We start from the raw sequence: 112,190 nt of genomic DNA, 5'->3' as shown, positions 1-112,190 counted from the left end.
CGCCTGCAGCCAGCGCGGCCATTCGTCGCTGCGATAGGAACGCAGCAACGGCAGCGTGGCCAGGTCGCGCGGCTGCTTCAGCCGCCGCGCCAATGCCGGGGCGCACAGCGGCGCGAAGGGCGCATTGAGGATCGCCGTGCAGGCCTGGCCCTGCCAGTCGCCATCACCGAAGCGGATGGCCAGATCCAGCCCCTCGCCGGCCAGGTCGATGCGGTTGTTGTGGGTCTGCAGGCGCAGCTCGATGTCCGGATGCGCGGCCTCGAATGCGGCCAGCCGTGGCAGCAGCCAACCGGTGGCGAAGGTGCCGACCACCCCCAGCGTCAGCACTTCGCGGGCGGGCCCGCCGGTGTAGCGCGCGATGCTGGCCGAGATGCGTTCGAACGATTCGTTGAGCACCGGATACAGTGCTGCGCCTTCATCGGTCAGCGCCACGCCGCGCGGCAGGCGATGGAACAGGCGGATGCCGAGCCGGTCTTCCAGACCCCGGATCTGGTGGCTCAGCGCGGCCTGGCTGACGCACAACTCGAGCGCGGCACGGGTGAAGTTCTGATGGCGGGCGGCGGCTTCAAAAGCACGCAGCGCGTTGAGCGGCAGGGTCGGGTGCAGCATCGGAAAGCCGTGAGCCAGGGTGATGGCTGATCCTACCGTTCAATAAGGAATTTCGTAAATCTCAACAAGTTGATTACGACAGGCATGAGTTCAACTTATGGCTTGCCTTGATTCTTCGCGCTGGTCGGCTGCAGGGGAAGCGCCAATAATCGAGCGGTCACCAGGAGAACCCTATGCTCGCCCGTCGCCGATTCCTGCAGTTCAGTGGTGCTGCCGTTGCTTCCTCGCTGCTTGCCCCGGCGTTGGCGCGAGCTGTTTCCCCATCGTCCGGCATATCCGCCGCGAACGCCGCCATTGCCGGCGCCGCCGATTTCGCCGCGCTGGAGAAAGCCAGCGGTGGCCGTCTGGGCGTCACCGTGCTGAACACCGGTAACGGCCGTCGCATCGGCGGACATCGTCAGGACGAGCGCTTCCCGATGTGCAGCACGTTCAAGTCGATGCTGGTTGCCCATGTGCTGAGCCTTGCCGATGCAGGCCGCGTTTCGCTCGACACACGTGTGCCCATCGCCGAAAAGGATCTGCTGTCCTACGCCCCGGTGGCGCGCCGCCATGTGGGCAAGGACCTGACGGTGCGCGATCTGTGCCGGGGCACGCTGACCACCAGCGACAACACGGCGGCCAACCTGCTGCTGGAGGTGGTGGGCGGGCCGTCGGCGCTGACGGCATTCCTGCGCGGGCAGGGCGACAGCGTTACCCGCAATGACCGCAACGAGCCGGACGTGAATCTGTTCGCGAAGGGAGACCCGCGCGATACCACTAGCCCGGCCGCGATGGCCACCAGCTTGGCCCGCTTCGCGGTGGGCAATGGCCTGCAGCCGGCATCGCGCCAGCAGTTCACTGATTGGCTCATCGACAACCAGACCGGCGATGCCTGCCTGCGCGCCGGGCTGGGCAAGCGCTGGCGGGTGGGGGACAAGACCGGCAGCAACGGTGATGACACGCGCAACGACATTGCCGTGCTGTGGCCGCATGCGGGCGGCGCAGCGTGGGTGGTCACCGCCTATCTGCAGGGCGCGTCGGTCGATGACGATCAGCGCGCAGCGGTGCTTGCACGGGTGGGGGCGCTGGCCGACGCGATGATCGGATGAGGTAACCGGGGTCATTCGAAAATGGCTTGCCGGATCGGTTCAGCGCGCGCATCCTGCGCGCGTTCCAACCCCACGGAAGACCCCATGAGCCATGAACTGATCTACCTGTTGCTGATCTTCGCGCTGCTGGTGATCCCACGCGCGTTGCAGCGTTTCAGCCTGCCTGCCCCGTTGACCTGCCTGCTGTTCGGCATCATCGGCATGCTCTGGCTGGGGGATCAGGCACATGATGCGGTGATCGGACTGCTGGCCACCCTGGGCATTTCCTCGCTGTTCCTGTTCGCCGGCCTGGAAGTGGATCTGCAGGCGCTGCGCCGGGGAATGTGGCCGCTGCTGGCACATCTGGTCATCCGTACCGGCACGCTGTTCGGCGTCGGCTGGTTGGCCTGGCGTTACGCAGGATTGCCGTGGCAGGCCGCCGGGCTGCTGGCGTTGGCGCTGCTGACGCCCTCCACCGGTTTCATCATGGACTCGCTGTCGCGGCTGGGCCTGAGTGAGGACGAACGGTTCTGGGTGACCAGCAAGGCCATCGCCGGTGAGCTGCTGGCGCTGGCTGCCTTGTTCATCGTGCTGCAGGCCGGCGATCCGGGCCACATGGCGCTGTCCAGCCTGGCGCTGCTGGCGATGATGGTCGGCCTGCCGCTGCTGTTCATCGCGCTGGGCCGCTGGGTGGCGCCGCACGCGCCGGGTTCGGAGTTCTCGCTGCTGGTGATGGTCGGCATGGTGGCGGCCTACATCACCTACCTGCTGGGCGTGTATTACCTGGTCGGCGCGTTCATTGCCGGCCTGGTCGCGCGCCTGCTGCACCAGCGCATGCCGCTGCTGGCCTCGCACGAGAACCTGCACGCGCTGCGTCTGTTCGCCTCGTTCTTCGTGCCGTTCTATTTCTTCAACGCGGGCACCAAGGTGCCCAGCGAAGCGTTGAGCTTCGAGGCGCTGGGGCTGGGCATCGTGATCACCCTGGTGGTGCTGCCGCTGCGCATCGGCGTGGTCTGGCTGCAGCGCCGGGTGATGTTCGGCGAGAGCTTCCGCAGCAGCCTGCGGGTCTCGCTGGCGCTGGCCCCGACCCTGATCTTCACCCTGGTGCTGGCGGCGATCATGCGCGAGCGCTTCCAGATTCCGGCGGTACTGTTCGGTGCGCTGCTGCTGTACGCCGCACTGACCACGCTGCTGCCGTCGCTGGTGTTCCGCACGCCGTTCGACGTCGATCCGGTGGAGCAGGAACCGGCGGGCGAGGGCGAGGCCGCACCGGTCGCGGCCACCGAAGTCAGCCACGCCGAGCCGCCGAAGGCGCCGCTGCCACCGCTGGGCTGAGCCGCAGCCGCGTGCAGCGGCTTGCACTCCCGCGCGTCAACACAGACACTGCGCGCCCGTGAAGCGCGCCCTGCCGTGGGCGGCCACAGCCAGGAGCAACAGGCGTGACCCAGGAAAGCAACCCAGACCGCAGCCTGTTGCCGGGCAAGATCCTGTTGTGGTTTTCGGCAATCGCGCTGCTGGTCCTGCTGGGCTGCAGCTGGTCGATGCCCCCGGTCGATGCCTCCGGTTTCCGGCAGACGCAGACTGCCCTGTCGATCGACTGGTTGCTACGTGGCGGGCCCTGGCTGGACTACGTGACCCCGGTGCTGGGCGCGCCCTGGTCGATCCCCTTCGAGTTCCCGTTCTACCAGTGGCTGGCGGCGTTGCTGTCCAGCGTCACCGGCATGAGTGCCGACAACAGCGGGCGGCTGGTCTCCACCGTCTTCCATGCCGGCTGCATCTGGCTGGTCTATCGCACGCTGCTGGCCTGGCGCCCTGACCGCACGCTGGCGCTGTGCGTGGCCGGCGCATTCGCCGTCTCACCGTACGCGCAGTTCTGGGGGCGCTCGGTGATGATGGAGTCCAGCGCGGTGTTCTTCGGCCTGCTCTTTGTCTGGGCGATGGCACGCCTGCGCAGCCAGCCGCGCGTGTGGGTGGGCCTGGTCGCCATCGTCGCGGCGGTGCTGTCGGCGGCCATCAAGGTCACCTCGTTCTTCGGCTTTGCCGCGTTCGTTGCGCTGGCCTTCCTGTGGCTGGCGCTGCACGAGCACGGCTGGCGCCCGCGGTGGCTGCAGCAGCATTGGCAGCTGCTGTTCTGGGGTGGTCTGTCCGCGCTTGCCGCGCTGGCCACGCTCAGCCTGTGGCTGCAGCATGCCGATGCGCTGAAGGCGCAGTCGGCGCTGGGCCGGCAGATCACCTCCGATGCACTGTCCACCTGGAATTACGGCACCCTGCAGCAGCGCCTGGATCCGGCTACCTGGTGGGGCACGGTGTTCAAGAAGCGCTTCTCCGGTGCGATCGGCTCCAACTGGATCTTCCTGGTCTTCGTCATCGCCGGGCTGTGGCAGAAGCGCACGCGCACGGCGGTGGGGATCCTGCTGCTGGCCTACCTGGCGCCGTTCCTGGTCTTCACCAACCTGCACATCGCCCATCCCTACTACCAGGCGGCCAATATCGTGTTCGCCACGTCGATCATCGGCCTGGTGCTGTGGTCGACGGTGCTGGCGGCCGAAGCGGCGGGCAAGCCGCGCCGTGGCGTTGCACTGGCGATCTTCCTGTGCGTGCTGTCGGTGGGCTTTGGCCTGGTGAAGTCGCTGAAGGACATCAAGGAAGCGCGCGAGCCGACACCGGTTTTGCAGATCGCCGAGGCCATCCGGACCGGCACCCCGGCGCAGGGCGTGGTGGTCGCGTTCGGTCAGGACTGGTCCTCCGAGCTGCCGTATTTCTCCGGCCGCCGTGCCGTGATGATTCCGGACTGGGCATCGGACGACGTGCTCGCATCGCTGGCTGCAGATGACGCAGCACTGGGGGGACTGCCGCTGGCCGCGCTGGTCAACTGCCCCAACCAGGTGGGCAGCAGCCCCGAGCGCGTGCAATGGCTGGCCGAGATCACCCGCCGCTATGCCGCCGGTGGCCAGAAGCAGGACGTGGGCGGTTGCGAGGTCTGGCTGCACCCCTGACGTGACGTGGCCGGTCAGCGCGGTTTGCGCGCACCGGCCCGGGTCGTTAGGGTTGGGGCATGAGACTGCCTGCCGTTGTTGCCGCTTCCGCCCTCCTGCTCAGCCTCGCTGCCTGCTCGCAGCGTTCCGATACGGTCGCCCATGATCTGGCGACCGCACCGGCCGATGCCTTCATGGCCGCCATCGCCGCGCATTGCGGCCAGGCCTTTGAAGGCCGGGTGGTGGAGGACACGCCGGCGCCGACCGGCAAGGATCCGTTCGCCGGGCAGCGCCTGGTCATGCATGTGCGCGGCTGTGCCGATCCTGCCCATGAATTGCGGATTCCCTTCCATGTGGGGGATGACCACTCGCGCACCTGGGTGCTGACCCGCACCGAAAACGGCCTGCGCCTGAAGCACGATCATCGCCATCAGGATGGCAGCGCGGATGCGATCACCCTCTATGGCGGCGACAGCACGCCACCGGGCACCGCCGAGCGCCAGCAGTTCCCGGCCGACTCCGATTCGGTGGCGATGTTCCGTCGTGCCGACATGCTTGCGTCCACGCACAACACCTGGGCGATGGAGATCGACCCCGACCAGACCTTCGTCTACGAGCTGGGCCGCCCGGACGGCCGCCGCTTCCGCGTGAAGTTCGACCTGAGCAAGCCGGTCGATCTGCCGCCGCCGCCGTGGGGTGACGACAAAGCGCCCGCACCGTGATCGCGGGGTCGGATGCCTCCTGTAAAGCGCTCCGCCCCCGGAAAGACCCCCAGTAGATCCGCGCCATGCGTGGAAGCGGGATACCTGGTCGGGTCAGAGCCCCGGCCGCTGGCCAGGGATCCGACCCCGTAACTCAACGCGTACCGAAGCGCGCCCGGCAACCGTTGCTCACCCACACCTGGCCCCGTGCGTAGCCCCAGCTGCGGCCCTCCTGGCAGGCGCTGCCGGACAGCTGCTGCTGCAGCACCGGCCGGCCCTGGCGCTCATCCCAGTCACAGTTCTGCGTGCGGTTGTTGTTGCTGCTGCAGGTGATGGAGTAGTTGCTGTTGCCGCCGCCCCAGCCACCGCCCCCGCCGCCACCCCATCCGCGAGCTTCGGCGAATTCGGCGCGGCAGCCGTTGCTGACCCACACCGCGCCGTTGCGCACTCCCCAGGTACGGCCTTCGTCGCAGGGGCTGCCGGACAGCTGGCGGACCAGGCGGGCATTGCGCCAGCCGACCGGGCAGCTGCGTTCGCGATTGTTCTGGCTCTCACAGCGGATGGTTTCGCCGGGCCGGCCGTTGTTGCCGCCCCAGCCACCGCCGTTGCCGCCGCCCCAGCCACCACGGGCCTCGACGAATTCGGCGCGGCAGCCATTGGTGACCCAGATGCTGCCATTGCGGCTGCCCCAGGTGCGGCCCTCGTCGCAGGCGCTGCCGGACAGCTGGCGGACCAGCTGCGCATTGCGCCAGCCTGTGTTGCACACGCGTTCTCGGTTGTTCTGGCTCTCGCAACGGATCACCCCGCTTTGCGCGGCGGCCGGGGCGGAGGGCAGGGCGAGCGTGGCGATGGTGCCCAGGCTCAGGGTCACGGCCAGGCGGGCCAGGGACAGCGGATTCATGGCGGCATCCCATACGGTGGCAGGTGCCTGACTATAGGGAGGGGGATGATCAAGCCGGTGTGACTGGCCGGATTTGCCCCGGCCGGGGCCTCGGCCGCAGAATACGAGGCTTTCCGGCCCCCATCCGGTGCCGGCGTTCTCCAGCGGAGCTTCCCCCAATGCGTACCCACTTCTGCGGCCTGGTCGACGAGACCCTGATTGGCCAGACTGTCACCCTCGCCGGTTGGACCGACGTGGCCCGTAACCAGGGCGGCGTCTGCTTCATCGATCTCCGCGATCATGAAGGCATCGTGCAGGTGACCGTGGAGGTCGACAACGCCGAAGTGTTCGCCGTGGCGGCTTCGCTGGGCTACGAGGACGTGCTGCAGGTGGAGGGCGTCGTGCGCGCCCGCCACGCGGTGAACGACAAGATGCGCACCGGCAAGGTGGAAGTGATCGCCACTGCCATCACTGTGCTGAACAAGGCTGCGCCCCTGCCGTTCCACGCCCACGAGAACCCGGGCGAGGAAACCCGCCTGAAGTACCGCTACCTGGACCTGCGCCGTCCGGAAATGCAGCGCATGCAGCGCACCCGCATCAAGCTGGTGCAGGCCCTGCGCCGCCACCTGGACGAGAAGGGCTTCCAGGACATCGAGACCCCGATCCTGACCAAGGCCACCCCGGAAGGCGCGCGCGACTTCCTGGTGCCGGCGCGCATGCACCCGGGCGAGTTCTACGCCCTGCCGCAGAGCCCGCAGCTGTTCAAGCAGATCCTGATGGTGGCCGGCTTCGACCGTTACTACCAGATCGCGCGCTGCTTCCGCGACGAAGCGCTGCGTGCCGACCGCCAGCTGGAATTCACCCAGCTGGACATGGAATTCGCCTTCGTGCGCGAGCGCGACGTGCAGGACTTCGTCGAAGACATGATCCGCGCCATCTTCAAGGAAGTGGTCGACGTCCAGCTGGATGCCAGCTTCCCGCGCATGACCTGGGCCGAGGCGATGCGTCGCTACGGTTCGGACAAGCCGGACCTGCGCATCGCGCTGGAGCTGGTCGACGTGGCTGAACTGGTCAAGGACTGCGAGTTTGCAGTGTTCACCGGCCCAGCCAACGATGCCGAAGGCCGCGTCGCCGCGCTGCGCATCCCGGGCGGTGCAGCGCTGAGCCGCAAGCAGATCGACGAGTACGCCGCGCACGCTGCCAAGTACGGCGCCAAGGGCCTGGCCTACATCAAGATCGCCGACAACGGCGAGGTCAGCTCGCCGATCCAGAAGTTCTTCAGCGAGGCCTCCTTCGCTGCGCTGGTCGCCCATGTTGGCGCCGGCAACGGCGACATCGTGTTCTTCGGTGCCGGTGGCTACAACAAGGTCTCCGACTTCATGGGCGCGCTGCGCCTGAAGGCCGGCAAGGACTTCGGCCTGGTCGCCGATGGCTGGGCGCCGCTGTGGGTCACCGACTTCCCGATGTTCGAATGGGACGAGGAAGAACAGCGCTACGTCGCGCTGCATCACCCCTTCACCGCACCGGCCGTGGATGACATCGCCGATCTGCGCGCCAACGCCCGTACCGCCGTCTCGCGCGGTTACGACATGGTGCTCAACGGCAATGAAATCGGCGGCGGTTCGATCCGTATCCACCGTCCGGACATGCAGAGCGCAGTGTTCGAGCTGCTCGGCATCGGTGCCGAAGAAGCCCGTGCCAAGTTCGGCTTCCTGCTCGACGCGCTGAACTACGGCGCGCCGCCGCACGGTGGCATCGCCTTCGGCATCGACCGCATCGCCGCGCTGATGGCCGGCACCGAGTCGATCCGCGACGTCATCCCGTTCCCGAAGACCACCGGTGCACAGGATCTGATGACCGACGCGCCGTCGCCGATCGTCGACGCGCAGCTGGCCGAAGTGCACATCCAGGTTCGCCCCAAGACCAACTGATCAGGAGATCCAGGCAATGACCGAGTTTGCGTTTTCGCTGGAGTGGGAAAAGCTGGGCAATGAAGGCTCCGAGGCCAACCTGGTCACCGAGCGTGCACGCGTGTTCGGTGGTTGGCTGGTCCGCGTTGGTACCAGCCCGGCGGCGATGGCCCTGACCTTCGTCGCCGACGGCGAAGGCCGTTGGGACGGTGAAGACTTCGGCGTCGAGGATTACGAGGACGACGAAGAGGAAGAGTACGAAGAGGACGAGGAAGGCGAGGAAGAAGAGGACGAGGACGAAGAGGAGTACGAGGAAGAGGACGAGGAAGAAGAGGAGTCGCCTGAAAAGGCTTGACCCCCGCTTCGCCCTGGCGTCAACTTCCTGCATGTATTCGATCCGCCGCGCCACTGTGGACGATGCGCCGACCCTGTCGGCGCTGGCCGCCCGCACATTCACCGAAACCTTCGGCCATCTGTACCCGCCGCAGGACCTGCAGGCCTTCCTGGAGGAGGCCTACACGGTCGAGCGCCAGCGCGTGATCCTGGCCCACCCCGATTACGCGGTGTGGCTGCTGGAACTGGATGGGGAAGCGGTCGGCCATGCCGCCGCCGGCCCCTGTGGCCTGCCGCATCCGGATGTGAAACCCGGTGACGGCGAACTCAAGCGCTTGTACCTGATCAAGACGCAGCAGAGCTGCGGCTGGGGCAGCCGCCTGCTGGAAACCGCGCTGGCCTGGCTGGAGCGCGAAGGCCCGCGCACGCTGTGGCTGGGCGTGTGGTCGGAGAACTTCGGCGCGCAACGCTTCTACGCCCGCTATGGTTTCGAGAAAGCCGGCGAGTACCTGTTCCCGGTTGGCGATACCAACGATCTTGAATTCATCCTGCGCCGCGCACCGCGCGCGGCCTGACGTTCACCGCCGCTTGCTGCGCGCGCGTGTTCAATCACCTCACGTTCCTGCCCCGCTGACCGCCAGGCTGTTTGCATGACTCCCCCCGTATTGCTGCTGCATGGCATCTGGAATGCCCGCGCCTGGGTCGGGCCGCTGGCCTGGCGCCTGCGCGCGCGTGGTTTCCAGGTGCATGCGTTCGGTTACTCCTCGGTGTTCGGTGGTCCCGACGTGGCGGTGCCCCAGCTGCTGGAACGGTTGGCCGACGCCGGGCCGTTGTCGCTGGTCGGCCACAGCCTGGGCGGGTTGCTGGCGCTGGAAGCGCTGCGGCGCAATCCGCAGCTGCCGGTGCAGCGGGTGGTCTGCCTGGGTTCACCGCTGCGCGGCAGTGGCACCGCACGCTCGTTGTCCGAGCACGGCTGGGGCCTGGCGCTGGGACGCAGCAGCGAGCTGCTGCTCGATGGCCTGCCGGACTGGCAGGGCAGGGCCGAGGTTGGCCTGATTGCCGGCTCGGTGCCGCACGGGCTGGGCAGCCTGCTGGGTGCCATCGACGATGCCTCCGATGGCACCGTGGCACTGGCCGAGACCCGGCTGCCGGGCCTGGCCGACCATTGCGTGGTCCGCACCAGCCACAGCGGCCTGGTGGTGTCGCCCGACGCCGCGCGGCAGACCGCGCATTTCCTGCGTCATGGCAAGTTCGACCACAGCCGCGACGCGGCGGCGGCATAGGGGCGGGAAGGCAGGGCCGCCCTGTAGAGCCGAGCCCATGCTCGGCTGCATTCCGTCGGGCCCATTGAGCCGAGCATTGGCTCGGCTCTACAACAATACGGGCCTAGACACGGTTGCAGCGCCCGATCAGGTAGAATCCGCGCCTTGATCCTGAAGCAGCCAGACGGTAGCACCCATGGGTAGAGGCCCCTCCATCGAAGCCCGCAAGAACGCGTCCGACGCGAAGCGCGGCAAGATTTTCACCAAGATCATCCGCGAGATCGGCGTTGCCGCGCGCGGCGGTGGAGGCGACCCCAACAACAATCCGCGCCTGCGCGTGGCCGTGGACAAAGGCCTGGCCGTGAACATGTCCAAGGACGTGATCGAGCGTGCCATCAAGAAGGCGACCGGTGAGCTGGAAGGCGTCGACTACGAGGAAGTCCGCTACGAGGGCTACGCCCCGGGTGGCGTGGCCGTGATCGTCGACTGCCTGACCGACAATCGCGTGCGCACTGTGGCCGACGTCCGCCATGCGTTCAGCAAGTGCGGTGGCAACATGGGCACCGAGGGCTCGGTGGCCTTCATGTTCAAGCGCCTGGGCGTGCTCAGCTTCGCCGCAGGGGCCGACGAGGAAGCCATCACCGAAGCGGCCATTGAGGCCGGTGCCGATGACATCGTGGTCTACCCCGATGACGGCTCGATCGATGTGGTCACCAGCCCTGACGCGTTCAACGCGGTGAAGGATGCGATGGCCGCCGCCGGCCATGTCGCCGACCACGCCGAGATCACCTTCCGCGCGGACAACGACATCAAGGTTGAAGGCGACGTCGCCCTGCAGGTCAAGAAGCTGCTGGACATGCTCGAAGACCTGGACGACGTGCAGGACGTGTATTCCAACGCCGAACTCGGCGCCGACGCCTACGCCTGAGCCGTCTTCGACGGCCTGGGCGCGGGCCGTTGAACGGTCACCGCGGACAGTCATGAGCCCCTACGCCTGCCAGCGCATCCCGTTCCGCCCCGCCAGGAGTGCAGCATGACCCGCATCCTCGGCATCGACCCCGGTTCGCAGCGGACCGGGGTCGGCATCATCGATGTCGATGCCGCCGGCCGCGTCACCTACGTGCACCACCAGCCATTGGTGCTGCTGGGCGCCGACGACTTCCCGCAGCGCATGAAGCTGCTGGTGCTGGGCCTGGCCGACCTGTGCCGCGAGTACCAGCCGCAGGAAGTGGCCATTGAAAAGGTGTTCATGGCCCGTAATCCCGATTCGGCGCTGAAGCTGGGCCAGGCCCGGGGCGCGGCGATCTCGGCCGTGGTGCTGCGCGACCTGCCGGTGCACGAATACGCCGCCAGCGAGATCAAGCTCGCCGTGGTTGGCCGTGGTGGCGCCGAAAAGCAACAGGTTCAACACATGGTCGGGCTCATGCTCAACCTGAAAACCAAGCTGCAGGCCGACGCGGCCGACGCGTTGGCGGTGGCGATCACCCATGCCCACGTACGGGCAACGGCCAACCGCCTGGGGCTCAGTGCCCGCCAGGCGTGGGGCCGCAAATGAGGAGCTGCACGCAATGATCGGTCGACTGCGCGGCATCGTCGCCTACAAGGCGCCGCCGTGGCTGGTGGTGGACGTGAACGGGGTGGGCTACGAACTGGAGGCGCCGATGAGCACCTTCTACGACCTGCCCGAGCTCGGCCGCGAGGTCACGCTGTACACCCACTACGCGCAGAAGGAAGACAGCGTTTCGCTGTACGGCTTCCTGCGCGAGGGGGAGCGGCGCCTGTTCCGCGACGTGCAGAAGGTCAGTGGCATTGGCGCGAAGATCGCGCTGGCGGTGCTGTCCGGCGTTTCCGTCGAGGAGTTCGCGCGCATGGTCCAGGCCGGTGACATCACCGCGCTGACCCGCATTCCCGGCATCGGCAAGAAGACTGCCGAGCGCATGGTGCTGGAACTACGTGACCGTGCCGCCCAGTTCGGTGCCGGCGGCGCGCTGCCCACCGGCAGCGGCCCGGCCCCGGCCGACCCGCTGTCCGATGCCACCGTGGCCCTGCAGCAGCTGGGCTACAAGCCGGCCGAAGCGGCACGCATGGCCCGCGACGCCTTCAACGAAGGCGACGAAGTGGCCACCGTGATCCGCAAGGCGCTGCAGTCGGCGCTGCGCTGAGCCGCGTCCCTTTCCTTCAACGAACCGCCTGAGCGTCGCCAGGAGTCCCATGTCCAGCAGTCAAACCCCGCACGCAGCTGCCCCCGGCAGCCACGGTCACGCCCCTCCAGCAGGAGGCATGGCGCTGATCATCGGTGCGATCGGCGTGGTGTTCGGCGATATCGGTACCAGCCCGCTGTACACGCTGAAGGAGGCGTTCTCGCCACACTACGGGCTCAACAGCGACCACGACACCGTGCTGGGCGTGCTGTCGCTGGCGTTCTGGGCGCTGAACATCGTGGTCACGCTGAAGTACGTGACCATCATCATGCGCGCCGACAACGACGGCGAGGGCGGCATCATGGCGCTGATGGCGTTGACCCAGCGCACGCTGCGCAACGGCTCGCGCTCGGCCTACGTGGTCGGCATCCTCGGCATTTTCGGTGCCTCGCTGTTCTTCGGCGACGGCGTGATCACCCCGGCGATATCGGTGCTGGGTGCGGTGGAGGGCCTGGAGGTGGCCGCGCCGGGCCTGCATGCCTTCATCGTGCCGATCACGGTGGTGGTGCTGTTGATGGTGTTTGCGGCGCAGCGCTTCGGTACCGAGAAGATCGGCAAGGCCTTCGGCCCCATCACCTCGGTCTGGTTCATCTCGCTGGCGGCGATCGGCATCTACAACATCGTCGATGCGCCGGAAGTGCTCAAGGCGTTCAACCCCTGGTGGGCGATCCGCTTCTTCATGGAGCACAGCTGGCATGGGATCTTCATCCTCGGCGCAGTGGTGCTGGCGGTGACCGGTGGCGAGGCGCTTTACGCCGACATGGGCCACTTCGGCGCCAAACCGATCCGCCACGCCTGGTATTTCTTCGTGCTGCCGTGCCTGGTGCTGAACTACCTGGGGCAGGGCGCACTGGTGCTCAACCACCCCGAGGCGCTGAAAAACCCGTTCTTCGAGGCGGTGCCGCCGTGGGCGCTGTACCCGATGATCATCCTGGCCACCATGGCGGCGGTGATTGCCTCGCAGTCGGTCATCACCGGTGCGTTCTCGGTCTCGCGCCAGGCGATGCAGCTGGGCTACATCCCGCGCATGCGCATCAAGCACACCTCGCACGACACCATCGGCCAGATCTACATCCCAGGCATCAACTGGGGCATCGCGGTAATGGTGATCGGCCTGGTGCTGGCCTTCCGCAGCTCGTCCAACCTGGCAGTGGCCTACGGCATCTCGGTGTCGGCCACCATGCTGATCGACACCCTGCTGCTGGCCCTGGTGGCCCGGTCGCTGTGGCCGAAGGCGCGCAAGTGGATCCTGCCGCTGTGCGTGGTGTTCTTCATCATCGACCTCGGCTTCGTCATCGCCAATGGTGCCAAGCTGCTTCAGGGCGCCTGGTTCCCGGTGGTACTGGGCATCTTCCTGTTCACCATGATGCGGACCTGGCGCCGTGGCCGCGAGCTGCTGCGCGATGAGATCCGCAAGGACGGCATCCGCCTCGATACCTTCCTGCCTGGGCTGATGCTGGCACCGCCGGTGCGCGTGCCGGGCACTGCAGTGTTCCTCACCGCCGACCCGACCGTGGCCCCGCATGCGCTGATGCACAACCTCAAGCACAACAAGGTGCTGCACGAGCGCAACGTGTTCCTGCACGTGGAGACCCTGCCGATCCCGTATGCGATGGAAGGGCAGCGGCTGAAGATCGAATCGGTGGGCGACGAGTTCTACCGCGTCTACGTGCGCTTCGGCTTCATGGAGACCCCGGACGTGCCACTGGCGCTGATGCGCTCGTGCGACCACGGTGGCATCTACTTCGACCCGATGGACACCACCTTCTTCGCCAGCCGCGAAACCATCGTGGCCACCGCCAACCGCGGCATGCCGATCTGGCGCGACAAGCTGTTCGCGCTGATGCACCGGAACGCCGCGCCGGCCACGGGCTTCTTCCGCATTCCCGGCAACCGCCTGGTCGAACTCGGGGCCCAGGTCGAGATCTGAGGTCTGGTAGTGCCGGCCGCTGGCCGGCATCCGCCGCACCACCGGTGTTCATGGGGTTGCCGGCCAGCGGCCGGCACTACCGTGCTTCCGGCCCCGGAATGCAACCATTTACCGCATAATCACGGTATGACCGACGACCGCATCATCGGCGCCGGCGCCACCCGCGAGGATGACGCCGCCGACGCCAGCATCCGCCCCAAGCGCCTGGCCGACTATCTCGGCCAGGCCCCGGTGCGCGAGCAGATGGAGATCTACATCGAAGCGGCCAAGGGGCGTGGCGACGCGCTCGACCACGTGCTGATCTTCGGGCCGCCCGGCCTGGGCAAGACCACGCTCAGCCACGTCATCGCCAACGAACTGGGCGTGGCCCTGCGGGTGACCTCCGGCCCGGTGATCGAGAAGGCCGGCGACCTCGCCGCACTGCTGACCAACCTGCAGCCGCACGACGTGCTGTTCGTGGACGAGATCCACCGCCTGTCGCCAGTGGTCGAGGAAGTGCTGTACCCGGCGATGGAAGACTTCCAGATCGACATCATGATCGGTGAGGGCCCCGCGGCCCGTTCGATCAAGATCGACCTGCCGCCGTTCACCCTGATCGGTGCCACCACCCGCGCCGGCCTGCTGACCGCGCCGCTGCGCGACCGCTTCGGCATCGTCCAGCGGCTGGAGTTCTACAGCGTCGAAGAGCTGACCCGGATCGTGCGCCGCTCGGCCACCATCCTCGGCATCGACTGCACCGCCGATGGCGCCGGCGAGATCGCGCGCCGCGCGCGCGGCACCCCGCGTATCGCCAACCGCCTGCTGCGCCGCGTGCGCGATTATGCGCAGGTGAAGGCGGGCGGCCACATCGACGAGGCCGTGGCACAGGCCGCGATGAAAATGCTCAAGGTTGATCCGGAGGGCTTCGACGAGCTCGACCGGCGCCTGCTCAAGACCCTGGTCGACTACTTCGACGGCGGCCCGGTCGGCATCGAATCGCTGGCCGCGGCGCTGTCCGAAGAGCGCGGCACGCTGGAAGACGTGGTCGAGCCGTACCTGATCCAGCAGGGCTTCCTGGTGCGCACCGCGCGCGGCCGCATGGCCACCCACAAGGCCTACCGGCACATGGGCCTGAAGCCGAAGAACCCGCCGCAGGACCTGTTCGCGGAGGTTCCCGATGTCGGTTGAGCCACTATTCAGTTGGCCGACACGCATTTACTGGGAAGATACCGACGCAGGCGGCGTGGTCTACCACGCCCGCTACGTCGCCTTCATGGAACGGGCACGGACCGAATGGATGCGTGCGCTCGGCTACGGCCAGGAGCGCATGCGCGCCGAGCACGGGATGGTCTTCGCAGTGCGTTCGATGCAGATGGATTTCATCAGGCCGGCACGGCTGGATGACACCCTGCAGGTGAGCGCCCGCTTGGTCCAGCTGAAGAAGGCCAGCATGGTCTTCGACCAGCAGATCCTGCGCGACGGCGAGCTGCTGCTGTCGGCCCAGGTCCGCATCGCCGCACTGGAAGCGGCCAGTTTCCGCCCGCGTGGCATGGACGAGGCCGTCCTTGCCATGCTGCAACCCCACCTCCACCCCGAATCCGAACACTGAGGAACAACGGATGATCGCAACGCTCCTGGCCCTGCAGGCCACGGTCACCGAGGCACTGCCGGCCGACGTCAGCAACGCCGCGACACAGACCCTTGCCCAGGCCACCACCGGCGGCGGCATCAACTACCTCGAGCTGATGGCCAAGGCCAGCCTGCCGGTGAAGATCATCGTGCTGCTGCTGCTGGTCGGCTCGTTCGTCAGCTGGGTGATCATTTTCCGCAAGGCCCGCGTGTTCAAGCAGGCCACCCGCGAAGCCGACGAGTTCGAGAACCGCTTCTGGTCCGGCGCCGACCTGGGCAAGCTGTACAGCGCCGCCACCGACCGCAGCCGCAGCGTGACCGGCCTGGAAGCCATCTTCGAAGCCGGTTTCCGCGAGTACACCCGCCTGCGCGACAAGCGCCGCCTGGATGGCCGTGCGCAGCTGGAAGGCGCGCAGCGTGCCATGCGCACCACCTACACCCGCGAAGTGGACCAGCTTGAGCGCAACCTGGAACTGCTGGCCAACATCGGTTCGACTGCCCCGTACGTGGGCCTGGTCGGTACCGTGTTCGGCATCATGGTGACCATGCACGACATGATCAGCAGCGGTGCGCAGGCCGGTATCGCCGCCGTCGCGCCAGGTATCTCCGAAGCCCTGTTCGCCACCGCCATCGGCCTGTTCGTGGCGATCCCGGCGGTGTGGGCCTACAACCGCTTCACCACCCGCGTGGAGCGCATGTCGGTGCGGTTCGAGACCTTCGCCGAAGAGTTCAGCTCCATCCTGCAGCGCCAGAGCGCTGGCGACGAGTAAGCGCCTGACCCGGGAGTCCAAGCCATGTCCGCTGCCATCGGTCGCCGCAAGCGCCGCAAGCTGAAATCGGAAATCAACGTCGTTCCCTACATCGACGTCATGCTGGTGCTGCTGATCATCTTCATGGTCACCGCGCCGCTGCTCACCCTGAGCTTCGACGTCGACCTGCCGCAATCCAACGCCAAGGCGCTGGAAAGCAAGCAGGACCCGGTGATCGTCTCGGTGCGCCAGGACGGCCAGCTCAGCCTGAAGCTGCCCGATGCCGAGGAACCGACCGCCGTGTCGGCCGAGGAACTGGAAGGCCGCCTGGCAGGCATCGCCGCCCAGGACAAGGGCGTGCGCGTGATCGTCGCCGCCGACCGCGCCGTGGCCTATGAAAAGGTCATCGCCGCGATGGATGTGATCAAGCGCGCCAAGGTAGACAAGGTAGGCCTGGCCACCGATGCACGCTGACGCCCTGCCACCTCCACAGCAGCGCGAACCCGGCTGGGGCCTGCCCTTGGCGCTGGCGTTGCTGGTGCACCTGCTGGTCGCGCTGGTCTTCATCGTGGCCTGGTTCTGGTCGCCCGAGCGCAACACCGACGCCGCCGCCGGTGATCCGTCGGTGGAGGCCAGCCTGGCCCTGTCCGCGTCCGAGGCGTCCGCCGCCCGCCAGGCCCTGCGCCAGTCCGAAAAGCTGGAGGACCTGCCGCCGCCGGTGGCCGAGCCGATCCCGGTGCCGGAAGACACCGTTCCGCCGCCGCAGCCGATTCCCGAGCCGCGCCCACAGGACGCCCCCACGCCGCAGCAGCAACAGGCGCAGGAGCGCGTCGCGCAGCCGGATACCAAGGACCAGGAAGCAGTGAGCGCGCTGGCCATCTCGCAGGAGAAGGCGAAACAGGAACAGGAAGCCAAGCGCCGCCAGGAACAGATCGACCTGACCGAACGCAAGCGCCAGGAAGAAGCGGAACAGAAGCTGCGCCTGGCCAAGCAGCAGGAAGAAGACGCGAAGAAGAAGCTGGCCGATCAGGCGCGCCAGGCCGCGGACAAGGCCGAGGCCGAGAAGCAGAAGAAGATCGCCGAGATCCGTGCCCGCCGTGAACAGGCCGAAAAGGAAGCCAAGCTGGCCGAGCAGAAGCTGCGCCAGGTCGCCGCCGCGCGCAATGCCGCGGGCAGTGCCGCCGCCGGAGCCAGCGGTGCGTCCCAGCCGGCCGCCGGTGGCGGTGGCAACAGCGATGATCTTTCGGCCAAGTACGCCGCGGCGATCCAGGCCAAGGTGCTGTCGCAGTGGGTGCGCCCGGATACGGTGCCGCTGGGCCAGCGCTGCCAGATCACCATCACCCAGATTCCGGGTGGCACGGTGATGCAGGCCAAGGTCAGCCCGAACTGCCCCTACGACGAGGCCGGCAAGCGTTCGATCGAGGCCGCCGTGCTCAACGCGCAGCCCCTGCCGTACCGTGGCTTCGAGTCCGTGTTCGCACGCACGCTCAACTTCACCTTTACCGCCCAGGATCGCTGAGGCGGGCAGGGCAGGGGGGGCTCGGGCCACTCCTGCCCACGGTTGTCGCGCTTGCCTCTGGTGTGCTCGGTTTCGACCGGGCAGGCTGTGGGCTGCTGTCGAACGCCGTCCTCCGGGGCGGCGTGACCAGGGCAGACGGTGCGATGTTAGCCACGACGTTAACGGTGCGTGAGAAGACGGGCTGGAACTGACCCGGAATTCACGTACCCTTGGTTCATGATTGCGAAGCGGTTCACTCCCGCTTTGTTATCCCTCGTTCCGGTTTCCCCTTATTGAGCGCTCCATGAAAAAGATGCCTCGCTGGCTTGCCGTGTTTGCGGCCCTGTTGCTGCCCTTTGCTGCCGTCGCGCAGCAGAAGGGGCTGGATATCGACATCATCGGCGGCAATGCCTCCGCGCTGCCGATCACCATCGTGCCGATGCCCTATCAGGGTTCGTCGGCCGCTCCGCAGACCGACGTCGCCGGCGTGGTCCGTGCCGATCTGGAGCGTTCGGGCCAGTTCCGCACGCTGCCGGAAGCGCAGATCGTCGAGAAGCCCGTGCGGGGGGGGGATATCCAGTTCGCGACCTGGCGCGCGCTGAAGCAGAACTACATCGTGGTCGGCCGCGTGCTTGATGCCGGTGCCGGTGCCTACCGCGTCGAGTACGAACTGTTCGACGTGCCCAAGGGCGAGCGCCTGCTGGGCCTGGCGATGACCGCCCGTGGCAATGCCATGCGCGACGTTGCCCACCAGATGGCCGACGCCATCTACGAAAAGATCACCGGCGTGCGCGGCGCCTTCTGGACCCGCATCGCCTACGTGACCGCCAGTGGCAAGGGCGACGCCATGCGCTACGCGCTGATGGTGGCCGATTCCGATGGCTTCAACCCGCAGACCATCGTGCGCTCGGCCGAGCCGCTGCTGTCGCCGTCGTGGAGTCCGGATGGCAGCAAGCTGGCCTACGTCAGCTTCGAGCGTGGCAATTCGGCCATCTACATCCAGAACATCGGTACCGGTGCGCGCGAGCTGGTCACCAGCTTCCGCGGCATCAACAGCGCCCCGGCGTTCTCGCCGGACGGCCGCAAGCTGGCCCTGACCCTGTCGCGCTCCGGTAACCCGGAAATCTACGTGATGGACCTGGGCAGCAAGCAGCTGACCCAGCTGACCAACCACTTCGCCATCGATACCGAGCCGACCTGGGCACCGGACGGCAGCGCGGTGTACTTCACCTCCGATCGCGGCGGCCGTCCGCAGGTCTACAAGGTCGGTGCCGGCGGCGGCAGCGCCGAGCGCGTGACCTTCCAGGGCAACTACAATGCCAAGCCGTCGGTGTCCTACGATGGCAAGAAGATCGCCGTCGCCCAGGGCTCGGGCAACAGCTACAAGATCGCGATGATGGACAGCTCGCTGGGCTCGCCGCGCTGGAGCACGCTGTCCCCGGGTTCGCTGGATGAATCGCCGAGCTTTGCGCCCAACGCAAGCATGGTGCTGTACGCCGCCCGCGAAGGTGGCCGTGGTGTGTTGTATGCCGTTTCGGCCGATGCGCGGGTTCGCCAGCGCCTGGTCCTGGCTGACGGTGATGTGCGCGAACCGGCATGGTCCCCATACCGTACCCAGCGCTAAAAGAGTGTTAATATTTTCGTTGTCTTGAACCCCTCATCGGCTTAGGAGCCACAAAGGTATCGCCATGAACAAGTCCACCCGCGTTCTGCTTGTTTCCCTGCTGTCTGTGGCCGTCCTGGCCGGTTGCTCGAAGAAGGTGAAGGAAGAGCCGGCAGCCCCGGTCGACACCGGCACCTCGACCACCACCCCGACCGGTCCGTCGACCTCCGGCCTGTACGGCCCGGGCGACCTGGACACCGACGCCTGCCTGCGCCAGCGCGTTGTCTACTTCGACCTGGACAAGGAAGACGTGAAGCCGGAATTCCAGGCCATCATGGCGTGCCACGCCAAGTACCTGCGTGACCGTCCGTCCTCGCGCATCACCCTGCAGGGCCACACCGACGAGCGCGGTTCGCGCGCGTACAACCAGGCCCTGGGCGAGCGTCGTGGCAACGGCGTCAGCTCGGCCCTGCAGGCCAACGGTGGTTCGGCTTCGCAGCTGACCGTCGTGTCCTACGGTGAAGAGCGTCCGGTCTGCACCGAGTCGAACGAGTCGTGCTGGTCGCAGAACCGTCGCGTCGAAATCGTCTACACCGCGCAGTAATCCATGCGCATTGGCATCAAACTGATGCTGGTCGTTGCGGCAGCCCTCGTGGCTGCCGCACCGGCGCACGCACAGCGACAGAGCCTGGCTGACCGTGTCGGCGCGCTCGAGCAGCAGATGTACAACAACAGTGCCAACCAGGACCTGTTGAACCAGATCAATCAGCTGCGGCAGCAGGTCACCAGCCTGCAGGCCTCGATCGAGCAGTTGCAGCATGACAACGCCCAGCTCAAGCAGTCCGCCCAGGACCAGTACCTGGATCTGGACAGCCGCCTGAACCGGTTGGAAGGGGGCAACGCCGCCCCGGCCCTGCCGCCCGTTCCGGCGAGCGCGCCGAAGGCCGCACCGGCCCCGGCAAAACCCGCAGCGGCGGCCACTTCCGAGCGGCCGCCTTCCGTCCATGGTGATGCTGGCAGCCTTGCCGCCACCGGCGACGAGCGCACCTCCTACAACGTTGCCTTCGATGCGTTGAAGGCCGGCAGGTACGACGATTCGGCGCAGCTGTTCCTGAGCTTCCTGGAGTTGTACCCGAACGGCGTCTACGCGCCGAACGCGCTGTACTGGCTGGGCGAGAGCTACTACGCCACCCGCAATTTCCCGATGGCCGAGGCCCAGTTCCGAGAGCTGCTCTCGCGCTATCCGACCCACGACAAGGCCGCGGGCGGCCTGCTCAAGATCGGCCTGTCGCAGTACGGCGAGGGAAAGGTCGACCAGGCCCAGCAGACGCTGGAGACCGTCGTGGCGCAGTACCCCGGCTCGGACGCCGCGCGCACCGCGCAGGACCGTCTGCAGTCCATCCGCCTGGGCAAGCAGATCCGCTGATCCGCTGGGCGGGCGTACAATAGGTGCCCTGTAGAGCCGAGCCCACGCTCGGCTGCTTTCGTTTCCGGACCAGCAAAGCCGTCCGGTTGCTGTTGTAGAGCCGAGCCATGCTCGGCTGCTTTCGTTACCGGCCACGGTAGCCCACCCGCCACGTGCCCCACCAAGAAGTACCCGCCATGACCGCCGTTACCCCGTCCAACGCCGTCGCCACCCCCAGCGACATCGTGCAGTCGCCGCTGCCGCGCCTGAAGATCACCGAGATCTTCACCTCGCTGCAGGGCGAAGCCGATACCGCCGGCTGGCCGACCGTGTTCGTGCGCCTGACCGGCTGCCCGCTGCGCTGCCAGTACTGCGACACCGCCTATGCCTTCCACGGCGGCACCTGGTGGGACATCGACGACATCGTGGCCGAGGTGCTGGCCCAGGGCGTCCGCCACGTCTGCGTGACCGGCGGCGAGCCGCTGGCGCAGAAGCGCTGCCTGGTGCTGCTGCAGAAGCTGTGCGATGCGGGCATGGATGTCTCGCTGGAAACCTCCGGCGCGCTGGATGTCAGTGCAGTGGACCCGCGCGTGTCGCGCGTGGTCGACATCAAGACGCCGGGCTCGGCCGAAGCCGTCCGCAATCGCCTGGAAAACCTGCCGCTGCTGACCGTCCGCGACCAGATCAAGTTCGTCATCTGCAACCGCGAGGACTACGACTGGGCCAAGGCCATGGTCGCCGAGCACGGCCTGGTGAAGCGTTGCGCCGTGTTCTTCTCGCCGAGCAAGGGCGAGATCAGCGCGCGGCAGTTGGCCGACTGGATCGTCGAAGACCGGCTGCCGGTGCGCTTCCAGATGCAGTTGCATAAAATCCTGTGGAACGACGAGCCGGGCCGATGAGCCGGCGCAGCGTTCCCTGATGTAGCTCCGGCGCGGGACAGCGTGCTGGCTTTCCCCTCCCAACCGGAAGATTTTCCATGAAGAAGGCAGTCGTGCTTCTCTCCGGCGGCATGGATTCAGCCGCCGTCATCGCCATGGCCCAGGAACAGGGCTTTGCCGTGCATGCCCTGAGCGTGCGCTACGGCCAGCGCCATACCTCCGAACTGGATGCCGCCGCCCGCGTGGCCAAGGCCCAGGGCGTGGTCGCGCACAAGACCGTGGACGTGGACCTGCGCAGCATCGGTGGCTCGGCGCTGACCGATGACATCGACGTACCGGAGGCGGGCGGTGCCGGCATTCCGGTCACCTACGTGCCGGCGCGCAATACCATCATGCTGTCGCTGGCCCTGGGCTGGGCCGAAGTGCTCGGCGCCAACGACATCTTCTGCGGCGTCAACGCCGTCGACTACTCCGGCTACCCGGACTGCCGCCCCGAGTTCGTGGCCGCGTTCCAGGCGCTGGCCAACCTCGCCACCAAGTCGGGTGTGGAGGGCGCGGGCATCAAGGTGCACGCGCCGCTGCAGTTCCTCAGCAAGGGCCAGATCGTCAGCGAAGGCGTGCGCCTGGGCGTGGACTTCGGCCTGACGGTGTCCTGCTACAACGCCGACGCCAACGGCGCCGCCTGCGGTCATTGCGATGCCTGCCGCCTGCGCGCGCAGGGCTTTGCCGAGGCCGGCGTCGCCGACCCGACGCTGTACGCCTGACCGCTTCCGGTAGAGCCGGCCGCTGGCCGGCTTCACCGGTGGGGCAATCACTCCCTCGGTGGGTGCCAAGCGCTTGTCCGCACTCCCTGATCTACCGGGGCTGCAACCATCCCGATGCCTCGATGAAGGCCCGCACCGCAGCCGGATCGGCATAGTCCAACTCGATCATCCGCGCGACAGCAGTCCTCTCGTCGGTCTGCCGGCGCATGTACTCCTGCGCAATGCGGTAGCCGGCGTAGTAGCCCAGGTCACTCACCCCGAACGGATTGCGCGCGCTGTTGTACAGCCAATTGTCCAGGTTGTCCCCGTGCATCTCCGTGCGGAAGCGCGCGCGGATTTCCGCTTCGTGCGCTGGCCCATAGGTGTACAGCGGCAACGCCGGGCGGCGCCCGCTGATGCGCTCTGCCACGTATTCGGCCACGCCTTCGCGTACCGCGTACTGGGCCAGGCTGCCGGTGGTCTCGCGCTGCTGGGTGTGCACGTATTCGTGCAGGTTGTTCTGCGCGTTGTTCGCACCCGGCCGGCTGTCGTAGAAGATCCGCAGGCGGTCGCGCATCTTCGCCGGCAGCTCGCTCACGTCCACGCGCTCATCGCCCAGCGCCATCTCCGCGCCGATCAGTACCTTGTCATCCAGCGTGGTGCCACCGGTGCGCAGCACGCCCACCGCATAGGTGATGGTGGCCGGGCGCAGGGCAGGGTAGAGCGCACGGAAGGCGACAAGATCGCGCTCCAGCGTGGCACTGGCCTGCTGCGCGTTGGCGGTGAGCGGTCGTACTGAGGTCCAGAAGCGCGGCCAGGCCTGCATGGCCTCGGCGTATTCGCGGGCGGTGTAGTTGCGCACCTGCATCAGCGCATGCAGGCCGGGGCTGCCCGGATCGATGTAGCGTTGCTGGACCAGCGCCACCCGGCGTTCGGCATCAGGCTCGGCGCGCACCGCATCATAGGTGGCCCAGAAGCGGGCGATGTCGTCAGTGACGACCTGGGATGGGGTGGCCAGTGCCGTACAGGGCAGCAGCAGGGCGGCAACGAGGCAGAGGGGCAGGCGCATCCGTGGCTCCGGGCAGGACTCACAGCTTGGATGCGCGTGAGGCCCGGAAGGTTTAAGCGGGTTCGCCAGATCGGGTAGTGCCGGCCGCTGGCCGGCAACCTCGACACGCTGGGGTTTCACCCGGCCCGCCAAAGTAGGGTAGAATGCCCACCCCGCCGAAAGGCTGGGGCAGTGCAATGGGCCGTTAGCTCAGTCGGTAGAGCAGAAGACTTTTAATCTTTTGGTCGAAGGTTCGAATCCTTCACGGCCCACCAATTGCATCAACGACTTAGGCGCCCTTTTGGGCGCCTTTTTCTTTTGCTCCTGAAAACCCTACCGAACACTTCGGGAGAGATGCAGGTTTCACGACAGGCAAGCGATGATCGTATCTATCGCGCATGGCGGCGCTCTTGTGCCCCCGACGTCCCTCAGGTTTTGAGTAGCACGGCGATTTGGAGTTCAATCCCCGACAAGCCGGAGATTGGACATGAAGAAGCGCTTTTCCGAAGAACAGATCATCGGCTTCCCACGCGAGGCAGAGGCCGGCATGGCGGTGAAGGACCTGTGCCGTCGACATGGCTTCAGCGAGGCCTCGTACCAACTGTGGCGCAGCAAGTTCGGTGGCATGAGCGTGCCCGACGCCAAGCGGTTGAAGGACCTGGAAGCCGAGAACGTCCGGCTGAAGAAGTTGCTGGCCGAGCAGCTGTTCGAGAACGATCTGATCAAGGACGCGCTGCGAAAAAAGTAGCGGACCCGCCGGTGCGGCGTGCGCTGGTGCGGCAGTGGGTGCAGCGCGGGGCAAGCGAGCGCCGTGCCCTGGCGATCATCGGGATGAGTGCCAGCGCGCTGCGCTATGTCCGGCGCGAGGATCGCAACGTTGAATTGAGCGAGCGCATCCTGGCCTTGGCGTATCGGCACAAGCGCTACGGCGTCGGAATGATCTACCTGAAGCTGCCGCAGGAAGGACGCATCGTGAACTACAAGCGCATGGAATGGCTGTATCAGGCGCAGCAGCTGCAGGTCAGGCGGCGCAAGCGCAAAAAGGTGGCGGTCGGCGAGCGGCAGCCACTGCTGCGCCCGGCCCGGCCCGACCATGTGTGGTCGATGAACTTCGTGTTCGACCGTACGGCCGAAGGCCGGGTCATCAAGTGCTTGGTGATCGTCGATGACGCCACATACCAAGTCGTGGCAATCGAGGTGGAACGTGCGATTTCCGGGCACGGCGTCTCGCGTGTGCTGGACCAGCTGGCCTCGCTGCGCGGCTTGCCGCAGGTGATCGGTACCGACAACGGCAAGGAATTCTGCGGCAGGTGATAGTGAGCTGGGCCCACGCACGTGGCGTGAAGCTTCGCCTGATCCAGCCCTGCAAGCCGAACCAGAACGCCTATGTGAAATCGTTCAACGGTCGCCTGCACGACGAATGCCTCAACGAGCACTGGTTCCCAACGCTGCTACACGCCCGCACCGAGATCGAGCGATGGCGTCGAGAATACAACGAGGAACGCCCCAAGGACGCCATCGGCGGCATGATACCGGCCGCCTACGCCAAACATCTGGCCAACATCGATATCATCAACCCCGGACTCTAAACCCGACCACTACTCACGGCGGGGGGGGGGGGGCGTCGCCCGGCGATCAAATTATTCACGCCAATTTCGGTACAGGCCCAGGACGAATACCCGCCTTACGCCGGAGGCGTCTTACTCATCCAACTGAACTTGAGCGGCGATCTGATGCGCGAGTACCAACTTCTTAAAGGTAAGCGCGTCAGTATGACTGGAACGCTTTACCATTCGCATACTGGGCGGCACCAGACGCCTGTATTGATCACTGCCACTGGTATTGCTGAGTCGGAATAAGGGCTGGTGGACCGGGCGCGTTCACTCAAGCAATTAAAAATCGATCTCAGATTTCCGGCTGAGCATGCTGGCTTTGCATCCTCAGCCGGACGTTTCGTTGGAGCGACTAACCGCCTGCCTCCAGCCCTAATGCGCTGACTGCGCCCCAGGGCATCGCGGAGACTCCCTTGCAGCTTCCGTCTTTCAGGCTTGCCTTAGCGACAATGACGTATCCATTGTCTCCGAAGAAGATAGCGGCACCGCTATCTCCAAATCCGCACGCCAGTGACGATCCTTCGATGCGTATCCAAGCGTCCGCGCATGGAAGGTTTCCGGTTGGACCGCATGCGAGCTCGGGCCTGTGCTTGATGCTCACGACAGTTCCGCAGGTGTATTGGCTGGTGACGCCTCTGAAGCACATGCTCTGGCCTTGAGTAGCGTTGGTCCACATGTACATGATGCGGCGCCTACTGTAATCCGAAGTTGAGGTGGAATACACCTCCCGGAGCGGTGTGTGTGACCCCACCGTATGCCACTGAACGTCGTGGCTCGCATCATTGATCTGGTCCACGAACGTCAGCGGCACGGTGTACTTCCCTGCGCCGGTTGCGTAGTTTCCATAGATCAGATTGTCGGGGCAATGCGCCGCAGTGGTGATACCCCTTCGTCCAGTGGCCTTATGAATAACCGGAAATCCTGAGGTGCAGTAGCTATTGTTGGATTGGAGGGGGGGCGCCGCCAACAACATACTCCGCGTTGACTGACTTCGGCATGTTGGGGCGGACTTCAATCTTGAGACCGGTGACTCTTTCAAGCTTCTTGATTGTATCCTTCAACTCTTCTGCTTGGCGGCTGTCGCCGTCTATGTCAATCAGCACCCGTTCTTCGCCTGGGAACCCAGTCGTCCCCGTGATGCCTGGTATGGCGCTGTGAAGAAGAGGTCTGTGCTTAGCAAGGAGCGCGTAAAACTCGTCCTGGGTGTACTTGTGACCAACCTCGAACACCACGCGGGTCGTCCCGCTCTCGGTGTTGATCGTTCGATCCGCGACTGGATCTGGCCCCTTGAGCTGCACCAGGATGTGTTGATCTGGCGCGTCTTTGATCGACAGTTCCGTTAGACGATCTGCGAACTCGATACGCAACGCTTCAATATCCGACATCACCTCACCTTGAACCGCTAGGCGCGTGATTGCTTCGTCTATCGAGACCGTAGGGTGTTCACTCATGTAGCTGTGAATTTGAATCTGCATCTCCTTGCCTTCCTGCGTGTCAGCGTCAGGCACCTGCGCCAAAGCACAGGTGGATACAAGAAGTGCTGCGGAGCATCCTAGAACCTTCCGTTTCATGCGACATCTCCAGAGTCTGCAACAAATCATCGAGGCGTTGACATGCCTCGATGCGCGAGCCTAGCACTGTCTCCCCTCGGGCACTGAGACGTAACTCACAAGCTTCATTGGAGTGATTGTGCACCCTGATGTCTGTACTGTGGGGGTGTTCGTATACGCGTCTTTAGATGTGCTGAAGCACTTCATAGATTAGGCGATTGGTCCCTTGCCTAAGAATTTCGTACACACCCAGCCGCTCCTGCTGCTCGCGAAACAAGTCAATCATTCGCTCTACTTCATTCCGGCTGTATGAGTTGTACTTCCTCATAGTGTCCAGCTGCATGAAGTCGTCGGCGTGCAGGTTGTCGATAGTGGCGACTTCGATGACGGCATCCTTGCCGCCGAAGATTCTATCCACGGTCTTTCTTGCCATTGGCTGGCTACCAATGTGGATTTGATAGTTGCGAAGCATCCGCATGAAATGAAGAAGTGGACTTGCGCTGCTCGTAATCCTATAGGCGTGTCCTGCGTTCTTCATTGCTTCTTCTATGCCCACGAATTCGGTCAGCGCGGCCCGCACATGCATTGCTACGTGGAGGGCGGCTGGCACCCCGTCGCGAATTGGGATATCTGAGCCGCCCGAAAGAAAGAGCATATAAAGGGCGGATGTCGCCCTCTCGTAGAGCTGAGGCACTTGTTGCAGTGCGCTTGGCGGTGGTCGCCAAAATATGTCGCCCTCAGTAATGTCCGGATAGTCGTTGAAATCCAATTGAGCCTTCATGCGCCCATTGCCTTGACGATTTGCATGGTGATATCGACCACTCCCGGTTCGTTCAATAGCGAGCGGCGAACGTGAAGCGTGTGAGCGTTTGTGTGCGAGTTGTAGCGGCTAACCCTTTTCACTACGTCCAATGGAATAAGGGCGGCGTATTCAACTTTCAAAGAGCTGTTGTAGACCACGGCTGCGAGGTGGTCGAATGGATCAGACGCCAAGTTCCGCAACGCGCTCAACTGTGTGCTGCGGTTGGTTGCGGTTAGTCGCCTGCCTTTGATCTGATACCGCGTCCCGTCCTGGCCAACTGCATCAAAACCGGCCTGGGAGCCCACGGCCAATTTTGCGTTGAGGGCACGCGCCACCAATGTTTCCGTGTAGTCCGCCACGGGATTGTTTGATGAGCGCACGACGCCTCTTTGTCGAAGCGCTTCCATGACCAGACAGTGGAGGTCCAGCAGCTGCCTATCCGTAAATTCATCCGTATCCATCGCGCACTCCGTGTCCACCACGCCCGCCCTGTTGGGATTGTCATCATATCCGCCTGAGCGTGGCTTCCACCCATTGACCCGCTAGACTGGGCTACTAACGAAAGGGGGTTCTATGGCTGGTATCGTGGGGGTGCTCGTTCTGCTGCTTGTGCTCGCAGTTTTGTTCAACATTGCGTCATCCAGAGAGAAAGTGATCCGTGAGCTGGGTGAGCAGTCGGCCCAGCAGGGCAGGGACATTGCAGCGCTGCGTCAGGTGATGGACGCGGTTGCGGATCGCGTGCTATTGAGCCGAGAGCAGCGACGGGTGAAGTAGTTTGATGAACTGCCGCCATTCGTCCTGGATGACTTCAAAGCCCTCAGCGCCGGTTCCGAGCGCGAGTTGATCATGGCTTGTGGTGGCGGTGACGACGCCGAGGTCATGGGTTTGCACTATCGGCACGAGCGGCTTGAGTTTTGCACCGATGGCGAAAAGGACACGGTTGCCTACGGCGTTGCTCGCCCTTGGGCAACGATCGAGGATCGTCCGGTGAAGATCTATCTCAATCAGTACGCGCTCACATCAAAAATTGTCGGCTTGGATCGGGACGGTTTCGTCAAGCTCGTCCCCTATAAGGCACGGTTGCCCCAGTGAGAGGATTTGCTTCCGCATCGCCTTGAAAGGGCACTTCCATGCAGCGGGCAGTAGCCGCGCCAGTCAACACCGATTTTGGGTTGCAACAGGCCCTGCATTGCAGGGCTTTTTGCTTTCTTACGCGGCCTGTTCAAACGCGTGTTCGTAGTAGGGGCGCTGCGGATCGTCCATCGCCATTTGCAGTTCATCCATATGTTTAGGGTCGGGAGTTGAGCCAGGTGTCCAACCATTCGCTCTTGAGGTTGATGACGGTGCGATCGTGGCCCACCTCAGCCACTTCCGGCATTGGGTCATCGGTCACGGCAGGGGGGCGTCGGGACGTCGCCAAGATTCTGGAATGGCAGGAGAGGGTCCGGGGCAACCGGCTGGCCAAGGCCGACCAGGATCCGTCATTCGGGGGGATGGGGTAGGCCTTGTTGAGGCAACTGGAGGGGGAGGAAATCCGTTCCGCAAAATTCCTGCGCCCGTTGTGGCTCAAGGCTTACAAGCGCCCGCTTTAAAGATTGAAGTGGAACGAGTGGCGGCGTAACCCATTGAAAGTAATGAAATTACCCAGTTACTCTTAATCTTTTGGTCGAAGGTTCGAATCCTTCGCGGCCCACCATTGCATCCCATGACCCAGGTCATTCAGCAAGGCATCGCAATGCGGTGCCTTCTTTGTTGCCTGGTCCAGGGCCTCTACTTCGTCCGCATTCCCTTGGCTTTCGCGGCCGCCGCGTCGGCAGCTTCTTGTGCAGCCGTCGCTGCCGCATTCGCGGAACGCACGGCTTCCGCTTGAGCCGCGTCAAAGTCAGCCCGGCGCTGCGCGCTGATCCGGCGTTCCAGTTCTGAATATGCGACGTAGCTCTCCGGATGCTTCGCGACGCAGGCCTGCTGCAGCAGCGGGATCGCGTGGTCGGACAATCCCGGTTGGAGGTGGGCGAGCAGGCAGTCCGCATATGCTGCGGATGCTGGCGGAGTGCTGCTGGCCTGAGGTGAGGTGGCGGCAAGGGCGGTGGCGATCAATACACTCAACATGGGAACCTCCTTGTGGATATGAGCGTGGCGGTGACCAGTCCGTGAGCCATGGTGCGCGTTGCATGACCATCACCGACTCCATGGTGCTCCAGTTCCGGTCGATCGGCAAAGTGCCGCGAACGACAGTGCCTCCGGCGGTCTATGCTCAGCGCTTTCCCAATATGGACCGCCCCATGCGTCTGATCGTGCTGTCGCTGTTGTTGTCCGCTGTCTCCGCCGCGCCGCTGATGGCTGCAGAAACCGCGCCGCCCGCTGCCGCCTTGCCTCTGGTCATCGGCGAGACCTTCACCATCGAATCGAAGGCGCTGGGCGAAACCCGCCGCATTAACGTCTACCGCCCGCAGCCATGGGGCTTGGATCCGAAAGCGCCGCTGCCGGTGCTCTACATGCCCGACGGCGGCATCGGCGAGGACTTCCTGCATGTGGCTGGGCTGGTGCAGGTGCTGACCGGCAACGGCAGCATGCGCCCGTTCCTGCTGGTCGGCATCGAGAACACCGAGCGCCGCCGCGACATGACCGGCCCCAGCAACGACCCGCAGGACCAGAAGATCGCGCCACGCATTGGTGGCTCGGCGGCCTACCGCACGTTCCTGCGCGATGAACTGATGCCGCAGGTGCGCCAGCGCTACCCGACTACCGACGAGCGCGCGTTGATCGGCGAGTCGCTGGCTGGCCTGTTCGTGGTCGAGACGCTGCTGCAGGAGCCGACGCTGTTCAACAGCTACATCGCGCTGGACCCCAGCCTGTGGTGGAACCGTGGCGCAATGCTGGCCGGCGCAGCCAAACAGCTGCCGGCGGTGACGCGTGCGCAGCCGCGCGTATTCCTGGCCAGCAGTGGGCAGCCGGAGCTGGCCGCATCCACTGCACGACTGGCCGAGTTGCTGCAGCAGGCTTCGCCGTCGCCGCTGGTGAAGTACCTGCCGTTGCCGGAAGAAACCCACGCTACGATCTATCATCCGGCCGCATTGCAGGCGCTGCGCACACTGTTCCCGGCGCCGCCGGCCTCGCCCTGACCGCACTGGCAGTGGATTGCGCACCATGCAAGGATGCGGCAGCGGTGCCATGCGGTGCGCCGCCCGCAACGGGAGAGTGTGGATGCAGCGTGTGCGTGGATGGAGTGTGGCGGCCTGCCTGGCCGTGAGTGGCTGTGCGATGTCGGTGGCGCCGCCGGCAGCGCAGAGTGAAGCGAAGGAGAGCCCGGCCGCCGCTGTGTCGGGTGTGGTGCTGCCGGATACCGAAGCGCTGCGCGTGCACGATCCGGTGGGCCGCGATTACCCGATCTGGGTAGCGCTGCCGGCTGACTACGCTGCGCATCCGGAGAAACGCTACCCGGTGCTGTATGTGACCGACGCGCTGTACAGCTTCCCGCTGGTGCGCAGCGTGCGCAACATGGTGGGGCAGAAGGGCGTCAACATCGAGGATTTCATCCTGGTCGGGCTGCCGCCGCAGGAAGGCCTGACGTCCAAGCAGAGCCGCTCGCGCGATTACACGCCCAGCGATCCGATGCGCACCGATCCGCGTGACTACAGCGACGACGTCAGCTACGGCGGCGCGGCACATTACCGCGATTTCCTCGCCGAGCGCGTACTGCCGATGATCGATGCACGCTACCGCACCGATCCGTCGCGGCGCGCCTATGCCGGTCATTCCTATGGCGGCCTGTTTGGCGCCTACGTGCTGACCACGCGCCCGGACATGTTCCACAGCTACATCCTGTCAAGCCCGTCGCTGTGGTTCGACAACCATCGGGTGCCGCGCATGCAGGCCGAGGCCAAGGCGCCCACGCAGCCGACCACGGTGGTGCTGTCGATCGGCAGCTTCGAAACGGTGAAGCCGGAGCCGCGCTATTTCACCCGCAACGACATGCTGCGCCACAACGCCGAGTTCGCCGAGCAGCTGCGCGCCAGCGGGCATTCGTTGAAGGTGGAGAACATGGTGATCGACGACGAGGACCACTTCACCGTGTATCCGGACATGATCACCCGCGCGCTGCTGAAGGTGTTCCCGGGTACCGGACCGTACAGCAGCGGTTGAAGGTGGGCGCCATCCACGCATGGCGTCGATCTACTGCAAGAACCCGGTAGATCCACGCCATGTGTGGATCAACGCCTCACGCTGCCTGCGCATCCGGCCCGATCAATACGCCCACATCGGCGTGCCGGAAGCACAGGCGGATGGCGTCGAGCAGCTCGCTCATGTTGTAGGGCTTGGGCAGGAAATGAATGCCGTCGCGCAGCTGCGGCAGCACCTGGTGCTGGTCCATGCCCGACGTCACCAGGATCGGCAGCTGGGGATACAGGCCGCGGACCCGGTTGGCAGCTTCAATGCCGCTGATCGGGCCCAGGTTGACGTCGGTGAACAGCAGGTCGAAACGCTCACCTGCGGCCAGCAGGCCCAATGCTGCTTCGGCAGAGCTCACGCCCACCACGTGGCAGGCCTGGCTTTCCAGCGCAAGACGGCTCAGCTCGCGGGTTTCCTCTGCGTCCTCGATCAGCAGGACGCGGGGTTCAACGTGGCGCTTGGACAGCAACATGGCGCTACAGCTCCGGAAAGCAGCAATGAAAAGGCGCGCAAGTATGCGCAAGCCGGGGGTGATCCCGGCGTGCACGGCAGGCTAAGTGAGCGTTACAGCAGGCGCGGGCGTCGCTGGCGTACCCGCCAGGCCAGCACCGCCACCGCCAGCAGCGCGGCGCCGATACGCAGGCTGGTGGCCTGCCAGCCCAGCGCGACGGCGTCGTCGAGGTTGAACACGTTCCACGCCATGTTCATCGATACATGCAGCACCAGGCCGCACCACAGGGTGTCGCCGTCCAGATGGTCAAGCCAAGCGAAGATGAAGCCGCCCAGTGCGATGACCGCGCCGACGAACAGGGCAGTGCCGCCGCCGTCGAAGCCGCCGAAGCCCAGCCAGTGCACCCAACCGAACAGCAGCGCCTGCGGCAGCGCAAGCAGGGACCATGGGCCACGCATGAGCTTCACCAGCAGCACGAAGCCGAGGCCACGGAACAGCACTTCCTCGGCCAGTGGGAACAGCACGGCGAGCATCGTCGCATCGAGTGCGGTCAGTGCGGTGTTGGGCGTGCCCAGCACCGCCAGGCCCAGCCAGCAGGGCAGGCTGGCCAGCAGCACCCAAAACGGGCCGCGCCAGTCGTTCCCGTGCAGCCCCAGGCTGGCCATCAGGCCCACCCCACGCGGGCGCAGCAGTGCGGCCAGGAGCAGCGCCAGCAGGACGGCCAGTGCGTTGTCCAGCAGGCTGCCGCCGTAGGGCATAGGCAAGGCGGGAATCGGCGCGCCTGCGGCCGCAGCGACATCGCGCAGATTCAGGCCAACGCCGACGCCGAGCAGCACCAGCAGCAGGCGCGCGGCGTTGGGCAGGCGGGACAGGACGGTCATGCACGCACTCCCTGCGGAACCAGCGTGGAGTGTGGAAGGCGGCCGGGACGCTGGCACGCGCCGGAAGTCTGTGTGCCATCGGTCATGTGTTGCCGCACAGTCATCGGTGGGCAGGTAGAGTCGTTGCCAGACCTTCAGGAGCCATGCCCATGCTGTGCCCCGTGTGCAAGACCCAGACCCTGCAGATGGCCGAGCGCCATGGCATCGAGATCGATTACTGCCCCGGCTGCCGTGGCGTGTGGCTGGACCGTGGCGAGCTGGACAAGATCATCGAACGCGCCGGCGCTGCGCTGCCGCCGCCGGCACCTGTGCAGGCGCAGCCGGCGACCACGCCGCCGCCGGTGATGCATCGTGATACCCGCCACTTGGGCCAGCGCTACGAGGACAACCGGGGCCACGGATACAAGAAAAAGAAAAAGGACAGCTTCCTGTCTGAGTTGTTCGATTTCTAGTTGTAGCGTCGAGCCATGCTCGACTGGATGTTGCCGCCTATAGTCGAGCAAGCTCGACTCTACATGGAGCGCGTGATCACGTCCGCCGCAGGATGAACTCGCGGTCGCGCGTATCCCCGACGATGAAGTCGTACTCGCCGACCTTGCTGCAGCCATAGCGCGCGTAGAAGCGCTGCGCGCCGAAGTTCTCCTCCCAGACGCCCACCCACAGGGTGCGGCGGTGCGGTTGGTCCAGCCAGGCCATGAACGCGTCCATCAGGCGTGCACCATGGCCGCCGTTCTGGTGTGCGGCCAGGATGTAGAACCGCTTCAGTTCGATGTCGCCTTCGCGGGCCTCGGCATGCGGCAGGGTGTTGGCACCAGCAGCCAGGTAGCCGACCACGTTGTTGCCGTCCACCAGCAGCCAGATCGCGCCGCGCGGGTCGGACAGTTCGGCGCGCTGCGGTTCGCTGCTGTAGTGCGCCTGCAGGAAATCCTGCAGCTCCTGCGCCGGGTACGAGTCGCCCCAGGTTTCGTTGTAGGTGGCAATCGCGATGGCCGACAGGGCGTCGATATCGGCAAGGGTGGCGCGGCGGATCTGCAGCGACATGGCGGAGCCTGCATTGGAACGTGGCGCAGTGTAGCCGGCCCCGGCGGCTGCCGGGGCTGGCCAATGCTCACGAACCGCTGCTCAGAACCACATGCGCACGCCCGCCACCCAGCGAGTGTCGCGTGCGTGGTCGCCAGCATGATCGGCGGTGTCGCCAAACGTGCGCTCGTGGCTGATGCCGATGTACGGCGCGAAACGACGGCTGAACTCATAACGCAGGCGCAGCCCGGCTTCAACCTTGTTCAGTCCGCGACCGATGCCGTACTCCGGCTCATCCTTGGCTGCGACGGTGGCTTCCAGCAGCGGCTGCAGGATCAGGCGGTTGGTCAGCAGCACGTCGTACTCGACCTCGGCCTTGGCCAGCACCTGACCACCGGAACCCATGTACAGCGTCGCCGAGCTTTCGAACTTGTACGGCGCCAGGCCCTGGATGCCGATGGCCGCCCAGGTGCGCGAGTCGGCCGGCCGGAAGTCCTGGCGCACGCCGATCAGCACGTCCCACCACGGCGATACGCTGCGACCATACAGTGCTTCCAGTGACGACGATTCCGTGCTGCCGCGGCTGCGTTCGCCATCGGTGCGCAACCACAGGCGGTTGATGTTGCCACCGATCCAGCCGGTGGCCTCCCAGGCCTGGCCGGTGCTGTTCTTGCCGTCCCAGTGTTCGAGGCGATCGATCAGCAGCAGGCTGTTGATCTGTGGTGCATGCTCCATCGCACCATGCGCGATCGGAGGGAAGGCGGCAGCGCGGTCGGCATCGGTGGGAACCGGGATCGGCTCGCGCGGTTCGATCGGTGCGGGCGTGCCGTGACCCATGGCGGCGTGATCCATCGTGGAATGGTCCATCGCCGCTGGCTGCATCGCGCCATGGTCCATCTTCGAGTGGTCCATCGTGGAGTGGTCCATGCCGGCCTGACCCGCCGCACCCATGTTCATCTTCGAATGATCCATCTTCGAGTGATCGACCGGTTCGGCCGGGGTCTTCGCGGTCTTCGGCGGCGGGTCCATCGTGCCCATGTCATGCCCGGGATGCGACTGCGCGAACACCGGCAATGCGGTGGCCAGGCCCAGGGCCAGCAGGCTGGGGGAAAGCAGTGAGCGGCTCATTCTTCGATCCTCACTTCGCGCATCATGCCCGCTTCCATGTGGTACAGCAGATGGCAGTGGTAGGCCCAGCGACCGAGCGCATCGGCACGCACGCGGTAACTGCGGCGGGTGCCGGGTGGCATGTCGATGGTGTGCTTGCGCAGCTGGAATTCGCCCTGCGCGTTCTCCAGATCACTCCACACGCCGTGCAGGTGGATCGGGTGCTGCATCATGGTGTCGTTGACCAATACGATGCGCATGCGCTCGCCGTAGTTCAGTCGCAGCGGCTCGGCGCTGGCGAACGGAATGCCATCGAATGACCAGGAGAACTTCTCCATGTGGCCGGTCAGGTGCAGCTCGATCTCGCGGCTCGGCTCGCGGCCATCGGGGTCCTCGAACAGGCTGCGCATCGCGCCGTAGGTGAGTACCTGGCGACCGTTGTCGCGCAGGCCGATGCCGGGATCGTCCAGCTTCGGTTCGGTGGCCGAGCTCTGCATGTCCACCAGCGGGTTGTTGCGCTCACTGGCCGGGTGCTTCGGTGCCCTGCTGGCGGTATCGCCGTCGTGGCCCATGCTGGCGCCGCAGCCGCCTTCCATGCCCTTCATCGCGGCCATGTCATGGCCACCATGGCCACCACTACCCATGTCGTGCCCCATGTCGCTCATCGTCAGCAACGGGCGTGGGTCGGGCGCGGGAATCGGTGCCTGCAGGCCATGGCGGACTGCCAGCGTTCCGGCGGCAAAGCCGGTACGGCCCATGTCCTGGCAGAAGATGGTGAACGCGTCCTGCCCGGTCGGTTCCACCAGCACGTCGTAGGTTTCGGCCGGCGCGATGCGGAACTCGTCGATGCTGACCGGATGGATGTACTGGCCGTCGGCGGCGACCACGGTCATTTTCAGGCCGGGAATGCGCACGTCGAAGTAGGTCATCGAGGCGCCGTTGATGAAGCGCAGCAGCACTTTCTCGCCGCTGCGGAACAGCCCGGTCCAGTTGCCGGCCGGCGCGGTGCCATTCATCAGGTAGGTGTAGGTGTGCGCATTGATGTCGGAGATGTCGGTGGGCGTCATCCGCATCCGCCCCCACATGCCACGGTCGGACAACGCGGCCGACCAACCGTCGCGCTTCACGTCACGCAGGAAGTCGGGCAGGGTGCGCTTGTAGTAGTTGTCATGCTCGGCGAGCTTCTTCATGCGCCGGAACAGCGCGCCGGGGGCCATGTCGGTCCAGTCGGACAGCAGGATCACGTGCTCGCGGTCGTGGTGGTAGGGCGCCGGCTCGGCCGGGTCGATGATCAGCGCTCCGTACAGGCCGGCCTGCTCCTGGAACATCGAGTGGCTGTGGTACCAGTAGGTACCCGACTGCTTCAGTTCGAAGTGGTAGTGGTAGGTCTCACCGGGGCCGATGCCATTGAAGCTCAGTCCCGGCACACCGTCCATGTTCGCAGGCAGCAGGATGCCGTGCCAATGGATCGAGGTCGGGTGGCGTTCCAGGGTGTTGCGCACGAACAGGTCCACGGTCTGGCCTTCGCGCCAGCGCAGGATCGGTGCCGGCAGCGATCCATTGACGGTGATCGCCGGACGGGTGCGGCCAGTGAAGTTGGCCAGCGATTCGCCGATGGCCAGTTCGATGCGGGTGTCGCTGAGCACGGCGGGGGCGCCGGCCAGGCGTGGGGCGGCAGTGGCGGCGGCGAGCGCGCGCTGCGGCACGCCGACAGCGGCGATGCCGGCAACCACGCCACCGGCGGCCAGGCCCTGCACGAACAGGCGGCGCGACGGCATGGGCACAGGGCCCGGACCGCGGGGGATACGGGTATTCATGGTGGTGACTCCAGACACGTAAAGACGCCGGCAGGCGGCCGGCTGCGGTGCGCAGGGCGCACGGTGCGTGTGGAATCAGCCGATGGGAGGGCGTGAGATCGGCGGCAGCGGCGGCGCCGGCCGGCCGGTGGCCGGCATCGGCTGCGGGGCCAGCGACAGCGCCGGTCCGGCCATGAACGGCAACGGCTGCACCACCAGCAGCGGGTGCTGGGCGCAGCTGCGCACGCAGTCCTTGATCTGGCAGTGGGCGTCGTGGGCCGGGGCCTTGGCCTGCGGGGCCGCGTCGGCCTGCATGCCCGCGTGGTGGTGGCAGTCGGCAGTGCCGCCATCAACAGCCGCGGCTGCGGCGTGAGCCATTCGCCCCATTTCTTCGTGACCACGGGCCAGGGCCGCGTTCAGCCCGTTGAGCAACAGGCTGAGCATGAGCACGACGCGGAGCAGGGTCGAGGCCAGGGACATGACGCTAATCTAGCCGCAAGCGGACGCGGATGCACTTCCGGCTGAATGGCCGGTTCAAGATTGGACCTGCACCAGCGTAGAGCCGAGCCCACGCTCGGCTGCTGTTCGCGCAGAGGCAGCCGAGCGTGGGCTCGGCTCTACAGGGGCGCCCGCGCGCCGTTGGGGCCATGCCCGGCGGCCGCGCAGCGCGGCAACGCGATACCGTCAGCCCTCTTCACGCACGATCTCGACCAGGCGCGGGCCGTAGCGGCTCAGTTTGGTGCCGCCGATGCCGCCGACCCGGGCCAGTTCATCCAGGCTGGTCGGGCGCTGCTCGGCGATGTTGCGCAGGGTGCTGTCGTGGAAGATCACGAACGCCGGTACGTTCTGTTCCCGGGCCAGTTCGGCGCGCAGGCCGCGCAGCGCGTTGAACAGGGCCAGGTCCTGCGGCAGCACCGACAGGCCGGTGCGCTGCGCGCTGCGCTCGCGTCCGCTGGTGCTGCTGGCCGGGTCGCGGCGCATGCTGATCTGGCGGCGGCCGGTCAACACGTCGCGGCTGGCATCGGTCAGGCGCAGGCCACCGTGACCCTCGCTGTCCACTTCCAGCAGGCTGGCCGCGACCAGCTGGCGGAACACGCTGCGCCAGGTGCGTGCATCGAGGTCGCGGCCGATGGCATAAGTGCTCAGCTTGTCGTGGCCCTGCTGCCTCACCTTCTCGTTCTCGCTGCCGCGTAGGATGTCGATCAGGTGGCCGACACCGAAGCGCTGGCCGCTTCGATAGACGCAGCTCAGCGCCTTCTGTGCCGGTATGGTCGCGTCCCACGAGGCCGGTGGCGTCAGGCAGTTGTCGCAGTTGCCGCAAGGCTGGGGGTAGGTCTCGCCGAAGCCGGCCAGCAGCACCTGGCGGCGGCACTGCATCGATTCGCAGTAGCCCAGCAGATGGTCGAGCTTGGCCCGCTCCAGCTGCTTGCGCTCTTCGCCCGCCTCGGACTGCTCGATCATCTGCTTGAGCAGTACCACATCACCCAGGCCGTAGCACAGCCAGGCCTCGGCGGCTTCGCCATCGCGGCCTGCGCGTCCGGTTTCCTGGTAGTAGCCCTCCATCGACTTGGGCAGGTCGGTATGCGCGACGAAGCGCACGTCCGGCTTGTCGATGCCCATGCCGAAGGCGATGGTGGCACACATCACGATGCCGTCCTCGCGCAGGAAGCGGCGCTGGTTGCCGGCGCGCACTTCCGGCGGCAGGCCGGCGTGGTAAGGCAGAGCGTTGAAGCCCTGGCCGCAGAGGAATTCAGCGGTCTCCTCGACCTTGCGCCGCGACATGCAGTAGACGATGCCGGCCTCGCCACGGTGGCCGCGCAGGAAGTCGGTCAGCTGCTTGCGGGCGTTGTCCTTCTGCACCACGGTGTAGCGGATGTTGGGACGGTCGAAGGAACTGACAAAATGGCGCGCTTCCTGCAGATCGAGGCGCTCGGCGATCTCGCGCTGGGTCGGCGGATCGGCGGTGGCGGTCAGCGCGATCCGCGGGATCTGCGGCCAACGCTCGTGCAGCACGGTCAACTGGCGATATTCGGGGCGGAAGTCATGGCCCCACTGCGACACGCAGTGTGCTTCGTCGATGGCGAACAGGGCGATCTGGCTGCGCGACAGCAGCGACAGGAAACGCCCGGTCAGCAGCCGCTCAGGGGCGACATACAGCATGTCCAGTTCGCCGGCGAGCAGCTCGCGCTCGACGCGGCCGGCGGTCTCGGCATCCAGGGTTGAATTCAGGTACTCGGCGCGCACGCCGAGCTGGCGCAGGGCTTCGACCTGGTCCTGCATCAGTGCGATCAGCGGCGAGATGACGATGCCGCAACCGTCACGCAGCAGGGCCGGGACCTGATAGCACAGCGATTTGCCGCCGCCGGTGGGCATCAGCACCAGGGCGTCGTGACCGGCAGCCACATGCTCCACGATGTCCTGCTGCGGACCACGGAAATCGTCGTAACCAAAGACGCGTTGAAGCAGGTCGTGCGCGGGACGGGAAGCCATCGCGCTAGTTTACCTCCCGGAGGCGGCGGCAGGGCTGCGCCCTGGGAACGCGCCATTGCATGCGCGCTGCCGCTCCCACGCTTCGCTGCGCGAAACGCGGGCCCCACTTACCAGCTCCCAGACCCCCGCCGCTTCGCGTCTGCCCCCTGACTCAGGGGGCTCTCCCCCAGACTTGGCCCGGTGGCGGGTAGATCCACGCCATGCGTGGATGAAATCTGTCAGATATCGACAATCAAAATGGGGTCAGATCCGTTTTCCTGCGGAAAACGGATCTGACCCCAAGCAATGCCCTGGCAGATCACGGAAATCTGTCGAAGGCGGGGTGGGTCCGGTTGAGGGGGTGTGAGCGGCATGGATGCCGCGACCAAGCGCCCATGGACGGGTTTACGGCGCCCCCTCAACCGGACCCACCCCGCCAACCTTCAGGAAACTGGCTTTTGCTCTGGCTCTGGCTTGAAGGCTTCGGCGGGTGCAGGGCTGCAAGCCCTGCCGAACACCCCCAACCCTTACTGCAACAGCGAGCGCAGCATCCAGGCGTACTTCTCGTGGGTCTGCAGGCGCTGGGTCATCAGATCCTCGGTCGGGGCATCGTCACCCTTGGCCGCCACATCCAGCACTTCACGCGCCGTACGGCATACCGCTTCGTTGGCGACCACCAACTGGCGTACCATTTCACGCCAGTCCGCACTGTCGGTGAGGCCCGGTTCCTCGACGATCGAGGTCAGCGCAGCGAATTCCCGGTAGGAGCCCGGGGCATTGAAGCCCAGCGCGCGGATGCGCTCGGCCACGTCGTCCAGTGCCGCCCACTGCTCGGTGTACTGCGTCTCGAACATGGTGTGCAGCGAGTTGAACATCGACCCGGTCACGTTCCAGTGGAAGTTGTGCGTCTTCAGGTAGAGCGTGAACGCATCGGCCTGGAAGCGCGACAGACCGTCGGCGATCTTCTTGCGGTCGCCCTGGGTGATCCCGATATCGATGTTCGGCGCCGACGGTGCCGCCGCTGCAAGCTTCTGCTTGCCGGTCTTGGCCTTGGTCGTGCTTTTGGTCTTCGCCATGAGGTTCCTCCTTATGGAATCGTTGGCCTTCACAATAAACCGGTCGTGATGACTGGTCGCTTTCAAAGTTTTGAACGAACCGATTGATGAACTCTATCGATAAAAATCCATCGCCCCGCCTGCGCCAACAGCGCGCCGCCATCGACGGCGCCATGAGCCGCGACCGGGGCCGTTTGCTGGGAATGCTCTCGCGTTGCCAGGCCAAGCCGCAGGATGCGGCACTGGCCGCTACTTTCGAGCAGGCCTTGCAGGCGTCGGTGCAGCGTCGGCAGGTACGGGCGCAACAGCAGCCGTCCATTACTCTGGACCCGCAGCTGCCGATTGCGCGTGAAGCCGACGCGATCATCAAACTGATCCGCGACCACCAGGTGGTGGTGATCGCCGGTGAAACCGGTTCGGGCAAGACCACCCAGCTGCCGAAACTGTGTCTGGCCGCAGGCCGTGGCCAGGCCGGCATGATCGGCTGCACCCAGCCGCGACGGATCGCCGCACGTGCGGTCGCCAGCCGCGTGGCGCAGGAACTGCAGAGCGAACTGGGCCAGCTGGTGGGCTACCAGGTACGCTTCAATGACAAGGTCAGCGACGACAGCCGCATCAAGTTCATGACCGACGGCATCCTGCTGGCGGAGATCGCCAGCGACCGCTGGTTGTCGAACTACGACACGATCATCGTCGACGAGGCACACGAACGCAGCCTCAACATCGACTTCCTGCTGGGCTACCTGAAGCAGCTGCTGCGCAAGCGCCCGGACCTGAAGCTGATCGTCACGTCGGCCACCATCGACACCGAACGCTTCGCCCAGCATTTCGACAACGCACCGGTGATCAGCGTCGAAGGCCGCACCTACCCGGTGGAAGTGCGCTACCGCGCGCTGGAAGGCGAGGGCGAAGACCAGGGCGAACGCACCGTCAACGATGCCATCGTGTCGGCTGTCGACGAGATCACCCGCCTGGACGCACGCGGCGACGTGCTGATCTTCCTGCCGGGCGAGCGCGAGATCCGCGATGCGCACCAGTCGCTGGAACGGCGCAAGTACCGCAATACCGAGGTGCTGCCGCTGTACGCGCGCCTGTCCAACCAGGACCAGGACCGGGTGTTCAACCCCGGGCCGAACCGGCGCATCGTGCTGGCCACCAACGTGGCCGAGACCTCGCTGACGGTGCCACGCATCCGCTACGTGGTCGATCCGGGCTTCGCCCGCGTCAAGCGCTACAGCCCGCGCAACAAGCTGGATCGCCTGCACATCGAGCCGATCTCGCAGGCCAGCGCCAACCAGCGCAAGGGTCGCTGCGGCCGTATCGCCGAAGGCATCTGCTACCGCCTGTACGCCGAGGCGGATTTCCAGGCGCGGCCGGAGTTCACCGATCCGGAAATCCGCCGTTCCAGCCTGGCCGGCGTGATCCTGCGCATGCTGCAGCTGGGCCTGGGCCGCATCGAGGAGTTCCCGTTCCTGGAGGCGCCGGACGAGCGTGCCGTTGCCGATGGCTGGCAGCAGCTGACCGAGCTGGGCGCGATCGATGCCGAGCGGCGCATGACCACCATCGGCAAGCAGATGGCGCGCCTGCCCGTGGACGTGAAGCTGGCGCGCATGCTGGTGGCCGCACAGGCTGCAGGCTGCCTGCGGCCGATGCTGGTGATTGCCTCGTTCCTGGGCATCCAGGACCCGCGCGAACGCCCGCCGGAAGCGCGCGGTGCCGCCGACAACGCGCATGCGCAGTTCGCCGATGGCCGCTCCGAGTTCGTCGGCGTGCTGCGCCTGTGGGATGCCTACCGGCAGGCCCACGAAGACCTGACCCAGTCCAAGCTGCGCGACTGGTGCGGACGTCATTTCCTCGGCTTCCTGCGCATGCGCGAGTGGCGCGAGCTGCATCGCCAGCTGCGGCTGCTGTGCGAGGAACTGGGCTGGAAGGAAGAGGCCAGCGAGGCATCGATGGCACCGCTGCTGGCCGGCAGCAGTGCGCCGGCACCGGCACGTGATGACGCGGCCTCAGTAAAGGCCACCCGCGGCCAGTTGCATCGTGCCGCGCGCCTGGCCCGCGAAGGCAAGGCCGAGGCCGCACCGGCACCGGTGGCCGTGCGCGCGCAGAAGGAACAGGCGCCCGCCGGCGGCGGCTTCAGCGAACGCGTGCGTGCCGCTGCCTACCAGACCCTGCACCGGGCGCTGGTGGCGGGCCTGCCGACGCAGATCGGCCACCGCACCGAGAAGGGCGATTTCCAGGCACCACGCCAGCGCCGCTTCCTGCCGTTCCCCGGTTCGGCGCTGGCCAAGCGGCCACCGCCGTGGCTGCTGGTAGCCAACCTGCTGGATACGCAGAAGGTATGGGGCATGACCCTGGCCGCGATCGAGCCGGACTGGGTGATCGCCGAACTGCCGCACCTGCTGCTGCGCAAGCACTTCGACCCGCACTGGTCGCGCGCGCAGGGCCAGGTGCTGGCGTCCGAGCAGATCAGCCTGTTCGGCCTGGTGCTGGCACCGAAGAAACCGGTCCATTACGGCCGCATCGCGCCGGGCGAGGCGCATGACATCTTCGTGCGCCAGGCGCTGGTGACCGGCGAGATCAATACCCGTGCCAGTTTCGTCGCCGACAACCAGAAGGTGCTGGAGGTCGCGCGCGAGGAAGAAGCCAAGCTGCGCCGCGCCGGCATCGTTGCCGACGAAGACTGGCAGGCACGCTGGTACCTGGACCGGGTGCCGCCGCAGATCCACTCGGCGGCGGGACTGGATAGCTGGTGGAAAGGGCTGGCGCCGGAGCAGCGCAAGGCGCTGCACTGGTCGTTGGCAGACCTGTTGCCCGGTGAGGGCAGCGAACAGGAACGCTATCCGAAGTACCTGGCGCTGGGCCAGGCGCGCTTGCCGCTGCACTACCGCTTCGAACCGGGGGCCGACGACGATGGCGTGACCCTGGACGTGCCGCTGCACCTGCTCAACGCATTGGATCCGGTGCAGCTGGGCTGGCTGGCGCCGGGCTTTGTCGCCGACAAGGCCTCGGCACTGATCCGCAGCCTGCCAAAGGCGATGCGCCGCAACTACGTGCCGGCGCCGGACTTCGGTCGCGCGTTCTACGAGGCCTTCCCGCAGCCCAGCGCTGATGCCATCACTGTCGAGCTGGCGCGTTTCCTGTCACGTGCGACCGGCGCGACGGTGACCGCACTGGATTTCGAGCCGGGTTCGATCGAGCCGCACCTGCACATGAACCTGCGGCTGCGCGACGAACAGGGCAAGGTGCTTGCCACCTCGCGTGATCTGGAAGCGCTGCGCGCGAAATTCGGTGGCCGTGCTGGCGATGCCTTCGCCGCGCGTGCCGGGCGCGAGATGGCGGCTGACGGCCTGCGCACGTTCCCGGCCACGCCGATTCCGCTGCAGGTACCCGGTGAAGCCGGCGTGCCGGCCTATCCGGCGCTGCTGGACGAGGGCGACAGCGTGGCGCTGCGCATCTTCGCTGATCGCCAGCAGGCGCAGGACGCCCATCCGCTGGGCGTGCGCCGCCTGCTGGAGATCGCCCTGGCCGAGAAGGTGAAGCAGGCACGCAAGCAGTTGCCGGTCGGTGCCAAGACCGGCCTGTTGTATGCCGCGATCGAATCGCAGGAGCGGCTGCGTGGTGACCTGGTCGATGCGGCGATGAACGCGGTGCTGGCCGAGGGCCTGGAGGAAATCCGCGATGCGACGGCGTTCGAGCAGCGTCGCGAACACGCCGCCAAGGCCCTGTTTGGCGAGGCGATGTCGCGGCTGAAGCTGGCCGAGACCATTCTGGCGCTGGTGGCGGAGCTGAAGCCGATGCTGGAAGCGCCGTTGATGGGCTGGGCGCGCGGCAACCTGGACGACATGGAAGCGCAGCTGGCCGGGCTGATCCACCCCGGCTTCCTGCGCGACACGCCGGCCGACGCGCTGGCGCAGTACCCGCGCTATCTGAAGGCGATGATCCTGCGCACCGAACGTGCCAAGCGTGATCCGCCGCGTGACCAGGCGCGCATGCTGGAACTGCATCCGTTCCTGGAAGCGCTGGAGGCGGGCGAGCAGCAGGGCCTGCGTGATCGCCCGCAATGGCAGGCGCTGCGCTGGGATCTGGAAGAACTGCGGGTATCGCTGTTCGCGCAGGAGCTGGGTGCACGCACCGGTATCTCGGCGAAGAAGCTGGCGCAGCGCGTGGCTGCATTGCGCCAGGCCTGAGCGCGCCACGGTCGCCCCGTCGGGCGACCGTGGCCGGCCGGGCAGGGAGCCGGCATGGCCGGAATGCCCGGGCGTTACTTGGTGCGGCGAACCTTCGGCTGCACGTTCACCCCGTCCACCTTCATATACCAGGCGCCCATCACCCCTGGGCGCATGCTGACGCCCGGGGCGTCCTTGCGGCCACCGGAATAGTGCGTGGCGTCTATCTGCTCCCACTCCTGGCCGTTCTGCAGCACGTAGCGGCGGCCCTGGCCGAATCCACGGAATTCGCCCTGCAGGTTGCTTTCGATCGGTTCGCTGCTGCCGAAGTCCAGGAAGCCGCGGTTCTTCTTGATCACTTCCTGGCGGCCTTCTTCGCGCGCTGCGGCGACGGCCTGGGTGGTGGCCGCCTCGACCTTGCCCTGCAGCCAGCGGTTGAGCGTGGCCAGTTCACCGGCACTGAGCTTGTCCAGGCCGGCGGCCTTGAACTCGGAGGGCGACATCTGCTGCTGCAGGTCGCCCTCCACCACGCGCTGGGCCAGCGCAGGCGCGGACAGGGACAGCAGCACGGCGGCACAGGCCAGCAGCCGTGGACGGGCGCGCGGGGCAATCGAAGGCATGGCGGGTCTCTCCTGGGTGTGTGGGCGAGTGTAGCGGCATGTCTTCATGCCGGGTGATGGTGGGTGCAGTGATTGTCCCTGAACGGCGCCGGCGCTAGTGTAGGGGCCTCTGTCTTGCCTGCTCGATGCTGTGAACCGCGCTTCCGTCCCTGGCCTGGATGCCTTGTTGAACCGTCCCTCGGCAGCGGTGCTGCCTGCTCCGCTGCGCCAGGCCCTGCGTGAGCATTGGGAGGCGCCGGATTGCGAGCACCAGATGCGTGCCACCTGGTCGGTGCTGGGCGATACCCTCGATGCGCTGGCGATGCTCTCGGCCGATGAAGGCGCAGTGGTGGCCGCATTGCTGTTCGACCTGCCCGGCCTGCGCGCCAGCCTGGACCAGCTGCCGCTGGGCAACCACAAGGCGGCGGTGATCGGCCTGCTGGATGGCCAGGATGCGGCCGACCCGGTGTGGGCGCTGCACGCCGGCCGTGAGGCGGGGCGCAACAGCGAAGGCCTGCGCCGGCTGCTGCTGGCGATCATCCGCGACCTGCGCGTGGTGCCGATCCTGCTGGCACGGCAGCTGGCGCGGATGCGCGCGGCCGACAAGCTGGACGAGGAGCAGCGCCGCGCGCTGGCCCAGCTGACCCGCGACATCCACGCGCCGCTGGCCAACCGGCTGGGCATCTGGCAGCTGAAGTGGGAGCTGGAGGACCTGGCGTTCCGCCACCTGGAACCGGAAACCTACCGCCGCATCGCCCGCGAGGTGGATGAAACCCGCATCGCCCGCGAGCGTTACGTCGAGAACGTCAAGAAGGTGCTGTCGCGCGAGCTGGTCGCCCAGGGCATCAAGGCCGAAGTCAGCGGCCGCCCGAAGCACATCTACAGCATCTGGCGGAAGATGCAGAAGAAGCGGCTGGCCTTCGACCAGCTGTATGACATCCGTGCGGTGCGCGTGATGGTCGACGACGTCGCCGCCTGTTATGCCGCGTTGGGCGTGGTGCACGCGCTGTGGGCACCGGTACCCAGCGAGTTCGATGATTACATCGCCAGGCCCAAGGCCAATGACTATCGCTCGCTGCACACCGCCGTGGTCGGCCCGGAAGGGCGCACCATCGAAGTGCAGATCCGTACCCACGAGATGCACTCGCAGGCCGAGCTGGGCGTGGCCGCGCACTGGAAGTACAAGGAAGGTGGCAAGGGTGCGGAGAAGTCCTTCGACCGCAAGATCACCTGGATGCGCCAGTTGCTGGAACAGGCGCAGGACGGGCAGGGCAATGAACTGGCCGGGGCGCTTGATGCCGAGCTGACCGAGGACCGGGTCTATGCGCTGAGCCCGAAGGACGAGGTGCTGGACCTGCCGCAGGGCGCTACCCCGCTCGATTTCGCCTACCAGGTGCATACCATGGTCGGGCACCGCTGCCGCGGCGCAAAGGTCAACGGCCGCATCGTGCCGCTGACCTACCGCCTGCGCAGCGGCGACCGCGTCGAGATCCTGACCGGCAAGGAGGCCGATCCGCGCCGCGACTGGCTGATGCCGGCCAACGGCTTCCTGGCCAGCAACCGCTCGCGCGAAAAGGTGCGCAGCTGGTTCCACAAGCTGGACCGCGCGCGCAACGTGCAGGCCGGTCGCGAGCTGCTCGAGCGCGAGCTGAAGCGGCTGGGCCTGCAGCACGCGGACCTGGCCGTGGCGGCGAAGAAGTTCCATGCCGACAGCGTCGATGACCTGTACATCCAGGTGGCGCTGGGCGATACCGGCCCGAACCAGGTCAGCCGTGCGCTGCTGGAGGCGGAGCGTGCCGCCAGCCAGCCCGCGCCCGCACCGGCCCTGCCGCGGCCGACCGCGCGCCGCGGGAACCTGGGCAAGTCCAAGTTCACCGTGCAGGGCGTGGGCAACCTGCTGGTGCAGCTGGCACGCTGCTGCCAGCCGGTGGCCGGCGAGCCGATCATCGGCTACCTGACCCGTAGCCGGGGTGTCACCGTGCATCGTGCAGACTGCGCCGCGCTGGCCCGGCTGGCGGCCAGCAGCCCGCAGCGCATCCTGCCGGTGGAGTGGGGCCAGGCCGGGGGCGGCTACGAGGTGGACGTCGTGGTCGATGCGGTCGATCGCCGCTGGCTGCTGAAGGACATCACCAACCTGATCGCCCAGGAAGACGCCTACGTGCTCGACATCCACAGTGACAACGTGCGCAACAGTGGCCGTGCCCACCTTCGGCTGCGCCTGAAGGTCAGTGACTACGGGCAGTTGTCGACGCTGCTGGGCAAGCTCGATGCGCTGCCGGGCGTGAGCGAGGCGCGTCGCCTCGGCTGAGCTTCACGCTGCCCCGGCTACCCTGCACGCATGGAACGCGAGCCCCCGCATCGCCCGCATGGCGCTGAACATCCTGCGCTGGACCGCGTCCGTCGCGAGGGGCGTTGGTGGTGGCTGCAGGCGCGCCATGCGCGCCGGATCTGGCGCTGGGCGCTGCTCACAGCGCTGGCCGTGTTCGTGCTGCTGGTCCTGCTGCGCAAGCCGTTGGCAGACTGGTTCTGGGATGAGCCGCAGATCGAACAGCTGCTGGCCGAGGGGGATCGTGCATTGGCGGCTGGGCGCCTGAGCGATGCCGATGGCAGTGGTGCGCGCGAGCGCTACCAGGCGGCGCTGGCGCTGGACGGTGATCGCCCGCAGGCGCGCCAGGGCCTGGCCAATACCGGCGCGGCAGCGCTGCAACAGGCGCGCGATCGCCTGCAGGCGGATGACCTGGACGGCAGCGCGCAGGCTCTGGCACTGGCCCGTGAGCTGCAGGTGCCGCAGGGCGACGCCGATGCGGTTGCCCGCCAGTTGCAGGCGCGACGCAGCGCCGGAGCCGGTATTGGTGCGTTGTTGGCACAGGCGCGTAACGCGTTCGCGGCCGGACGCCTGGATGACGGCGACAGCAGTGCGTTACCCTTGTTCCAGCGCATCCTGGCCCTGCAGCCGGACAACCTGCCGGCGCTGGAAGGGCGCGAAGATGCGCTGAGCGACCTGCTGCTGCAGGCACGCACGCTGGCGGAGCGAGGGGAGTTGGCCGAGGCGGCCGCGCTCCTGCGTCGTGCCCGTCAGTTCGATGCTGGTCATGCCGATCTACCGGCGAGCGAGGAGGCCCTCGCGCGCGCCGCCGACCGGCGCCTGCGGCAGGCGCAGCGTGCGTTGCGACGGCAGCAGCTGGAAGCTGCGGCCAAGGGCTTCCAGGCGGTGCTGGTGGTGGCCGCCGATGATTCCAATGCCCAGCGCGGGCGTGAGCAGACCCTGCAGGCAGTGGTTGCACGCAGCCAGAAGTCCGCCGACGACTTCCAGTTCGATGCGGCGCAACGTGATGCGGCCCTGGCGGCGGAGCTGGGGGCTTCGCAGGCAGTCCGGCAACAACTGGCGCAGCGCCTGCAGCGCGCGCAGCAGGCGCAGCGGGCCCTGCAGCAGCCCGCGGTCAGCACGGCGCAGCGCGAACGCCAGCTGCGCGACCACCTGCGGAAGATCGAACGTGCCGAGCGCGCGGGGCAGTGGATCAGCCCACCCGGGCACAGCGCGTTCGACGCGTTGCGCGAAGCCCAGTCGCTGGCTCCCCGCGATGCGCGGGTGAAGGCAGCCGCCGCACGCTTGCTGCCCGCCAGCCGACGCTGCTTCGACGACAATCTGCGGCAGAACCGCGTGCAGGCGGCAGGCGCCTGCCTGCAGGCCTGGCAGACCCTGTCACCGACCGCAGCCGGACTGCCCTCGGCGCGGCTGCGGTTGGCCCAGCGCTGGCTGGCGATCGGCAGCGAGCGGCTCGGCAACGGTGACCTGGCCTTCGCCGCGCATGCCGCCGAACAGGCGCGGTTGCTGCAGCCGGATCTGGCCGAACTGCCGGCGTTTGAAGATCGCCTGCGCCGCGCCGGTGGACGGGCGGACTAGGCGAAGAACACCCGCTGCACGGTCGCACGGGCGGCTTCGAGTGAGAAATGTTCGGCGACGTTGGCCAGGCCAGCATCGGACAACTGCTGCCACAGCTGCGGGTCCTGGTACAGGCGGACCACCGCATCGGCGAAACCGGTAGCGTCATCGGCTACCAGTACGTCCTGGCCGGGATGCAGGTGCATGCCTTCCACGGCGCAGGTGGTACCGACTACCGGTTGGCCATGGGCCATGCTCAGGTTGATCTTGCCTTTTACGCCGGCACCGAACCGCAGCGGTGCGATGGCAATGCGCGCGCCGTCCATGTAGGGCGTGATGTCTTCGACGAAGCCGTGCATCTGCACGCCGGGGTGGCGTGCGGCCAGTGCCAGCAACGATTCCGGCGCCGCGGCGCCGATGCAGTGCAGGCGTACCTCCGGTAGCCGGGCGCGGATGTGGGCGAAGACCTCGCCGATGAACCACTCCATCCCGTCCAGGTTCGGCGGATGGCGGAAGCCACCGACAAACACCAGATCGTGTCGTTGCTCGTAGACGGCGCCGGCGCCGGCAACCTCGTGCAGGTTGGAAATCAGTTCCACCCGTACCCGCGGCGCATCGGCCTGCAGCTGCTCCCGTTCGGCCGCACTGACCAGCACGGTGATGTCGCACTGCTCCATCACTGCCAATTCACTGCTGCGGGTGCGTTCTGCTGCGCGCAGCAGCGCCGTATCACCGGCCACTTCGGCACCGCGGCGTTCGCGCAGGTAGTGCAGGTCGACCGTGTCGAACACGGTTCGTGCCTGCGGCGCATAGCGCTTGAGCAGGGGCAGGCACTCGTGGGCGACGTGGTGGCGCACCAGCATCGCCACGTCGAAACGCGACCCATGGCTGCGCAGCCAGCCGGCCACGCCGTCCAGGAAGGGGGCGTACCAGACTTCCACGCCCATCCGCTGCAGCGCCTCGGTCGCCGCGCCGGCATGCTCGCGCCGGGTCGGGACGAATACCACGTGGGCACCGCCCTGCAGCAGCAGGCGGATCAGATTGACCTGGCGCAGCGACCCGGAATCGCGATCGGGCTGCGGTACTTCCTCGTCCAGGATCAGCACCTGGCGCCGGCCGCGCAGCAGCAGCGCTGGCGACGGCACTGCGCCGACCGCCGGATGGCGGGCCAGCTCGGTGGCCCAGCGAGCGGCAAAGATGGCCTGGTTGCGCACCTGGTAGGCCTTAACCCCGCTGCCGGTGTCGGTGCCGTTGCTGGTGCCTTCGTCGTGGATCACCCGGCTGGCCGGCTGCACCAGCACGCGCAGGCCCTGTGCACGCACGCGGAAGGCCAGGTCGGTGTCCTCGTAGTACGCCGGCTTGTAGCGGGTATCGAAGCCGTCCAGCTGCTGCCAGAGGGTACGCGGCAGCATCAGCGCCGCACCGGAGCAGTAGTCGACGTCGCGCAGGCTGGCAAAGCGCGGGTCGTCAGCGGCCTCGAAGCGGCCATAGCTCCAGCCACTGCCATCGGCGAAGATCACTCCGCCCGATTCCTGAAGGCGGCCATCGGGATACAGCAGCTGGCTGCCGACCAGGCCGGCGTCGGGGACGCTGCCGAAGGTGTCCAGCAGGGCGTCGAGCCAGCCCGGCTGCGGCACCGTATCGTTGTTGAGCAGCACCACGTAGCGGCCGCGTGCGCGCGATACACCCTCGTTGCAGGCTTCGATGAAGCCGCCGTTGTGCGCACGCACCTCATAGCGCAACCCCGCCACCTGCGGCATCCACTGTGCGGTGGCGTCGCTGCTGCCGTCATCCACCACCAGGATCTCGCACGCGGCTGCGGGCGGGTGTGCCGCCAGGGCGCGGAGGCAGGCCAGGGTGTGGCCGACATGGTTGTAGACCGGGATGACGATGCTCACCTCCGGCGACTCGCTGAACGGCACCGTGAAGGGGGCGAAAGCCTGTGCTGGCGGCAGGAACAGGGGCGTGCGCGGCGCGGGAACGGCGCGCTGGGTGTGCACGCGGATGCGTTGCCAGGTGGCCCGCCACCCGCGGGTGCGCAGGCTTGCCAGGCTCCGGCGGGCCAGGCCCGACAGGCGGTTGATCAGGTATCGGATCTCGGCCAGGGACATCGCCATCCGGTTGCAACTCCAGCTTAAGCAGGGGAACCCGGGAGAATTCGCCAGCCGCAGTGGCTGGGGTAGACTCGCCAGACCCTACATTCTCGCATTCCCGTGCCCCGACGCTACGATTCCGACGACATCGACGATTTCGACGACGACCAGCAGGACAGCGGTCCGCTGTGGCGGCGCCGGCTGATCACCTGGAGCATGGCTGCGGTCGCATTGGGATTGGGTTTCCTCATTCCCTATACGCTGTACCTGAACCAGCAGGTGACCCAGCGTTTCGGCGAGCTGCGCTGGCAGATTCCGACGCGCGTGTATGCGCGCCCGCTGGTGCTCACCCCCGGCAAGGCGATGGATGCGTCCACGCTGAAGACCGAACTGGCCGCCTCCGCCTATCGTGATGACGGGCAGGGCAAGGAGCCGGCCACCTATGCGGTGAACGGCGGTCGCTTTGTGATCTCCAGTCGTGGCTACAACGACGTCGATGGCCGGGTGGCGCCGCGCCGGGTGGAGCTGTCGCTGGCCGATGGCGGCGTGGCCTCGCTGCGCGACGCCGACAGCCGCAAGGCACTGAAGGCCGCGCGGCTGGATCCGGCGCGCATCGCCACGCTGTACGGCCAGAAGCAGGAAGAACGCCGCCTGATCCGCATGGACGAGGCGCCGGACCTGCTGGTGACCGGCCTGCAGGCAGTGGAAGACAAGGACTTCAACCGCCATCACGGCATCGACCTGTCAGGCATCGCGCGCGCGGTGTGGGTGACGATCCGTTCCGGTGGCCAGAGCCGCCAGGGCGCTTCGACGCTCACCCAGCAGCTGGCCCGCAGCGGCCTGCTTGGCATCGGCAAGGAACAGACGCTCACCCGCAAGTTCAATGAGGTGCTGTACGCGCTGATCATGGAAGCGCGCTACGACAAGCGCACGATTTTCGAGGCGTATCTCAACCAGGTGTACCTGGGCCAGCGCGGCAGCCAGGCGATCCATGGCATGTCCTCCGGCGCCGAATTCTGGTTCGGGCGTGACCTGCAGTCGCTGGAGACCGAGCAGATCGCCCTGCTGATCGGCCTGGTCAAGGGGCCGTCCTTCTACGACCCGCGGCGCAACCCGGAACGCGCGCTGGATCGCCGCAACTTCGTGCTGGGCAAGCTGCACGACGCCACGCTGATCGACGATGCCGAGTACCAGCGCGCGCTGAAGGCTCCGCTGGGCGTGCCCAAGACACCGGGCCTGGTGGCTGCCAACCGCTTCCCCGCCTACGTCGACCTGGTCCGCCGGCAGCTTGCGCATGACTATCCGGAATCTGCGCTGCAGGGCGCGGGCCTGAGCGTGATGACCGGCATGTCGCCGTCCGCGCAGGCCTATGCCGAAGGCGCGGTGACCCGCACCATCAAGTCGCTGGAAAGCCAGCGTCGCCCTGAGCTGCAGGCCGGCATGGTGCTGACCGACGTGCACAACGGCGACGTGCTGGCGGTGATCGGCAGCCGTGAGGTCTCCGAGGTCGGCTTCAATCGTGCGATCGAGGCGCAGCGCCCGGTCGGTTCGCTGCTCAAGCCGTTCGTGTACCTGCTGGCCCTGGCGCAGCCTGACCGCTATTCGCTGGCCAGCTGGGTCGATGATTCGCCGGTGACGGTGCAGCTCGGCCGCGGCCGCAACTGGAGCCCCGGCAACGCCGACAACCGCAGCCACGGCACGGTGCGCCTGATCGATGCGCTGGCGCATTCGTACAACCAGGCGACGGTGCGCTTGGGCATGCAGGTCGGCCCCGAGCGCGTGACCCAGCTGATCCATGTGCTGGCCGGCATCAAGGCCGAGGCCAATCCGGCGGTGATCCTCGGCTCGACCGACCAGAGCCCGTATGCGATGGCGCAGCTGTACCAGTTCCTCGCGTCCGGTGGTGAGATCCAGCCGTTGCACGCCGTGCGTGGCGTGCTCGATCCGCAGGGCAAGCTGCTCAAGCGCTACGACAAGACCCCGGCACCGGCACAGGAAGGCGATTCGATTGCCGCCAACCTGATCAGTGTCGGCCTGCAGCAGGTCGTCGCCAGCGGTACCGCGCAGCGGCTCAATGCTGATGGCCTCGGCCGTCTGCAGCCAGCCGGCAAGACCGGCACCACCAACGATGGCCGTGACAGCTGGTATGCCGGCTACACCGGCGACCACCTGGCGGTGATCTGGATCGGCAACGATCAGAACCAGCAGGCCGGCCTGTATGGCGCCACTGGCGCGATGCGGGTCTGGTCGGGCATCTTCCAGCGCCTGCCGAGTGCGCCATTGCGGGTCAGCAGCAAGGGCCTGGATTGGCAGCCGGTGGCTCCCACCGGTCTCAACAGCACCGATGAAGGCTGCCCCGGCGCGCGCCGTTTCCCGTTCGTGGTGGGCTATGCGCCTGCCTATGCGCCGTGCGCGCCGGCCGCGTCGCCCGAGGGGCAGGGCGAGGCTGAAGGCGAGGGCGGTGGCTGGCGCAGCTGGTTCGGCCTGGACCGCAAGCCGGAAGCACCCGCCGAACCTGCCGCCACCCCTTCTCCCCCGAGCCGATGATGCCGATGAACATGCGTACCCTGCTGCAGCCCCTGGCCCTGACCGGCCTAAGCCTGGCCCTGGCCGCCTGCGTGAGCAGCGCGCCGCCGGTAGTCAAACCGGTCGACACCACCACGCCGGCGCAGCGCCTGGCGGCCGTGGATGCTGCAGCGGGTCCGGACGACAAGGAACTGTCGGTGCAGCCGCTGCGTGATTCGCAGGTGGAAGACCTGAGGCTGGCCGCACAGGCGCAGCGCCAGGCCAACGACCTCGCCGGTGCCGCCAGCAGCCTGGATCACGCGCTGGAGATCGTGGCCGGTGACCCGGCGGTGCTGCAGGAGCGTGCCGAACTGGCGCTGCTGCAGGGGCAGTGGGCACAGGCGGAGACGTTCGCGCGCAAGGCCGTGGATCTGGGCTCGAAGACCGGGCCGCTGTGCCGCCGGCACTGGGCGACGATCGAGCAGTCGCGGCTGGCGCGGGGCGAGAAGGAGAATGCGGTGTCGGCGCATGCGCAGATTGAGGGCTGCACAGTGCCGGGGATCAAGCGTTACTGAGTTTTCAGCCAACGGCACAGCCCCTCGTGGCTGGCTGCTTGGCCGAGTAAAGCAAAAGCCGCGCTTGGCCGGGCGGGGTGGGTTCGCGGGGGACGCCGTGAACCCGTCCCTGGGGGCTTAGCCGCGGCATCCATGCCGCGGACACCCCCGCGAACCCACCCCGCCCGGCCTCTGACAGTTCCCGTGTGCGTCCAGCCACGGAAAAGAAAAAGAAAATCAAAAGCGGGTCGCGCCCTGCGCGCACTCGTTGTGGGGTCGGATCCGTTTTCCGCAGGAAAACGGCTCCGACCCCTTCTTGTTTCCGTTCGACCCACCGCTTCTGAATCAGTCGAGCAAGCGCGACGCCACGAAGCACGTCCATCCGTCACCGGGAAACTGTCGAAGGCGGGGCGGGAGGGGCAGGCAGGACCGTTGGCGCCATGGATGGCGCCATCGAGCCCCCATGGACGGGTTTACGGCGTGTCCTGCCTGCCCCTCCCGCCCCGCCAAACACGCAGCAACCCAGAGCCATGAACCACGCTGTTGCTGTTGCTTTTGCCTGCGCTCTGGCTTGAAACGGGTGCCGGGCAGCGCCCTGCCGGGTATCCTTTCCCTCTGATGTCCGACCTTGTCCATGCCAGCCGCGAAGCCCTCAGCGAAGGCGGCGCGCTCGCCTCGCATCTGGATGCCTTCGTCCCGCGTCCGGCACAGCTGCACCTGACCGCTGCCATTGCCGATGCGCTGCAGCAGCGGGACCTGCTGCTGGCCGAGGCCGGTACCGGCACCGGCAAGACCTTCGCCTATCTGGTGCCGGTGCTGCTGTCCGGGCTGCGCACCATCATCTCCACCGGTACCCGCGCGCTGCAGGACCAGCTCTACCACCGCGATCTGCCGCGCGTGCGCCAGGCGCTGGGCGTCGGCCTGCGCAGCGCGCTGCTGAAGGGGCGCGCGAACTACCTGTGCCGCTATCGACTGCAGCAGGCGCGGGGCGAGCCGCGGTTTTCCAGTCCCGAACAGGCCGCGCAGTTCCAGCGCATCCTGGCGTGGTCCGGCCGCTCGGAGTTCGGTGACATCGCCGAGCTGGAGGGCCTGGCCGATGACTCGCCGCTGCTGCCAATGGTCACCTCCACTGTCGACAATTGTCTGGGCACCGATTGCCCATTCTGGGACGACTGCTTCGTGGTGCGCGCACGGCAGCGTGCGCAGGCCGCCGACGTGGTGGTGGTCAACCACCACCTGCTGCTGGCCGATCTGGCACTGAAACAGGACGGCTTCGGCGAGTTGCTGCCGGGGGCGCAGGCCTTTGTCATCGACGAGGCACACCAGCTGCCCGAACTGGCAGCGCAGTTCTTCGGCGAAGGTTTCGGCATGCGCCCATGGCAGGAACTGGGTCGCGACTGCCTGGCTGAAGCGCGCGGCGTAGGGGGCGCACAATCGGCGCTGCAGGAGCCGGTCGACCAGTTGCAACAGGCGTTGCTGGCGTTGCGTTCGGCGATGGAGGGGCTGCCGCCGCGTGGTACGCAGTGGCGTGCGCTGGCCATGCCACAGGTCCGCGACGGCTTCGATACGGTGATGGCCGGCCTGGTGGCACTGGAGCAGGGCCTTCAGCCGCTGCGCGAATCGGCGGCGGGTCTGGACGCCTGCCATGCGCGGGCGCGCGAGGCGGTGTCGCGGTTGCAGCGCTGGCTGGGCGATGATGAACCCACCCTGGATTTCGATACCGATCCGGCGGACCACGCCAGTGCCGCCGATGTGCTCTGGTACGAGCTCACGCCGCGGGGTTTCCGCTGCCAGCGCACGCCGATGGATGTGTCCGGCCCGCTGCGCGAGCATCGCGAGCGCAGCCGCGCGGCATGGATCTTCACCTCGGCCACGCTGACCGTGGGCAATGGATTCGACCACATCGCCACGCGCTTGGGCCTGGACGATCCGCATACCCTGGTCCAGCCGAGTCCGTTCAACTGGCCCGAGCAGGCGTTGTGCTACCTGCCGGAAGGCCTGCCTGATCCGGCCGCACGGGGCTTCGGAACCGCGCTGATCCAGACCCTTCGGCCGGTGCTGCAGGCATCGCAGGGCAGGGCATTCCTGTTGTTCGCCTCGCACCGTGCATTGCGCGAGGCCGCCGAGGCACTGCGCGACGGGCCATGGCCGTTGTTCGTGCAGGGTGAGGCACCGCGCGCGACGCTGCTGCAGCGCTTCCGTGAATCGGGCAATGGCGTGCTGCTGGGCTCGGCCAGTTTCCGCGAGGGCGTGGACGTGGTCGGCGAAGCGCTGAGCGTGGTGATGATCGACAAGCTGCCGTTCGCGGCACCGGACGATCCGGTGTACGAGGCACGCCTGGAGGCGATCCGCAGCCAGGGCGGCAATCCGTTCCGCGACGAACAGTTGCCGCAGGCGGTGATCGCACTGAAGCAGGGTGTCGGTCGCCTGATCCGCAGCGAAAGCGACCGTGGCGTGCTGGTCCTGTGCGATCCGCGCCTGCTCAACCGTGGCTATGGCCGGGTCTTCCTGGATTCACTGCCACCCTTCCGCCGCACCCGCAGCCTGGCCGATGTGCAGGCCTTCTTTACGCCACAATGGGGGCCCGTGGCTGATGATCCGGCTGACCCGGCCGCTGTCGCGCCGGGCCCGGAGCCGGCTCCCGGTGCCACGTTCCCCCTGTTCTGACCTGATCTGATGAAACTGCTCGCCTTTGAAACCGCCACCGAAGCCTGCTCCGTTGCCCTGCATGTCGATGGGCAGGTGCTGGAACGCTTCGAGATCGCCCCGCGCCGGCATGCCGACCTGAGCCTGCCATGGGCCGAGGCGCTGCTCGCCGAAGCCGGCATCGGCCGTCGCCAGCTCGACGGCATCGCGCTCAGTCGCGGCCCGGGGGCGTTCACCGGTGTGCGCCTGGCGATCGCCATCGCCCAGGGCATCGCGTTGGCGTTGGACCGCCCGCTACTGCCGGTTTCGACGCTGCAGGTGCTGGCGCTGCGGGCACCGGTGGAAGAAACGCAGATCCTGTCGGCAATCGATGCCCGGATGGGTGAACTCTACGTCGCGCGCTTCGAACGCGTCGACGGCCTGCCGGTCGCGCGCGATGCCGAGCGCGTCTGCGCGCCCTCCGTGGTGACGTTGCCGGAAGGAATGTCGGCCTACGGTGTCGGTACCGGTTTCGGCGCGGGCGACGGCGCGCTGGTGGCACAGTTGGGCAGTGGCCTGCGCGGTTTTGATGCCGCGGCATTGCCGCGGGCGTCGGACGTGCTGGCACTGGCGGTGCCGGCGTTCGCGCGTGGCGAGGCGATCGCACCGGAGAAGGTCGAGCCGGCGTACCTGCGCGACAACGTGGCATTGACCCTGGTCGAGCAGCAGGCCGCGCGCGAGGCGAAGGCGAAGGCCAACGGCTGAGCCCCTCGTGGCGGGGTTGGTTGATCGCATAAACCAAAAGCCGCGCTTGGCCGGGCGGGGTGGGTTCGCGGGGGACGCCGTGAACCCCCAGTCCGGCCCAGCCGCTGGCGGCTGGGCGTTCGGGCGCTTGCGAAGCAATGCTTCGCAAGCGAAGCGCCCTCACCCATGGGGGCTTGGCCGCGGCATCCATGGTGCGGATACCCCCGCGAACCCAACCCGCCCGACCTCTGACAGTTTCCGTGTGCGTCCGCCACGGAAAATCAAAAGAAAATCAAAGTCAAAAGCGGATCGCTTCGCTCGCATCCACGCGTGGCGTGGATGTGTGTCGACCAAGGTCGACACCTACCCAAGCAATGGTGCGCCGTGATCTGTCAGAGGCGGGGCGGTGTCGGGCGGCGGGGTATCCGCGGCATGGATGCCGCGGCTAAGCCTACACGGACGTACTTGCGGCGTCCCCGCCGCCCGACACCGCCTCGCCACGCTTCAGAACACCAACCGCCGCTGTTGCTGTTGCTCTAGCCTTTCAGCGGGTCCCGGGCCGCAGGCCCGGGCAACAAACCCCTACCGGTCGTCGTGCAGGGTGCCACCCGGCAGGAACACCCAGGTACGGGTGACCTGCAGGATGTCGATCTCGTCCTCGGTCTTCGGCAGCGGCGGGAACGGCTGCGCCAGCTGCACCACCCGCAGCGCCGCCTCATCCAGCAACGGCGTCCCGCTTGAACGCAGGATCCGGCTGCTTTCCACGCTGCCATCGCGGCGCACGCCGACGCTGATCACCACCTGGCCGCCGAGCCGGCGCTGCCGGGCCTCGTCCGGGTAGTTCAGGTTGCCGACGCGCTCGGCGCGGTCGACCCAGGCGCGCAGGTAATTGGCGTAGGCATATTCGCGCGTGCTGGCCGACACGAACTTGCGGTTCGGGCGCTTGGCGTACTGCGCCGAGCGCAGATGCACCTCGGCCGCCAGCCGCGCCATCTCGGCATCACGCTGCTCGCGCGCGCTCAGCGGCGCATCCGGCTCAGGCTGTTCCGGCGTTGGACGGGACTGCGCCTGCGCCACGGTGTCCTCCCCATTGCGGCTGCTGACCACCCGTGCCTGCGGCGGCGGAACCGGCGCGGCCGATTGCTGTTGCTGGGGAACCGGGCTGAGTCCGGATTGCGCCTGCGGCACGATGCCGGCCTGGTTGTCGCGCGGACGCTGTGCGCGGTCGTGCTCGCCACCGCCTTCCTGGTTGGCGGCGGCCAGGAAATCAGCCTGCTTTGGCGTCAGTGCGGTGCGCGTCTGGCTGAAGATCACTTCCAGCGTCGGCACCAGCGGAGCATCGCCTTTCACGGCGAAGCCCACGCCCAGGATCAGCAGGGCGTGGACCAGCACCGACAGTGCGATGGTGGCCCCCAGCCGTTGCGCTTCGCGTGGCGGCGGGGGCAGAACGGCAGGTGCGGACGGCATCAGCGCAGGCCGGCCTCGAGCGCGTCGAACAGGGTGCCGGCAATGTTCAGGCCGTACTGCGCGTCGAGCTCGCGCACGCAGGTCGGGCTGGTCACGTTGACCTCGGTCAGGTAATCGCCGATCACGTCCAGGCCGACGAAGCGCATGCCACGACGCTTCATCTCCGGGCCGACCTGGCCGGCGATCCAGCGGTCACGCTCGCTCAACGGGCGCCCTTCGCCACGGCCCCCGGCCGCCAGGTTGCCGCGGAACTCGTCACCCTGGGGAATGCGCGCCAGGCAGTAATCGACCGGTTCGCCGTCGACCAGCAGGATGCGCTTGTCGCCGGCGCTGATGTCGGGAATGAACTTCTGGGCCAGCGCCAGCTTGCGGCCGCCGTCGGTCAGTGTCTCCAGGATCACGTTCAGGTTCGGATCGCCCTGGCCGCTGCGGAAAATCGAGCGGCCGCCCATGCCGTCCAGCGGCTTCAGCACGGCCTGGCCGTGTTCGAGGGCGAAGGCCTTCAGTGCCTTGGCATCGCGGCTGACCAGGGTCGGCGGGCAGCACTGCGGGAACAGCAGGGCAGCCAGCTTCTCGTTGTAGTCGCGCAGGCCCTGCGGGTTGTTGACCACGCAGGCACCGGCAGCGGCGGCCACGTCCAGCACCTGGGTGTCGTAGATGTACTCGGCGTCGACCGGCGGGTCCTTGCGCATCAGCACGATCTGGCCGGGTCCGAACTCGGTACGGCTGAACTCACCCAGCTCATACCAGCCGGCCGGGTCGTCGCGCACCTGCAGCGGCGCGGTCTGGGCCACCGCCACGCCACCTTCCAGGGCCAGTCCGCCCGGCCGCACGTAGTGCAGGGCATGGCCGCGGCGCTGGGCTTCCAGCAGCATGGCGAAGGTGGTGTCCTTGGCGATCTTGATGTGGGCGATGGGGTCCATCACCACGATGACGTTCAACGGCATGGTCGCACCTGTCAGGCAAGGCGTTGATGGTAGCGGCAACGCCGGTCGCGCGCCTCCCTGCCATACTGCAACGCAGCGTCCGCCCGGCGGTCGCGCACTCATTGCGAAACCCGTCACGTTCAGGAGGGGGCCATGCCCCGCGCCGTGGGGCGGCCTTGAAGCGGGCGCGGAAAGTGCGATATAGATACGCTTTCGCAGCGGCCCCCGCCAGAGATCGGGCCGTGCGCTTGGGGATAGGCAATGACTGAAAACACGACTGCGGGCGGGGAACTCGCAGGACTCCGGGTGATGGTCATCGATGATTCGAAGACCATCCGCAGGACTGCGGAAACGCTGCTCAAGCGCGAAGGCTGCGAGGTGGTCACCGCCACCGACGGCTTCGAAGCGCTTGCCAAGATCGCAGACCAGCAACCGCAGATCATCTTCGTCGACATCATGATGCCGCGCCTGGACGGGTACCAGACCTGCGCGCTGATCAAGGGCAACCAGCTGTTCAAGGCGACCCCGGTCATCATGCTGTCGTCCAAGGATGGCCTGTTCGACAAGGCGCGGGGACGCATCGTCGGCTCGGAGCAGTACCTGACGAAGCCTTTTACGCGTGAAGAACTGCTGGGTGCCATCCGCACATACGTCAACGCCTGACCAGGGGGGAAAGGCACAATGGCTCGTATCGTTCTGATCGAGGATTCACCGACCGACCGCGCGGTGTTCACCCAGTGGCTGCGCCGTGCCGGCCACGAAGTGCTGGAAGCGGACAACGCCGAGGATGGCCTGCAGCTGGTCCGCGACCAGGTGCCGCAGCTGGTGCTGATGGACGTGGTCCTGCCCGGCATGAGTGGCTTCCAGGCGACCCGTGCGATGGCCCGTGATGCGGCGATCAAGCACATCCCGGTGATCATCGTCAGCACCAAGGCGATGGAAACCGACAAGGCCTGGGGCCTGCGCCAGGGCGCCGCCGATTACATCGTCAAGCCGCCGCGCGAGGATGAACTGATCGCGCGGATCAACGAACTGGTGGCCTGATGCGCTCGCCCTTCGACATCCTTGAAGCCTATGAACGGCGCAGCCTGGCCCATGCGGTGCAGCTGCCCGGGAAGCAGTTTGCCCAGGACCTGTGGCGTGGCGTGGGTTTCCGCGTCGGCCAGCGCCGGCTGGTGTCCGATTTCCGCGAAGTGGTGGAAATCGTACCGATGCCGCCGGTGACCCCGGTGCCCTGTGCGCAGCCCTGGCTGCTGGGCGTGGGCAACCTGCGCGGCAACCTGTTCCCGGTGGTCGACCTGAAGTACTTCCTGGAAGGCACGCGCACCGTGCAGCAGGAAGGCCAGCGCGTGCTGATCATGCGCCAGGCCGGCGGCGACGTCGCACTGACCATCGATGAACTGTTCGGCCAGCGCAGCTTCGAGCTGGACCAGCAGATCGAAGCGGGCACGTTGGCCGATGGCCGCTACGGGCATTTCGTCGATCGTGCTTTCCATGCCGACGGCCATGACTGGGGCGTGTTCTCGCTCTCGCTGCTGTCGCGCACCCCTGAATTCCGGCAAGCCGCGGCCTGAGGCCGGGCATCGCCCCCTGCATTGAAGATCGAGGTTGAACGATGAGTACTGCTTCGGACGCCACCAAGACCGGCAAGCTGCGGCTGGGCGGCAGCAACCTCTGGCTGTTCCTGCTGCTGGCATCGATGATCCTGTTCGGCGTCAACACCGGCGTCGCCACCTGGCAGGGCAGCCGCCTTGCCGACGCCGGCTCCAAGGCCGCCGACCTGCAGGTGCTGTCGCAGCAGCTGGCCAACCAGGGACGTGACGCGGTCGGCGGCAACGCCCAGGCCTTCACCGCCTTCAAGGCCACCCGCAACGCGATCGAGCAGAACGTGTCGACCCTGCAGGGACGCTACGGCAAGGAGCCGGGCGTAGCCGGTGCCATCGCCACCCTCGGCGAGACCTGGGCGCCGCTGGGCAAGCAGGCCGGGCAGCTGGTGGCCAGCGAACCGGCCGTGCTGGCGCTGGCCGGCAACGCGAACAACTTCACCGGCGCAGTGCCGGGCCTGCAGGCCCAGCTGAACGAGCTGGTGCGTGCGATGTCCGCTTCCGGCGCGCCGTCGTCGCAGGTGTACAGCGCGCTGCAGCAGGTTGTGGTGGCCGGTTCGATGGCCCGCCGCGTGACCGAAATGCGTGCCGGTGGCAGCGCCGCGGCGACCTCCGGCGATGCGCTGGCACGTGACATCACCGTGTTCTCGCAGGTGCTCGACGGCCTGCGCAACGGCAACGAGGAACTGGGCATCACCGCCGTGCGCGGTGCCGCCGCCGTGGCCGCGCTGGAACAGTCGCAGCAGAAGTGGGAAGCGATGAAGCAGGACGCCGACGCGATCCTGGCCAGCTCGCGCCAGCTGTTCGCGGCGCAGTCCGCTGCCACCGCGCTGGGCCAGGGTTCGGCCCACATGCTGGATGACAGCCGCAAGTTGTTCGACGCGTTCTCCTCGTTCGGCTCGGTATCCGACACCCGCCTGTTCCCGAACTTCTGGATTGGCGTGGTCTCCGGTGCGCTGTCGCTGATCGCGATCATCGGCTTCGTCTCCACCAACGTGCGCAGCCGCTCGCGCGAGCAGGAACTGCGCTACCAGACCCAGGTGGAATTCAACAGCCGCAACCAGCAGGCGATCATGCGGCTGCTGGACGAAATCTCCTCGCTCGGCGAGGGCGACCTGACGGTGAAGGCCTCGGTGACCGAGGACATGACCGGCGCGATCGCCGACGCGATCAACTACGCGGTGGACGAGCTGCGCCACCTGGTGACCACCATCAACGACACCTCGGCCAAGGTCGCGATGTCCACCCAGGAAACCCAGGCCACCGCCATGCAGCTGGCAGAGGCCGCGGGGCACCAGGCCAACCAGATCACCTCGGCTTCGGACCGCATCGGGGAGATCGCGGCGAGCATCGAGCAGGTGTCGCGCAACTCGGCCGAGTCGGCCGACGTGGCACAGCGTTCGGTGGTGATCGCCGCCGAGGGTGCCGGCGTGGTGCGCGAGACCATCCAGGGCATGGACCAGATCCGTGACCAGATCCAGGAAACCTCCAAGCGCATCAAGCGCCTGGGCGAGTCGTCGCAGGAAATCGGCTCGATCGTGGAACTGATCAACGACATTTCCGAGCAGACCAACATCCTGGCGTTGAACGCGGCGGTGCAGGCCGCGTCGGCCGGTGAAGCGGGCCGCGGTTTCGCGGTCGTGGCCGACGAAGTGCAGCGCCTGGCAGAACGCACCTCGGGTGCGACCCGACGCATCGAAAACCTGGTCCAGGCCATTCAGGCCGACACCAATGAAGCGGTCACCTCGATGGAGCAGACCACGGCCGAAGTGGTGTCTGGTGCGCGCCTGGCCGAGGACGCCGGTACCGCGCTGACCGAGATCGAACGCGTGTCAAACGCGCTGAACACCCTCATCAAGAACATCTCCATCGCCGCCCAGCAGCAGTCGGCTGCCGCCTCGGACATCACACGCACCATGGGCGTGATCCGGCAGATCACCGGGCAGACCTCGCAGGGTGCCGGACAGACCGCCGAGTCGATCGGCCACCTCGCGCAGCTGGCGGCGGACCTGCGCCGTTCGGTCGCCGACTTCAAGCTGCCGGCGTGACACGGGCAGGGCGGCGAGCAAGGAACCAGTCGATGAAGCATTTCCATTCCCCACGCCAGAACTCGCGCGGCCACCGCGCGGCGGCGAACGGAGCGCGTCCATGAGCAGTCTGCGCGATGCGATGAGCCACGCAGCGCTGGGCTGGGTCAAGCCCGAGCTGGACGAGACCCTGCGCCAGGTGCGCAACGAGGTCGAGTACTACGCCGAAGACCCGACCGATGCCAGCCGCATGCGCATCTGCGCCGGCTACCTGCACCAGGTGCAGGGCACCCTGCGCATGGTCGAGCTGTATGCCCCGGCGATGGTGGCCGAAGAGCTGGAGCAGCTGGCCAACGCCATCGGCGCCGGCCGCGTGGCCGACCGTGATGAAGCCTGCGCAACCCTGATGCGTGGCAGCGTGCTGCTGCCCGACTATCTGGAACGCCTGCAGAACGGCCATCGCGACATTCCGATCGTGCTGATGCCGCTGCTCAACGAGATCCGTGCGTCGCGCGGCGAAGAAGGCGTCACTGACAGTGTGCTGCTGGCCTTTGCGCCGGACAGCGTCACCGCCACCGAGGCCGAGCTGGACCATGCTCGTGGCAGCCTGAGCGGGCGTAATCGCGAGCTGCTCGACACGGTCGGCAGCGCGGTGAAGGAAGAACTGCTGCGCATCAAGGATGCGCTTGACCTGCACCTGCGCACCGGTGGTGCGCCGGAACAGCTGCAGACCCAGGCCAACGAGCTCGGCGCCGTGGCCGATACGCTGGGCATGATGGGCCTGGGCGTGGCCCGCGGCGTGGTCGTGCAGCAGCGCGATGCGCTGCGCGGCGTGGTCGAAGGTCGCCAGCAGATCGACGAGAACCTGCTGCTGGATATTGCCGGTGCACTGCTGTACGTCGATGCCTCGCTGGACGACCAGGTTGCCCATCTGGGCGCCGGCGGCAGTGGCGAGGACGACCCGAGCGCGGTCGAGAACCGCCGCACGGTGGAGGTGCTGGCGCATGAAGCCATCGCCAACTTCGCCGCTGCCCGCGAGCATTTCGTCGCCTTCATCGAAACCAGCTGGAACCATGCCGAGCTGCAGGATGTACCACGCCTGCTGGGCGATGTGTCCGGCGCGCTGCGCATGCTCGACCTGGGTACCGCCGCCGATTACCTGCGCGGCGTGCAGCAGTACATCGAGGCCGAACTGATCGGCCGCCAGCGCGTGCCCAGTGGCCGCCAGCTGGACACCCTGGCCGATGCCATGGCCAGCCTGGAGTACTACCTGGAAGCCCTGCGCGACCGCCGCCCGGGCCGCGAGGACATCCTCGAAATCACCCGCAGCAGCCTCGAGGCTCTGCGCTACTGGCCGCTGCCGGAGCACAATGCCGTCGCGCCGGACGCGCCGGCACTGCTGCCGGTCGAACGTGAGCCGGTTGCGTTGCAGGCCGAGCCCCTGCAGCCGGAGCGCGTCGAGGTTCCGGTGCAGCCTGCGGCGCCCGCTGCCGGCGACGTGCCGGTGCCACTGCCGGACTTCACCTTCGATCCGCCGCCGGCCTCGCCGGCGCCGATGGTGTCCGACAACCGCCTGATGTTCGGCGCGCTGGGCACCGTGGCAGCCGTGGCCGCCAGCAAGGCTGATATCGATGCTTCGCCGTCGCCGACGCACGACGATGCGGGGGCATCGCTGGTCTTCGCGGCGTCCAGCGCACCTGCGCCGGATGTCCCGCAGTGGGAGCTGGCGCCGTTCCATCCGGAGGCCGACGCCATCGTGCCTGCCGATGACGAGCGCAGCCCGACCTTCGCCAGTTTCGATCCGGTCAGCTTCGAACTGGCTGACAGCGGCCCCCCCGGTGCACCGCAGTGGTCGCTGTCCGGGGCGCCGCAGATGCTTGAGGACACCGCAGCGCCTGTGATCGATGAGAGGACGGACGCGGTGGATTCCTCCGCGACCGCTTTCGATGCTGCACCGGTATTCGACCCGGTGGCGGCCGAACAGGATGCGGCTGCCGTGGCCGACGACGTGGTGTTCCGCTTCGATGCCGACGCGCTGGACAACGCTGACGACGTGCTGTCGCTGCATGCGATGGAAACGCTGTCGCTGGACGATGACGCCGCGTTGCATCCGTCGCTGGAGATCGTCGATGCCGTCGTTCCGCCGCTGGCCGGGGTGGATGAGGCCCCGGATGACCTGCCGGTACCGTCGATCACGTCGCCGTTGATCGATGCGGCGGCTCCTGCGGCGGATACGTCCGCTCCGGCCGTGTCGGTGATCGATATCGACACCATCGCGCCGATCGATTTCAGCGAGGCCGACGCCCAGTTCTTCGCCGAGTTGAGTGCGGCCGCTGCCGGCTTCAATCCACAGGCGATGGCCGCTGCGGCAGCGCCGGAGGCGGTGGATTCGGCCGTTGCCGGGACCGACGCCGACACCAATGCGGGCTTCGACGCCGGTTTCGACGACGATGCCGAGAACATCGACGAGGACATCCGCGAGGTGTTCCTGGAAGAGTTCGACGATGAGCTGGCCAATCTCGGCACGCTGCTGCCGGCATGGCGCATGCAGCCGGACAACATGGACCGGCTGCGCCCGATCCGCCGCATCTTCCATACCCTCAAGGGCAGTGGCCGCCTGGTCGGCGCACGCACCCTGGGTGAGTTCGCGTGGAAGATCGAAGGCATGCTCAACCGCGTGCTGGATGGTAGCCGCGCCGCATCTCCCGCCGTGCTGGCGATGGTCGACAACGCGCATGCGGCGCTGCCGCAGCTGAACGCGGCGCTGCGCCATGGCCACCGCATCAGCGTCGACCTGCAGGCCATGCAGGCCATCGCCGATCGTGTCGGTGCAGGCGAGGAGACCTACTACGTACCCCTGGCTGGGGCCACTGCATCGGTTGCACCGGTGGCCGAAGTCGAGGGCGAAGACGAGATCAGCCGCATTCTCGACGCGGAGGTTGCCGCTTCGGCGCTGGCCGATACCGCCGAGAAGGCCGAAGCCACCGGCACGCCGGCCAACATCGACAGCGTGCTGCGCGAGATTCTCGAGGCCGAGGTGGAAGTCCATCAGGCCACCCTGCAGGACTGGCTGCGTTCGGCGCAGCAGGCACCGCAGCCGGTCAGCGACGCACTCCTGCGCGCAGTGCACACCATGAACGGCGCCTTCGCGATGACCGAAGTGCCCGAGATCACGGCTGTAACCGGCGGTGCCGAGTCCTACATCAAGCGTGCACTGGCCGCCGAAGTGGTGCCGGGTGATGAAGGCGTGGCCGCGCTGGATGCGGCCGCGCAGGCGATCACCGCCACCATGGAAGCGCTGCAGGCCGAACAGCCGCGCATCGCACCGCAACAGGTACTGGCACAGCGCCTGCAGGCGCTGGCCGGCGAGTTGCCGGAAGCGCGCTGGCCGATGGTGGGCCTGGAGGACGACGAAGCTGAGCTGGCGCTGGATGACGAACCGACGGCGGAATGGGATGCGGACGCCCCGGCAGCCGTCGCGCCTGAAACCGATGCGGTCCCGCTTTCGTCCGTCGCGCCGGAGCAGGAACCACAGGCAGTTGCCGATGTCGCCGAAACCCCGGTCGAGGATGCCGCGATCGAGGGCGAGGGCGGGCTGGAGGTCGGTGAGCTGACCGCCAGCGACGATCTTTCGCGCTACTTCGATGCCGGATGGCCGTCGGTACCGGGTGAGGGAGCGGCGTCGCTACCGGTGGTCGAATCGATCCAGGTGGCCGATGACGTTCCGGGCGTTGAGGTAGACGGTGTCCAGGCGGAGGCCGAAAGCGCGCCGCTGTTGGCCGACGATGCCGGTTTGACCGTCGTGGACGATCTGTCGCCGTACCTGGATGCCAGTGCGCTGCCGGTCGACGACCGCGATGCCGAAGAGATTCCGGATGCTGTCGAAGCCGTCGCATCTGACCTGAATGCGTCCTCGTTCGATCACGTGCACGTCGCGGACGCTGAGGCATTCGAGACGCCTGCTGCACTGCCACTCGACAGCGAGCTGTCGAGCCTGCAGGATGAAATGGCTGCGCCGGGGTTTGCAGAACCGGTCTCGCTGGACGCCGCGCTCGAGGCCGGCCTGCACGTGATCGACGAAGAGCAGCCCCTGGCCGACGACGGGCAAAGGTCCGTGCTCGGCCTGCAGGCCAGCGAACTCGCGCCGGGCGAGGCGGAAGCCTTTGCCGAGGATGCGGACGTCGGCGGGGAGGCGGCGATCGGTGAAGGAGAGAGCGCCGATCAGCCGTCCCCGGCGACGGTGAATGAGGAGATCGCGGAGGCCGCAGCGCCGGCCACCGCCGAACCGGTGCGGTTCTTCGAACTGGAAGACGCGCCGGGCCAGGTGGAAGTCCACGCCGAAGCTGCCGATGCCGATGCCGATGCCGTATCGGATGCCCCGGCCGTTGGCGCGCCTGACGCCGACGTGGTTGAAACCGTGGCACCCGACGTCCTTGACATCCCGGTGCCGGAAGACAGCGCCGATACGCTCGACTTCAGCGTCTACGATCGCGAGCTGGTCGACATCTTCGTCGAGGAAGGCAAGGACCTGCTCGACCACTGTGATGGCCTGATCAGCGAGCTGCGCGATGCGCCGCAGGACCGCGAGGTGCTGGCCGGCCTGCAGCGTGACCTGCATACCCTGAAGGGTGGCGCACGCATGGCCGGCATCAACGCCATCGGCGATCTTGGCCACAGCATCGAATCGTTGCTGGAAGCCGTCGCCGCTGGTCGCACCGAGATCGAACGCCGCGATGTGCAGTTGCTGGAGCGCGGATTTGATCGGCTGCACCAGCTGCTCACCCGCACCGGCGACCACCGCGTGGTGGAACCGGCGCAGGACCTGGTCGACGCGTTCGAAGTGCGTACCACCACCGATATCGCTGCGGCGGCTGCTGCAGCCGCAGCCGCAGCCAACGTGGCGAGCGTCGCAGAAGCCACTTCGGCACCGGTTGCCAGTCCGGCATTGGCACCGGCACTGCTTGATGCGCCACTGTCGGCACCGCTGCCGGCCGAAGGCGTGGTCGATGAAGATCCGCTGGCACGCCCGCAGCAGGAACAGGTGCGCGTGCGCGCGGATCTGCTCGACCGCCTGGTCAACCATGCCGGTGAAGTGGCGATCTACCGCTCGCGCCTCGAGCAGCAGCTCGGCGCGTTCCGTGGTGCGATGGGCGAGCTGGAGCGCACCAATGCGCGACTGCGCGACCAGCTGCGCCGGCTCGACCTGGAAACCGAAGCGCAGATCGTCGCCCGCTACCAGCGTGAGCAGGACCAGGCAGACCAGAAGTTCGATCCGCTGGAGCTGGACCGCTTCTCCACGCTGCAGCAGCTCAGCCGTGCGCTGAACGAATCGGCGGCCGACCTTGGCGGCCTGCAAGGGGTACTGGACGATCTGTCGCGCCAGTACGATTCGCTGCTGCAACAACAGTCGCGCGTCAGCTCCGAGCTGCAGGACGGCCTGATGCGCGCGCGCATGGTGCCGTTCGATGGCCTGGTGCCGCGCCTGCGCCGCGTGGTCCGCCAGTCCGGCATGGATACCGGCAAGCAGGTCCACCTGACCCTGGAAGGTACCCACGGGGAACTGGACCGCAATGTTCTCGATCGCATGGTCGCGCCGCTGGAACACATGCTGCGCAACTCCGTGGCGCATGGCCTGGAAGCGCCGGAACAGCGCCGCGCCGCCGGCAAGCCGGAGGAGGGCGAGATCGCCATCCGCCTGCACCGCGAAGGCTCGGAAATCGTGCTGGAAGTGGCCGACGACGGCGCCGGCCTGGACCGCGAGGCGATCCGCCGCCGCGCCATCGACCGTGGCCTGCTGGCTGCCGATGCCCAGCCGAACGAGCAGGAACTGGACAACCTGATCTTCGCCTCTGGTTTCACCACCGCTGACCAGGTCAGCCAGCTGGCCGGCCGTGGCGTGGGCATGGACGTGGTGCGCAACGAAGTGCGCCAGCTGGGCGGTTCGGTCGATATCCAGTCGGTGCGCGGCCAGGGCGTGCGCTTCACCCTGCGCCTGCCGCAGACGCTGGCCGTCACCCAGGCGGTGTTCGTGCAGATCGGCGAGACCACCTTCGCCGTGCCGGTGGCCTCGGTCAGCGGTATCGGCCGCCTGTCGCGCGAACGTTTCGAGGCCGCCGACAGCAGCTACCGCTACAGCGGCGAAGACTATCCGTTGTATGACCTCGGCAGCCTGGTCGGGCAGGCCCCGGCGCGTGCCGATGGCCAGGACCAGGTGCCGCTGTTGCTGGTCCGCGCCGGCGACCTGCGTGCAGCCGTGGCGATCGATCAGGTGCTGGGCAACCGCGAAATCGTGGTCAAGCCGGTGGGCCTGCAGATCGCATCGGTACCGGGCATCTACGGTGCCACCATCACCGGCGATGGCCGCGTGGTGGTGATCCTGGACGTCGCGCCGCTGGTGCGCCGCTTCCTGGCCAATCCGACGGCACCGGTGCTGGCCAATGCGCCGCGCGACGAACGCCAGGTGCCGCTGGTGATGGTGGTCGATGACTCGCTGACCATGCGCAAGGTGACCGGTCGCATCCTCGAACGCCACAACTTCGAAGTCAGTGTCGCCCGCGATGGCGTGGAAGCACTGGAGCGGTTGGAAGAGCGCGTGCCGGACCTGATGTTGCTGGACATCGAGATGCCGCGCATGGACGGCTACGAGCTGGCCACTGTGATGCGTGCCGATCCGCGCTACAGGGATGTGCCGATCGTGATGATCACCTCGCGCAGCGGCGACAAGCACCGCCAGCGTGCCTTCGAGATCGGTGTCCAGCGTTATCTGGGCAAGCCGTACCAGGAACTGGACCTGATGCGTAACGTGTACGACCTGCTGGGGATCGCCCGTGTCCGTGAGTGAAACCCATCCGGCCCCGGCCGTCGCCCTGCTGGCCCGCCCCGGTACGGCGCGTGAACGCCTGCGCGAGGCGCTGGCGCATGCCGATGTACAGCTGGTCCTGGAAGATGATCCGAACGGCCTGGAGCCGCAGGTCCTGCAGGCCGCGGCCCCGCAGTTCGTGGTGATCGCGCTGGAAGCTGCCATCGAGGACGCACTGGAACGGTTGGAATCCGTGCTCTCGGCACCGGGGCTGACCCTGGTGTTCGATGAGGCTGAGCTGGCCGCCCGCCGCGACGGCTGGGAGGCGCAACGCTGGGGGCGCCACCTGGCCGCCAAGCTGCACGGCCACCAGCAGGTGTTGCCGCCGGGCGCCGAAGAAGAGCCCAGCCTGCAGCTGGAGCCTGGCCATCCGGCGCCCGCGCCGGCGCCGCAGGAAGAAGCCCTGCGCCCGCACCTGGAACAGGCGCTGAGCTGGGCCGATGACGTTCCGGCCGACGGCCTGTATTCGCCACCGGCAGACCTGCACGAACCGATCGCGCTGGAGCAGGCCCTGGCGGCGCTGCAGCCGGTCGTGCCCGAGCCTCTGGATCCGCCTTCGGCGCCGCAGGCACTGGCCGAACCGGCGACGCCTGCGACACCGCCGGTCTCCTTCGATCACACCGCCTGGTCGCTGGTGGAAGAATCGATCGAAGCACCCGTATCGGCAGAAGCCGTGGCGCCGGTCGTCGCGCCGCAGCCCTCGTTCGATACCGATCATTTGAGCCTGGTCGATCTGGATGCCGTCGCCCCGGCCGGTGCGCGTGCCGCATCGCTGCTGGTGCTGGCCGGCATCGGTGGCCCGGATGCGTTGCGTCGCCTGCTCGGCGCACTGCCCGCGTCGTTGAGTGTGCCGGTCCTGGTGCACATGCGTCTGGATGGTGGCCGCTACGGCAACCTGGTCAAGCAGATGTCCCGCGTTTCGCCGTTGCCGGTGCAGCTGGCCGAGGCCGGCCAGCACGCGGTGCCGGGCGAGGTGCACGTGCTGGCCGATGATATCGGCGTGCGCGCGGCCAGCGATGGCCTGCATTTCCAGAGCGATGCCAACGGTATTTCGCTCGCTTCGCTGCCGGCCGAACACACCGCGCTGGTGCTGCTCAGCGGTGCCGACCTGGCCCACGTAGGCCCGGCGCTGGACCTGGCGGCCGCCGGTGCGTGGGTGGCCGGGCAGGTGGGCGAGGGCTGCTATGACCCGGCGGCGGCCACCGCCGTGGTGGCTGCCGGCATGGTGGCCGGTGAACCGCAGGAACTGGCGCAGGCGATTGCCGCGCGCTGGGGTGAGCAGGACGACAACGGAGACGCACCATGAGCTACGCCAGCAATGACGAAATCCGCGGCGTCCTGATCCAGGCCGGCAACGAGCGCGTGCTGCTGCCCAATGCCACCGTGGCCGAAATGATGTCGCGCGTGCCGGTGCAGCCGGTCTCCGATGCGCCGCGCTGGCTGGTCGGCGAGATCGGCTGGCACGGCTGGCAGGTGCCGCTGGTGTCGTTCGCACGCCTTTCGGGGCTCGGCGAAGAGACGGTGGCCGGCCACAACAAGGTGGTGGTGCTGAAGTCCCTCAGCGGCAACGTGCAGCGCCCGTACTACGCGCTGCTGACGCAGAACTTCCCGCAGCTGATCTCGGTGCCGCGCGACGGCCTGCTGGCCGACGCCTCCGAAGAAACCCTGCCGCAGACCGTGCACATGCGCGTGCTGCTGGGTGAGCAGAGTGCGCTGCTGCCGAACCTGGACGCGTTGGAAGCGGCGCTGGATTCGCTCGCCGCCTGATCCACCAGACCGGTAGTGCCGGCCGCTGGCCGGCAACCTCATGATCCCGTGGATGCCGGCCAGCGGCCGGCACTACCACGAACCTGTCTTATCCCAGGTCGCCCAACCGCGCCTGCAACGCCGCGATCGCGGCCAGTCCGGCCGTTTCCGTGCGCAGGATCCGCGGGCCCAGCTGCAGTCCCTGGAACCCGGCCGCTGCCAGCTGGTCGCGGTCGCGCGGGGACCAGCCTCCTTCCGGGCCGATCGCAAGCACGAGGCCCCCTGCCGGAGCGGCCGTCAGCGTCGACAGGCGATGTGCGCCCCGCGGGTCCAGGGTCAGCCGCAGCGTATCGGCCGGCAGTACCGCCGCAGCCTGCGCCAGCGACAGCGGCGAACCCACCTGCGGGATGCGCGCACGCCCGGACTGGCCGCAGGCCGACGTCACCACGTTGTTCCAGTGCGCCACGCGCTTCTCGGCCCGTGCTGGATCGAGCTTCACCTCGGTGCGCTCGGCGTTGACCGGAATGATCGCCGCCACGCCCAGTTCGGTGGCCTTCTGCAGGATCAGGTCCATCTTCTCGCCACGGGCGATGCCCTGCAGCAGGGTGATCGCCAGCGGTGATTCATTGTCGATGGCCTGCACAGCATCGATGCGGACCTGTACCTCGCGCTTGCCGGCCACGGTCAGTGTCGCGCTGTAGTCGTTGCCATCGCCGTTGAACAGCACGCACGTATCGCCCTCGCGCAGGCGCATCACCCGCACCAGGTGGTTGGCCGTCTCTTCCGGCAGGGTCACGGTCTGGCCGCTGTGCAGCGCCAGGTCGATGGGGCAGCGGGTCACGCGCATGCAATCGCCTCGTCGATGGCCGCCAGCGTGGTGTGTGCCAGCAGCTCCAGTTGTTCGTCATCCACGCAATAGGGTGGCATCCAGTACAGCACGTCGCCCAGCGGGCGCAGCACCACGCCGCGCTTGAGGGCGGCCTTGTAAGCGTGCAGGCCCAGCCGCAGGCCCGGATCGAAAGGCGTGCGCCTGTTGCCGTCGCGCGACAGCTCGAACGCCACCACCATGCCGGCCTGGCGCACGTCGGCCACGTGCGGATGGTCGGAAAATGGCGCCGCCAGCGTGCCCATCACCGACGCGATGCCCCGGTTGCGGGCGATCACATCGTCGTCGCGGAAGATGTCCAGCGTCGCCAGTGCTGCCGCGCAGGCCAGCGGATTGCCGGTGTAGCTGTGCGAATGCAGGAAGGCGCGCTCGCGCGAGTCGTCGAGGAAGGCGTCGTACAGCGCCTGCGTGGCCAGCACGGCGGCCAGCGGCAGGAAGCCGCCGGTCAGGCCCTTGGAAAGGCACATCAGGTCCGGCATCACCCCTGCCTGCTCGCAGGCGAACAGGGTGCCGGTGCGGCCGAATCCGGTGGCGATCTCGTCGGCGATCATGAACGCGCCATGGGCATCGCACAGTTCGCGCACGCGCTGCAGATAGACCGGGTCATGCATGCGCATGCCGCCGGCACACTGCAGGCGCGGTTCCAGGATCACCGCGCAGATCTCGCCCGGATGCTGGTCGAACAGCGTGGCCAAGCCGTCGGCAGCCTGCCGTGCGCGATCTGCCGCGCTCTGGCCCGGTTCGGCCAGGTAGGCATCGGGCGATGGCGCGAACAGGCCTTCGGCCAGCAGCGGTGCATAGACGCGGCGATACAGCGGAATATCGCCTAGCGCCAGCGCACCCAGGGTCTCGCCGTGGTAGCCGTTTTCCAGCGCGATGAAGCGCGTGCGCCGTGGCTCGCCGCGGTTCTGGAAGTACTGGAAGGCCATCTTCAGCGCCACTTCCACGCCGGCCGAGCCGTTGTCGGCGTAGAACACTTTGGCCAACGGCGCGCGGCCGGGCTGGCGTGGCGCCAGCGCCAGCAGGCGCTCGGCCAGGGTGATCGCCGGCTCGTGGCCGAAGCCCGCCAGCATCACCTGTTCCAGCTGCCCGGCCTGCGCCGCGATGGCGCCGCCGATGCGCGGCTCGGCATGGCCGAACAGGTTGGTCCACCAGCTGCTGACGGCGTCCAGGTAGCGGTGGCCGTCGTGGTCGATCAGCCATGCGCCTTCACCGCGGGCGATCGGCACCAGTGGCAGGGTGTCCGGATGCTCACGCATCTGCGTGCACGGGTGCCACAGCACCTGCAGGTCGCGTTGCCGCCAGTGCTGGGCCAGCGGGGAGGGGGTTGTGTCTGCTAGCATTTCGGGCTCATGAACATGTTGCTGCCTGCACATTCTATCGGCCCCGGCGCTGGCGCCGGCCGCCGCGGAGATTCCGCATGAACGATGACCGTGCCGGCCGTCGCTTGCCGATCATCCATCGGATCACCGATGAGGAGAACGGCCCCTTCCAGCGCCAGCATCTGGACCTGGAATTCTCCAACGGTGAACGTCGCCGGTTCGAGCGCCTGGTCAGCCGTGGCCACGGCGCGGTGGTGGTGGTGCCGATGCTCGACGATGAGACCGTGCTGCTGGTGCGTGAATACGCCGCCGGCATGCACCGCTACGAACTGGGCCTGGTCAAGGGCCGGATCGACGCCGGCGAAACCCCCGAGCAGGCCGCCGACCGCGAGCTGAAGGAAGAAGCCGGTTACGGTGCGCGCCGGGTCGACGTGCTGCGCGCAATGACCCTTGCCCCGACCTACATGAGCCACCAGTCGTGGCTGGTGGTGGCGCGCGACCTGTACCCGGAAAAGCTGGCCGGCGACGAGCCGGAAGAACTGGAAGTGGTGCCGTGGAAGCTGGCCGAACTGGACCAGCTGATGTTGCGCGAGGACTTCTCCGAGGGACGCTCGCTGGCGGCGCTGTTCATTGCCCGCCAGTGGCTGCAGGGAACGCGATGATCAAACTGACCACGGACCTGCGCGAGACCGCCATCGCCATCGCCCAGCAGGCCGGCCAAGCCATCATGCAGGTGTATGCCGATGGATTCGAGGTCCAGATCAAGGACGACAACAGCCCGGTCACCGCGGCCGACCTGGCGGCCAACCAGGTCATTGAGCTGGGCCTGCGGCAGCTGACACCGGACCTGCCGATCCTGTCCGAGGAATCGGCGCAGGTGGGCTGGGAGCAGCGTCGCCATTGGGGCGCTTACTGGCTGGTGGATCCGCTCGACGGTACCCGCGAGTTCGTCAAGCGCAACGGCGAATTCAGCGTCAACATCGCCTTGATCTACCAGGGCGCGCCGGCCTTTGGTGTGGTGCTGGCGCCGGTCACCGGCATCGTCTGGCATGCCATGCGCGGCGAGCTGGCCTATCGGCGGCAGGGCCTGCATGACACCGTGCTGCGCACCCGCACGCCGGCCACGGCTCCGCTGCGCGTTGCCGCCAGCCGCTCGCACCGCTCGCCGGAAACCGAGGCGCTGCTGGCGCGCATGGGCCGCATCGAGACCATCGCACAGGGCTCGTCACTGAAATTCTGCCGGATCGCCGAAGGCGGCCTGGATGTCTATCCGCGGCTGGGCCCGACCTCCGAATGGGATACCGCCGCCGGCCAGTGCGTGCTGCATGCCGCCGGCGGCGCGGTGCTGTCGGCGGCGACCGGCAAGCCGTTCCGCTACAACCGCCGCGAGACACTGTTGAACGGCGATTTCATTGCCCTTGGTGATACCAGCCTGCCATGGCGCGACTGGTTGTCCGACTGATCCTGGAGGCCCCATGAGCGCGCACGACACCCCCACCACCGGCAGCGCCGCAAGCAGCGAACTGGAGCGCCTGCTGGCGATCATGGCGCGGCTGCGTGACCCGCAGGGCGGCTGCCCGTGGGATCTGGAGCAGAACTTCGCGACCATCGCCCCCTACACCATCGAGGAAGCCTACGAAGTCGCCGATGCGATCGACCGGGGTGACCTGGACGATCTCTGCGACGAGCTCGGCGACCTGCTGCTGCAGGTGGTGTTCCACGCACGCATGGCCGAGGAGCAGGGCGCGTTTGCCTTCGCCGAGGTCGCCCGTGCGATCAGCGACAAGATGCAGCGCCGCCACCCGCACGTGTTCGCCGATGTCAGCGTGGACGATGCCGACGGGGTGACGCGCAACTGGGAGGCGATCAAGCGCGCCGAGCGTGCCGCCAAGGGCGAGCAGGACACCTCCGCACTGGCCGGTATCTCGCGCGGCCTGCCGGAATGGCAGCGGGCGGTGAAGCTGCAGTCGCGCGCGGCCAAGGTCGGATTCGACTGGCCGGGTCCGCTGCCGGTGCTGGACAAGGCCGCCGAGGAGCTGCAGGAGCTGCGCGAGGAGTTCGAACGTGGCGATGTCGCGGGCAACAAGGCGCGCCTGCAGGAAGAACTGGGCGACCTGCTGTTCGTCTGCGCGAACCTGGCGCGTCATGCCGATATCGATCTGGGCGCTGCACTGCGTGGTGCCAACCACAAGTTCGAGCGTCGCTTCCGCGCGATGGAAGCGCAGGCCGACGCACAGGGTGACGCGTTGGCCGAACTGGACCTGGATGCGCAGGAAGCACTGTGGCATCAGGCCAAGGCAGCAGAGAAGGCGTGAAAACGCTCGGCCTGTTCCTGCTGACCGCGCTGGCCGAGATCGTCGGCTGCTACCTGCCATGGTTGTGGCTGCGCAAGGGAGGCAGCGTCTGGCTGCTGCTGCCGGCGGCGGCCAGCCTGGCCGTGTTCGCCTGGCTGCTGACCCTGCACCCGACGGCCAGTGGACGGGTCTATGCCGCCTACGGTGGCGTCTACATCGGCACCGCGCTGTTCTGGCTGTGGCTGGTCGATGGCATTCGTCCCAGCCGCTGGGACCTGCTGGGCGCAGCGCTGTGCTTGGCCGGCATGGCGGTGATCATGTTCGGGCCGCGCACTTCATCAGTGTAGAGCCGAGCCATGCTCGGCTGCTCTTCCTTCCGGCCGCGCTGGCACGCGCAAGCCGAGCATGGCTCGGCTCTACAAGGGCAGCGCTGCCTTCCGGAAGGCGCATGATGTGGGCGACCCTGGTCCCCGGAGCCTGCTCATGTCCCGCTTCGCCAGCTTCCGCGAGTTCTATCCGTTCTATCTCAGCGAGCACCGCCACCCGGTATCGCGGCGGCTGCACTTCATCGGCAGTTGCGGGGTCCTGCTGCTGGTCGCCACTGCCTCGCTGCGCGGCCAGCCGCTGTTCCTGCTTGGCGCCCTGTTCTGCGGCTACGGGTTCGCCTGGGTCGGCCATTTTTTCTTCGAGAAGAACAGACCGGCGACGTTCCGCCATCCGCTGTACTCGTTCATGGGTGACTGGGTGATGTTCCTCGACATCCTGCGTGGGCGGGTGCGCCTGTAGCGGGCGGCTGCGGCGCCTTGCGGGCATTGCCTCGCCGGCAGAGGAAAGGGCGGGGCGGGTTGCACTTCCGCTTGCATGAACCGCTGCGCTGCGGCACGCCTGCGGGCGACCGATCTGGGATAATGGGGTTTCCTGTTTCCTCTGCTGCCGGACCCGGTCATGACCCAGAAGACGCTGCTCAACGATACCCACCGCGCCCTTGGCGCCAAGATGGTCGATTTCGGGGGTTGGGACATGCCCATCCACTACGGCTCGCAGCTGGACGAGCACCATCTGGTGCGCCGTGAGTCCGGCGTGTTCGACGTCAGCCACATGACGGTGGTCGACCTGCGCGGTGACCAGGTCAAGCCGTTCCTGCGCCGCCTGCTGGCCAACTCGGTCGACAAGCTGAAGGTGACCGGCAAGGCACTGTACTCGTGCATGCTGAATCCGCGCGGCGGCGTCATCGACGACCTGATCGTCTACTACCTGGGCGACGACTTCTTCCGCATGGTGGTCAATGCCTCTACCCGCGAGAAGGACCTGGCCTGGCTGCGCGAGCAGGCTGCGCCGTTCGGCGTCGCCGTCGAGCAGCGCCCGGACCTGGCCATCCTCGCCGTGCAGGGCCCGCAGGCGCGCGACATCGTGATCGGCCAGGCCCGCGAAGCCGACCGCGCAGCGTTGACCAAGCTGGGCCGCTTCGCCGCCCTGCAGGTGCAGTCCGATGACGGCGTCGAGCTGTTCGTCGCGCGCACCGGCTACACCGGTGAAGATGGTTTCGAGATCCTGCTTCCGCAGGACGCCGTGGTCGCCTTCTGGAACCGCCTGCTGGCGGCGGGCGTGAAGCCGGCCGGCCTTGGCGCGCGCGACACCCTGCGCCTGGAAGCGGGCATGAACCTGTACGGCCAGGACATGGACGAAGAGATCAGCCCGTACGAAGCGGCGCTGGCCTGGACCGTGTCGCTGGACGAAGGCCGCGACTTCATCGGCCGCGACGTGCTGGAGGCGCAGAAGAGCGCCGGCACCGCGCGCCAGATGATCGGTCTGGTGATGGACGAGAAGGGCGTGCTGCGCCACGGCCAGACGGTCACCACGGCCAGCGGCCAGGGCGAGATCCTGTCCGGCACTTTCTCGCCGACGCTGGCCAAGGGCATCGCCTTCGCCCGCGTGCCGGCCGGTGAACTCGGCGAGGTCACCGTCGACATCCGCGGCCGTCAGGTGCCGGTGCGGGTGGTCAAGTTCCCGTTCGTTCGGGAAGGCCAGGCGCAGCCCGGCGTGCTCACCGACGCCTGATCCGTACGTGCCGGTCGTCACTGACAGCAGTGGCGGCCGGTTGGTTACACTAGCCCCGTTTTTTCCACCCCTGCATATCTCTGGAGCAGTCCCATGAGCGAGATCCCCGGCGACCTCAAGTTCCTCAAGTCCCATGAGTGGGCCCGTGTCGAAGGCAATGGCCGCGTCACCGTCGGTATTTCCGACCACGCCCAGGGCCTGCTGGGTGACCTGGTCTACGTCGAACTGCCGGAAGTCGGCGCCGACGCCAAGGCTGGCGAGCAGATCGCCGTCGTCGAGTCGGTGAAGGCCGCCTCGGACGTCTACAGCCCGATCAGCGGCAAGGTCGTCGAGGTCAACTCGGCCCTGTCCGACAAGCCGGAAACCATCAACGAAGATGCCTACGGCGAAGGCTGGATGTTCGTGGTCGAACTGACCAACGCCGATGAGGTCAACGAGCTGCTGGACCCTGACGCGTACGCCGAGGCCCTGGAGAACGAAGACCACTGAGTCGTCGTTTCCGGATTCTGGAACGGCCACCTTCGGGTGGCCGTTTTTGTTTTGACGACTGCACCGGACTCATGACGCGGGGTTCGCTGCGCACCCTCGGCGTGGCATCAGCCGACAGGCGAACGGTGCCGATGGGCGTGCGCAGTTTTGCGCAAATCCGCGTTTCAGCCCCGCGCCGACGCACTCGGATGTGAAAACTTTTCGCCCCCTGTTGCGGCGCTGTTGTGCTGGCGTTGGTGGCGGCGCCGGTGACCATCGACGTCGCACGCGCGATGCCGTTGCGAGTCTGTGTCTAGATGCGCGGAGTGCTTATTTCAAGTGCTTTTTGTTCAACGTATGCATCGATGCCGGTGCATGCAGCACGCTTGCGCGACGCTTCAACCGCCATGGCGGGCCGCGTAGAGCAGTGGCGCCGACGGCGCTCGGAAAGGCGCGGATGTGAAAATTTTTCGCGGGGGTTGTTGACAGTAAAAAAAACCGTGATTAGGTTTCGCCTCAGCAGACCTTGCCTGCCCAACCGAGTGCGCAGAATCAATCGTCCGATGCGAAGCAGCCCCTTCAAGACCACCGCGACCCTGATGACGGTGGACACGGCCCCGCTTCCCCCGGAGAAATGCAAGGCACCTTCCGTTCCGATGTCCGCTCCGCCGATCGAGGCGGGCATCGCCGCATCCGTAACGGCGCGCTTGACGCGCCGGCGGTCCCCGCACGCAGCATCCGCGGGTTTGATCCAACTGGGCGTTTCAACTCCCTATCACTGACGAGGAGCCATCCCATGGCAACCAAGAAAGCTGCGAAGAAGAAGCCCGCCGCCAAGAAAGCGGTGAAGAAGGTCGCGAAGAAGGCCGCTGCCAAGAAGGCAGTGAAGAAGGTCGCGAAGAAGGCGACTGCCAAGAAGGCAGTGAAGAAGGCGGCGAAGAAGGTCGCCAAGAAGACCACTGCGAAGAAGGCAGTGAAGAAGGCGGCGAAGAAGGTCGCCAAGAAGTCCACTGCCAAGAAGGCCGTCAAGAAGACCGCGAAGAAGGCGGCCAAGAAGGCCACCAAGAAGACTGCCAAGAAGGCTACGGCCCGCAAGCCGGCCAAGAAGGTCGCAAAGAAGGCGACTGCCAAGAAGGCCGTCAAGAAGACCGCCAAGAAGGCAGTAAAGAAGACCGCGAAGAAGGCCACCAAGAAGGCTGCCCCGAAGAAGGCAGCGAAGAAGGTTGCCAAGCGCAAGCCGGCCGCCCGCAAGAAGAAGGCCGCTCCGGTCGCTCTGCCGGCAACCCCGGCGCCGCTGATCTAAGTACTTCCCGATAGCCGCATCCTGAAACCCCCTTCCCTGGCTGCCCAGCGGGGAGGGGGTTTTTTTATGGGCGGCTTCGGTCGCCTGGTTGGGCGATTGCCGGCGGGAATCGTTCCACCAGGAAGTCGAGGAAGCTGCGCAGGCGGGTGGAATGGTAACGATCGTGCGCATAGACCACATGCATCGGCCGACCGGCCTGGCCGTGCCCTGGGAGCAGCTGCACCAGTCGCCCAGCCTCGACATCGGCTGCCAGCAGCAGCGTCGACTGCAGGATGATGCCCAGGCCATGCAGCGCCGCCGAACGCAGCGCTTCGCCATTGTTGATCTGCAGCCGGCCGTCGGGCACGTGGTCGAGCTCGCCAGCGTCGTCCTGCAGCCACTGTGCAAGTGCACTCGGTTCGAACGACAGGCATTGATGGCCGGCAAGTGCATGCACGCTGTCTGGCGTGCCATGCCTGGCCAGATACGCCGGCGAGGCGCACATCATCAGGCGATAAGGGGCCAGGGCTCGCGCCACCAGCACGCTGCTGTCGGCCAGCGTGCCGATCCGCAGCGCCGCTTCGAAGCCCTCTTCGGCGAGGTCGACTACGCGATCGGTCAGCGTCGCTTCGACCCGGACATCCGGATGGCGCGCCATGTACTCGGCCAGTGCCGGTACCAGTGCATGCGTACCGAAGATCACCGGTGCACTGATGCGCAGCGTGCCCGCCGGTGCCAGGTGCTGGTGCTGCGCCTGCGCATCGGTTTCGTCCACCAGGCGCAGGATCTCCCGGCAGCGCGTGTAGTAGTCCTGGCCGAACGGCGTCGTGTGCTGGCGCCGGGTGGTTCGGCTCAACAGCTGCATGCCCAGCCGTGATTCCAATGCACGCAGATGCTTGCCGGCCATCGTCGCGGAGATGTCCATCGCCGCAGCTGCAGCACTGAGGCTGCCCTTGTCCACGATCAGCACGTAGACCTGCATGCTTTCCAGCAGGTTCATCTGACACCCCGGGTGTTGAATGCTGAAACCTGCGCGGAGTTTATCAATCAGGGGTGATCAAACAGCATGTCGTGCAAGGGCTGGATTGGCCGGCCATGCGGACAGGAGAACACCATGGACTTGAATCTTGCAGGCCGCACCGCTTTGGTGACGGGCGCGGCCAGCGGCATCGGTGCCGCCGTCGCCAGGCAGCTGGCGGCCCAGGGCGTGCGCGTTGCCATCACGTCACGGCAGCGGGCACCGCTGCAGGCGCTTGCGGCGCGGATCGAAGCCGAAGGCGGCGCGGCACCGGTCATCGTGGCCGGCGATGTCACCGTGGCCGGTGACGTCCGGTACATCGCGCAGGCATCCCGGGAGGCATTGCAACGCGTCGACATCCTGGTCAACGCCGCAGGTGGCTCCCGGCCGACCACCGTCGATGCCGATGATGATGTCTGGGAGGAAGCGATCGCCCTGAACTTTTCCGCCGCGCGGCGGATGACCCAGGCGCTGTTGCCTGGCATGCAGGCGCAGGCATGGGGACGGGTGATCAATTTCAGTGGTTCGATGGAACCGCGTGCGGTGAACGCGGCCACTGCGGCGAAGGCGGCGCTGCATCTGTGGAGCAAGGGGCTGTCGTCGGAGGTGGCCGGGCAGGGCATTACGGTGAATGCGATTGCACCGGGGCGCATCAACAGCGCGCAGATCCTGGAACGCCTGCATCCCACCGAGGAAAGCCGACGTGCGTTCATCGCCAGCAACATCCCGATCGGACGCTTCGGTGAACCCGAGGAAGTGGCGCCACTGGTGGCGTTCCTGTCCTCGCCGCTGGCCGGCTATATCACAGGCGCGGTGATTCCGGTGGACGGCGGCATGCACTACTTCGCGCACTAATGCTGCGGAGCTGTAGAGCCGAGCCCATGCTCGGCCGCCTTGCGCCAGGATTCCGCTCAGCCGAGCACGGCTCGGCTCGGCCCTACACAACAACAAAAAGGGCGGCCCGCAGGCCGCCCTTCGCACACCCGATCGAGCCCGCCTTATCAGCGCGGCGACGCCACCGCACGATTGCCCGAGGCGCCCTTGCCCTTGCGCTTGTCCTGCTGGGCAGGGCTGGCGCCCTCGGCCATCAGGTTGTCGCTGCCGAAGTCGGTGTCCACGTCCAGCCAGCGCTGCGCCGGCAGGCCGAGCGCGGAGTCGAGCACGGTCGGCAGCAGGCCGCTGGGCAGGCTGCTTTCGCCATTCCACATGATGGCAATGCCCAGATCGCGTTCCGGCACCAGCGCGACCAGGCCGCGATAGCCCTGCACGGCACCGGCATGGAACACCACGTCGTGGCCGGCGTAGTCGAAGGTGCGCCAGCCCAGGGCGTAGCCGGCCGAGTGCAGGCGCTCGCGGCGCCAGCCAGAACGCATCTCGCCGGGGGTGCTGATCAGGCTCGAATGCAGGGTGGCCAGCAGCGGTGCCGGCAGCACGTCGGGGCGGTGGCCGGTGTGGGCGAGCAGCCACTGCGCCATGTCGCTGGCGCTGGCATTGACGCCGGCCGCCGGGGCGACCCGGTAGTAGGTCGGCTTCGGCGTCAGCGAGACCCAGCCGTTGCGGCTGCGCACATGCGGACGCGCCCAGCGCGAGCTGGCCTGGATGCCGGCCAGGCCGAGGCTGGCATCGTTCATGCCCAGCGGCTTGAAGATGCGGCGCTCGACCGACTGCTCGTAGAAGCTGCCGGAGGCCGCGTAGACGACATCGCCGATCAGGCTGAAGGCTACGTTCTGGTAGGCATAGCAGTCGCCAGGCAGGCACTTCAGGCTGGTGTTGGCCAGTTTCTGGGTCAGCGCGTAGTACTCGGCGTTGCCTTCGATGTCGCGGTCGTAGGCGTTGTAGGGCAGGCCGACGCGATGGCTGAGCACGTCGGCCACGGTCAGGCGATCAGTGGCTTCCGGCGAGTTCAGGCGGAAGCCCGGCACGTAGTCGGTGACCTTGCTGTCCCAGCGCAGCGTGCCGTCGTTGACCAGCAGGCCGGCCATGGTGCCGGCGAAGGCCTTGGACAGCGAGGCCAGGCGGAACACGGTGTGCGCATCGACCGGCAGCGGATTGTTGACGTCGGTGACGCCATAGCCGCGCGCGCTGAGGATGCGGCCGCCCTGCACGATCGCCACGGCCATGCCCGGCACGCGTTCGCCATAGGTGAGCTGCTGCGCCATCGATTCGATGTTGGCGACGTTGAAGCCGGGCGCCGGGGCCTGCACGCGCGGCACCAGGCCGGTGCGGTAGGCCGCCGGCTGGGTGTGGGCGACAGTGGGACCCGCAGCGGATTCGATGTTGGTCGGCATCGGCGGCAATGCCGGCGGTGTCTGCGCGGTGGTGGACAAGGCAACGGGCATCAGCATGCCCAGCAAACCGGTGGCCGCCGAACGGATCGGGCGACGCAGGCTGTTCTTTTTCATCGGTTGGACCCGTGCGCGACTGCTGATGGCGATTCTAGCGCCGCTTTTCCCTTGTGCACAAACAAAGCGAAGATGAATGCGCATCTCGTTGAAAAATTTGGAATTTGAGGCGCTGGAAGCATGTATCGGAACGTGTCATCCCGGGCTGATCAGCGGAGCTGATCCGCCCGCAGGAAGGCGCGTCGCGCTGGCGATGTTGCGGTGCATTGGCTAACGTACGCGTTTCATCGCCCCGGAGCCTGCCATGCCGCTGTCCAACCGCCGTCTTCAGGCGAGGGACACCGCGTGAGTGCGGTACGGGGGAAGGGGCCGCTGCAGGGCCTGACGGCGGCACTGCGCGAGTCGCCGGCGCTGTGGTGGTCGTTCCTGTACTTCTTCTGCCTGCTCAGCGGCTACTACGTGCTGCGCCCGGTGCGTGAGGCCATGGCCGCCTCGGCAGACCTGGAAACGGTGTTCCCGCCCGTGCTGATCGCCTGGTTCGCCAACCACGGCGTCGCGTTGAAGGACTTCGTGCTGCAGTTCCTGTTCTCCTGCGTGTTCGTGATCATGCTGGTGCTGCAGCCGGTGTACGGCTGGCTGGTCAGCCGCTTCCCACGACGGGTGTTCCTGCCGGCGGTGTATGGCTTCTTCATCGTGACCCTGCTGGGCTTCTACATGATGTTCGACAGCGGCGTGCCGGGCCGCGGCATGGCCTTCTTCTTCTGGATCACCGTCTTCAACCTGTTCGCGGTGGCGGTGTTCTGGAGCTTCATGGCCGATGTGTTCTCCAATGTGCAGGCCCGGGCCTTCTATGGATACATTGGCGCGGCGGGCACCGTCGGTGCCTTCCTCGGCCCGTTGATCACCAGTGCGCTGGTGCAGCGCGTGGGCATCGCCAACCTCATGCTGGTCTCGGCGGGATTCCTGGTCGTGTGCCTGTTGTGCATCTGGCGGCTGCGGCACTGGGCGGTGCTGCGCGAACGCGAGCAGCAGCTGGTGTCCGGCGAGCAGCCGATGGGCGGCAGCGTGCTGGACGGCCTGAAATTGATCGTGCGCGAGCCGCTGCTGCGCTGGCTGGCGGTGATGGTGGTGTTCGGGGTGGGCGTCGGCACGCTGCTGTACAACCAGCAGGCCAGCATCGTGCGCGCGGCCTTCACCGACCCGGCGGCCAGTACCGCGTTCTTCTCGCGCATCGACCTGGCGGTGAATGCGCTGGCGCTGTTGATGCAGCTGGGCCTGACCCGTTGGTTGCTGTCGCGCCACGGCATCGCGCCGGCACTGCTGATTCCCGGTTTCGCGATCCTGATCGGCTTTTCGGTGCTGGCGGCCTCGCCGATGCCGCTGATGGTCGCGGTGGTGCAGGTGATGACCCGGGCCAGCGAATTCGCACTGGCCAAGCCGGCGCGCGAGACAATCTACACGCGCGTGGACCGGCAGTGGCGCTACAAGGCCGGCGCAGCGATCGACACCGTGGTCTACCGCGGTGCGGACCTGAGCTTTGCCTGGGTGCACAAGGGCCTGTCATTGTTCGGCTCGCACGTAGTGTTCATCGGCGGCATGCTGGTGGCCGCGTGCATGACCGCAGCCGCGTTCGGTGTACTGCGCGAAGAAAAGAAACTGCCGCGCGACCGATGATTTCCCGGGCTCCGAGCCCCATCCCTGTCCAAGGAACCGCCCATGTACTGGATCGCACTCGCCCTGACCTTGCTGGTCGCACTGCTGCACGTCTATTTCCTGGCGCTGGAGATGTTCCTGTGGACCCGCCCGCTGGGTCTGAAGACGTTCCGCAACACGCCGGAGAAGGCGGCGACCACGCGCGTGCTGGCGGCCAACCAGGGCTTGTACAACGGCTTCCTGGCAGCAGGCATCGTGGTGGGGCTGGTGATCGGGCAGCCGGTGCTGGTGACGTTCTCGCTGGCCTGCGTGGTGGTGGCGGGGTGCTATGGGGCGTACAGCGTGAGCCGCCGGATCTTCATGATCCAGGCGGTGCCTGCGATCCTGGCGTTGGTGTTTCGCGCGGTAGCGTAGTTTCCAGCCAACGGCGCAGCCCCTCGTGGGTTGGTCGCGTAGAGCGGGTCATGTGTTGGGTGTGGCGGATGGGCCGTGCAGAGGACGCTGCAAGTACGTCCATGTAAGCTCGATGGCGCCATCCATGGCGCCAACGCCCCTGCACGGCCCACCCGCCACACCCCTGACAGGTTCCGTGTGCGGCCAGCCCACGGACAAGAAAGAGAAGATCAAGAGCAACAGCAACAGCAAAAAGCGGCCGGTGGGCCGCTCTTGCTTCTGCTTCTGCTCTTCTTTTTTCTCTTGCGTGGGTAGACGCCGCAGAGATCCGTCCGAGGCCGGAGGGGTGGGGTCGGGCGGGGTATCCGCGCCATGGATGGCGCGGCTAAGCCTACACGGACGTACTTGCGGCGTCCCCGCCCGGCCCCACCCCTCCGGCCCCACCGATAAACCGCATCCCGCGTCCACCCACGAGGGGCTGCGCCGTTCGCGGGAACTTACTTCGCCGGCGACAACCACATGTCGATCACCGCGCTGAACACCTCCGTCCCCGCACGGTCGCGCACGCTCACCGTCACCGGCAGCGCATAGCCCTCGGCCGCGACAACAATAGGCTGTGCCGGCAGCGCCACCGCCTGCAGCGTGCCACGCGCCTTGGCCAGGTACTGCACCTGCATCCCCTTCGGGATCCAGCGCATGCCCTTCGGCAGCGATGCATCGACCATCAACCCGGCGGTCAGTTCGGCCAGGTTGCACATCGCGATCGCGTGCACCGTGCCGATGTGGTTGCGTACTCTGCGGCGGTCGGCCAGCGTGCCTTCGCAGCGGCCGTGTTCCAGGCGGGTGATGCGTGGCGCGATGCTGGCGAAGTAGGGCGCCTTGAAACACACCGCACGTGAGAACAGCCAGGTGCCGGCAGGCCAGCGCTGCAGGCGGTTGTAGAGCGAGAGCAGGGGCGTGGACATGAGGAGGATTCCGGTCGGCGGATAAAGCGACGGCGGGCCAAGGCCCGCCGTCGAGGCAACGCGTGTCGCGGGCGATCAGGCCGCCTGCGAATGCGGGTCCTTGTGCTGGCGGTCGTAGTAGCTGGCCGCGCGCAGTTCGTGGGTGTCGAAGTCGTCCACGGTGATGGTATCCAGCGTCAGCGTACGCAGCTCTTCCAGCAGGCTGCGCTCGTCCTGGGTGATCACGCCTTCGGCCACGGCTTCGTCCAGCTGGCTCTTGAAGTCCAGCGCCTCGATGCCCTTGCTCTTCAGTGCCTTCAGGAACTTGCGCTCCACCGGCTCGGCCATGATCGCCTTGCTCAGGTAACTGTTGATGCGGCCACCCGGGTTGTTCTCGCACGGGGTCAGGAACACGCCATTGGCGAGACGGTCGCGGGCTTCATTCGGCGCCATCAGCAGGGCGGCGACGCGGCGGCTCAGGCGATCACCCGGAGCCTCGGCACGACGGCCCAACGGGAAGATGAGCGCCCACATCAGCCAGCCGATCGGACGGATCGGGAAGTTGCGCAGCGCGGCCGATAGCGACTCTTCGATCTTGTGCACGCTGTCATGGAAGGCCCAGGCCAGCAGCGGCTGGTCGGCCTGCGGTGCACCTTCGTCGTGGTAGCGCTTGAGCATGGCGCTGGTCATGTAGACATGGCTCAGCACGTCGCCCAGGCGGCCGGACAGCGATTCCTTGAACTTCAGCTTGCCGCCCAGGGTCATCATCGAGATGTCGGCCATCAGCGCCAGGTTGGCCGAGTAACGGTCCAGCTTGCGGAAGTAGCGGCGGGTGTAGGCGTCGCCCGGGGCGGCGCCGAAGCGCGCGCCGGTCAGGCCGAACCAGAACGAACGCACGGCATTGGAGATGCCGAAGCGGATGTGGCCGAACAGGCTGCGGTCGAACTCCTGCAGGCCGGCACGGGTATCCGGATCCTGCGCGGCCTTCATTTCCTTCAGCACCCACGGGTGGCAGAGGATCGCACCCTGGCCGAAGATCAGCAGGCTGCGGGTCATGATGTTGGCGCCTTCCACGGTGATCGCGATCGGCGCGGCCTGCCAGCTGCGGCCGGCGAAGTTGCGCGGCCCCAGGATGATGCCCTTGCCGCCGATCACGTCCATCATGTCCGAGATCACTTCACGGCTCATGGTGGTGCAGTGGTACTTGGCGATGGCCGACGGCACCGACGGCACATCGCCACGGTCAACCGCAGCGGCGGTGGCCTGCGACAGCGCACTGATCTTGTACGCCTTGCCGCCGATGCGGGCAAGCGCTTCTTCCACGCCCTCGAAGCGGCCGACCGACAGGCCGAACTGCTTGCGGATGCGCGCATAGGCGCCGGTCACGGCGGCACCGGCCTTGGCACCGCCGCTGGCGGTGGACGGCAGGGTGATCGAGCGGCCCACCGCCAGGCACTCGTTGAGCATGTTCCAGCCCTTGCCGGCCATGGCTGCGCCGCCGATCAGCTGGGTCAGCGGAATGAACACGTCCTTGCCGCGGATCGGACCGTTCTGGAACGTCGAGTTCAGCGGGAAGTGGCGACGGCCGATTTCGACGCCGGCGGTATCACGCGGCAGCAGGCCCAGGGTGATGCCGATGTCGCGGGTATCGCCGATCAGGCCATCCGGGTCGTACATGCGGAAGGCCAGGCCGATCAGCGAAGCGACCGGGGCCAGGGTAATGTAGCGCTTGTCGAAGGTCAGCTTGACGCCGATCACCTGCTCGCCGTTCCACTCGCCCTTGCAGACGATGCCGTAGTCCGGGATCGAAGTGGCGTCGGAGCCGGCGAACGGACCGGTCAGGCCGAAGCAGGGCACTTCGCGGCCATCGGCCAGGCGCGGCAGGTACTGGTCCTTCTGTTCCTGGGTGCCGTAATGCACCAGCAGTTCACCCGGGCCCAGCGAGTTGGGCACGCCGACGGTGGAGCTGACCACCGAGGACACCGAGGCCAGCTTCTGGATCACCTTGTGGTGGGCCAGCGCGGAGAAACCCAGGCCGCCGTACTCCTTCGGGATGATCATGCCGAAGAACTTGTTCTTCTTGATGAAGGCCCACAGCTCCGGCGGCAGGTCGGCGTGAACGTGGGTGATTTCCCAGTCGTTGACCATCGTGCACAGCTCTTCCACCGGGCCATCGAGGAAGGCCTGTTCTTCAGCGGTCAGCTGCGGCTTGGGGTAGTTGAGCAGGATGTTCCAGTCCGGATCACCGGTGAACAGTTCGCCCTCGAAACCAACCGAACCGGTTTCCAGCGCGATGCGCTCGGTCTGCGAGAGCGGCGGCAGCACCTTGCGGAACACCTTCATCATCGGGCCGGTCAGCAGCGGCTTGCGGATGAACGGCAGCAGCAGCGGCACGGCGATCACCGCCAGCACCGCCGCAGCGACGATGGTGGCGGTCTGGTTGACGTAGGGAATGAACCAGCAGGCGGCCAGCAGGGCCACGCTGATCAGCGTCCAGGTAACCAGCCGCATGCGGTGGTAGGCGACGAAGGCGCCTGCCAGCAGCAAGGCGAGGAAGGGAAGAACGATGCTCATGAGCGTGCTCCGGTGACGTGCTCGTTTGTGGCGGACGAAGCCGCAGCGTCCGCTGCGGGCAACACGTCCAGATAGTCCAACACAGTAGCGGTAAAGGCGTCGTTGTCATCGCCGGCGACCATGTGGGTCGCTTGCGGCAGCTGTACATGGCGCGCATGCGGCGCCAGCGCCAGGAATTCGGCCACGGTCTGCGGCGTGACCAGGTCGCTGCGGCCGCCGCTGACCAGCAGCAGCGGGCACTTCACCTGGCGTGCGGCCTCGGCCAGTGCGTCCTGGTGCTGTTCGCTGTCGCGCGCCAGCTCGGCCACCAGGCGTGGGTCCCAATGCCAGCGCCAGCGCCCGTGGCCGTCCTCGCGCAGCAGCGCACGCAGCGACTGCTCGGATTTGCGCGGCCGGTGCGGCATGTAGGCCGAGATCACGTCGGCGGCCTGGGTCAGCGAGGCGAAGCCGTCGGGATGGGCGGTCATGAAGGCGAGGATGCGCTCGACACCCGCGGTATCCCAGCGCGGGGTGATGTCGACCAGCACCATGGCCGAGAAAAGGCCCGGCCAGCGCGATTCGGCCAGCAGGCCGAACAGGCCACCCATCGAAGCGGCAACCAGTACCGGCGGGCGCGGCTGTTCGCCGGCCAGCACGATCAGGTCGTCGGCGAACTGTTCGCCGTGATAGGGCAGATCGGTGCCATTCCAGTCGGAATCGCCATGGCCGCGGGCGTCGTAGGCCAGCGTCTGCAGGCCGGCCGCGTTCAGTGCGCGGGCAGTGGCGTTCCAGGCATGGCGGGTCTGGCCGAAGCCATGGGCGAACAGGACCCGGCCGCGCCGGCCATGCTCGCTGGCGGTCGCCGCCAGGCGGGCGCCATGGGCGGCGTCCAGGCGCAGGTCATGGAACGCAGCGGGAGTTGGGGACATAACCATACTTGCTAGTATGGAGAGCTTCGAGGGGAAGTCAATACTGCACGGTATGGTGCGTTGCAGAATGCGCGTGGAGGGACCCTTCCGAGGGGCCTGCGACGGTTTCGACCGCAACCGCGTACTGCAACGAACCCCGGCGTATGGTTAAATCAGTCCATGAATCAACCTGACGCTTCCGCCGGCGAACCGCGCGCCGGCCGCAACAGCCGCCTGAGTGCCGAAGACTGGGCCCAGGCGGCCCTCGACCTGATTGCTGAACAAGGCGTAGGCGCCGTCGCGGTGGAGCCGCTGGCACGGCGGCTCGGCGTTACCAAGGGCAGTTTCTACTGGCATTTCCCTTCGCGCGACGCATTGCTGCAGGCGGCGCTGGAACGCTGGGAACTGTTCGAACAGGAACAGGTGTTCGGCAGCCTGGAAGACGTACCGGATCCGCGCGTGCGCCTGCGCCAGCTGTTCCAGATGGTGGCGCATGAAGTGCAGCCGCACATCATCTACAGCGAGCTGCTGAAGGCATTGGATCATCCGATGGTGCGGCCGGTGATCGACCGGGTCTCGCAGCGTCGCCTCGACTATCTGGTCGCCTCGTTCCGCCAGGCCGGCCTCAGCTCGACCGATGCGCGTCATCGCGCACGCCTTGCGTACGCCGCTTATGTCGGCTTCCTGCAGTTGTCGCTGCAGCTGCAGCAGCCCAAGCAGGCGCGCGAGGATTTCGAAGCGTACGTCGAGCATCTGATCGAGACGCTGATTCCGAACGGATGAGTGCCCGGAAATGATCTCGAAGGAAGGCCGCAGCGATGCTGCGGCCTTTTTTGTTGTGCGCTGGCCAGCGCCCGTCCATGGCGCACAAAGAACAACGGCCCCTTTCGGGGCCGTTGCTGCATCAGCTGATCAGGTTCCCGATCAGAACTTCTGCTTGTACTGCATGTACATGAAGCGACCGATGTCGTAGCCACCGTAGTAGGAGAACTGCGAGTTCGGTGCCGAGTACATCTGCGGGCCGTAGTGGTCGAACACGTTGCGCGCACCGACGGCGATGGTCGCATTCCACGGTGCGTTCCAGGAGACCTGGACGTCGTGGAACATGGTCGAGCCACGCTTGTTCATCGGCTGGTCACGCACCGGATCCGGCGAACCGAAGTCCGGCAGGCTGCACTCGTCGCTGTAGTAGCAACGCTCCTTGACGCTGGAGAAGTAGCGGGTGCCCCAGGTCACGCCCCAGTCGCCACGCTCCCAGCCCAGCACCAGGTTCGAACGCAGGCGGAAGTTGCTGCCGAAGCCGTTGAGGATCGACACCGGCACCTGCTGCGCGTTGGTGGTCTTCAGTACGTTCTTGGTGACGTAGCTGTTCTGCAGGTTGGCGCTGAAGGTACCCCAGCTGTCGGTCTCGAAGCGGTACGCCACGTCGAAATCGAAGCCTTCGGTTTCCTGGTAACCGGCATTACGCGGTGCGTAGGTCAGGTTGATCACGTTGTGACGGTTCGGATCACGGGTGAACGAGTTGCAGCGCTCGGCGATGCCAAGCACGTAGCAGTCGTTCAGCTGGTCATCCGGGCTGTCGGTGACGATGGTGTTGGTGATCTTGATGTTCCACCAGTCCAGGCTCATGTTCAGGCCCTGGGCGAAGGTCGGGCTCCACACCAGGCCAACGGTCTTGGACTTGGACTTTTCCGGAGTCAGGTTCGGGTTGGAGACGGCGTTGAACGGATCCGGCGTCTGCTCATCCGGACCGCTGGCCGGCACATAACCCTGGCGCAGCTGGCGGAAGGTGCTGGCGGTCGGACCGATGGCCGCGGCACAACGGGCGGCGACGCCCGGCTGATCAGTTGAGCCGAACGAGGTGTCGCACGGATCGGTGAAGTACGCGAAGGTCTGCGAGCTGCCACCGTACAGATTGTCGATGGTCGGCGCACGGAAGCCTTCGGCGTAGGTCGCACGTACCAGCAGCTGGTCGATCGGCTTCCACTTCAGGCCGAACTTGTTGTTGGTGGTGTCGCCGAAGGTGCTGTACTTCGAGTAACGGGTGGCGGCGTTGAAGCTCAGTTCCTTGGCACCCGGCAGGTCGGCCAGGATCGGAACATTCAACTCCAGATAGACTTCGTTGACGTCGTAACCACCACCGGTCGGGCCGGCGGCCAGATCGGTCGAGTAGCCGGTCTGCGACAGCGCGTCCGGATTGTACGAACCCTTGTCTTCGCGGTACTCGTAACCCAGCGCGAAGCCCAGGTCGCCGGCGGGCAGGGTGAACAGGCTGCCGGCGATGTTCGCGTAGTAGGTCTTGGTGGTGACTTCACCGGTGTTCTTGGTGGTCGGGAACAGGAACTGCTGCAGATCCGGGTTGCCGGTCAGGCCACCGTCACCGGTACGGCCGTACGGAATGGCCGGGTTCCACGGCAGGCAGCCGCCGGCGCCCGGGCCATAGATCGGATTGGAACCGTCAACCAGGCCAGCGGCCGTACCGCACTCGACGCGGCCGGTGGCCGGGTTGAAGAACGACGGACCGGTGGCGGCATTGACCGCCAGCACGTTGTAGTTGCCGGTCTGGCTCTGCTGGTTCTCCGAGTTCTGGTAGATGTAGCCGGCTTCCCAGTCGAAGTACTTGTCATTGAACTGGAAGCTGCCCTGCAGGGCGCCGGTGAAGCGGAAGGTGGTCAGCTTGTTGGTCGACAGGCGCGGCACTTCCCAGCCACGGCGCATGAAGCCCATATCCTTGCCGAAGGGGTTGTAGTAGCTGTCGGCATCCCACTTGGCACCCAGGCGCTCATACGACGCGGACTGCAACGGATAGCCTGCGACCTGGGCCTGCGACTCACGACGGGTATACAGCAGGTCGGAGACGAAGCGGATGTTGTCGGTCAGGTCGTACTGGACGTTGGCGAACACCGAGCGACGCTTGGTCGGCGTCAGCAGGTGCATCTGCGTGTTGGAGTTGCTGGTATCACCGGTGATGCCGGCGAAGTCCTGGTCGTGGTACTGGTTGACGTCGCGATAGTCGCCACCGCGGTTCAGCACCAGCCAGTCATCGGTATCCGGATCGATGATGGTGCCCCACTGGCTGACCGGGCTCCAGTTCTGGGCCGGGTGGAAGGTGGTGCGCGGGTAACGGCTGAACCAGCGGTCCTTGGCCCACACTTCCTTCTCTTCGGCGTACTCGGCGCCGATGGTGATCGAGCCACGGTCACCGGTGAAACCGGCCACGAAGTCGTAGCTGGTCTTCTGGCCGTCGCCTTCGCCGTACTGGCCGACGTAGGCGTTGGCTTCCAGGCCCTGGAAGTTCTTGCGGGTGATGATGTTGATCACGCCGGCGATCGCGTCGGAGCCGTAGATCGACGACGCGCCGTCCTTCAGTACGTCGATGCGCTCGACGATGGCCGACGGAATCTGCGACACGTCCTGCAGGCCGCTGACGCTGGCGCCGAGGCGCTTGCCGTCGACCAGCACCAGGGTGCGCTCGGCACCGAGGTTGCGCAGGTCGATGTAGAAGCCACCGACGGCTTCGCCGGAGGACAGCGGCTCGGAACGGCTGATGGCCGGGCTGCCGGCGGCTGCGATGTTCTGCAGGACGTCGGCAACCGTCTTGAAGCCGCTCTTCTCGATCGAAGCACGGCTGATGCTCAGAACGGGCTGGGCGGTTTCGGTATCGACCTGACGGATGCGCGAACCGGTGACCTCGATGCGGTCGAGGTTGGTGGCTTCCTGGGCGTGGGCCGTCGCGGTGGTGGCACCGGCGACAAGCGCGATCACAACTGCGTCACGCAGCTGGCTGGACTTGAGTTTCATTGGCTCTCTCTCTCCAAGAAATCTTGGCTGGGGTTAATGCCCGGCGGGGGAGCGAAAAAGCGCTCCCAAATCGCGAGGCTGACCCGATAGTAACGGGCGTTCGCCAAGAATTAAAGCTGTGTTAATGAAGTCTGTGATTTTGGTAAAAACGCGATTTTTCCAGCCTAATCAACGGGTTGCTGGCATGGTCGTGCTGATCTGCCTCGTTTGTTAACGCAGAATGATGAAAAAAGGTTCGACTGATATGTATCCCAATATGTCGATACGCTCTGCGGTCGATACCGCTCATGCTAGTGCGAGCCAGGCACGCAGATGCAAAAAAGGCGCCTTTCGGCGCCTTCGGGAATATCGTTGCTGAACCTGATAGGGGGATCAGAGATCCTGTTCGTAACGCACGTACGGCACGGTGCCGTCGTCGTTGCTTTCGTTGCGCGGGGAGAATGGATTCTTGCCGCGGCTGATCACGTTCTCGGCGCCGACGGTCAGCTGGCCGGACCACGGGGTACGCCAGGTCAGGCCGATGCCCAGGCCTTCCCACTTGCCGGGCTTGCCCGGCACGTCGACCACGCGGCCGATGATGCTGCCGGTGAAGTTGCCGTAACCGGCACCGATGCTCAGGCTCTTGCTGTCCCAGCGATCGACGATGGCCGGCGAAGCGTCGGCCAGCGGTACCAGGCGTGCCTTGGCGTAGGTACCGGCGATGGAGACGAAGCCTTCGCGGCCAATGTTCTTCTGCGCGAACACGGTCAGATCGTTCTGCTCGGCGCGCAGCGAGGGCGTCTTGTTCGGGCCCGACAACCAGGCGGGCAGGGTTTCACGGCCGGTGCCGGCGGTGATGCCCAAGCGGCTGTTGCCCCGGTTCAACGCGGCGGTACCACTGAAACGACGGCTGTTCAGATCATCCTCGTCGCCCAGGCTGGCCAGCATGCAATGGCTGGCCAGGCCGCTGATGCTGGTGCCGCTGCTGCTGTTGCAGAGCAGGCCCAGCGAATCGCCGGAGGACAGGCCAAAGGCCGCGTCCAGCGAATTGCGGCCGAAATGCCATCGGGCGCCGGCTGCCTGTTCGCCGGTCGGCTCCAGGTACAGCAGCGCCTCGACCTTGCCGCTGCCCTTGTTCCATACCGGCAACACGGTGCGGGTGTCCTTGCTCTGCGCATGCACGCCCGTGATCGCGCCAAGGGCGATCAGCAGGGCCAGCGGTAGACGCAGGAAGGTACGCATCGGACCAGTTCAGACAGGGACGGACAACGGAAGTTCCCGTGGGGACGGGAACTCGATCCTAGGGTGTTTATGAATTCTTAACAAGCCTTGATCCTCCCCAGGTACAAGACTGCCGTTTACTGAAGTCGTTCAGGCGCCGCTACAGCCCCCTGGGCGCCGTGGAACAGTATGCCGAACTCCGTCAATGGAAAGTGATACTCACGCCCGCAGAATTCGCAACGCACCTCGACGGCGCCGGTGGCCTCGGCGGCCGCGCGGGCTTCGTCCTCGCCCAATGACTGCAGCATGCCAGCCACCCGCTCGCGCGAGCAGGAGCAGGCGAAGGACAGCGGCTTGTCGCCCAGCAGTTCCGGCCGCTCCTCGTGGAACAGGCGGTGCAGCAGCTGCTCGGCCGGGGTCGCCAGCAGTTCGGCCTTGCCCAGGGTTTCGAACAGGGCGCTGGCGCGGGCCCAGCCATCCTCGTCGCCTTCGTCGCCCGGCAGCTTCTGCAGCAGCAGGCCGGCGGCACCGTTGCGGTCGGCCGCCAGCAGCAGGCGGGTTGGCAGCTGCTCCGACTGGCGGAAGTAGTCCTCGAAGGCCTCGTCCAGTTCCGGCGCAGTCAGCGCGACCAGGCTCTGGTAGCGCTGCGGCTCGCGCGGGTCCAGGCCGGGGTTCTCGATGGTGATGGCGAGGATTGCGTCATCACCGAGGCGGGACAGGTCACGCGGTGCGTCGCCACCCTCGCTGAGCTGGGCGATACCGCGCAGGGTGCCGGCGGCGGTGCATTCGGCGAACAGGGTGCGCAGCGCGGTGCTGCTGCGCAGCTGCACCGACAGGCGCCCGTCGATCTTGGTGTGGCCGGTGAACAGCGCCGAGGCGACGCAGGCCTCGCCAAGCAGTTCGGCAGCGGCGTCCGGGTAGGCGGCATGGGACAGGATTTCCTGCCAGGTGGCCTGCAGGTGCACATGCACGCCACGCACGCCGGCGTCGGGGAGCAGGAAACGGATCAGGGAATCGGGGTTGGCGGTCATCGGCTCACATCGCGCGTAAACGGGGGCGGTTGCCGGATAATGCGCCGACAACCAGACAGAAGAAGGATGCACCAGTAATGGGGGCAGCGGGAGAGCAGCACAAGGTAGAGGCCGTGGTCGCCGCGCCGCGCCGGCGACGCTGGCGCTGGAAGCGGCTGCTGTGGCTGCCGGTGCTGCTGGCCGCCTTCAGCTGTCTGCAGGTGCTGGTGCTGCGGTTCATCGACCCGCCGGTGTCCATGGTGATGCTGTGGCGCTATGGCGAGGCGCTGGGCGAGGCCGACTGGTCCTATCGGCTGCATTACCAGTGGCGCGACCTCGACCAGATGGCACCGAGCCTGCCGATCTCGCTGGTGGCGGCCGAGGACCAGCGCTTCCCCGACCACAACGGCTTCGACCTGCAGGCCATCGAAAAGGCGCGCGACCACAACGCCAGGGGCGGGCGCCTGCGCGGCGCCAGCACGATCAGCCAGCAGGTGGCCAAGAACCTGTTCCTGTGGCAGGGCCGCAGCTGGATCCGCAAGGGCCTGGAAGTCTGGTACACGGTGCTGATCGAGGCGCTGTGGCCAAAGGAGCGGATCCTGGAGATGTACGCCAACATTGCCGAATTCGGTGATGGTGTGTATGGCGCGCAAGCGGCAGCGCAGAAATTCTGGGGCAAGGACGCGGCCCGGCTGAGTCCGGCCGAGAGCGCGCGCCTGGCCGCGGTGTTGCCGGCACCGCGTCGCTACAACGCGGCAAAGCCTGGGCCGTATGTGCAGCGGCGGGCCGCGTGGATCCAACGCCAGGCGCGCCAGCTGGGTGGTGCGTCCTATCTGTCGGAGGACTGAGCCCGGCGCTGCAATTGGCAGGCGACGGGCCGGGCGCCTGCCGGCAACGTACAATCCGGCCATGACCCGCGAACGGCTTACCTTCGTCATCGCCGCCTACAACGAGGCCCTGGCACTGCCGCTGCTGCATCCACGGCTGTGCGCGGTGCTCGACGGCATGCCCGACATCGACGGTCACATCCTCTATGTGGACGACGGCAGCCATGACCGCACCTGGGAAGTGATCGCCGGGCTGGCCCAGGCCGATGCACGCGTATCGGCGCTGAAGCTGTCGCGCAACTTCGGCAAGGAAGCGGCGCTGACCGCCGGCCTGGATCTGGTGCACGAGGGTGCGGCGATGATCCTCGATGCCGACGGCCAGGACCCGCCGGAGCTGGTGCCGGAGTTCGTCGCGCGCTGGCGCGAAGGTCATGACAACGTCTACGGCACGCGCATGGCCCGCGATGGCGAGGCCTGGATCAAGCGCGCCACGGCAGCGATGTTCTATCGGGTGATGGGCCGCCTCTCGCGGACACCGATTCCGGCCGATACCGGGGACTTCCGCCTGCTGTCACCGCGCGCGCTGAACGCCCTGCGCGGGATGCGCGAGCGCCACCGTTTCATGAAGGGGCTTTTCAGCTGGGTGGGATTCAAGCGGATCGCCGTGCCCTACCACCGCCACGCGCGCGTGGCCGGCACCAGCAAGTTCAGCCTGTGGCGGCTGTGGAATTTCGCCCTCGAAGGCATTACCGGGTTCTCGACCGTGCCGTTGCGGGCGGCGACCTACCTCGGGCTGGCAACCGCGGCCGTCGCTTTCCTGTTCGGCCTGTGGGTGATCGTGAAGGCGGCGCTGTATGGCGACCGGGTGGCGGGTTGGCCGACGATGATGGCGGTGATCCTGTTCCTGGGCGGCGTGCAGCTGATCGCGCTTGGCCTGATCGGCGAGTACCTGGGGCGGCTGTACGAGGAGTCCAAGCAGCGGCCGTTGTACCTGGTTGACGCCTGGCTAGCATCGTCCGTGGCAGACTCGGTCCCGCAACCCACCCTGGGAGGGCAGGCAGATGACCACGGTACGGCAACTGTTGGACGGCAAGTCTCCTGAAGTACATGCGGTCGCGCCGGATGCGGCGGTGATCGATGCGATCCGGTTGATGGCGGAAAAGGGCATCGGTGCGGTGCTGGTGATGGACGGCCCGCGGCTGGTGGGAATCCTGTCCGAGCGTGATTACGCGCGCAAGATCGTGTTGCGTGATCGCTCTTCGCGCGATACGGCGGTGGCAGAGATCATGACGTCGCAGGTGGTGACGGTGTCGCCGGGCGAGCAGGTGGAGCATTGCCTGCAGTTGGTGACCGATTATCGCATCCGCCATCTGCCGGTCGTGGAGGGCGCGCAGGTGCTGGGGGTGATCTCCATCGGCGACCTGGTGAAGTCGGTGATCGATGCGCAGCGGCGGGAGCTGGATCAACTGCAGCAGTACATCGTCGCCGGGTGAGGGTGTCGCTGGCGGGCCTGCGGCCCGCCGGCCCGCTTTTCGAAGCTGAAAGCCACAGCCAAAGCCAAAGCAGCGCCTTCCTGACACGTTGGGAGACGGAGGGTGCGGCTGGGCAGGACACGCCATAGACCCATCCATGGGGGCTCGATGGAAATCTGTCAGCGTAGGTGTCGAGAGCCGGCGTGGGCCGCCGTACGAGCCTGGATCTCGACGATCCGTAGCCAGGATCGCGACGATCGCCCTGTAGCTTGGCGCCCACGCCGGAATCTCCCTTGATCCGCCCGAACAGTTGCTGGAGCGACCACTCGAAGCGATAAGACTGGGCAAGCGGGGGAGCTCTCGACCCTACCAGACTATACGGAGTCAGGTGATGAACGGGATCGGGATTGATGTCAGCAAGCGTCAGCTGCATATCGGTACGACGGACGGACAAACTCTGCAGGTCAGCAACAACCGGTCCGGGTTTTCTGAACTGGATGTTTGGCTGAAGAAGCGTCCGACCAGCCAGATCGTGCTTGAAGCCACAGGTGGCTATGAGCAGCCGGTGCTGGATTTCCTGCACAAGGCCGGTCATCCGGTGGCCCGTGCCAATGCCTTGCGCGCCCGGAAACTGGCTCAGGGGTTGGGTCAGATTGCCAAAACCGACCGTTTGGATGCCCATGCGTTGGCGCAGATGGCCTCCCTGGTGAAGCTGCCTCCCTATCAGCCGCTGCAGTCTTGGCAGCAGAAGATGCGGGAGTTCGTTCGGGCACGTCGGCAGGCGATGGACGCCCTGACCATCGCGCGGCAGCAGCAGGAAATGGTGCTTGATCGTGAACTGCGCCGACTAATGCAAGGCAACATCACCCGCCTCCAAACGATGGTTGAGCGTCTGGGCAAGCAGATCGCCGAGCAGGTTGGTCAGCAGCCTCAACTGAAGACGCTGAAGTCGATGAAGGGCGTAGGGCCTGCGCTGCAGGCAGTTCTAGCCAGCTATCTGCCAGAGCTTGGCAGGATCACTGGCAAGCGCATCGCCAGCTTGGTCGGGGTAGCCCCGATGTCCCAAGACAGCGGCACGATGAGAGGAAAACGAAGCATCCATGGTGGAAGAGCCGAAATCCGGCAAGTGCTCTACATGGCGGCAATGTCGGCCATGCGGCATGAACCTCGGTTGCGCGATTTTTACCAGTCGCTACGAGCCCGTGGCAAGGAAGGCAAGGTGGCCATCGTGGCAGTGATGCGGAAGATGCTGGTGATTCTCAACGCCCGCGTGCGCGACGCTCAAGGCGGATCGATCCCCGCCTGAAGCCAGCCTGCGCGTGTCCCAAAAGGCTGCCGGCCAGCGGCCGGCACTACCGTGCCCGTCTCATGGAGGGGCCAGGCCCCTCCGTCAACACAGTTGCTACAGGGACGTACTTGCGGCGTGTCCTGCCTGCGTCACCCGTCCCCCTCAAGCCACCATCAATGCAGGCGCCGCGAACAACGCTGTAACCCTACTTCGCATACTGCCCGCCGCAGTCGGCGTCCTTGCCCGGCCCCAGCTCGATCGTCGCCAGCAAGGCCGCCGGCGGGGCGATGCTGCCCAGCGCCAGGGCCACCGCACCGCGGATGCCCAGCGCCTTGAAGTCCGGGCGGAACGACGGGTCCTTGAACGTGCCGGCAATGTGCAGCGGCGAGCGCAGTACCAGGATGCTCTTGTCCTTCGGGCGCGGCTTCAACAGCAGGTCCAGGGTTTCGTCGCGCAGGCTGACGGTGCCTTCGCCGATGAGGATCGTGTCGGTGGTGTCCACCGCCAGCGCCTGGCTGGTCATCAGGCCGTCGCGCACACCGAAGTCGGCGAAGGCGCAACGCAGGGGAATCTGCTTGTCGCCGGTCACCAGGAATTTCAGCGATTCGGTGATATCCAGGCCGGCCAGCTCCATCACCAGGTTGCCGACATGGCCACGGCCCATCGCCAGGCCGACCTTGCCGCTGCTGCTGCCGAGCATCGCGGCGATCGAATTGCCGCGGCCACTCAGGTCCACCTCACCGCCGATGCCGCCCTTGGCCTGTTCGGCCAGCTTGGCATCGGGGAACAGCTGGCCCAGCTGAACGCCGCGCACGCTCGCCTTCAGCGCAGTGCTGATCTGCGGCTGGCGTGCGTCCATGCGGATGGTGCTGCGGATATCGCCGCCGGCGACGCCGAAGTTCAGTGGTGCCAGCCGCAGCACCCCGTCATCCAGCAGCAGATGGGCATCCATGTCGTCCAATGGCAATGACGGTGCGTTGATGCGGTGGGCCTTCCAGCGCACATCGGCATCCATCGCACGCAGCTTGCCGAGGTTGTAGGGCGTGTCCGGAAGCACGCGCGCGCGCGCGGCCACCCGTGCGGCCTCGGCCTTCTGCTCCGCATTGGCGGTTTCGCCGCCGCCGGTCTTCGGCGGCGCGCCGACGAAGCCGGCCAGGTCATCGAAGTCCAGGCGCTTGGATTCCAGCGTCGCGGTCAGCCGCGGACGGTCGCGGCCCACCTCGAACTGAAGACTGCCACCGAGGTCGCTGTCGCCCACCTTGCCGGTGAAACCGTCGTAACTCCAGACGTCGTGGTCGCGTTTCAGGCGACCGTTCAGCGCGTAGGGCGGGGACGGCGGAATGGCGATGCCGAGCAATGGGTAGAGATCGGCCAGGTCCTGGCCACTGAGTGCGAACTGCAGGTCGAACACGCGCAGCTGGAACGGATTGGTCAGCGTGCCGCTGGCCACCGCGTGGGTGGCGCCGGCGCGTCCGTCGAGGTGGATGCGGAACGGGTGGTCGCTGTTGGTCAGTTCCAGCGGTGATTCGGTTCCGCCCTGCAGGGTGAACGGGTTTCCCTGCCAGTGGCCCTTGCCCTGCACCAGCAGCGGCGGCGAGGCATCGGCCTGCTTCGGCTGGCCGCTGCGCACGCCCACGCGGATATCAGTACGGCCCGGTGCGTCGAGGAACTGCAGCCGGCCGTCGTCGATGCGCAGGCGCTTGAGCTGCGGGCTGGTGCCGCCAGCGCTGTCACCGAGGAAGTCCCAGTTGCCCGGTTCGCCCTTGCGAGGGGCGGTTTCCAGCAGCACGTCCGGTCGGGTCAGGCGCACTTCCGGCAGCTGCACGCTGCCGCGCAGCAGGGGCCACACGCGCACATCGATCTCGACGCGGTCGGCCGTGGCCATGTTCGGCTGCCTGGCCCAACCGGCATTGGCGAAGGTGATCGCATCGGCACGGATGGTGCTGGTCCGGCCGAGGTCGACATCCAGATGGCCGATGTGCAGTGCGCGGCCGGTACGGGCCTGCACGGCGTGCTCAACCGGGCCCTTGAACCAGTTCCAGTCCCACAATGCGATCAGTACCAGGATCGCCGCGAGCAGGAAGATCAGCAGCGTCAGCCAGCGCCGGCCTCGCGGGCCGGGGCGGCGCAGGCGCCAGCGGTTCGTGCGCTTTGTGGCAGGGGAGGCGGCGGCATTCACGCTGCCATGGTTGCCCCCTCATCGTGGACGGGGCGCGAAGCGTCCATGTGCGCGGCGTGCACGCGCCACGCACGGGCCGGTGCTACAGCACCTGCATGGTGACCGCGACGAAGTGGCAGACGCTGCCACCGATGACGAACAGGTGCCAGATCGCATGCGAATAGGGAATCGATTCGCGGTGGTAGAAATAGGTGCCCAGCGTGTAGGACAGGCCGCCGGCCAGCAGCCAGCCCAGCGTCCAGCCGTCGATCGAGGCCAGCATCGGCTTGACCGCCACGATCACCAGCCAGCCCATGGCCACGTAGATGGCAGTGGACAGGCGCTTGAAGCGACCGGTGTAGAACAGCTTGAACACCACGCCGGCCAGGGCCAGGGTCCAGATCGCGGCGAACAGGCCCCAGCCCCACGGGCCGCGCAGGCCGATCAGGGTGAATGGGGTATAGGTGCCGGCGATCAGTACGTAGATCGCACAGTGGTCGAACACTTTGAGCCGGCCCTTGGCGACCGGGTGCTGGATGGCGTGGTACAGGGTGGACGCGGTGTACAGCAGCAGCAGCGCGATGCCGAACACGATGGCGCCGGCCAGCTGCCAGCCATCGCTGTAGATTGCGGCCAGGGTGATCAGCACCGCGCCGGCGCCCAGGGCGAGCACGGCACCGAGGCCATGGGTCAGGGCGCTGGCGATTTCTTCGCGGATCGAAGCAACGGAAGTCGTGGACATGGCGTAGGCATCGTTCGCGGGGAGGGGGACCCGCATCCCCCTATCATCGCCGCGATGGGCGGCACGTGCACGCCCGTCACCGTATGGTGGGTGAATCCCTGGGTTGCGCCGTTGGTCCCGTGATCCGTCAATCGCCGCCATGCGTGGATGAACCGCCCGCGACGGCTGGGGCCGGAGTCCTTTTCTGTGGAAAGGGCTCCGACCCCGTGGCATCAGCCTGCCGAAACGGTGTGCGCCGCTTCGCGTGTGGCCGAGAAACGCACATCCGGCGAGCGTTCCTGGGCCAGCTGCAGGTTGACCCGGGTCGGAGCGAGGTAGACCAGGTGGCCGGCCGCATCCAGCGCCAGGTTGAGCGCGTTCTTCTCGCGGAACTCTTCCAGCTTCTTCTCGTTGCTGCAGTGGACCCAGCGCGCAGTGGTCACGCTGACCGGCTCGAAGGTGGCTTCCACACCGTACTCGTCCTTCAGGCGGTAGGCGGCCACGTCGAACTGCAGCACGCCGACGGCACCCAGGATCAGGTCGTTGCTGGTCAGCGGGCGGAAGAACTGGGTCGCGCCTTCCTCGGACAGCTGGGCCAGGCCCTTCTGCAGCTGCTTGAGCTTGAGCGGATCACGCAGGCGTGCGCGGCGGAACAGTTCCGGGGCGAAGTTGGGAATGCCGGTGAAGGTCACCGCTTCGCCTTCGGTGAAGGTATCGCCGATGGAGATGGTGCCGTGGTTGTGGATGCCGATCACATCGCCGGGCCACGCTTCGGCTGCGATCTCGCGGTCGCTGGCCATGAAGGTCAGCGCGTTGGCCAGCTTCATTTCCTTGCCGGTGCGCACGTGGAAGGTCTTCATGCCGGCGCTGAAACGGCCCGAACAGACCCGCATGAATGCCACGCGGTCACGGTGCTGCGGGTCCATGTTGGCCTGGATCTTGAACACGAAGCCGGTCAGCTTGTTCTCTTCCGGTGCGATTTCGCGGCCGGTGGTGGTTCGCGCCTGCGGCGACGGCGCATGCTCGACGAAAAAGTCCAGCAGCGGCTGCACGCCGAAGTTGTTCACGCCCGAGCCGAAGAACACCGGGGTCTGCTTGCCGGCGCGGTAAGCGTCCAGATCGAACGGATGGCTGGCGCCCTGCACCAGTTCCAGTTCGTCGCGCAGGTCGGCCAGCATCTGTGCACCGATCTTCTCGGCCAGGCCGGGCGCATCGATGGACGGGAAGATGGTCGAGTCCTGGCGGGTGAAGTTGCGACCCGGTTCGTACAGGTGCACTTCGCCGGTCAGCAGGTGAACCACGCCCTTCAGGCGCTGGCCCATGCCGATCGGCCAGGTGACCGGCGCGCACTGGATGCCGAGCACGGTCTCCACTTCATCCAACAGCTCGATCGGGTCCTTGCCCTCGCGGTCGAGCTTGTTGATGAAGGTCATGATCGGGGTGTCGCGCAGGCGGCACACCTCCATCAGCTTGATGGTGCGCTCTTCCACGCCCTTGGCTACGTCGATCACCATCAGCGCCGAGTCCACTGCGGTCAGCACGCGGTAGGTGTCCTCGCCGAAGTCGGCGTGGCCAGGGGTGTCGAGCAGGTTGACGATCTTGCCTTCGTACGGGAACTGCATCACCGAGGAGGTGACGGAGATGCCGCGTTCCTTTTCCAGCGCCATCCAGTCGGAGGTGGCGTGGCGGGCGGCCTTGCGGCCCTTGACCGAACCGGCCATCTGGATCGCGCCTCCGAACAGCAGCAGCTTTTCGGTCAGCGTGGTCTTGCCGGCGTCAGGGTGGGAAATGATGGCGAAGGTGCGGCGACGCGACGCTTCGGTGGCGACTTCGGACATGGCAGTGGCGCCCGCCCGGGGCGCTTTTCAAAGAGATAAGCGCCCGATTATACCGGCCGGGGCCGGTCAGCGCCCGATACCGCCGTCGGCCTCGCCGTGGCGGGCGAACTGCAGCTGGCCCTGCCCGGCGAAGATGCGCACCGGCACCGAGCGCAGGCCCATGCCGCGGTTGACCTGCACCACGAAGTGCAGGTGCGGCGCAGTGCTGTAGCCGCTGTTGCCGGACAGGCCGATCGGTTGCCCGGCTCCCACCGCCTGGCCGCGGCGCACGCGCATGCCGCCGGCCTGGAGGTGGCCGTACAGGGCCATGCTGCCGTCGCTGTGCAGCACGCGGACGAAATTGGCACGGGCACCATCGCGCTCGCGGTCCTGGCCGTTGCCACGGAAGCCATCCTGGATCTGCATCACCGTGCCCTCGCGCGCGGCCAGCACCAGGGTGCCCTCCGGCAGTGCGAAGTCGACCGCGTCGCGGTTCTCCTCGTCGTCATGGCTGAATCGCCCCTGCGGCGCCTGGTCCACACGCAGGCGGGCCGCATCGAACGGCAGGCGATAGCCGACATCTTCGGCCTGTGCGGCAGGGTTGCCCGGCACCGACTGCAGGCGCAGATCCAGCATGCGGCCATCGATCGGGGCGGGCAGGTGGCCGACCACCAGGCTGCTGTCGCCCTGGATCAGCGACTCGACCGGGAGGCCTTCGACCGGGTGTCCGGGGGCGGCGCGCAGCTGGATCTGCAGCGGCCCTGCCAACCCGTTGTCGATCCGCGCCTGCCATTGCGTACCGACCGGCTGCAGGCGCAACCGGGCCATGGGGGCGGCGCCCTCGGCACTGCCTGCGCGGGTGGCAGGCGCGGAAGGGGGAGCCAGTCCCCAGCCCTGGCGCCAGTCGCCGGCGTGTGCGGTCGCGCTCGCCAGCAGAGGCAACAGCAGGCAGGACAGGGGCAGGCGCGGCATCGGCGTTTCCAGCGAGAGGACCGCCGGGACTGTACCCGATCCTGAACGGGGCGACCGGGACGGCCCTCGCAGACTGATTCTGGAAATATCTATCGCTTTATCCGCATGAAGGGATTGACAGTGCCGGAAAGGGCTGGCATCGTGGCTCCACCATCGAGACCGGCAGAGGGACAGGCCCTTTGAAGCCGGGGCAGCCCGCAGGCGCGCAAGCGTCTGCGTAGGTGCCAAATCCTGCGGGGACCGTGGCGTCCACCGAAAGATGGTTCGAACCATGCACCCCACGTGCATCTCGAACGCGGGCCCGCGAAGGCTCGATGGCCGATTCCCCAACCGGATCCCGCCATGAGCTTCGCTGCCAGTACCGCCATTCGCCCCGAGCCCTTCGTCCCCGTCAGCGTGCCGGTCGCAGACCGCGTGCACGCCGAGCGCGGTGAGTTCGCCGCGGTGCTGTCGATGCGCCATGCAGGCCCCAGCCCGGTGCGCCTGCGCTATGAGTGGGTGGGCCCGGCCAACGGGCCGGTGGTGGTGCTGGCCGGTGGCATTTCCGCCCATCGCCACGTGGCGTCCAACGCACAGTTCAGCGAGAAGGGCTGGGCCGAAGCGCTTGTGGGTGCCGGCCGCGCGCTCGACCCGCAGCAGCTGCGCGTGCTGGCCTTCGATTTCATCGGTGCCGACGGTGCACTGGATGTGCCGATCGATACTGCCGACCAGGCCGATGCGCTGGCGCTGCTGCTGGACCATCTCGGCATCCGCACGCTGAAGGCCTTCGTCGGCTATTCGTATGGCGCGCTGGTCGGCCAGCAGTTCGCGATCCGTCACCGCGCCCGCGTGCGCCAACTGGTGCTGGCCAGCGGCGCGCACCGCCCGCATCCCTATGCCGCCGCGTGGCGCGCGCTGCAGCGCCGCGCGGTTGCGCTGGGCCAGCTGCAGTGCGGCGAAGACCACGGCCTGGCCCTGGCCCGGCAGTTCGCCATGCTCAGCTACCGCACCCCGGAAGAATTCGGCGAGCGCTTCGACGCTGCCCCGGAGGTCATCAATGGCCGCGTGCGCGTGGCCGCCGAAGACTACCTCGACGCCGCCGGCGCGCAGTACGTCGCGCGCACGCCGGTGACCGCCTACCTGCGCCTGTCCGAATCGATCGACCTGCACCGTGTCGACCCCGCCGCGATCCTGCCGCCGACCGTGGTGGTGGCCGTGGAGGGCGACCGCCTGGTGCCGCTGGCCGACCTGGTCGGCCTGGTCGAAGGGCTGGGCCCGCGCGGCAGCCTGCGCGTGCTGCGTTCGCCCTATGGCCACGACGCCTTCCTCAAAGAAACCGATCGCATCGACGCGATCCTCGCCACCGCCTTCCGCACCTCTGGAGAGTCCGCATGAGCCTGCACGCCAACGAGCCGTCCTGTAGTCGCACCACTGCCGCCGTCCGTGCGGGCATCGATCGGGACACCGCGCATGGCGCGGTCACGCCGCCGATCGTGCTGTCGTCGAACTTCAGCTTCGAAGGCTTCGGCAACAAGCGCCAGTACGACTACACGCGCAGTGGCAACCCGACCCGCGACCTGCTGGGTGAGGCGCTGGCGGAACTGGAAGGCGGCGTCGGTGGTGTGGTCACCGCCACCGGCATGGGCGCGATCAACCTGGTGCTGAACGCACTGCTGAAGCCGGGCGATACCCTGGTGGTGCCGCACGATGCGTACGGTGGCAGCTGGCGCCTGTTCAATGCGCTGGCCCGGAAGGGCCACTTTGAACTGGTCACCGCCGACCTGACCGATCCGCGCGCACTGGCACAGGCGTTGGCCACCCAGCCGAAGCTGGTGCTGGTGGAAACGCCGTCCAACCCGCTGCTGCGCATCACCGACCTGCGCTTCGTCATCGATGCCGCGCACAAGGCCGGCGCACTCGTGGTGGTCGACAACACGTTCCTGTCACCAGCGCTGCAGCAACCGCTGTCGTTCGGTGCGGACCTGGTGCTGCATTCCACCACGAAGTACATCAACGGCCACAGCGATGTGGTGGGCGGGGCAGTGGTCGCGCGTGATCCGGCAGTGCACGAGCAGCTGGTGTGGTGGGGCAACGCGCTGGGCCTGACGGGTTCACCGTTCGATGCCTTCCTGACCCTGCGTGGCCTGCGCACGCTGGATGCGCGCCTGCGCGTGCACCAGGAAAATACCGCCTCGATCGTTGCCCTGCTGGACCAGCATCCGGCCGTCGGCAGGGTGTACTACCCGGGCCTGGCCGAACATCCCGGCCATGCCATCGCGGCGCGCCAGCAGAGCGGTTTCGGCGCGATGCTGTCGTTCGAGCTTGCGCACTGCGCCGGTGAAGATCCGCACGCGGCAGTGCGCGCATTCGTGGATGGCCTGCGCTGCTTCACCCTGGCCGAATCGCTGGGCGGCGTCGAAAGCCTGATCGCGCATCCGGCGACCATGACCCATGCGGCGATGACCGCCGAAGCACGCGCAGCGGCCGGTATCAGCGAAGGGCTGCTGCGTCTGTCGGTCGGCATCGAGGCCGAGCGCGACCTGCTGGCCGATCTCGGTGCCGCGCTGCAGCGCGCCGAAGTCGTGATCGATGCGGCCGCACGCCGCAAACAGGTGGTGGATGCATGAGCGCACTCGCTGCTGAAATTCCGGCGCTGGGCGCGGGACGCCTGGCGCTGCTCGGTACTGGCACAGTCGGCTCGGCCTTCGTGCAGCGCTACCAGACGCTGCGGGCTCGCGGGCTGGAACTGCCGAGCGTGCAATGGCTGGCCAACTCGCGCACTGCGCTGGAGATCGATCGTGACCTGGCGTTGCCGCTGGAACTGGCGCGACGTGCGCCACGCGATGGCCAGAGTTCGCCGGCGTGGGCCAGCACCGAAGGGCTGGAGCGTGGCGATGTGGTGGTCGATGCCACCGCCAGCGAAGACGTGGCCGCACGTCACGTGCAGTGGCTGGCGCGCGGCGTGCATGTGGTGACAGCCAACAAGCTGGGCCGTGGTGCGCAGCTGTCACGCGCGCAGGCCATTGCAGACAGCTGTGCCGACAGTGGTGCGCGCTATGGTGACAGCGCCACCGTCGGTGCCGGGCTGCCGCTGCTGAGCAGCCTGCGCGCACTGGTGGCCGGTGGTGATCACATCCATGCCATCGAGGGCGTGCTGTCCGGTTCGCTGGCGTGGCTGTTCCATCGCTATGACGGCAAGTCGCCGTTCTCGGCGGCGGTGCGCGAGGCGCTGGCGGCCGGCTACACCGAGCCGGATCCGCGACTTGACCTGTCCGGCGAGGACGTGCGCCGCAAGCTGCTGATCCTGGCCCGCAGCAGCGGGCTGGCGCTGGATGCTTCGCAGGTGCAGGTGGACTCACTGGTACCTGAAACGCTGGCCGCGTTGCCGCTGGAGGTCGCAGTGGCTGCGCTGGAGCAGCTGGATGCGCCGCTGCAGGCGCGTTGGCAGCGGGCACGCGAAAACGGCCGCGTGTTGCGTTTCGTCGGCCGTGTTGACGGTGGGGGTGCGCAGGTGGGCCTGCGCGAGCTGCCGGCCGATCACCCGTTGGCGCAGGGTGCGGGGACCGACAATCGCGTCGCCATCCACAGTGATCGCTACCGTCGCCAGCCGCTGTTGATCCAGGGCCCGGGTGCGGGCGCGGAAGTCACCGCCGCCGCGTTGCTGGATGACGTGCTGCGCATCGTCGGCTGATCGCACAGTTCTTGTAGAGCCGAGCCCATGCTCGGCTGCTCCTGGCGAGATCCCCTCCTGCTGGATAAGCCGAGCATGGGCTCGGCTCTACACGAGCACGCTAGCTGATCAGCGGGATTTCAACGCCTTCAACAAGGCGCTGTTGAACTGCTTCGGGTCCTGCACCTGCGGCGAATGGCCCAGTTCGGCGAACTCGACCAGCGTCGCGCCGGGAATCGCTGCGGCCGCCGCCTTGCCGAGCGCTGGATAGTTGCCCAGCGTCGCCTTCACCGAAGCCGGCGCCAGGTCGCGGCCGATCGCGGTGCGGTCCTTCTGGCCGATGAACAGCGTGGTCGGCACCTGCAGGTTCTTCAGTTCGTAGACCACCGGCTGGTTGAACACCATGTCCGAGGCCAGCGCCTGGCTCCATGCAACGGCCTGCTTGCCGGGCCCTTCGTACATGCCTGACTGCATCCGCGCCCAGGGTTCGTAGGCCGGCTTCCATTTGCCGTCGTAGTACACATCCAGCTGGTAGCGGCGGATGCTGTCGTAGCTGATGTTCATTTCACCGGCATACCACGCGTCGACGCCGCGCCAGGGCACGCCCAGCGCCTTCCAGTCTTCCAGTCCGATCGGGTTGACCAGCGACAGGCTGCGCAGGTCCTGCGGGTACATCAGCGCGTAGCGCACGGCCAGCATGCCGCCCATCGAATGCCCGACCAGGTGCACCGGCACGTCGCCCAGTTGCAGCTGCTGCAGCAGGGCATGGGTATTGGCTGCCAGCTGTGCGAACGTGTACTGATAGCGCTCGGGCTTGCTGGATTTGCAGAAGCCGACCTGGTCCGGAGCGATCACCCGATAGCCGGCGGCAACCAGTGGCTTGATCGATTCCTTCCAGGTGGCGGCGCAGAAGTTCTTGCCGTGCAGCAGCACCACCACACCGATGGGCGCCTTCTTCGGCGCGATGTCCAGGTAGGCCATTTCCAGCGGCTGCCGCTGCGATTCCAGTGCGAAGGTCTTGACCGGATAGCCGTAGTCGAAGCCCTCAAGCCGCGGCCCGTAGGTGGGGGCGGCCAGGGCGGTCAGCGGAAGGCAGGCAAGCAGGGCGGCAGCGATCACGCGCATGGGGCAATCCGGGGTGGGGGAGCCCCGAGCCTAACCGGAACGCGGTGACGGTGTCGTCCGACCGGCCAGGGACAACGGGGTAGAGTCGACTGTCAGTCGACTGCTCTTCGATCAGACCGCGAAAATCCCGCGCTGCACGCGATAGTCGACCAGCGGTCGACTCTACCCAGGGTCATCAGCACTCGATGACGTTCACCGCCAGGCCACCGCGGCTGGTTTCCTTGTACTTGTCCTGCATGTCGCGGCCGGTATCGCGCATGGTCTTGATCACCTTGTCCAGCGACACCTTGTGCTTGCCGTCGCCACGCATCGCCATGCGCGAGGCATTGATCGCCTTCACCGCGCCCATCGCGTTGCGTTCGATGCAGGGAATCTGCACCAGGCCACCGATCGGGTCGCAGGTCAGGCCCAGGTTGTGTTCCATGCCGATTTCCGCGGCGTTCTCGATCTGGCTGGGGTTGCCGCCCAGTGCCGCGACCAGGCCACCGGCCGCCATCGAGCAGGCCACGCCAACCTCGCCCTGGCAGCCCACTTCGGCGCCGGAAATCGAGGCGTTTTCCTTGTAGAGGATGCCGATCGCCGCCGAGGTCAGCAGGAAGTCGAACACGCGCTGTTCGTTCGCGCCCGGGCAGAAGCGATCGAAGTAGTGCAGCACCGCCGGCAGCACACCGGCCGCACCGTTGGTCGGCGCAGTCACCACGCGGCCACCGGCAGCGTTCTCCTCGTTCACTGCCAGTGCGTACAGGTTGACCCAGTCCAGCGTGGTCAGCGGGTCGCGCATCGCCGCTTCCGGCTTCGACGACAGTTCGCGGTACAACGCCGGCGCACGACGGCCCACCTTCAGGCCACCCGGCAGCACGCCTTCCTCGCGGATGCCGCGCGCCACGCACGACTGCATCGCACTCCAGATCTCGCGCAGCCGCGCGCGGATCTCGTCTTCGCTGCGCCAGCACTTCTCGTTCTCGAACATCAGCTGGGCAATGCTCAGGCCGCTGCGCGCGGTCTGCGCCAGCAGCTCGTCGCCGCTCTTGAACGGGTAGGGCAGCGGGGTCTCGTCGGGCACGATGCGATCATCGGCCGCGTCGTCCTGGTTGACCACGAAGCCGCCGCCGACCGAATAATAGTCGCGGGTGGCGATCACTTCGTCGTCGGCGTTGTAGGCAGTGAAGCGCATGCCGTTGGTGTGGTAGGGCAGCTTCTGGCGCTTGTTCATGCCGAGGTCGCGCTTCTCGTCGAAGGCGATCTCGTGCTGGCCCATCAGCTGGATGCGCTTGCTGCTGCGGATGCGCTCCAGCGTGGCCGGAATGATGTCTGGATCGATCAGGTTCGGCCGCTGGCCTTCCAGGCCCAGCAGGATCGCCTTGTCGGTGCCGTGGCCGCGGCCGGTCAGTGCCAGCGAGCCATAGACATCGGCGCGGATGCGCGCGACCTCGTGCAGGCGGCCCGGGTCGAGCAGCCAGCGATGGATGAATCGCTCGGCGGCCTTCATCGGCCCGACGGTGTGCGAGGAACTCGGGCCAATGCCGATCTTGAAAACGTCGAACGTGCTGACAGCCATGGTTGCCGTACTGCGGGTACCGGAAGAGATCGCTATTCTAGCGGTTCACGCCGCACTTCCATGGCTGCGGCGCAGCATTTCCGCCACGGGAGCCCGGCCGGTGTTGACCCTTATCCAACGTGACGATTGCCACCTGTGCGACATGGCCCTGGCCGAGCTGGCCAGGGCACGGGCGCCGGAGTTCGAATCGGTGTTCCTGGACGACCAGCCGGCGCTGGAAGCGCGCTATGGCACGCGGGTGCCGGTGCTGCGTGACGAGCGCGGCGACCGCGAGCTGGACTGGCCGTTCGACGCGGCCACGGTTCAGGCGTGGTTGGCCGTCGATCGGTAGTGGGGGGGGGGGGGGGGGGGGCGGG

General features: G+C 66.8%; 98 protein-coding genes, 1 tRNA gene, 1 pseudogene and 1 riboswitch (1 of these 101 cut by a window edge). Of the genes and pseudogenes, 64 read left to right on the top strand and 36 right to left on the bottom strand.

Features of this window, described 5'->3' with window-relative positions:
• On the bottom strand, positions 1-609 hold the 5' portion of the coding sequence (gene ampR / locus ACM0PB_RS17530; RefSeq protein ID WP_053501019.1) for a LysR family transcriptional regulator AmpR. Its footprint begins 258 nt before the window's first position; only the first 609 of its 867 coding nucleotides appear in the window; the start codon lies at positions 607-609; its stop codon lies beyond the left edge, outside the window.
• Positions 610-782: 173 nt separating this feature from the next.
• Between ampR and blaL2 the strand changes: the two genes are divergently transcribed.
• From blaL2 to ACM0PB_RS17510, 4 genes are all read left to right on the top strand, one after another.
• Positions 783-1,697: a L2 family extended-spectrum class A beta-lactamase gene (blaL2, locus tag ACM0PB_RS17525; protein WP_005418531.1), complete on the top strand. Its 915-nt coding sequence runs from the start codon at positions 783-785 to the stop codon at positions 1,695-1,697.
• Positions 1,698-1,781: 84 nt separating this feature from the next.
• A complete protein-coding gene (locus ACM0PB_RS17520; RefSeq protein ID WP_065178906.1) occupies positions 1,782-3,011 on the top strand; it encodes a cation:proton antiporter in 1,230 nt (409 codons plus the stop codon).
• Positions 3,012-3,115: 104 nt separating this feature from the next.
• Positions 3,116-4,672, top strand: coding sequence for an ArnT family glycosyltransferase (locus ACM0PB_RS17515; protein WP_414604814.1), 1,557 nt, complete (start codon positions 3,116-3,118; stop codon positions 4,670-4,672).
• A 59-nt stretch (positions 4,673-4,731) separates the two neighbouring features.
• Positions 4,732-5,373 carry a hypothetical protein gene (locus tag ACM0PB_RS17510; RefSeq protein WP_053501011.1) on the top strand — a complete coding sequence of 214 codons (642 nt, stop codon included), beginning with the start codon at positions 4,732-4,734 and terminating at the stop codon, positions 5,371-5,373.
• Between the two features lie 133 nt (positions 5,374-5,506).
• Here the strand turns inward: ACM0PB_RS17510 and ACM0PB_RS17505 are convergent, their stop codons facing one another.
• A complete protein-coding gene (locus tag ACM0PB_RS17505) occupies positions 5,507-6,253 on the bottom strand; it encodes a DUF3011 domain-containing protein (protein ID WP_069139338.1) in 747 nt (248 codons plus the stop codon).
• A gap of 158 nt (positions 6,254-6,411) precedes the next feature.
• On the opposite strand from ACM0PB_RS17505, the gene aspS reads away from it, so the two are divergent.
• The 18 genes from aspS (at position 6,412) to queC (ending at position 22,373) form a co-directional block, all read left to right on the top strand.
• The gene (gene aspS, locus ACM0PB_RS17500; protein WP_414604813.1) at positions 6,412-8,163 is read left to right on the top strand and encodes an aspartate--tRNA ligase; all 1,752 of its coding nucleotides are present in this window, start codon (positions 6,412-6,414) and stop codon (positions 8,161-8,163) included.
• 16 nt (positions 8,164-8,179) lie between these two features.
• On the top strand, positions 8,180-8,497 hold the full coding sequence (locus ACM0PB_RS17495; protein WP_065178902.1) for a DNA primase: 318 nt from the start codon (positions 8,180-8,182) through the stop codon (positions 8,495-8,497).
• Positions 8,498-8,528: 31 nt separating this feature from the next.
• Positions 8,529-9,050 (top strand): GNAT family N-acetyltransferase, encoded by a 522-nt coding sequence (locus ACM0PB_RS17490; RefSeq protein ID WP_049415346.1) that lies wholly within the window; start codon positions 8,529-8,531, stop codon positions 9,048-9,050.
• A 75-nt stretch (positions 9,051-9,125) separates the two neighbouring features.
• The gene (locus tag ACM0PB_RS17485) at positions 9,126-9,758 is read left to right on the top strand and encodes an esterase/lipase family protein (RefSeq protein ID WP_032954421.1); all 633 of its coding nucleotides are present in this window, start codon (positions 9,126-9,128) and stop codon (positions 9,756-9,758) included.
• 175 nt (positions 9,759-9,933) lie between these two features.
• Positions 9,934-10,665 (top strand): YebC/PmpR family DNA-binding transcriptional regulator, encoded by a 732-nt coding sequence (locus tag ACM0PB_RS17480; RefSeq protein ID WP_005418519.1) that lies wholly within the window; start codon positions 9,934-9,936, stop codon positions 10,663-10,665.
• Between the two features lie 105 nt (positions 10,666-10,770).
• On the top strand, positions 10,771-11,292 hold the full coding sequence (ruvC, locus tag ACM0PB_RS17475; protein WP_005418518.1) for a crossover junction endodeoxyribonuclease RuvC: 522 nt from the start codon (positions 10,771-10,773) through the stop codon (positions 11,290-11,292).
• A 13-nt stretch (positions 11,293-11,305) separates the two neighbouring features.
• A complete protein-coding gene (gene ruvA / locus ACM0PB_RS17470; RefSeq protein WP_005418517.1) occupies positions 11,306-11,899 on the top strand; it encodes a Holliday junction branch migration protein RuvA in 594 nt (197 codons plus the stop codon).
• 49 nt (positions 11,900-11,948) lie between these two features.
• Positions 11,949-13,868: a potassium transporter Kup gene (locus ACM0PB_RS17465; RefSeq protein WP_032954420.1), complete on the top strand. Its 1,920-nt coding sequence runs from the start codon at positions 11,949-11,951 to the stop codon at positions 13,866-13,868.
• 126 nt (positions 13,869-13,994) lie between these two features.
• The gene (ruvB, locus tag ACM0PB_RS17460) at positions 13,995-15,035 is read left to right on the top strand and encodes a Holliday junction branch migration DNA helicase RuvB (protein WP_005418515.1); all 1,041 of its coding nucleotides are present in this window, start codon (positions 13,995-13,997) and stop codon (positions 15,033-15,035) included.
• The gene (gene ybgC / locus ACM0PB_RS17455) at positions 15,025-15,456 is read left to right on the top strand and encodes a tol-pal system-associated acyl-CoA thioesterase (RefSeq protein ID WP_005418514.1); all 432 of its coding nucleotides are present in this window, start codon (positions 15,025-15,027) and stop codon (positions 15,454-15,456) included. Before ruvB ends, ybgC begins: the two co-directional genes overlap by 11 nt.
• Before the next feature lie 10 nt (positions 15,457-15,466).
• On the top strand, positions 15,467-16,246 hold the full coding sequence (gene tolQ, locus ACM0PB_RS17450) for a protein TolQ (protein ID WP_005410752.1): 780 nt from the start codon (positions 15,467-15,469) through the stop codon (positions 16,244-16,246).
• A 24-nt stretch (positions 16,247-16,270) separates the two neighbouring features.
• Positions 16,271-16,699 carry a protein TolR gene (gene tolR, locus ACM0PB_RS17445; protein WP_414604891.1) on the top strand — a complete coding sequence of 143 codons (429 nt, stop codon included), beginning with the start codon at positions 16,271-16,273 and terminating at the stop codon, positions 16,697-16,699.
• A complete protein-coding gene (gene tolA / locus ACM0PB_RS17440; protein WP_005418512.1) occupies positions 16,689-17,744 on the top strand; it encodes a cell envelope integrity protein TolA in 1,056 nt (351 codons plus the stop codon). The genes tolR and tolA overlap by 11 nt, the downstream gene beginning before the upstream one ends.
• 283 nt (positions 17,745-18,027) lie before the next feature.
• Positions 18,028-19,347 (top strand): Tol-Pal system beta propeller repeat protein TolB, encoded by a 1,320-nt coding sequence (tolB, locus tag ACM0PB_RS17435; RefSeq protein ID WP_005418511.1) that lies wholly within the window; start codon positions 18,028-18,030, stop codon positions 19,345-19,347.
• A 64-nt stretch (positions 19,348-19,411) separates the two neighbouring features.
• Positions 19,412-19,930 carry a peptidoglycan-associated lipoprotein Pal gene (gene pal, locus ACM0PB_RS17430; RefSeq protein WP_005418510.1) on the top strand — a complete coding sequence of 173 codons (519 nt, stop codon included), beginning with the start codon at positions 19,412-19,414 and terminating at the stop codon, positions 19,928-19,930.
• A gap of 3 nt (positions 19,931-19,933) precedes the next feature.
• Complete coding sequence (gene ybgF / locus ACM0PB_RS17425) at positions 19,934-20,752, top strand: tol-pal system protein YbgF (protein WP_005418509.1); 819 nt, start codon at positions 19,934-19,936, stop codon at positions 20,750-20,752.
• A 176-nt stretch (positions 20,753-20,928) separates the two neighbouring features.
• Positions 20,929-21,630 carry a 7-carboxy-7-deazaguanine synthase QueE gene (gene queE / locus ACM0PB_RS17420; protein WP_414604889.1) on the top strand — a complete coding sequence of 234 codons (702 nt, stop codon included), beginning with the start codon at positions 20,929-20,931 and terminating at the stop codon, positions 21,628-21,630.
• A 77-nt stretch (positions 21,631-21,707) separates the two neighbouring features.
• Entirely contained in the window at positions 21,708-22,373 is a 666-nt protein-coding gene (gene queC, locus ACM0PB_RS17415; RefSeq protein WP_014038216.1) for a 7-cyano-7-deazaguanine synthase QueC, read from the top strand.
• Between the two features lie 91 nt (positions 22,374-22,464).
• Here the strand turns inward: queC and ACM0PB_RS17410 are convergent, their stop codons facing one another.
• Entirely contained in the window at positions 22,465-23,421 is a 957-nt protein-coding gene (locus ACM0PB_RS17410) for a DUF2268 domain-containing putative Zn-dependent protease (RefSeq protein WP_139727531.1), read from the bottom strand.
• A gap of 178 nt (positions 23,422-23,599) precedes the next feature.
• Here ACM0PB_RS17410 and ACM0PB_RS17405 point away from each other — a divergent pair.
• The 3 genes and pseudogenes from ACM0PB_RS17405 to ACM0PB_RS17395 all read left to right on the top strand — a co-directional run bounded on the left by ACM0PB_RS17405 (position 23,600) and on the right by ACM0PB_RS17395 (position 25,259).
• A tRNA-Lys gene (locus ACM0PB_RS17405) sits at positions 23,600-23,675 on the top strand.
• A gap of 212 nt (positions 23,676-23,887) precedes the next feature.
• Positions 23,888-24,989 (top strand): annotated as a pseudogene (locus ACM0PB_RS17400) (IS3 family transposase).
• Positions 24,990-25,118: 129 nt separating this feature from the next.
• Complete coding sequence (locus ACM0PB_RS17395; protein ID WP_139727529.1) at positions 25,119-25,259, top strand: DUF4431 domain-containing protein; 141 nt, start codon at positions 25,119-25,121, stop codon at positions 25,257-25,259.
• A 689-nt stretch (positions 25,260-25,948) separates the two neighbouring features.
• On the opposite strand, the gene ACM0PB_RS17390 is transcribed toward ACM0PB_RS17395, so the two are convergent.
• The 3 genes from ACM0PB_RS17390 to ACM0PB_RS17380 all read right to left on the bottom strand — a co-directional run bounded on the left by ACM0PB_RS17390 (position 25,949) and on the right by ACM0PB_RS17380 (position 27,826).
• A complete protein-coding gene (locus ACM0PB_RS17390) occupies positions 25,949-26,584 on the bottom strand; it encodes a hypothetical protein (protein WP_235649168.1) in 636 nt (211 codons plus the stop codon).
• Between the two features lie 163 nt (positions 26,585-26,747).
• Positions 26,748-27,344 carry a hypothetical protein gene (locus ACM0PB_RS17385; RefSeq protein WP_065196674.1) on the bottom strand — a complete coding sequence of 199 codons (597 nt, stop codon included), beginning with the start codon at positions 27,342-27,344 and terminating at the stop codon, positions 26,748-26,750.
• On the bottom strand, positions 27,341-27,826 hold the full coding sequence (locus ACM0PB_RS17380) for a hypothetical protein (RefSeq protein ID WP_065178165.1): 486 nt from the start codon (positions 27,824-27,826) through the stop codon (positions 27,341-27,343). Before ACM0PB_RS17380 ends, ACM0PB_RS17385 begins: the two co-directional genes overlap by 4 nt.
• Before the next feature lie 112 nt (positions 27,827-27,938).
• Between ACM0PB_RS17380 and ACM0PB_RS17375 the strand changes: the two genes are divergently transcribed.
• Both ACM0PB_RS17375 and ACM0PB_RS17370 read left to right on the top strand, forming a co-directional pair.
• A complete protein-coding gene (locus ACM0PB_RS17375; protein WP_231111971.1) occupies positions 27,939-28,139 on the top strand; it encodes a hypothetical protein in 201 nt (66 codons plus the stop codon).
• A 72-nt stretch (positions 28,140-28,211) separates the two neighbouring features.
• Positions 28,212-28,457, top strand: coding sequence for a hypothetical protein (locus ACM0PB_RS17370; protein ID WP_231114051.1), 246 nt, complete (start codon positions 28,212-28,214; stop codon positions 28,455-28,457).
• Positions 28,458-29,135: 678 nt separating this feature from the next.
• Here ACM0PB_RS17370 and ACM0PB_RS17365 read toward each other — a convergent pair.
• A complete protein-coding gene (locus tag ACM0PB_RS17365) occupies positions 29,136-29,474 on the bottom strand; it encodes a hypothetical protein (RefSeq protein WP_065178166.1) in 339 nt (112 codons plus the stop codon).
• Positions 29,475-29,647: 173 nt separating this feature from the next.
• On the opposite strand from ACM0PB_RS17365, the gene ACM0PB_RS17360 reads away from it, so the two are divergent.
• Positions 29,648-30,487 carry an alpha/beta hydrolase gene (locus ACM0PB_RS17360; protein WP_065178167.1) on the top strand — a complete coding sequence of 280 codons (840 nt, stop codon included), beginning with the start codon at positions 29,648-29,650 and terminating at the stop codon, positions 30,485-30,487.
• An 82-nt stretch (positions 30,488-30,569) separates the two neighbouring features.
• Positions 30,570-31,508 (top strand): alpha/beta hydrolase, encoded by a 939-nt coding sequence (locus ACM0PB_RS17355; RefSeq protein ID WP_171955696.1) that lies wholly within the window; start codon positions 30,570-30,572, stop codon positions 31,506-31,508.
• Positions 31,509-31,584: 76 nt separating this feature from the next.
• Here ACM0PB_RS17355 and ACM0PB_RS17350 read toward each other — a convergent pair whose 3' ends face one another.
• Together ACM0PB_RS17350 and ACM0PB_RS17345 are read right to left on the bottom strand one after the other, a co-directional pair.
• A complete protein-coding gene (locus ACM0PB_RS17350) occupies positions 31,585-32,007 on the bottom strand; it encodes a response regulator (RefSeq protein WP_005418495.1) in 423 nt (140 codons plus the stop codon).
• A 92-nt stretch (positions 32,008-32,099) separates the two neighbouring features.
• A complete protein-coding gene (locus ACM0PB_RS17345) occupies positions 32,100-32,867 on the bottom strand; it encodes a CPBP family intramembrane glutamic endopeptidase (protein WP_235649169.1) in 768 nt (255 codons plus the stop codon).
• A 149-nt stretch (positions 32,868-33,016) separates the two neighbouring features.
• Between ACM0PB_RS17345 and ACM0PB_RS17340 the strand changes: the two genes are divergently transcribed.
• A complete protein-coding gene (locus ACM0PB_RS17340) occupies positions 33,017-33,319 on the top strand; it encodes a TFIIB-type zinc ribbon-containing protein (protein WP_053499357.1) in 303 nt (100 codons plus the stop codon).
• Between the two features lie 76 nt (positions 33,320-33,395).
• Here ACM0PB_RS17340 and ACM0PB_RS17335 read toward each other — a convergent pair whose 3' ends face one another.
• The 6 genes from ACM0PB_RS17335 to ACM0PB_RS17310 form a co-directional block, all read right to left on the bottom strand.
• Positions 33,396-33,908, bottom strand: a complete 513-nt coding sequence (locus tag ACM0PB_RS17335) for a GNAT family N-acetyltransferase (protein ID WP_164230211.1) — start codon at positions 33,906-33,908, stop codon at positions 33,396-33,398.
• Positions 33,909-33,989: 81 nt separating this feature from the next.
• On the bottom strand, positions 33,990-35,015 hold the full coding sequence (locus ACM0PB_RS17330) for a copper resistance protein B (protein ID WP_164093319.1): 1,026 nt from the start codon (positions 35,013-35,015) through the stop codon (positions 33,990-33,992).
• A complete protein-coding gene (locus ACM0PB_RS17325) occupies positions 35,012-36,811 on the bottom strand; it encodes a copper resistance system multicopper oxidase (RefSeq protein WP_164093320.1) in 1,800 nt (599 codons plus the stop codon). The genes ACM0PB_RS17330 and ACM0PB_RS17325 overlap by 4 nt, the downstream gene beginning before the upstream one ends.
• A 75-nt stretch (positions 36,812-36,886) precedes the next feature.
• Positions 36,887-37,270, bottom strand: coding sequence for a CopL family metal-binding regulatory protein (locus tag ACM0PB_RS17320; RefSeq protein WP_065178174.1), 384 nt, complete (start codon positions 37,268-37,270; stop codon positions 36,887-36,889).
• Between the two features lie 204 nt (positions 37,271-37,474).
• The gene (gene recQ / locus ACM0PB_RS17315) at positions 37,475-39,280 is read right to left on the bottom strand and encodes a DNA helicase RecQ (RefSeq protein ID WP_005418471.1); all 1,806 of its coding nucleotides are present in this window, start codon (positions 39,278-39,280) and stop codon (positions 37,475-37,477) included.
• A gap of 506 nt (positions 39,281-39,786) precedes the next feature.
• Entirely contained in the window at positions 39,787-40,335 is a 549-nt protein-coding gene (locus tag ACM0PB_RS17310; protein ID WP_005418469.1) for a Dps family protein, read from the bottom strand.
• An 86-nt stretch (positions 40,336-40,421) separates the two neighbouring features.
• Between ACM0PB_RS17310 and hrpA the strand changes: the two genes are divergently transcribed.
• Entirely contained in the window at positions 40,422-44,504 is a 4,083-nt protein-coding gene (hrpA, locus tag ACM0PB_RS17305) for an ATP-dependent RNA helicase HrpA (protein WP_414604172.1), read from the top strand.
• 74 nt (positions 44,505-44,578) lie between these two features.
• On the opposite strand, the gene ACM0PB_RS17300 is transcribed toward hrpA, so the two are convergent.
• Positions 44,579-45,103, bottom strand: a complete 525-nt coding sequence (locus ACM0PB_RS17300) for a hypothetical protein (RefSeq protein ID WP_262220379.1) — start codon at positions 45,101-45,103, stop codon at positions 44,579-44,581.
• 130 nt (positions 45,104-45,233) lie between these two features.
• On the opposite strand from ACM0PB_RS17300, the gene ACM0PB_RS17295 reads away from it, so the two are divergent.
• Together ACM0PB_RS17295 and ACM0PB_RS17290 are read left to right on the top strand one after the other, a co-directional pair.
• Entirely contained in the window at positions 45,234-47,390 is a 2,157-nt protein-coding gene (locus ACM0PB_RS17295; RefSeq protein WP_065178177.1) for a RelA/SpoT family protein, read from the top strand.
• A gap of 30 nt (positions 47,391-47,420) precedes the next feature.
• The gene (locus ACM0PB_RS17290; protein ID WP_065178178.1) at positions 47,421-48,986 is read left to right on the top strand and encodes a hypothetical protein; all 1,566 of its coding nucleotides are present in this window, start codon (positions 47,421-47,423) and stop codon (positions 48,984-48,986) included.
• Here ACM0PB_RS17290 and ACM0PB_RS17285 read toward each other — a convergent pair.
• Positions 48,983-51,082, bottom strand: a complete 2,100-nt coding sequence (locus tag ACM0PB_RS17285; RefSeq protein WP_005418463.1) for a glycosyltransferase — start codon at positions 51,080-51,082, stop codon at positions 48,983-48,985. The two genes, ACM0PB_RS17290 and ACM0PB_RS17285, sit on opposite strands and share 4 nt — an antisense overlap.
• Before the next feature lie 96 nt (positions 51,083-51,178).
• On the opposite strand from ACM0PB_RS17285, the gene mrcB reads away from it, so the two are divergent.
• The 4 genes from mrcB (at position 51,179) to tsaB (ending at position 57,507) form a co-directional block, all read left to right on the top strand.
• The gene (gene mrcB / locus ACM0PB_RS17280; RefSeq protein ID WP_414604893.1) at positions 51,179-53,605 is read left to right on the top strand and encodes a penicillin-binding protein 1B; all 2,427 of its coding nucleotides are present in this window, start codon (positions 51,179-51,181) and stop codon (positions 53,603-53,605) included.
• The gene (locus tag ACM0PB_RS17275) at positions 53,602-54,138 is read left to right on the top strand and encodes a hypothetical protein (RefSeq protein WP_050562713.1); all 537 of its coding nucleotides are present in this window, start codon (positions 53,602-53,604) and stop codon (positions 54,136-54,138) included. The genes mrcB and ACM0PB_RS17275 overlap by 4 nt, the downstream gene beginning before the upstream one ends.
• A 597-nt stretch (positions 54,139-54,735) precedes the next feature.
• Positions 54,736-56,784 carry a DNA repair helicase YoaA gene (yoaA, locus tag ACM0PB_RS17270; RefSeq protein ID WP_065185418.1) on the top strand — a complete coding sequence of 683 codons (2,049 nt, stop codon included), beginning with the start codon at positions 54,736-54,738 and terminating at the stop codon, positions 56,782-56,784.
• 9 nt (positions 56,785-56,793) lie between these two features.
• Entirely contained in the window at positions 56,794-57,507 is a 714-nt protein-coding gene (tsaB, locus tag ACM0PB_RS17265) for a tRNA (adenosine(37)-N6)-threonylcarbamoyltransferase complex dimerization subunit type 1 TsaB (protein ID WP_053501251.1), read from the top strand.
• A gap of 561 nt (positions 57,508-58,068) precedes the next feature.
• Here the strand turns inward: tsaB and ACM0PB_RS17260 are convergent.
• Together ACM0PB_RS17260 and gshB are read right to left on the bottom strand one after the other, a co-directional pair.
• Positions 58,069-58,953 (bottom strand): energy transducer TonB family protein, encoded by an 885-nt coding sequence (locus ACM0PB_RS17260; protein WP_065178182.1) that lies wholly within the window; start codon positions 58,951-58,953, stop codon positions 58,069-58,071.
• Entirely contained in the window at positions 58,953-59,900 is a 948-nt protein-coding gene (gene gshB / locus ACM0PB_RS17255; RefSeq protein ID WP_065196658.1) for a glutathione synthase, read from the bottom strand. Before gshB ends, ACM0PB_RS17260 begins: the two co-directional genes overlap by 1 nt.
• Before the next feature lie 240 nt (positions 59,901-60,140).
• Here gshB and pilG point away from each other — a divergent pair, with 240 nt between their 5' ends.
• From pilG to ACM0PB_RS17220, 7 genes are all read left to right on the top strand, one after another.
• Positions 60,141-60,542, top strand: coding sequence for a twitching motility response regulator PilG (gene pilG / locus ACM0PB_RS17250; RefSeq protein WP_005418455.1), 402 nt, complete (start codon positions 60,141-60,143; stop codon positions 60,540-60,542).
• Between the two features lie 18 nt (positions 60,543-60,560).
• On the top strand, positions 60,561-60,923 hold the full coding sequence (locus ACM0PB_RS17245) for a response regulator (protein ID WP_005410717.1): 363 nt from the start codon (positions 60,561-60,563) through the stop codon (positions 60,921-60,923).
• The gene (locus tag ACM0PB_RS17240; protein ID WP_065178184.1) at positions 60,923-61,453 is read left to right on the top strand and encodes a chemotaxis protein CheW; all 531 of its coding nucleotides are present in this window, start codon (positions 60,923-60,925) and stop codon (positions 61,451-61,453) included. Before ACM0PB_RS17245 ends, ACM0PB_RS17240 begins: the two co-directional genes overlap by 1 nt.
• 41 nt (positions 61,454-61,494) lie before the next feature.
• A complete protein-coding gene (locus tag ACM0PB_RS17235) occupies positions 61,495-63,531 on the top strand; it encodes a methyl-accepting chemotaxis protein (RefSeq protein ID WP_049415562.1) in 2,037 nt (678 codons plus the stop codon).
• Between the two features lie 100 nt (positions 63,532-63,631).
• The gene (locus tag ACM0PB_RS17230; RefSeq protein ID WP_414604892.1) at positions 63,632-70,351 is read left to right on the top strand and encodes an Hpt domain-containing protein; all 6,720 of its coding nucleotides are present in this window, start codon (positions 63,632-63,634) and stop codon (positions 70,349-70,351) included.
• Positions 70,338-71,675, top strand: a complete 1,338-nt coding sequence (locus ACM0PB_RS17225) for a chemotaxis protein CheB (RefSeq protein ID WP_095379270.1) — start codon at positions 70,338-70,340, stop codon at positions 71,673-71,675. Before ACM0PB_RS17230 ends, ACM0PB_RS17225 begins: the two co-directional genes overlap by 14 nt.
• Entirely contained in the window at positions 71,672-72,136 is a 465-nt protein-coding gene (locus tag ACM0PB_RS17220; RefSeq protein WP_065178187.1) for a chemotaxis protein CheW, read from the top strand. Before ACM0PB_RS17225 ends, ACM0PB_RS17220 begins: the two co-directional genes overlap by 4 nt.
• Positions 72,137-72,224: 88 nt before the next feature.
• On the opposite strand, the gene ACM0PB_RS17215 is transcribed toward ACM0PB_RS17220, so the two are convergent.
• Both ACM0PB_RS17215 and bioA read right to left on the bottom strand, forming a co-directional pair.
• On the bottom strand, positions 72,225-72,962 hold the full coding sequence (locus ACM0PB_RS17215; RefSeq protein WP_065178188.1) for a 16S rRNA (uracil(1498)-N(3))-methyltransferase: 738 nt from the start codon (positions 72,960-72,962) through the stop codon (positions 72,225-72,227).
• Positions 72,953-74,344 carry an adenosylmethionine--8-amino-7-oxononanoate transaminase gene (bioA, locus tag ACM0PB_RS17210; protein WP_414604913.1) on the bottom strand — a complete coding sequence of 464 codons (1,392 nt, stop codon included), beginning with the start codon at positions 74,342-74,344 and terminating at the stop codon, positions 72,953-72,955. The genes ACM0PB_RS17215 and bioA overlap by 10 nt, the downstream gene beginning before the upstream one ends.
• Before the next feature lie 77 nt (positions 74,345-74,421).
• Between bioA and nudE the strand changes: the two genes are divergently transcribed.
• The 7 genes from nudE to gcvH all read left to right on the top strand — a co-directional run bounded on the left by nudE (position 74,422) and on the right by gcvH (position 79,164).
• Positions 74,422-74,985, top strand: coding sequence for an ADP compounds hydrolase NudE (nudE, locus tag ACM0PB_RS17205; RefSeq protein WP_005418435.1), 564 nt, complete (start codon positions 74,422-74,424; stop codon positions 74,983-74,985).
• Positions 74,982-75,785 (top strand): 3'(2'),5'-bisphosphate nucleotidase CysQ, encoded by an 804-nt coding sequence (gene cysQ, locus ACM0PB_RS17200; protein WP_053499520.1) that lies wholly within the window; start codon positions 74,982-74,984, stop codon positions 75,783-75,785. The genes nudE and cysQ overlap by 4 nt, the downstream gene beginning before the upstream one ends.
• Before the next feature lie 13 nt (positions 75,786-75,798).
• Complete coding sequence (gene mazG, locus ACM0PB_RS17195; RefSeq protein ID WP_065185423.1) at positions 75,799-76,638, top strand: nucleoside triphosphate pyrophosphohydrolase; 840 nt, start codon at positions 75,799-75,801, stop codon at positions 76,636-76,638.
• On the top strand, positions 76,635-76,964 hold the full coding sequence (locus ACM0PB_RS17190) for a YnfA family protein (RefSeq protein ID WP_053499515.1): 330 nt from the start codon (positions 76,635-76,637) through the stop codon (positions 76,962-76,964). Before mazG ends, ACM0PB_RS17190 begins: the two co-directional genes overlap by 4 nt.
• 136 nt (positions 76,965-77,100) lie before the next feature.
• The gene (locus tag ACM0PB_RS17185) at positions 77,101-77,403 is read left to right on the top strand and encodes an Mpo1-like protein (protein WP_065178192.1); all 303 of its coding nucleotides are present in this window, start codon (positions 77,101-77,103) and stop codon (positions 77,401-77,403) included.
• 159 nt (positions 77,404-77,562) lie between these two features.
• Positions 77,563-78,675, top strand: coding sequence for a glycine cleavage system aminomethyltransferase GcvT (gene gcvT, locus ACM0PB_RS17180; protein WP_164230488.1), 1,113 nt, complete (start codon positions 77,563-77,565; stop codon positions 78,673-78,675).
• 93 nt (positions 78,676-78,768) lie between these two features.
• Positions 78,769-79,164, top strand: coding sequence for a glycine cleavage system protein GcvH (gcvH, locus tag ACM0PB_RS17175; protein WP_005418426.1), 396 nt, complete (start codon positions 78,769-78,771; stop codon positions 79,162-79,164).
• A 292-nt stretch (positions 79,165-79,456) separates the two neighbouring features.
• Here the strand turns inward: gcvH and ACM0PB_RS17170 are convergent, their stop codons facing one another.
• The gene (locus ACM0PB_RS17170; protein WP_141239399.1) at positions 79,457-79,828 is read right to left on the bottom strand and encodes a hypothetical protein; all 372 of its coding nucleotides are present in this window, start codon (positions 79,826-79,828) and stop codon (positions 79,457-79,459) included.
• A 111-nt stretch (positions 79,829-79,939) separates the two neighbouring features.
• On the opposite strand from ACM0PB_RS17170, the gene ACM0PB_RS17165 reads away from it, so the two are divergent.
• A complete protein-coding gene (locus ACM0PB_RS17165) occupies positions 79,940-80,446 on the top strand; it encodes a hypothetical protein (RefSeq protein ID WP_032954412.1) in 507 nt (168 codons plus the stop codon).
• A 64-nt stretch (positions 80,447-80,510) separates the two neighbouring features.
• Here the strand turns inward: ACM0PB_RS17165 and ACM0PB_RS17160 are convergent, their stop codons facing one another.
• Positions 80,511-81,425 (bottom strand): LysR family transcriptional regulator, encoded by a 915-nt coding sequence (locus ACM0PB_RS17160; protein WP_005418424.1) that lies wholly within the window; start codon positions 81,423-81,425, stop codon positions 80,511-80,513.
• A gap of 114 nt (positions 81,426-81,539) precedes the next feature.
• Between ACM0PB_RS17160 and ACM0PB_RS17155 the strand changes: the two genes are divergently transcribed.
• The gene (locus ACM0PB_RS17155) at positions 81,540-82,298 is read left to right on the top strand and encodes an SDR family NAD(P)-dependent oxidoreductase (protein ID WP_005418423.1); all 759 of its coding nucleotides are present in this window, start codon (positions 81,540-81,542) and stop codon (positions 82,296-82,298) included.
• Between the two features lie 146 nt (positions 82,299-82,444).
• Here the strand turns inward: ACM0PB_RS17155 and ACM0PB_RS17150 are convergent, their stop codons facing one another.
• Entirely contained in the window at positions 82,445-83,845 is a 1,401-nt protein-coding gene (locus ACM0PB_RS17150) for a serine hydrolase domain-containing protein (RefSeq protein ID WP_005418422.1), read from the bottom strand.
• A 285-nt stretch (positions 83,846-84,130) separates the two neighbouring features.
• Here ACM0PB_RS17150 and ACM0PB_RS17145 point away from each other — a divergent pair, with 285 nt between their 5' ends.
• Both ACM0PB_RS17145 and ACM0PB_RS17140 read left to right on the top strand, forming a co-directional pair.
• Complete coding sequence (locus ACM0PB_RS17145; RefSeq protein WP_005418421.1) at positions 84,131-85,459, top strand: NTP/NDP exchange transporter; 1,329 nt, start codon at positions 84,131-84,133, stop codon at positions 85,457-85,459.
• 42 nt (positions 85,460-85,501) lie between these two features.
• Entirely contained in the window at positions 85,502-85,852 is a 351-nt protein-coding gene (locus ACM0PB_RS17140; RefSeq protein WP_005418419.1) for a DUF1304 domain-containing protein, read from the top strand.
• A 476-nt stretch (positions 85,853-86,328) separates the two neighbouring features.
• Here the strand turns inward: ACM0PB_RS17140 and ACM0PB_RS17135 are convergent, their stop codons facing one another.
• From ACM0PB_RS17135 to ACM0PB_RS17125, 3 genes are all read right to left on the bottom strand, one after another.
• A complete protein-coding gene (locus ACM0PB_RS17135; RefSeq protein WP_065185427.1) occupies positions 86,329-86,796 on the bottom strand; it encodes a hotdog fold domain-containing protein in 468 nt (155 codons plus the stop codon).
• A 75-nt stretch (positions 86,797-86,871) separates the two neighbouring features.
• On the bottom strand, positions 86,872-89,349 hold the full coding sequence (locus ACM0PB_RS17130) for an acyl-CoA dehydrogenase (protein WP_164229830.1): 2,478 nt from the start codon (positions 89,347-89,349) through the stop codon (positions 86,872-86,874).
• Positions 89,346-90,263, bottom strand: a complete 918-nt coding sequence (locus ACM0PB_RS17125; RefSeq protein ID WP_053501026.1) for an alpha/beta fold hydrolase — start codon at positions 90,261-90,263, stop codon at positions 89,346-89,348. Before ACM0PB_RS17125 ends, ACM0PB_RS17130 begins: the two co-directional genes overlap by 4 nt.
• Positions 90,264-90,416: 153 nt before the next feature.
• Between ACM0PB_RS17125 and ACM0PB_RS17120 the strand changes: the two genes are divergently transcribed.
• Positions 90,417-91,019 (top strand): TetR/AcrR family transcriptional regulator, encoded by a 603-nt coding sequence (locus tag ACM0PB_RS17120; RefSeq protein WP_005418411.1) that lies wholly within the window; start codon positions 90,417-90,419, stop codon positions 91,017-91,019.
• A gap of 141 nt (positions 91,020-91,160) precedes the next feature.
• Here ACM0PB_RS17120 and ACM0PB_RS17115 read toward each other — a convergent pair whose 3' ends face one another.
• The 3 genes from ACM0PB_RS17115 to hslO form a co-directional block, all read right to left on the bottom strand.
• Positions 91,161-94,037: a TonB-dependent receptor domain-containing protein gene (locus ACM0PB_RS17115; RefSeq protein WP_065185429.1), complete on the bottom strand. Its 2,877-nt coding sequence runs from the start codon at positions 94,035-94,037 to the stop codon at positions 91,161-91,163.
• A 372-nt stretch (positions 94,038-94,409) separates the two neighbouring features.
• Complete coding sequence (locus tag ACM0PB_RS17110) at positions 94,410-95,258, bottom strand: XOO1806 family protein (protein ID WP_014648071.1); 849 nt, start codon at positions 95,256-95,258, stop codon at positions 94,410-94,412.
• A gap of 116 nt (positions 95,259-95,374) precedes the next feature.
• The gene (gene hslO / locus ACM0PB_RS17105; protein ID WP_049412229.1) at positions 95,375-96,268 is read right to left on the bottom strand and encodes an Hsp33 family molecular chaperone HslO; all 894 of its coding nucleotides are present in this window, start codon (positions 96,266-96,268) and stop codon (positions 95,375-95,377) included.
• 77 nt (positions 96,269-96,345) lie between these two features.
• Here hslO and mtgA point away from each other — a divergent pair, with 77 nt between their 5' ends.
• The 4 genes from mtgA to ACM0PB_RS17085 all read left to right on the top strand — a co-directional run bounded on the left by mtgA (position 96,346) and on the right by ACM0PB_RS17085 (position 99,852).
• Positions 96,346-97,095: a monofunctional biosynthetic peptidoglycan transglycosylase gene (gene mtgA / locus ACM0PB_RS17100; protein ID WP_005418407.1), complete on the top strand. Its 750-nt coding sequence runs from the start codon at positions 96,346-96,348 to the stop codon at positions 97,093-97,095.
• Between the two features lie 61 nt (positions 97,096-97,156).
• Positions 97,157-98,176 (top strand): glycosyltransferase family 2 protein, encoded by a 1,020-nt coding sequence (locus ACM0PB_RS17095; protein ID WP_065178200.1) that lies wholly within the window; start codon positions 97,157-97,159, stop codon positions 98,174-98,176.
• Positions 98,136-98,567, top strand: a complete 432-nt coding sequence (locus ACM0PB_RS17090) for a CBS domain-containing protein (RefSeq protein ID WP_005418405.1) — start codon at positions 98,136-98,138, stop codon at positions 98,565-98,567. Before ACM0PB_RS17095 ends, ACM0PB_RS17090 begins: the two co-directional genes overlap by 41 nt.
• A 370-nt stretch (positions 98,568-98,937) precedes the next feature.
• Complete coding sequence (locus ACM0PB_RS17085) at positions 98,938-99,852, top strand: IS110 family RNA-guided transposase (protein WP_164229827.1); 915 nt, start codon at positions 98,938-98,940, stop codon at positions 99,850-99,852.
• Between the two features lie 187 nt (positions 99,853-100,039).
• Here ACM0PB_RS17085 and ACM0PB_RS17080 read toward each other — a convergent pair whose 3' ends face one another.
• The 4 genes from ACM0PB_RS17080 to ACM0PB_RS17065 all read right to left on the bottom strand — a co-directional run bounded on the left by ACM0PB_RS17080 (position 100,040) and on the right by ACM0PB_RS17065 (position 105,502).
• A complete protein-coding gene (locus tag ACM0PB_RS17080; protein WP_065185431.1) occupies positions 100,040-102,013 on the bottom strand; it encodes an AsmA family protein in 1,974 nt (657 codons plus the stop codon).
• A gap of 82 nt (positions 102,014-102,095) precedes the next feature.
• Complete coding sequence (trhA, locus tag ACM0PB_RS17075) at positions 102,096-102,734, bottom strand: PAQR family membrane homeostasis protein TrhA (RefSeq protein ID WP_005418403.1); 639 nt, start codon at positions 102,732-102,734, stop codon at positions 102,096-102,098.
• A 212-nt stretch (positions 102,735-102,946) separates the two neighbouring features.
• Positions 102,947-104,551: a peptide chain release factor 3 gene (locus ACM0PB_RS17070; protein ID WP_005418402.1), complete on the bottom strand. Its 1,605-nt coding sequence runs from the start codon at positions 104,549-104,551 to the stop codon at positions 102,947-102,949.
• A gap of 66 nt (positions 104,552-104,617) precedes the next feature.
• A complete protein-coding gene (locus ACM0PB_RS17065; RefSeq protein WP_005418401.1) occupies positions 104,618-105,502 on the bottom strand; it encodes a M23 family metallopeptidase in 885 nt (294 codons plus the stop codon).
• A 147-nt stretch (positions 105,503-105,649) separates the two neighbouring features.
• Positions 105,650-105,768, top strand: a riboswitch (SAM riboswitch).
• 76 nt (positions 105,769-105,844) lie between these two features.
• On the opposite strand from ACM0PB_RS17065, the gene metX reads away from it, so the two are divergent.
• The 3 genes from metX to ACM0PB_RS17050 are packed head-to-tail and all read left to right on the top strand — an operon-like array spanning position 105,845 to position 109,172.
• The gene (metX, locus tag ACM0PB_RS17060; protein ID WP_164229824.1) at positions 105,845-106,876 is read left to right on the top strand and encodes a homoserine O-succinyltransferase MetX; all 1,032 of its coding nucleotides are present in this window, start codon (positions 105,845-105,847) and stop codon (positions 106,874-106,876) included.
• Positions 106,873-108,108, top strand: a complete 1,236-nt coding sequence (locus ACM0PB_RS17055) for an O-succinylhomoserine (thiol)-lyase (RefSeq protein WP_065185433.1) — start codon at positions 106,873-106,875, stop codon at positions 108,106-108,108. The genes metX and ACM0PB_RS17055 overlap by 4 nt, the downstream gene beginning before the upstream one ends.
• Complete coding sequence (locus tag ACM0PB_RS17050) at positions 108,105-109,172, top strand: homoserine dehydrogenase family protein (protein ID WP_065178203.1); 1,068 nt, start codon at positions 108,105-108,107, stop codon at positions 109,170-109,172. Before ACM0PB_RS17055 ends, ACM0PB_RS17050 begins: the two co-directional genes overlap by 4 nt.
• A 108-nt stretch (positions 109,173-109,280) precedes the next feature.
• On the opposite strand, the gene ACM0PB_RS17045 is transcribed toward ACM0PB_RS17050, so the two are convergent.
• Together ACM0PB_RS17045 and ACM0PB_RS17040 are read right to left on the bottom strand one after the other, a co-directional pair.
• Entirely contained in the window at positions 109,281-110,276 is a 996-nt protein-coding gene (locus tag ACM0PB_RS17045; RefSeq protein ID WP_065178204.1) for an alpha/beta fold hydrolase, read from the bottom strand.
• A 175-nt stretch (positions 110,277-110,451) separates the two neighbouring features.
• Complete coding sequence (locus ACM0PB_RS17040) at positions 110,452-111,834, bottom strand: L-serine ammonia-lyase (protein WP_065178205.1); 1,383 nt, start codon at positions 111,832-111,834, stop codon at positions 110,452-110,454.
• A 100-nt stretch (positions 111,835-111,934) separates the two neighbouring features.
• On the opposite strand from ACM0PB_RS17040, the gene ACM0PB_RS17035 reads away from it, so the two are divergent.
• Positions 111,935-112,165 carry a glutaredoxin family protein gene (locus tag ACM0PB_RS17035; protein WP_032954410.1) on the top strand — a complete coding sequence of 77 codons (231 nt, stop codon included), beginning with the start codon at positions 111,935-111,937 and terminating at the stop codon, positions 112,163-112,165.
• Positions 112,166-112,190 lie beyond the last annotated feature (25 nt).

Source organism: Stenotrophomonas sp. AR029 (assembly GCF_047520695.2).
Classification (GTDB): Bacteria; Pseudomonadota; Gammaproteobacteria; order Xanthomonadales; family Xanthomonadaceae; genus Stenotrophomonas; species Stenotrophomonas sepilia.
Note: the sequence above shows the minus strand (reverse complement) of the source record. Positions and strands in the feature narration are given on the sequence as shown.

Excerpts from the sequence above, each read along its gene's own strand:
- blaL2 (WP_005418531.1), top strand. The coding sequence starts at position 783 with ATGCTCGCCCGTCGCCGATTCCTGCAGTTCAGTGGTGCTGCCGTTGCT.
- ACM0PB_RS17520 (WP_065178906.1), top strand. The coding sequence starts at position 1,782 with ATGAGCCATGAACTGATCTACCTGTTGCTGATCTTCGCGCTGCTGGTG.
- ACM0PB_RS17510 (WP_053501011.1), top strand. The coding sequence starts at position 4,732 with ATGAGACTGCCTGCCGTTGTTGCCGCTTCCGCCCTCCTGCTCAGCCTC.
- ACM0PB_RS17505 (WP_069139338.1), bottom strand. The coding sequence starts at position 6,253 with ATGAATCCGCTGTCCCTGGCCCGCCTGGCCGTGACCCTGAGCCTGGGC.
- aspS (WP_414604813.1), top strand. The coding sequence starts at position 6,412 with ATGCGTACCCACTTCTGCGGCCTGGTCGACGAGACCCTGATTGGCCAG.
- ACM0PB_RS17495 (WP_065178902.1), top strand. The coding sequence starts at position 8,180 with ATGACCGAGTTTGCGTTTTCGCTGGAGTGGGAAAAGCTGGGCAATGAA.
- ACM0PB_RS17490 (WP_049415346.1), top strand. The coding sequence starts at position 8,529 with ATGTATTCGATCCGCCGCGCCACTGTGGACGATGCGCCGACCCTGTCG.
- ACM0PB_RS17485 (WP_032954421.1), top strand. The coding sequence starts at position 9,126 with ATGACTCCCCCCGTATTGCTGCTGCATGGCATCTGGAATGCCCGCGCC.
- ACM0PB_RS17480 (WP_005418519.1), top strand. The coding sequence starts at position 9,934 with ATGGGTAGAGGCCCCTCCATCGAAGCCCGCAAGAACGCGTCCGACGCG.
- ruvC (WP_005418518.1), top strand. The coding sequence starts at position 10,771 with ATGACCCGCATCCTCGGCATCGACCCCGGTTCGCAGCGGACCGGGGTC.
- ruvA (WP_005418517.1), top strand. The coding sequence starts at position 11,306 with ATGATCGGTCGACTGCGCGGCATCGTCGCCTACAAGGCGCCGCCGTGG.
- ACM0PB_RS17465 (WP_032954420.1), top strand. The coding sequence starts at position 11,949 with ATGTCCAGCAGTCAAACCCCGCACGCAGCTGCCCCCGGCAGCCACGGT.
- ruvB (WP_005418515.1), top strand. The coding sequence starts at position 13,995 with ATGACCGACGACCGCATCATCGGCGCCGGCGCCACCCGCGAGGATGAC.
- ybgC (WP_005418514.1), top strand. The coding sequence starts at position 15,025 with ATGTCGGTTGAGCCACTATTCAGTTGGCCGACACGCATTTACTGGGAA.
- tolQ (WP_005410752.1), top strand. The coding sequence starts at position 15,467 with ATGATCGCAACGCTCCTGGCCCTGCAGGCCACGGTCACCGAGGCACTG.
- tolR (WP_414604891.1), top strand. The coding sequence starts at position 16,271 with ATGTCCGCTGCCATCGGTCGCCGCAAGCGCCGCAAGCTGAAATCGGAA.
- tolA (WP_005418512.1), top strand. The coding sequence starts at position 16,689 with ATGCACGCTGACGCCCTGCCACCTCCACAGCAGCGCGAACCCGGCTGG.
- tolB (WP_005418511.1), top strand. The coding sequence starts at position 18,028 with ATGAAAAAGATGCCTCGCTGGCTTGCCGTGTTTGCGGCCCTGTTGCTG.
- pal (WP_005418510.1), top strand. The coding sequence starts at position 19,412 with ATGAACAAGTCCACCCGCGTTCTGCTTGTTTCCCTGCTGTCTGTGGCC.
- ybgF (WP_005418509.1), top strand. The coding sequence starts at position 19,934 with ATGCGCATTGGCATCAAACTGATGCTGGTCGTTGCGGCAGCCCTCGTG.
- queE (WP_414604889.1), top strand. The coding sequence starts at position 20,929 with ATGACCGCCGTTACCCCGTCCAACGCCGTCGCCACCCCCAGCGACATC.
- queC (WP_014038216.1), top strand. The coding sequence starts at position 21,708 with ATGAAGAAGGCAGTCGTGCTTCTCTCCGGCGGCATGGATTCAGCCGCC.
- ACM0PB_RS17410 (WP_139727531.1), bottom strand. The coding sequence starts at position 23,421 with ATGCGCCTGCCCCTCTGCCTCGTTGCCGCCCTGCTGCTGCCCTGTACG.
- ACM0PB_RS17390 (WP_235649168.1), bottom strand. The coding sequence starts at position 26,584 with ATGAAACGGAAGGTTCTAGGATGCTCCGCAGCACTTCTTGTATCCACC.
- ACM0PB_RS17385 (WP_065196674.1), bottom strand. The coding sequence starts at position 27,344 with ATGAAGGCTCAATTGGATTTCAACGACTATCCGGACATTACTGAGGGC.
- ACM0PB_RS17380 (WP_065178165.1), bottom strand. The coding sequence starts at position 27,826 with ATGGATACGGATGAATTTACGGATAGGCAGCTGCTGGACCTCCACTGT.
- ACM0PB_RS17375 (WP_231111971.1), top strand. The coding sequence starts at position 27,939 with ATGGCTGGTATCGTGGGGGTGCTCGTTCTGCTGCTTGTGCTCGCAGTT.
- ACM0PB_RS17370 (WP_231114051.1), top strand. The coding sequence starts at position 28,212 with ATGGCTTGTGGTGGCGGTGACGACGCCGAGGTCATGGGTTTGCACTAT.
- ACM0PB_RS17365 (WP_065178166.1), bottom strand. The coding sequence starts at position 29,474 with ATGTTGAGTGTATTGATCGCCACCGCCCTTGCCGCCACCTCACCTCAG.
- ACM0PB_RS17360 (WP_065178167.1), top strand. The coding sequence starts at position 29,648 with ATGCGTCTGATCGTGCTGTCGCTGTTGTTGTCCGCTGTCTCCGCCGCG.
- ACM0PB_RS17355 (WP_171955696.1), top strand. The coding sequence starts at position 30,570 with ATGCAGCGTGTGCGTGGATGGAGTGTGGCGGCCTGCCTGGCCGTGAGT.
- ACM0PB_RS17350 (WP_005418495.1), bottom strand. The coding sequence starts at position 32,007 with ATGTTGCTGTCCAAGCGCCACGTTGAACCCCGCGTCCTGCTGATCGAG.
- ACM0PB_RS17345 (WP_235649169.1), bottom strand. The coding sequence starts at position 32,867 with ATGACCGTCCTGTCCCGCCTGCCCAACGCCGCGCGCCTGCTGCTGGTG.
- ACM0PB_RS17340 (WP_053499357.1), top strand. The coding sequence starts at position 33,017 with ATGCTGTGCCCCGTGTGCAAGACCCAGACCCTGCAGATGGCCGAGCGC.
- ACM0PB_RS17335 (WP_164230211.1), bottom strand. The coding sequence starts at position 33,908 with ATGTCGCTGCAGATCCGCCGCGCCACCCTTGCCGATATCGACGCCCTG.
- ACM0PB_RS17330 (WP_164093319.1), bottom strand. The coding sequence starts at position 35,015 with ATGAGCCGCTCACTGCTTTCCCCCAGCCTGCTGGCCCTGGGCCTGGCC.
- ACM0PB_RS17325 (WP_164093320.1), bottom strand. The coding sequence starts at position 36,811 with ATGAATACCCGTATCCCCCGCGGTCCGGGCCCTGTGCCCATGCCGTCG.
- ACM0PB_RS17320 (WP_065178174.1), bottom strand. The coding sequence starts at position 37,270 with ATGTCCCTGGCCTCGACCCTGCTCCGCGTCGTGCTCATGCTCAGCCTG.
- recQ (WP_005418471.1), bottom strand. The coding sequence starts at position 39,280 with ATGGCTTCCCGTCCCGCGCACGACCTGCTTCAACGCGTCTTTGGTTAC.
- ACM0PB_RS17310 (WP_005418469.1), bottom strand. The coding sequence starts at position 40,335 with ATGGCGAAGACCAAAAGCACGACCAAGGCCAAGACCGGCAAGCAGAAG.
- hrpA (WP_414604172.1), top strand. The coding sequence starts at position 40,422 with ATGAACTCTATCGATAAAAATCCATCGCCCCGCCTGCGCCAACAGCGC.
- ACM0PB_RS17300 (WP_262220379.1), bottom strand. The coding sequence starts at position 45,103 with ATGCCTTCGATTGCCCCGCGCGCCCGTCCACGGCTGCTGGCCTGTGCC.
- ACM0PB_RS17290 (WP_065178178.1), top strand. The coding sequence starts at position 47,421 with ATGGAACGCGAGCCCCCGCATCGCCCGCATGGCGCTGAACATCCTGCG.
- ACM0PB_RS17285 (WP_005418463.1), bottom strand. The coding sequence starts at position 51,082 with ATGGCGATGTCCCTGGCCGAGATCCGATACCTGATCAACCGCCTGTCG.
- ACM0PB_RS17275 (WP_050562713.1), top strand. The coding sequence starts at position 53,602 with ATGATGCCGATGAACATGCGTACCCTGCTGCAGCCCCTGGCCCTGACC.
- yoaA (WP_065185418.1), top strand. The coding sequence starts at position 54,736 with ATGTCCGACCTTGTCCATGCCAGCCGCGAAGCCCTCAGCGAAGGCGGC.
- tsaB (WP_053501251.1), top strand. The coding sequence starts at position 56,794 with ATGAAACTGCTCGCCTTTGAAACCGCCACCGAAGCCTGCTCCGTTGCC.
- ACM0PB_RS17260 (WP_065178182.1), bottom strand. The coding sequence starts at position 58,953 with ATGCCGTCCGCACCTGCCGTTCTGCCCCCGCCGCCACGCGAAGCGCAA.
- gshB (WP_065196658.1), bottom strand. The coding sequence starts at position 59,900 with ATGCCGTTGAACGTCATCGTGGTGATGGACCCCATCGCCCACATCAAG.
- pilG (WP_005418455.1), top strand. The coding sequence starts at position 60,141 with ATGACTGAAAACACGACTGCGGGCGGGGAACTCGCAGGACTCCGGGTG.
- ACM0PB_RS17245 (WP_005410717.1), top strand. The coding sequence starts at position 60,561 with ATGGCTCGTATCGTTCTGATCGAGGATTCACCGACCGACCGCGCGGTG.
- ACM0PB_RS17240 (WP_065178184.1), top strand. The coding sequence starts at position 60,923 with ATGCGCTCGCCCTTCGACATCCTTGAAGCCTATGAACGGCGCAGCCTG.
- ACM0PB_RS17235 (WP_049415562.1), top strand. The coding sequence starts at position 61,495 with ATGAGTACTGCTTCGGACGCCACCAAGACCGGCAAGCTGCGGCTGGGC.
- ACM0PB_RS17230 (WP_414604892.1), top strand. The coding sequence starts at position 63,632 with ATGAGCAGTCTGCGCGATGCGATGAGCCACGCAGCGCTGGGCTGGGTC.
- ACM0PB_RS17220 (WP_065178187.1), top strand. The coding sequence starts at position 71,672 with ATGAGCTACGCCAGCAATGACGAAATCCGCGGCGTCCTGATCCAGGCC.
- ACM0PB_RS17215 (WP_065178188.1), bottom strand. The coding sequence starts at position 72,962 with ATGCGCGTGACCCGCTGCCCCATCGACCTGGCGCTGCACAGCGGCCAG.
- bioA (WP_414604913.1), bottom strand. The coding sequence starts at position 74,344 with ATGCTAGCAGACACAACCCCCTCCCCGCTGGCCCAGCACTGGCGGCAA.
- nudE (WP_005418435.1), top strand. The coding sequence starts at position 74,422 with ATGAACGATGACCGTGCCGGCCGTCGCTTGCCGATCATCCATCGGATC.
- cysQ (WP_053499520.1), top strand. The coding sequence starts at position 74,982 with ATGATCAAACTGACCACGGACCTGCGCGAGACCGCCATCGCCATCGCC.
- mazG (WP_065185423.1), top strand. The coding sequence starts at position 75,799 with ATGAGCGCGCACGACACCCCCACCACCGGCAGCGCCGCAAGCAGCGAA.
- ACM0PB_RS17185 (WP_065178192.1), top strand. The coding sequence starts at position 77,101 with ATGTCCCGCTTCGCCAGCTTCCGCGAGTTCTATCCGTTCTATCTCAGC.
- gcvT (WP_164230488.1), top strand. The coding sequence starts at position 77,563 with ATGACCCAGAAGACGCTGCTCAACGATACCCACCGCGCCCTTGGCGCC.
- gcvH (WP_005418426.1), top strand. The coding sequence starts at position 78,769 with ATGAGCGAGATCCCCGGCGACCTCAAGTTCCTCAAGTCCCATGAGTGG.
- ACM0PB_RS17170 (WP_141239399.1), bottom strand. The coding sequence starts at position 79,828 with ATGCCCGCCTCGATCGGCGGAGCGGACATCGGAACGGAAGGTGCCTTG.
- ACM0PB_RS17165 (WP_032954412.1), top strand. The coding sequence starts at position 79,940 with ATGGCAACCAAGAAAGCTGCGAAGAAGAAGCCCGCCGCCAAGAAAGCG.
- ACM0PB_RS17160 (WP_005418424.1), bottom strand. The coding sequence starts at position 81,425 with ATGAACCTGCTGGAAAGCATGCAGGTCTACGTGCTGATCGTGGACAAG.
- ACM0PB_RS17155 (WP_005418423.1), top strand. The coding sequence starts at position 81,540 with ATGGACTTGAATCTTGCAGGCCGCACCGCTTTGGTGACGGGCGCGGCC.
- ACM0PB_RS17150 (WP_005418422.1), bottom strand. The coding sequence starts at position 83,845 with ATGAAAAAGAACAGCCTGCGTCGCCCGATCCGTTCGGCGGCCACCGGT.
- ACM0PB_RS17140 (WP_005418419.1), top strand. The coding sequence starts at position 85,502 with ATGTACTGGATCGCACTCGCCCTGACCTTGCTGGTCGCACTGCTGCAC.
- ACM0PB_RS17135 (WP_065185427.1), bottom strand. The coding sequence starts at position 86,796 with ATGTCCACGCCCCTGCTCTCGCTCTACAACCGCCTGCAGCGCTGGCCT.
- ACM0PB_RS17130 (WP_164229830.1), bottom strand. The coding sequence starts at position 89,349 with ATGAGCATCGTTCTTCCCTTCCTCGCCTTGCTGCTGGCAGGCGCCTTC.
- ACM0PB_RS17125 (WP_053501026.1), bottom strand. The coding sequence starts at position 90,263 with ATGGTTATGTCCCCAACTCCCGCTGCGTTCCATGACCTGCGCCTGGAC.
- ACM0PB_RS17120 (WP_005418411.1), top strand. The coding sequence starts at position 90,417 with ATGAATCAACCTGACGCTTCCGCCGGCGAACCGCGCGCCGGCCGCAAC.
- ACM0PB_RS17115 (WP_065185429.1), bottom strand. The coding sequence starts at position 94,037 with ATGAAACTCAAGTCCAGCCAGCTGCGTGACGCAGTTGTGATCGCGCTT.
- ACM0PB_RS17110 (WP_014648071.1), bottom strand. The coding sequence starts at position 95,258 with ATGCGTACCTTCCTGCGTCTACCGCTGGCCCTGCTGATCGCCCTTGGC.
- hslO (WP_049412229.1), bottom strand. The coding sequence starts at position 96,268 with ATGACCGCCAACCCCGATTCCCTGATCCGTTTCCTGCTCCCCGACGCC.
- mtgA (WP_005418407.1), top strand. The coding sequence starts at position 96,346 with ATGGGGGCAGCGGGAGAGCAGCACAAGGTAGAGGCCGTGGTCGCCGCG.
- ACM0PB_RS17095 (WP_065178200.1), top strand. The coding sequence starts at position 97,157 with ATGACCCGCGAACGGCTTACCTTCGTCATCGCCGCCTACAACGAGGCC.
- ACM0PB_RS17090 (WP_005418405.1), top strand. The coding sequence starts at position 98,136 with ATGACCACGGTACGGCAACTGTTGGACGGCAAGTCTCCTGAAGTACAT.
- ACM0PB_RS17085 (WP_164229827.1), top strand. The coding sequence starts at position 98,938 with ATGAACGGGATCGGGATTGATGTCAGCAAGCGTCAGCTGCATATCGGT.
- trhA (WP_005418403.1), bottom strand. The coding sequence starts at position 102,734 with ATGTCCACGACTTCCGTTGCTTCGATCCGCGAAGAAATCGCCAGCGCC.
- ACM0PB_RS17070 (WP_005418402.1), bottom strand. The coding sequence starts at position 104,551 with ATGTCCGAAGTCGCCACCGAAGCGTCGCGTCGCCGCACCTTCGCCATC.
- ACM0PB_RS17065 (WP_005418401.1), bottom strand. The coding sequence starts at position 105,502 with ATGCCGCGCCTGCCCCTGTCCTGCCTGCTGTTGCCTCTGCTGGCGAGC.
- metX (WP_164229824.1), top strand. The coding sequence starts at position 105,845 with ATGAGCTTCGCTGCCAGTACCGCCATTCGCCCCGAGCCCTTCGTCCCC.
- ACM0PB_RS17055 (WP_065185433.1), top strand. The coding sequence starts at position 106,873 with ATGAGCCTGCACGCCAACGAGCCGTCCTGTAGTCGCACCACTGCCGCC.
- ACM0PB_RS17050 (WP_065178203.1), top strand. The coding sequence starts at position 108,105 with ATGAGCGCACTCGCTGCTGAAATTCCGGCGCTGGGCGCGGGACGCCTG.
- ACM0PB_RS17045 (WP_065178204.1), bottom strand. The coding sequence starts at position 110,276 with ATGCGCGTGATCGCTGCCGCCCTGCTTGCCTGCCTTCCGCTGACCGCC.
- ACM0PB_RS17040 (WP_065178205.1), bottom strand. The coding sequence starts at position 111,834 with ATGGCTGTCAGCACGTTCGACGTTTTCAAGATCGGCATTGGCCCGAGT.